Here is a 115343-nt window from a genome sequence, read left to right on the forward strand (position 1 = left end):
GTAGAACAATTAGGCCCACTATTAGAAAGCCACGAACGTTTTCCTGAACGCGTAAACGCAGGCTTTATGCAAGTCATTAATCGTAACCACATAAAATTACGCGTTTATGAACGCGGTGCTGGCGAAACCCAAGCCTGTGGCAGTGGCGCTTGTGCCGCCGCCGCAGTGGGCATTATGCAAGGCCTTTTGGATAACAAAGTGCAAGTGGATCTCCCAGGCGGCAGTCTTATTATTGAATGGCAAGGCGAAGGTCACCCACTTTATATGACAGGCGATGCCACGCATATTTATGATGGGGTGATTAGGTTGTAATTATCCATTATTTTGCACCGCACTTTGGTTTTCACGCTGTTTTTAATAGAGAAATTGAAATGTACCAACAACTCAACAATTATTGGAATTATCTGCGCATTGAACGACAGGTAAGTCCGCATACATTGAGTAATTACCTGCGCCAGCTTGAAGCGGTGGTGGCGTTGTTGCAGGAAAATGAGATTTCCCAGTGGCAGCAGGTAACCCCCAGCGTGGTGCGCTTTGTGTTAGCGCAAAGTAAAAAAGCGGGCTTGCACGAAAAAAGTTTAGCTTTACGCTTATCGGCATTACGCCAGTTTTTGAGCTTTCTTGTTCAGCAAGGAGAGCTTTCGGTTAATCCTGCGGTTGGCGTATCTGCACCGAAGCAAGGCAAGCATTTACCTAAAAATTTGGATAACGAACAGGTTCAACAATTATTAGCCAACGACAGCAAAGAGCCAATCGATTTGCGGGATAAAGCGATGCTAGAGCTAATGTATAGTTCAGGTTTGCGTCTGTCTGAATTGCAAGGACTGAACTTAAACAGCATTAATCTGCGAGTGCGTGAAGTGCGTGTAATTGGGAAAGGTAACAAAGAACGAATTTTGCCTTTTGGACGTTATGCTTCGCACGCGCTTCAACAATGGCTAAAAGTGCGGTTGTTGTTTAATCCAAAAGATGATGCCTTGTTCGTTAGCCAGCTTGGTAACCGAATGAGCCACCGTTCAATCCAAAAACGTATGGAAGTGTGGGGAATTAAACAGGGGCTATCTAGCCATTTGAATCCTCATAAACTGCGCCATTCTTTCGCCACGCATATGCTTGAAAGCAGCTCTGATTTACGTGTCGTGCAAGAATTACTTGGGCATAGCAATCTTTCTACCACACAAATTTACACCCACCTTGATTTCCAACATTTAGCGCAGGTTTACGATTCCGCACACCCGAGAGCGAAACGAAAAAAATCGTGAAAATTGCACTGCACTTATTATTTTATTAACTTATCACCCCACCAACACCCCAAACAACGGAATATCCCAACTTTCTACGGGTAATGCGTCCACTTGTTGGCATTGGTGGGCTAAGCCGATGGGGAGGAAGTTTTTTTGTTGCCAGTTTTGCAAAGTGCGGTCGTAAAAGCCGCCGCCCATTCCAAGGCGGTTGCCTTGTTTATCAAAGGCGACAAGTGGGGTAAATATGATGTCAAGTTCATTGGTTGGGAGAACATTTCGGACGTCTAATTTGGGCTCTAAGATGCCAAATTTATTTTTTTGCAATGAGCTGTTTGGATGATAGCGGAGAAAGAGCAAATTATTGGCTGAAAAAGGATGCAGAATAGGCAGATAAACGGCGATGTTTTTTTTCCATAATTGCTGAATTAGCTGTTTTGTTGAGATTTCGCCATCAAAAGAAAGATACAATCCGATATGCTTAGCTTGTTTTTTTTCTATGAGATCAAGGGCTTGTTGAGTGATTTTTTGTTCAGCAAGGTTTTGCTCAGCTGGGCTAAGAGATTGGCGTAATTGACGAATTTGTTGGCGAATAATTTGGCGTTGTTGATTGCGAGTTGTGAGGTTCATTGTTTTATGGAAGAACCCGAGATGCCGTTGTGAGTGGTCGGTCCTTGAACCCTACGGTTCAAGGGAATCAGTCGTTATCGTTTTTAGGCTTCTTACATCAGGGCTTGCGCCAAGGTAAGCTTGCACACCAACAATAGGAAACCGATTCATAAGATGTTAAGTATCGGCTCAGGGACGTAACCCACTAGCGAACATCTCAGGTAATCTTTAAATTTGTGGTAATACTAACGCAATTTAACCGTATTGACTAGCTTAATTTTTCCAATTCTTAGCTAAGATCATATTATTTCATCAGACATTCGTTTTTTGCGCCAAAATGCCTTCTAAAGAGTTATCTAGCTGTTTGATTTGTGTGCTAACTGCTTGTTCAATTTTCTGTGTAACTTGCTGCTGTTGGATAAGCTCATAGCTTAGATTTAACGCCACGATAGAAAGGACTTTTTCTAATTGTAAGATGCCTGTCCGTTCCTTCATCTCAGATACTCGTTGATCTAATGCGCGAGCAGCTTGGCGTAAGGCATCGTGTTGATCTTCTTGACAATTTAAACGTAAAACCTGTCCTAATACAGACAATTCAATGCTTTGCGATGACATACTTATCCTCAGTGAAAATAAATTTTTTCGCTATTATGCCATAGCAAATATTTTTCGTCATAAAAATCCGCCTGATTGTGGTTAGCTTAATCCAACAGTGCTAAACTACACCTATCTTTAGCAAAAGGAAAAAATTATGTCTGATATTCTCTCTTATGACGAATTAGAACAAAAACTCCGTCAAGCCACCATTCCTGTTACCGCCGCCGAATTACACGGCTTTCTCACTGGTTTAATTTGTGGCGGTGCGAGTGAGCAAAAATGGCCGATTTTTATGAATGAATTTACCAACAATGGCGAGGCCTACCCTACGGCGTTGTTAAAAGAGGTTTCGGCGCTCTACCACGATATTCAGCACAATCTAGAAGATATTGATAGCTTCAATTTTCAACTTTTCTTACCCGAAAACGGCGATGTGTTTAATGAAATTGATGCCCTTTCAGAGTGGACAAGCCACTTTTTGCTCGGTTTAGGTTTAGTGCAAGCGAAAATGGATAAAGAAACGGGCGAAATTGGCGAAGCCTTAGATGATCTACAAAATATTGCCGTGTTGGCTTATGAAGAAGATGACGATCCTGAAGAGTTGACGGAATCCTTAGAGCAAGTGGCGGAATATGTTCGCACCTTGGTGGCAGTGCTTTATGCTCATTATCGCCCTTACCAAACCACGCAGAAAACCGTATTACATTAAGGAGAACTTAAGATGGATCTTGCTTATTTAGCCCAAATCCCTGCCGAAGAATTTGTACAACGCCGTGAAAAATTGTTGGCGCAAATGGCGGAGAATTCTTTGGCGATTATTTTCTCAGCGCAGGAACAAGTGCGCAACAAAGACACTCACTATCCTTTCCGTCAAGACAGCTATTTTTGGTATTTAACGGGCTTTAATGAGCCTGATGCGATCTTAGTATTAGCCAAAAGCACGCAACAATCTCGCACAATATTGTTTTTACGCCCTTCTGATCCGCTAATGGAAACTTGGAACGGTCGCCGTCTGGGCGTGGAAAAAGCAGCTGCTAAATTAAACTTAAACGAAGCCTATTCCATTGAAGATTTTGCGCCACAATGGCAAAAAATTAGCCAAAATTTTACCGCACTTTACCATAACCCTGAGCCACAACCTTGGGGCAATAAATTGTTGGAGAAAAGTGCGGTGCAATTTTCGCAAGTTTTTGATTGGGCTGCGATTTTAGATGAAATGCGTTTAATCAAATCCACCAATGAAATTGCGCTTTTACAGCAAGCGGGGCAAATCACCGCATTGGGACATTTGCGCGCAATGAAACAAACGCGCCCGAACCGCTTAGAATTTGAAATTGAAGGGGAATTGCTACACGAATTTAACCGCTTTGGCGCACGTTTTCCGTCCTTTAATTGCATTGTGGCAGGCGGTGAAAACGGCTGTATTTTGCATTACAACGAAAACGATCAGACTTTGAAAGACGGCGAATTGGTACTGGTGGACGCAGGCTGTGAATTTGCTTACTACGCTGGCGATATTACCCGTACCTATCCCGTTAATGGCAAATTCAGCCAAGCCCAACGTGAGATTTATGAAATCGTGCTAAATGCACAAAAGCACGCCATAAAATCCTTGGTGGCTGGCAATAATATTCAGCAAGTGAATCAAGAAGTGATCCGCATTAAAGTGGAAGGTTTGGTGCGCTTAGGCATTTTGCAAGGGGAGGTGGATCAGCTGATCACCGATGAAGCCTACAAGGCCTTTTATATGCACGGATTAGGCCATTGGCTTGGTATTGATGTTCACGATGTAGGGCGCTATAGCCTTGAAAAAGACAGCAAATTACGCGATCGTCCATTAGAAGTGGGAATGGTGCTGACGGTTGAACCAGGCTTGTATATTCCAACCAATGCCAATGTGCCTGAGCAATATAAAGGCATTGGCGTGCGTATTGAAGATGATATTGTGATCACCGAATATGGCAACAAAGTGCTAACCAGCGCCGTGCCAAAAGAAATTGATGAAATTGAACAAGTGATGGCACATAACGCGTAATGACAATGAGGTAAAACGGGGCAAAAATGGAACAAATTGAGCATTATGATGTGATTATCGTGGGGGGCGCAATGGCAGGTTGCACCCTTGCTTTAGCGTTAAGAGCGCAAACTCAAGGTAAAATGCGCATTGCGTTATTAGAAAAGCAAGCGCCCCAACAACATCAGCAAAGCGGTTTTGATGCCCGTTGTATTGCTCTTTCAGCAGGTTCTTGCCAACAGCTTGCACAGCTCAATTTGCCCAACCAACAATCATTATGGCAACAAATTTCTCCCCTTGCCTGCCCCATTGAGCATATTCACGTTTCTGATAAAGGTCATAGTGGTTTAGTCGAATTTCACGCTGATGAATTTCAGCTAAAACAACTGGGCGCGGTGGTCGCCTTACAGCCTGTGGGAGAAATCTTGCTGACTGCAATCAAGCAATACGCCAACATTGATTATTTTTCCCCAGTGGAGATTGAGCAAATCCAATTTGATCAAGTGCGGGTAACAATTTCGCTAAAAAATCACCGCACTTTATCTTGTCAGCTGATTATCGGCGCAGACGGCACGAAATCTTTGGTGGCGAAATCTGCCAACATTGCGATCAACAAACTTTGCGATTATCAGCAAACCGCCATTATCACCAATATTCAAACGCAGCAACCACATCAGCAACGTGCCTTTGAGCGTTTCACAGCGCAAGGCCCACTGGCGTTGCTGCCAATGCAAGAGAATTTAATGTCCTTAGTATGGTGCGTGAAATCACCCGATGAGCTAATGGCATTGCCTGATGACGCATTTCTCGCTCGTCTGCAACAGCAATTCGGCTGGCGGCTTGGCAAATTGCAACAATGTGGCAAGCGTTTTGCTTATCCTTTGGCGTTATATCAAGCCAGCCAACATATTCATCACCGAACAGCGTTAGTCGGCAATGCCGCACAAACCTTACACCCTATTGCAGGACAAGGGTTTAATCTTGGTATGCGTGATGTGATTTGCTTGGCTAAATTGTTAAGTCAAGCCTTTATGCAAGGGCAAGATCTCGGCGCATATTCTTTATTAAGCCAATATGAAAATGCACGCCAAGGGGATCAAAAAACGCTCATCAACTTAACCAACGGCTTGGTTTCTCTCTTTGCCAATGAATTATTACCGCTACAAATTGGGCGAAATCTGGGGCTAATGGCAATGGCGCAATCTCATTTACTCAAACAGCAGTTTATTAAACCGGCATTAGGGTCTGTTGATAATTCATTTTACATTTGAGTTATCGTTTAAAATTAGCGCAATCGCGACGCCGTTCGAAACCAAGAGAGGTTCTCTTCGTGAGAACGGCAACAAAGAGTGCGCTAATTTTAAACATAACCCGAAGGGCTGGGGCTATTTTTCGTGATAACGGTGTTGAACGCGGTTCGTTTAGAATGGCTAAACTTCACCCCGTTCGCCTTGTTCTCACAAAAAATAGCCATCAGCTCAAATGTAAAATGAATTACCAACAGACCCTATGGTTAGAATAGTGAAAAATTTTGATCTGATTATTATCGGTGGTGGAATGGTGGGGCTTGCGCTGGCCGCCAAATTAAAAAATACCGCAATGCGTATCGCCCTACTCGAACCTAATCCGCCACATTTTTCTTTAACGAATATTGCTTATCGTGTCAGTGCGTTAAATCTTGCGAGCGAACATTTATTGCAAGAACTCAACGCGTGGCAAACCATTCAAGCTGAACGTGCCACCGCCTACGATAAAATGCTGGTGTGGGAAAAAGACAGTTTCGCCAAAATTGAATTTGACACCAAAGGTTTAGGCATTTCCCACCTTGGGCATATTGTGGAAAACCAGCTCATTCAGCATAGCCTATGGCAGCAGGTTGCCACGCAAGAAAATGTGGAAATTTTCAACACAACAGCGCAACACTTGGGCATTAACGAAAGCACCGCCATTCTCACCTTAACAGACGGGCAAATGTTAGCGGGGAAACTGGTTGTGGGTGCAGACGGCGCAAATTCTTGGTTACGCCAAAAAGCCAACATTCCACTGATTTTCCGTGATTATGGGCAATATGCCTTAGTGTGCAATGTGAAAACCGCAGAACCACATCAACACTGCGCCAGACAAATTTTTGCTCCAGATAGCATTTTGGCGTTCTTGCCATTACATCAAGAAAATCTGTGTTCTATCGTGTGGTCGATTCCGCCAGAACAAGCCAAACAGTTGAGCTGCTGTGAACAAACAGAATTCAACAAACAACTGAGTATCGCCTTTGATAATCAGCTGGGATTATGTGAAGTGCAAAGCGAACGCCAAGCCATTCCGCTTACCGCGCGCTATGCACGCAACTTCGCTCAACCGCGTATCGCCCTAATTGGCGATGCCGCACACACCATTCACCCGCTGGCAGGACAAGGAGTAAATCTCGGCTTGCAAGATGCCCTACTACTCGCGCAAGAAATCGAAAAACATTTTGCTCTGGGCTTAGACATCGGTGAATACCGCAACCTACGTTATTACGAACGCACACGCAAAGCCGAAGCGGTAAAAATGCTCATCGCAATGCAAGGCTTAAAAGATCTCTTCGCTGGCAACAACCCACTGAAAAAACTCGCCCGCGGCATTGGCCTTAGCGCTACCAATCAATTCAGCTTGTTGAAAGAACAGCTTATTCGGCAGGGATTGGGGATTTGACTTCAAAAAAACGCCCATTTTCGGGCGTTTTTTGTGGCTGTTATATTAAGGCTTCAACTGTGCTGTTTTTTCTTTAACAAGCGCATAGACAAAATACAAAATTGATGTTGCGCCAAGGCAGTAGTAGCCAATCCAAGCATAATCAGGGACATTATGTGCCATAAAAATGTACATAGTGAAAGAGAGGAAGCTAATAATTAATGCGACTGGTTTTGCTAACGCCCAAGGTTTAATATCCACCTGTTTGGTGTATTCTTCTTTATATGGCGTTTCCATTGGTGCAATTTTACCAATAATAAGCATGACCACTACATTAATCACAAAGAGAATGGAGATTAAGTGGAAGAAGTGAATGTCCACTTTAATAACAAATGAACAGAAAATGTAAGCAACCATACCAAAAATTAAGCCAAATTTTGCCGCAATTGGTGGAACGCGTTTGGTTAGCAGCCCCACTACAACTACACTTAAAATCGGAGCGTTAAAAATACCTTGTAGCTGTTGAATTAGGAAGTAAAGCCCTTCTGGCGCATTAGCAACCAGTGGTGCCACAATCATTGCAATGATTGCTAAAACTGTGCCGACAATCTTTCCGACTTTGACTAATTGAAGATCGCTCGCATTAGGATTGAGTTGAGCTTTATATACGTTGCGAGAGAAAAGCGTAACGGAAGAATTTAATGCGCTATTAAATGTTGAAAGCACAGCACCTACGACAACCGCAGCAAAAAAACCGACTAATGCTTCAGGTAAAACAAGGTGCACAAGATCTGGATAGGCTTGATCTGGCACATCAAGTTGTCCTTGGAAAATGTGGAAGGCAACAATTCCCGGAAGGATAATGAGTAAAGGTCCTAACAATTTTAGGAATGCACAGAATAGTACACCTTTTTGCCCTTCTTTGAGGTTTTTTGCGCCTAAAGCACGTTGGATAATAGATTGATTTGTACACCAGAAGAATAGGTTGGATACAATCATTCCGGTAAATAATGTGGAGAATGGGACAACGGAATTTTCATCGCCAATAGAATTAAAATGGTCTGGATTAGCTTGATAGACTTCTTTCAGCCCTTCCCAAGGGTTTCCTGCCCCGACATAGGCAAGCCCTAAAACGGTAACTAAAATACCGCCAACTAATAACCCAACGCCATTAATCGTATCAGATGCAGCAACCGCTTTTAAGCCACCAAAAATAGCATAAATTGAACCAAGAATGCCAATGCCCCATATCATTATCCAAATAGCAGTCGTTTTGCTCACGCCAAAGACCACAGAAACTTGGAATAAACTTTCCAATGCTAAAGCACCTGTATAAAGCACGATAGGTAATAAGGAGATAACATAGCAGCCTAAAAAAAGTAAGGAGGTGATCAGTAGTGTGCCTTTATCAAAGCGTTTTTCTAAAAATTCAGGGATTGTTGCTATCCCTAGCTTTAGATATTTAGGCAGAAAATAAAGGCGAATGCGGCAATGGTGATGGCTGCGATCACTTCCCAAGCCATTACGATAAATCCTTGACGATAAGCCAGTCCATTCAAGCCAACTAAATGTTCCGTAGAAAGATTGGTCAGCATCATTGAGCCTGCTATGAATACCGCGGTTAATGAGCGTCCTGCGAGATAATACCCTTCCGAGTTACTCAGATCGTCTTTTCTGGTGTACCACCAAGCTAATACAGCAACTAATGCCGTAAAACCTACAAAGGGAATAAAGGCTAACATAACGATTCCTTATATCTTGTTAGATAAGTTGATTACATCAAAGAAACTCCATTGATTGAAATATACATTTCAAATATTAGATAATCAAACAGAAATATTTCATTTTGTTATGGAGATCAAATTTTTGGCTAGGTACTAGATTTATGCGATGAAAAGCTCATCAAAGGGTAGAAAAATGCTTAAACCCTCATTTTTTATAAGTGCGGTGGAAAAAATGTGAGTTTTTATGTGCTTTTTTCTATTTTTGAATGGCAAAACACGATCTAATTCACAATTTTTTAACTTGATGATTGCGAGCCTTTGACCTTAATGCTATATATAAAAATAGATGATTTGTTTCAAAATTATCTAAAATTGAAATTTATATTCACAAAACTGGACCTTGTGCAATATAGTGGTATTTCGGCTTTGTAATCAATCTAACCTTTAAAATAGGAGTAGAAGAATGAAAAAAACACTATTAGCAATGTTATGTGGCGGATTGTTATTGACCTCCCAAGCGGTGATGAGTAAGCAGCTTGTGATTGGTGCCCCAATGAATTCTTTCGCTGATAAATGGCAAACATATTTACAAGATTCAATTCGTGATTTTGATGCAAAACACGATGATGTGGAAATTAAATTATCCGATGCAAATGGCGATCCCGCTCGTTTGTTAAATGATGTAGAAACATTTATCGATCAAAATGTTGATGCTTTACTTGTTGTCCCTACAGATCCAAATATTGTTAAGGTCATTGGACGTAAAGCACAAAAAGCCAAAATTCCGCTCATTATTGTCAATCGCAAACCTAATGATGAAGATATGAAATACGTTACAAGCTATGTGGGATCTGATGAGATTGAAGGCGGACGTATTCAAGCGGATTTTATTGTGAATACGTTAGATGGTAAATCGGGTAATGCATTAATTTTATTAGGGCCTTTAGGGCAAGATGCTGTCACTAAGCGTACTCAAGGTAACAAAGATATTTTTGCACAACATAAAAATATCACCATCGCGACAGAGCAAGAAGGAAAATGGGAACGCGATAGAGGGTTGAGTATTGCTGAAAATGTATTGGCCGCAAATAAAGAGATTAATGTTGTGGTGAGCAACAATGATGAAATGGCAATTGGGGCGTTGCTTGCATCACGCAAACTTGGACTAAAAGATGAAGACATTCTTATTGTTGGCTTAGATGCCACGCCAGATGCCTTGGAATATTTAGGCAAAGGGCTTGATGCTACCGTCTATCAATCAGCCAAGGGGCAAGGATCTGCTGGTGCAGAAGTGGCATATTTAGCGGCAAAAGGAGAAAAAGTGCCTGCCATCAAATGGATTCCATTTGAATTAGTTACTCCAGATAAAAAAGAGGAATATCAAGCCAAATACAAATAACACTCATACCGAAGGGCAAAGTGCTGACTTTGTCCTTTCCTTTAACTGATAAACGAGATAACTCAAAGTGCGGTTCATTTTTAGGTTATTTTTGGAGTGTAAGTGATGTTGAAAAAACTATTCTTCTTATTTCTTGGCATCTTCTTTATTCCCGCATTATTTGCCAAATCCTTAACCATAGGTGTGTCGATGTATAGCTTGTCGGATAAGTATCCCACTTATTTACAAGATGCAATGCAGAAATTTGAAAAGGCGCATCAGGATGTAAAACTCAAATTTGCAGATGCAAATGGCGATCCAGCAAAAATGTTGAATGATATTGAAAATTTCATTGATGTTAATGTTGATGCCATTGTTGTAATGCTAACCGATCCAAAAATTGTGAAATCAATTGGTTTAAAAGCAAAGAAAGCAAAAATTCCATTAATTGCCGTTACGGTTAAACCTAATGATGAAGATATGCAATACCTCACCAGCTATGTAGGCTCGGAGGAAATTACTAGTGGAAAAATGCAAGGCGAATTCGTGTTACGCACATTAAATGGAAAACCTGCTAATGCCATTATTTTATTAGGTCCTTTAGGACTCGATGCACAAATTAAACGCACAGAGGGAAATAAGTCCGTTTTAGCTTCCCACCCTGAAATCAATATCCTTTCCGAGCAAGAAGCAAAATGGGATAGAGCAAAAGCAATGGAAGTTGCCGAAAATTTATTTGCCGCACACAAAAATATTAATGTAGTGCTAGCAAATAATGATGAAATGGCAATCGGTGCATTACTTGCAGCAAGAAAAGCTGGGATCGCTGATGATGAAATAATTATTATCGGTATTGATGCGACACCAGACGCGCTTGAATATCTTGGTAAAGGATTAGATGCCACCATATTTCAGTCGGCCGCAGAACAAGGCAGAATGAGTATTGAACTGGCGTATAAAGCGGCAAAAGGAGAAAAAGTTCCTGCCATAAAATGGATTCCATTTGAGTTAGTTACACCTGATAAAAAAGCACAATATCTCAATAAATATAAAGAATAACTCTGATAAATATTGATATGAAGGAGTAGAGTATGAGTACAGCGACAAAATCGCCCTATATTTTAGAAATGCGTAATGTTTCTAAAACATTTCCTGGGGTAAAAGCATTAGATGGGATTAATTTAAAAGTAAAAAGAGGATCTATTCACGCCTTAATGGGCGAAAATGGCGCAGGTAAATCCACATTGATGAAAGTGCTTTACGGCATTTACACCCCCGATACAGGCAGTGAGTTAATTTTAGATGATAAACCTTTTAAACCTACCCGACCTATTGACGCTATTCGCCATGGCTTAACAATGGTGCCGCAAGAGATTTCACCTGCCGCAAATTTAACTATTGCAGATAATTTCTATCTTGGGCGTGAAATTACAAAAGGACGTTTCTTACTTAACCAAAAAGAAATGAATGCAAGAGCAGCAGAAATTCTCAATGATCTTGGCGTGCCAATGGATGTTACCGTCAAAATGTCTGAAGTCTCAGTCGCGAAAGCACAACTTGTCGCCATTGCAACTGCCGTCTCAAATGATGCGAAAGTAATTATTATGGACGAACCGACCACGGCATTGACTGAAACTGAGGTAGAACAACTTTATCGTATTATTGATATTGTGAAAAATCGTGGTATCGCCATTATTTTTATTTCACATAAATTAGATGAAGTATTTAAAGTTTCTGATGAGATCACCGTAATTCGTGATGGGCAATATGTTGGTACAAAAGCAACGTCAGACATTACTAAAGATCAGCTTATCGCAATGATGGTTGGACGAGATATGTCTGAAATGTTCCAACGTGAGCGTTTCGAGATTTCAGATGAAATTGTTGTTGAAGTTAAAAACTTTAGCCGTGCAGGAAAATATCAAAATATTAATTTCAAAGTTCGCAAAGGAGAAATTTTTGGTATTGCTGGCTTGGTAGGGGCAGGGCGTTCCGAAATAGTAGAAGGGTTATTTGGCTATAAACCAGCGGATAGCGGTGAAATTTACATTCATGGTGAAAAAGCTGAAATTCATAATCCCTTAGATGCAATGAAATACAAAATTGGTTTTGTAACAGAAGATCGTAAATTAACTGGGCTATTTCTTAATTTAAGTATCACTGACAATATGATTATGCCGAAAATGTCTCCTTACTTGGAAAACTTTTTGGTATCAGTAACTCGTGCGCAAAAAACAGCTTATGAACAAAAAGATAAGCTCAAAATTAAGGCACCAAATGTAGAAGTGATTACGAATAATCTATCAGGAGGAAACCAACAGAAAGTATTACTCGCACGTTGGCTTTTACTTGAACCTGATATTTTAATCCTTGATGAACCAACAAAAGGTATTGATGTAGGGGCGAAAGCAGAACTCTATAAATTAATGGTTGAGCTTTCCAAGCAAGGAAAAACGATCATTATGATTACATCAGATATGCTAGAGCTACTTTCAATGAGCGATAGAGTTATGGTAATGCACGAAGGACACCAAGTTGGAATTATCCCACATCAAGAACTAACGCAGGAACGCGTTTTAGAATTAGCGTCAGGCGCATAACAGCATTTATAAACAGATCAACATTCATTCAAACCAGTAAAATGGTGAAAACAGATGAGGTATATATTATGTCACACGCGACTTTAAAGAAAATCATAAACGCTTATGGAATGGTTTTTATCTTAATTGGACTCTTTTTAGCCCTCTCCCTCTCAATTGATGGTTTTTTCTCTGCTCGCACGGTCTGGAGTATTATTGAACAGGTTTCAATGTTTGGGATTATTGCTATTGGCGTAACGTTTGCAATTATCACAACAGGGATCGATTTATCCTCAGGCTCTGTCGTGGCACTCACCGCGGTAGTTTCCGCCTCTGTGGTTACTGGCGGGGATTCCGTAAGTGCGGCAATTCTCGCTTTTGCGATTTCATTAGCATTGGGCGCACTGCTCGGCGCAATTAATGGAACATTAACCGCAGTAGGCGCAATCCCGCCTTTTATCGCCACCTTAGGTATGATGATTATTGCGCGCGGTGCCGCACAATTATATTCAGATGGATGCCCAATTGACGCCTCCTCCGAAGCCTTTACTTGGATTGCCGATGTAAATGTTTTCGGCTTACCTGGATTGGTGATTTTATATATTTTGATTGTGATTGGATCACACATTTTACTTAGCCGTTCCACCTTTGGACGCCATGTTTATGCAGTAGGCGGAAATCTTAACGCGGCAAAAATTTGTGGTATCAATACCACTAAAACCTTAATTTGGGTATATACCTTAGCGGGCGCATTATCTGGTTTAGCGGGTGCATTGCTCGCAGCTCGCACCTATGCAGGTAACCCTTCTTACGGATTAGCTTGGGAACTTGATGCAATTGCCGCAGCAGTAATCGGTGGCGTGTCATTAAGCGGTGGTTTTGGTAGCATTCCAATGTGCGTAATTGGCGCATTGATTATAGGCACAACCAACAAAGGTTTAAATATGTTAGGTGTCGATCCTTACTGGCAACAAATTGTAAAAGGTCTAATCATCGTCTTTGCCGTATTACTTGATACCTTAAAACGTCGTAAAAAAGCAAGCTAAATCCCTCGCTTGGCTTAGCTAACAACCGCCCTTTGTCTTAAATCAAAAGTGCGGTTGTTTTTTCATTATTTTTTATTCATAAAAAAGACACTACTTTTTAACCGCTTTTTCTTTATCGTTAGTTTTACGCAAACGTTTTCGTTTTGCGCGAAATTCTTTTATAATAGGCGAGTTTTTTATTCATCTAACTAATGGTAAAGTCTATGTTGCAGATTTTTCGTGGCTCTCCAGCCCTTTCGCCTTTCCGTTTAAATCAACTCGCTCAACGCTTTCAGCAAGCCCAGCTTCCAGTGAAATCTTGTTATGCAGAATATGTGCATTTTGCAGAACTCAGCGAAGCGCTGAATGCGCTTGAAGAGCAAGAATTAACCCAGTTATTGCATTATGGTCCAACCTTGGCGCAACACGAACCGCAAGGGGAATGTTTTATTGTGATCCCACGCGTTGGTACTATTTCTTCTTGGTCATCAAAAGCTACTGATATTGCACACAACTGCGGTTTAAATAAAGTGGTGCGTTTAGAGCGTGGGTTGGCGTTTTATTTTGAGTTAGAACGTGCGTTAAATGAGCAAGAACAGGCTCAACTCATTAGCCATATTTATGACCGAATGATGGAAACGGTGATCCGCACACCACAAGAAGCGGAAGTGCTATTCCAACAACAGCCGCCAAAAGCATTTACCCGAGTGGATATTTTGGCTGGTGGACGTAGCGCGTTGGAGCAAGCCAATGTGGAACTTGGCTTGGCATTGGCAGAAGATGAAATTGATTATTTAGTGGAAAATTTCACCGCACTTGGACGCAATCCAACAGATGTGGAACTTTATATGTTCGCACAAGCCAATTCAGAGCATTGTCGCCACAAAATTTTTAATGCAGATTGGATCATTGACGGTGAAAAACAAGAAAAATCCCTGTTCAAAATGATCAAAAATACCTTTGAGAAAACCCCGGATTATGTGCTTTCTGCTTATAAAGATAACGCGGCGGTAATGGAAGGCTCGAAAGTTGGACGCTTTTTCCCTGATCAAGATGGACAATATCGTTACCATAACGAAGATGCGCATATTCTAATGAAAGTGGAAACTCACAACCACCCAACGGCAATTTCTCCTTTCCCAGGCGCGGCAACAGGATCGGGCGGTGAAATCCGTGATGAAGGGGCAACAGGGCGTGGCGCAAAACCAAAAGCAGGTTTGGTTGGCTTTTCCGTTTCTAACTTGCTGATTCCTGATTTTGAGCAACCTTGGGAAAATCCATTATCTAAGCCGAACCGTATTGCTTCCGCCCTAGATATTATGCTGGAAGGGCCTTTAGGCGGAGCGGCATTTAACAATGAATTTGGTCGTCCTGCTTTGCTGGGTTATTTCCGTACTTATGAAGAAAAAGTAAACAGCTTTAACGGCGAAGAAGTGCGCGGCTATCACAAGCCAATTATGCTCGCAGGCGGTATCGGGAATATCCGTGCAGAACACGTGCAAAAAGGTGAAATCCCTGTGGGCGCGAAATTGATCGTGCTTGGTGGCCCTGCAATGAATATCGGCTTAGGCGGCGGCGCGGCTTCTTCAATGGCATCAGGCAAATCGAAAGAAGATTTGGATTTTGCGTCCGTACAGCGTGATAACCCTGAAATGGAACGCCGTTGCCAAGAAGTGATCGACCGCTGTTGGCAAATGGGCGAAGACAATCCAATTCTGTTTATCCACGATGTGGGCGCCGGTGGTTTATCTAACGCAATGCCAGAGTTAGTTCACGATGGCGGACGTGGTGGACGCTTTGAGTTGCGTGATATTTTATGTGATGAAAAAGGAATGTCGCCGTTAGAAATTTGGTGTAACGAATCGCAAGAACGCTATGTGCTTGCGGTCGCCCCTGAGAAACTCGCTTTGTTTGAACAACTTTGCCAGCGTGAACGCGCACCTTTCGCGGTGATTGGAAAAGCGACAGAACAGCAACATCTCACCTTGCACGATGATCATTTTGCCAACGATCCTATCGATCTGCCAATGAATGTGTTATTAGGAAAAACACCGAAAATGACCCGCGATGTGGCATCAGCACAGGTGAATAATCCTGCTGTAGAGCAATCTCAAATTAAGCTTAAAGAAGCATTGCACCGTGTTTTACGCCTACCCGTGGTGGCTGAGAAAACTTTCCTGATTACCATTGGCGATCGTTCCGTAACAGGAATGGTGGCACGGGATCAAATGGTCGGCCCGTGGCAAATCCCTGTAGCGGATTGTGCGGTTACTACCACTTCTTTAGACAGTTACCACGGCGAAGCAATGGCAATGGGCGAACGTGCGCCTGTGGCATTGTTAGATTTCGCTGCCTCCGCACGCTTAGCGGTTGCGGAAAGCTTAACCAATATTGCTGCCACAAACATTGGCGATATTAAACGCATCAAACTTTCTGCCAACTGGATGTCGGCCGCAGGGCATAGGGGCGAAGATGCTGGGCTTTATGAAGCCGTGAAAGCCGTGGGGGAAGAACTTTGCCCGCAATTAGGCTTAACCATTCCAGTGGGGAAAGACTCAATGTCTATGAAAACCACTTGGCAGGAAAATGGCGAACAAAAATCCGTTACCGCACCGCTTTCCTTAGTTATCAGTGCCTTTGTGCGGGTGGAAGATGTGCGCAAAACCGTTACGCCACAATTACGCACAGATAAAGGCAGCAGCCGTTTATTATTGATTGATTTAGGTGAGGGCAAAAATCGCTTAGGTGCAACGGCATTGGCGCAGGTTTATAAACAATTAGGTGATAAACCTGCAGATGTAGTAAATGTGGAAAGCCTGAAAGGCTTCTTCAATGCAATGCAACAACTGGTGAATGAACAAAAATTGCTGGCTTACCACGATCGTTCAGACGGTGGCTTGATCATCACCCTTGCTGAAATGGCCTTTGCAGGGCATTGTGGTGTTTCTGTGGATATTAGTGCGTTGGGCGATAATGATCTAGCCGTGCTGTTTAATGAAGAATTAGGTGCAGTGATTCAAGTGAAAGATAGTGATCTGGCCACTGTTCGTCAGGCTTTCGAGCAAAATGGCGTATTACATTTATTGAAAGAACTTGGCACGGTAACCACAGACAATCAAATTGAAATTACGCGTGGCACGAAAGTGTTATTGAAAGAAACTCGTTCTGAACTGCGTGGTATTTGGGCGGAATTGACCCACAAAATGCAGGCATTGCGCGATAATCCAGACTGTGCCGATCAAGAATTTGCCGCGAAGAAAAATCCAAATGATAAAGGCTTCTCCGTGTCTTTAACTTATGATGTCAATGAAGACATTGCCGCCCCTTATATTGCTAAAGGTGTGCGTCCACGCATTGCTATTTTACGCGAGCAAGGGGTGAACAGCCATTATGAAATGGCGGCCGCCTTTGACCGAGCAGGTTTTGATGCTATTGATGTGCATATGAGCGATTTACAACAGCAACGTCATCACTTAACAGACTTCCAAGCCCTTGTTGCTTGTGGTGGTTTCTCTTATGGTGATGTGCTAGGTGCTGGTGGCGGTTGGGCAAAATCTATCCTATTTAACACCGCACTTCGCGATCAATTTGCCACTTTCTTTGAGCGTGAAAACACCCTTGCTTTAGGGGTATGTAATGGTTGTCAAATGTTAGCGAATTTGGCTGAAATTATCCCGGGAACAGAAGCTTGGCCACGTTTTGTGCGTAACCAATCAGAGCGTTTTGAAGCGCGCGCGGCAATGGTGCGTATCAATGATACAGCGTCTTTATGGTTTAACGGAATGGCAGGCTCTCATATGCCAATCGCGGTTTCGCATGGTGAAGGACGTGTTGAGTTCAAAAACGATCAACAACTTGCGATGTTGCGCGAGCAAAATTTGATTATCGCGCAATATATTGATAATGATCTCAAGCCAACCACTCAATATCCAGCCAACCCAAATGGTTCAGTGGACGGTATTACCGCACTCACTAACCGCAACGGACGTGTTGCCATTATGATGCCACACCCAGAACGGGTTTACCGTGCAGTTTCTAACTCGTGGTATCCAGAAGACTGGACGGAAGATGGCGCTTGGATGAGATTATTCAGAAATGCTAGAGTGGCGTTGAAATAATAACGCTTAGAAAAGAGAAAGTGCGGTGATTTTTCACCGCATTTTTTCTGATCGAGAAAAAGATCATTTCTAAAATGCCAATTGTTTGAGATTTCGTGGGGATTTATAATTGGCGAAAATTTCCCCTAACATTTTGAGGTATAAATAATGAACATTGCACTGATTATCGGCAGTTTAAGCCAAAAATCCATTAACCGTAGCGTAGCCAATTATATCGTTTCACAGTTCCCTGCAGACGTGAAAGTAACCGAAGTACGCATTGATGATTTGCCTCTTTATACCCAAGATCGCGATCAGGTGGACGTGCCAGAATATGATCGTGTGCGTGAGCAAATCAAAAACGCTGATGCAGTGCTAATTGTTAGCCCAGAGCACAACCGTGCAATGCCTGCCGCGACTAAGAATATCATTGATATTGCTTCTCGTCCTTACGGCCGAAATTTATGGCAGGGCAAGAAAGTGGCGATTGTTACGGCTTCACCGGGGGCTTATGGTGGAATTAATTCTGGTTTGCAAATTCGCCAAAGCTTGCAAAGCATTGGTACGAATGTACTAACCACCGCAGAAGTCTTTTTAAGCAAAGCCAATCAGGCATTGGATGAACAAGGCGAAGTGGCCGATGAACGCACTGCAGGCTTCTTAAGTAAGTTTGCGCAAACTTTTATTCAATGGGCGAAAGCATAAGGCAACGAATTAGAGCATAAGGAGTGAAAATGAGCGTAGATAAATTAAATGCAATTACTAAAGATGTGGGGGGAATTCCTGTCGCGTGTCTGCTACCACAAGCGGGTAAACGTACCATTGGCGCGTGGTGTTTTCTTGACCACGCAGGACCATCAGAATTTACTGACGATAATGAGGGATTGCAAGTTGGGGCACATCCACATTGTAATTTGCAGACATTTACTTGGATGTTAGAAGGCGAAGTGTGGCACCAAGACAGCCTTGGTTATCGTCAATTAATTAAGCCAAAACAAGTGAACTTAATGACCGCAGGTACAGGCAATCAGCGTGGCATTAGCCATACGGAACAAACCCCTGAGGGCGTGCATCAGCTTCACGCTGTACAGCTGTGGATTGCGCTTCCAATGAATCAAGACATTGAGCCAAATTTTCAACATTATCCTGAATTGCCCGAATGGCAAGAAAATGGCGTGAATTACATTTTAACCACAGGTAGCTATCAAGGCAGAACCGCGCCAACTCAGCAATATAGCCCGTTAGTTGGCGTAGATATTCAATTTCAGCAAGGTCAAACCATTACCATAGAACAACAGCCAAACTTTGAATATGGCGTACTTGTGCTGAAAGGTGAAGTAGAAATCGAAGGACAAGTTTACCAACAAGATCAACTAGTTAGCTTAACGGATTGCCAAGCTCACGAATTCAAAATCAAGGGCGAAGCTGACAGCCATATTATGCTGTTAGGCGGAGAACCATTACCACATAAAACCTTAGTGTGGTGGAATTTCGTGGCAGACAGCCAAGATGCCTTACGCCAAGCGATAGCGGATTGGAATAACGGGCATTCCCGTTTTGGACATATCGATCTAGAAGGTACGAGATTACGCCGCTTAGTCGCCCCTGAAATTCCTACCCGATTAGCAGAATAATTCATTTTTCGTTTAAGCCCTTTGCCAAAAGGGCTTTGTTTTAGGAGAAAATTTGTAAAAAAACACCGCACTTTTTCTCTCCTTATTCCCCTATAAACGCCAAGGCTTGCTCCACAACTTCTATGCCAGCCCCGGCTTTATGGGCGTTTTCGCTGAGATGTCTGCGCCATTGGCGTGCGCCTTTACAGTGTTGAAATGCACCAAGCATATGGCGGGTGATGTGGTTGAGGTGTACACCTTGGGAAAGTTGTTGCTCAATATAAGGGAACATTTTTTCCACCGCTTCTCTTGGGCGCACAATTGGGCTTTGCGGATCAAACAAGGCTTGGTCAATGTAACCCAATAAACTTGGGTTTTGATAGGCTTCACGCCCCACCATTACGCCATCTACATAATTCAAATGAGCTTGAATTTCTTCAATAGTTTTAATCCCACCGTTAATACTAATCCACAATTGTGGAAAATCCCGTTTCAGTTGGTAAACCCGATCATAATCAAGTGGCGGGATTTCGCGATTTTCTTTTGGGCTTAAGCCACTAAGCCACGCTTTGCGCGCGTGAATGATCAGCTCTTGGCAGCCCGCGTTTGCTACTTTTTCGACAAAATCACACAGAAATTCGTAGCTGTCTAAATCATCAATACCAATACGCGTTTTCACCGTAACGGGAATGTTCACGGCGGATTGCATTTGTTCAACACACTGAGCAACTAAATCCGCTTTTGCCATTAGGCACGCACCAAACATTCCATTTTGTACGCGATCAGAGGGGCAACCTACATTGAGATTAATTTCTTGATAGCCCCGTTGTTCTGCCAACCTAGCACAATGTTGCAACTGATCGGGATCACTACCGCCAAGCTGAAGTGCCACAGGATTTTCCACCAGATCAAATTCTAAATGATCGTATTTGGCGTGAATGATCGCCCCTGTGGTGACCATTTCCGTATAAAGTAAGGCGTGCTGGCTAAACTGACGGTGAAAATAGCGGCAATGGCGGGTTGTCCAATCGAGCATTGGGGCGACGGAAAACCGCCCACGATAAAAGTGCGGTTGTTTTTCAGTGAGTTTTTTTTGTTCCATTATTTGGTTTCTTCTTGTACGGCTTGTTTTGTTACTTCTTGTTTCACTGCGTCTTGTTTTATGGCCTCTTGTTGCTTCGCCTCCTCTTGGATACGTTGGCGGAAGCGTCCTGCAGCAAAATGATAGAACGGTTTTGCGTTAAATTGGCGTGAAATAATAGAAGCGATAAGGCTACAAATCAAGAGCCAAAATAGCACGGGCTCGCTTGATGTCATTTCCATTACCACCACACTTGCCGTAACCGGGGATTGGGTTGCGCCAGCCAAAAACGCCGCCATACACAATAAAACCAGTAAACGCTGATCGACAATGCCGCCAGTCAGCGCCCAGATCTGCGCTCCAATGCCTGCGCCTGTGGTTAATGATGGGGTGAAAATCCCCCCTGCCGTGCCTGTCCAATAAGTGGCAACGGTAGCAAACAGTTTGCTTATTCCTACTTCGCTACCAATTTCTGCGCCGCTCAGTGCTTGGGTAACCACATCATAGCCTGTGCCGTAAGTTTGTCCGTGAGTGAATGTCCCAAGCCCTGCAAGGATTAAGCCTAAAATAAAGGCGGTATAAATAGGGTGGCGGCGAATCCAACCACGAATTTTTGCAGGTGCACTGCCTGCCACACCTTTGGCTAATAATTTCGCGAAAATGCCACCAAATATGCCACTTACTACGCCACATAACATTACCCATAAGAACATATAAGGCACGGAGGTTTCCCCTTGATAATTCGGGAAATAAGGGTTATTGCCTTCAATGGCAACCAAAATAAACCCAGCGGTCAGCACGCCGAGTAACACACGGCGTTCCCAACGTAACAAAATGCCACGGCCTAATTCTTCAATAGCAAAAATCACCCCAGCTAACGGCGCATTAAAGGCCGCGGCTAAACCGCCAGCTGCCCCTGTTGCCATTAATTCATTGGCGTTTAAGCCCTTGAATGCCAAGCCGTGGCGGCGGCACACATTGCCCCACGCATACATTACCGCCGCGCCCACTTGCACAGACGGCCCTTCGCGCCCCACAGAAGCACCAAATAACATCGCTAAAAACGTGAGTGGAATTTTCCACAGCGTTTGCCCAAAGGCAATGAGCTTACTTTTATTGGCGCTGTACGGCATATCAATAGAGGCAATCACCTGCGGAATCCCACTGCCCGAAACATAAGGGGTATATTTTGCGGTAAACCAAGCTAAAAATGCCAAACCTAAGGGCAGCACTAGCCATACGGCATAAGGATATTTTGCACTCCATTGGGCATTCCAATGTAAGGCAAGATCGGCAAATTTCGCAAAGCCCAGTGAGAATAAGGAGACCAACGCCGCGCCGATCAATAAACAGGAAAACTCAATGGTTTTACGCGAAATACGATAGCTTTGGCGTAATTTTCGGTGAATAAAATGACGAATTTTTTGGGTGAGTCGCTTTAACATTTTAGATGATTGAGATGAAAATAAATTGTGGAAAATTATAGCAATATTTTCGTGCGTGAGATATGGCAAGGATCAAGAAGATGAAAAATAGGCAAAAAAAATCACCGCACTTATTTCGCGAATAAAGTAAAGTGCGGTGAGATTTTTTTAATTTTATCTCCTAAAAGTTAAAGCACAAAGTATTTATCTAGATTAAGAATCTGGAGATTAATCTAAGGACTAACTTATATCTGACACAACTTGGGATTGAAAACATTCTTTATGATAGGAATAAATGCAGTCTAAGCAAAACCCCAAAATATTTTTCATAGAAATACCCCTTCTCCCTATTAAATCAATACAAATTATCATTTAGTCAAGCTTAGCTTAATACTGCTATGATTTACGGCAATTAACTCCCTACTAACTAAGGAAACAAAAATGACTGATAATTCAATCAAAAAATGTCCGGTTACCCACTTAACCACCGATTTTGGTGCGCCAGTGGTAGATAACCAAAACAGTTTAACCGCAGGGCCACGTGGGCCACTTTTAGCCCAAGATGTGTGGCTGCAAGAAAAATTAGCGAACTTTGTGCGTGAAGTGATTCCTGAACGCCGTATGCACGCGAAAGGTTCTGGTGCATTCGGGACATTCACCGTTACCCACGATATTACCAAATATACCCGTGCGAAAATTTTTAGTGAAATTGGTAAGAAAACAGAAATGTTCGCGCGTTTTACCACAGTAGCCGGTGAGCGTGGGGCGGCAGATGCAGAGCGTGATATTCGCGGTTTCGCACTGAAATTTTACACCGAAGAAGGTAACTGGGATATGGTGGGCAACAACACGCCTGTATTCTTCTTGCGTGATCCGCGTAAATTCCCAGATCTTAACAAAGCGGTAAAACGCGATCCACGCACCAATATGCGTTCAGCGACTTACAACTGGGATTTCTGGACATTGTTACCAGAAGCGCTCCATCAAGTAACCATCGTGATGAGTGATCGCGGTATCCCGGCAAGTTATCGTCATATGCACGGCTACGGATCGCACACTTATAGCTTTATTAATGCAGAAAATGAGCGTTTTTGGGTGAAATTTCACTTCCGCACACAACAAGGCATTAAAAATCTTACCGATGCTGAAGCAGAAGCGATTATCGGTAAAGATCGCGAAAGTCACCAACGTGATTTATATGAAGTCATTGAGCGTGGTGATTTCCCGAAATGGACGATGTTTGTGCAAATTATGCCAGAAAAAGACGCGGAAAAAGTGCCTTATCACCCTTTCGATCTTACCAAAGTATGGCCGAAAAAAGATTATCCATTAATTGAGGTGGGTGAGTTTGAACTCAATCGCAATCCAGAAAACTTCTTCTTAGATGTAGAACAATCTGCGTTTGCACCAAGTAATTTAGTGCCAGGAATTAGCGTATCACCAGACCGTATGCTACAAGCGCGCTTGTTCAACTATGCAGACGCACAGCGTTATCGTTTAGGCGTGAATTATCAGCAAATCCCTGTAAACCGTGCACGTTGCCCTGTACACAGTAACCACCGTGATGGTCAAGGACGTGTGGACGCAAACTATGGTAGCCTGCCGCATTATGAGCCAAACAGCTTCAGCCAATGGCAAGAGCAACCGCAATACAAAGAGCCACCATTGAAAATCACTGGCGATGCGGATTTTTGGGATTATCGCGAAGATGACGCAGATTATTTCAGCCAACCGCGCGCGTTGTTCCAGTTAATGACTGAAGAACAAAAACAAGTGCTTTTTGAAAACACCGCACGCGCCTTGGGCGATGCCCCTGATTTTATCAAGCAACGTCATATCGACAACTGCACCAAGTGCGATCCAGCCTATGGCGAAGGCATTAAGAAAGCGTTAGGTTGGGAATAGTCCTACAATAAAAGCACCTTGTTTTATTGCCCACTAAAAGTTGAATTAAATAATTTAACACAAGGGGGGAGATTAACTAGGTGCTTTTTTATTTTCTTGTATCGCATCTCTTCAATAAAATGATTTTTTATCGTAGGAAAGGTTAATGGAACTGATATTTTACATGATAACAAACAGGCATTTTTTTACTTAATATAAAAAGAATTAAACCGTTGCTTAATATTTTATTTAAAGAGAAAAATTCGTAAAAATTCAACCGCACTTATTTTTTCGTATAAAAATAAAGTGCGGTTGAAAATCATTGAATTTTTGTGGGCTACAGAAAATTCTATTTCTAAATATCCACTACAGGCTTAGTCTTCCGTCCAGCGTTTAAAAATAAGCGACGTATTCACTCCACCAAAGGCGAAGTTATTATTCATAACATAATCTGTGTGAATTTCTCTTGCGGCGTGGCGGATATAATCTAACTCACCACAACGTGGATCGATATTGTCTAGGTTGAGCGTTGGGGCAAACCAGTTATCTCGCATCATTTCGATGGAGAACCAAGATTCTAATGCACCGCACGCACCGAGAGTGTGTCCAAGATAGCTTTTTTGAGAACTAAGGGGTACGTTACCAAATAAAGCAGCGGTGGCAAGGGTTTCTGCAATATCACCTTGCTCTGTGGCGGTGCCGTGTCCATTTACATAGCCAATTTGCTCAGGACGTAAGCCTGCGTCTTCTAAAGCCAATTCCATACAGCGTTGCATCGTTTCTTTTTTCGGACGCGTGATATGGCTACCATCGCTGTTCGCTCCATAGCCTACGACTTCCGCTAAGATTGTTGCATTACGCGCTTTGGCGTGTTCAAGTTCTTCTAAGACGAAGATCCCAGCGCCCTCACCGATCACCAAGCCATCACGATCCTGATCATAAGGGCGCGGTGTTTGCAGTGGTTGGTCATCACGACGACTTGCGGCGTAAAGGGAGTCAAACACATAAACTTGTGAAGGGCAGAATTCTTCACCACCGCCTGCTAACATCATTGGGATCATTCCATATTTGATCGCTTCATAGGCATAGCCAATGCCTTGGCTGCCTGATGAGCAGGCGCTTGAGGTGGGAATAATGCGTCCGCTTAAGCCAAAGAAAATGCCGATATTTGCCGCTGTGGTATGGGGCATCATTCGCACATAAGTATTAGCGCTGCTGGTGTTTGGATAGCCTGCCATCATTAAGCCAAGATCTTGAATATCTTTGGTACTACCTGATGATGAACCACTTGCTACCCCCATATTGCCATTGAGTACACAAGGATCTAGTTCGCCATTTTGCAATAACCCTGCATTTGTTAGCGCCATTTCAGCAGCATCAACACAAAGCTGAGCCACTTTCCCCATACTGCGTAACTGCTTACGATTCCAATGGCTTGGCGGTGTGTAATTGTTGATCGGCGCACCAAGACGAGATTCAATTTCTCCGTCTAACTTGCCCCAATCCATTGTTTGCACCGCATTTTTTTGTTTCGCAAAGGCTTGCTTAATGCTCGCCCAATCACGCCCAAATGCGGTAATACCGCCAACACCTGTTACCACAACTCGTTTCATCATTTGTTCCTTAGCATAATCCGCCATTTACGGCGATCACTTGGCGAGTAATATAGCCTGCTTTTTCATTCATTAAGAAATCGACTGCGTGTGCCACTTCCTCAGGTTCTCCCATTCTTGCAACAGGAATGGCTTTGAGAATATCTTCAACAGGTACATTTTCGTCTAAAATTTCTGTATTAATTAACCCCGGAGCAACACAATTTACCGTGATTTTGCGTTTTGCTAATTCCACGGCAAGGGCTTTTGCCGCGCCAATAATCCCCGCTTTTGAGGCGCTGTAATTCACTTGTCCACGATTTCCAATTAAGCCAGACACGGATGTGATACACACAATTCGCCCTGCTTTTCGGCGGCGGATCATCGGCATCATAATGGGGTGAAGAACATTGTAAAAGCCATCTAAATTGGTGCGTAACACAATATCCCAATCTTCATCGGTTAATGCAGGAAAAGCATTATCTCGGGTTAATCCAGCATTGAGCACCACACCATAGTAAGCCCCAAATTGCTCAACATCAGCCAGTAATTTTTGTGCGGTGTCATCACGATCACTCACATCAAATTGCAAAATGCGTACATTTTGTCCCATTGCTCGAATTTGTTCTGCCACTGCTTGTGCTTCTGCCACTCGACTACGGCAGTGCAATACAATATCAAAGCCTGATTGCGCCAGCTGTAACGCAATGGCTTTGCCAATACCCCGGCTAGAGCCTGTAATTAATACGCTATTTGTCATACTTTTTTCTCTTTTGGTGGACGCAATACATTCAGCGTCCCTTCAATAATCAGTTCATTCGTATTTTTATTTCGCAGTTGGCAATCAAATACGCCAAAGCCAGTGTCATCTTCAAGAGAGCGCTGAATGCGAATTTCCAATGTGCTGCCAACAGGAATATTTTGCTGATAAATATGTAATTTTCTTGTACCAAGCCAATAACCTAGCCCAATAGGCTGACCTGCTCGAACACATTTACAACCCGCCCAAGCCGCAATGCCCTGAGCCATAATTTCAGCCCCTACAAAACTTGCTAGTTTGCCATTTTTTAGCAAAATATGATCCGCACTTACCTGTGCTTGCGCAATGAGAAAATCTTCCCCAAATTCATCAATTTGTTGTAATAGCACCATTTCACCACTGTGTGGCAAAAGTGGCGCAATATGGGTAATCGGGCAGGTTAAATCAAACATCGCTTTCTCCCAAAATGATCACCGTATTATTGCCGCCAAAAGCAAAGGAGCTGCTTGCACCAATGCGTTTTCTGTGCGTCCAGCGGCTGTTATCGTCTGTAATCGCAACCTTCGGTAAGGCAGGATCGGGCTCGCCGTCCCATAATTGTGGAGGCAATTTCCCCTCGGGATTGAAATCAGAATGAATCATTCCCCACAAAATCGCTGCTTCTACTGCGCCGGCAGCGCCTAATGTATGCCCTGTGTAGGGTTTTGTTGTGGTGCAAGGGGTATTTTCACCAAACACATTATGCACCGCTAAAATTTCCATTTGATCGTTATGGAGCGTGCCTGTGCCGTGCAAATTGATCCAACCGATTTCATCTGCCGCAAGCTGGCTATTTGCTAAAGCGGCTCGAAATGCCGCAATCGCTCCTTCGCCCTCGGGGTGTGGGGAAGACATATGATACGCATCACTACTCGCGCCATAGCCTAATAATTCCACCGATTGTCCTAAAGGTTGTTTAGACAGCACAAACATTGCTGCACCCTCGCCAATATTAATCTCTTTACGATTTGCTGAAAGCGGATTCGTTTGGCTATCAGATAACACAGACAAGGATTGAAAGCCCTTAATGGTTAAAGGCGATAAGGTATCCACACCGCCACAAATCACCGCATCACATAGATTATTTTTCAATAATCGTGCCGCACTCATTAAGGCTCTTGCCCCAGACGTGCAAGCGGTGGAAATGCCATAACATAAGCCATTCAAACCATATTGCCACGCGACAAAATCGGCGGGTGCAGAAAAATATTGTTGCTGTTGTTTAAAAGACACTTTCGACCAATCTTGATGTTCTGCGGCTTGCTTAAATACTTCAATGTTTTCATCTACGCCTGTGGTGGATGTCCCCACCACCACGGCAATGCGATGTTTGCCGAACGTCTGAATGGCTTGCTCAATCTGCGTTTCTAGCTGGGCTAAACAATGCCACAAAAGCTGATTATTACGGCTACGATGTTCGGCGGGAACAGTATCTTGAAAAGGGCGAAGTGGCACATTCACCGCACCATACATTCGTGCATTGTCTGACAGCCCATTTTCACTAAATGGCGTATCACACAAACTTAACGTAGAAGGTGCGCCTGATAATAAGGTTGAAATATGGGCTGCCAGCCCCTCGCCTAAACTACTTACCACCGCAGGTTGCGATAAATACAATTTACTCACATTATTCCTTAATTTAGTAACGTTACACGCCAGTGGCTGTGGTCGGTTAAATCAATTTTCCACGCAGGGGATTGCCCTTCAATCGACCACACTGGTTTGTGATTAATAAAATAAACTCGTTGTTTACCTTGCATTTCCACTGCGCTAAATGGAAAAAGCGAAGCGTCTGGGTATAACGCCGTTGCGATCGCAGAAAATAACCACTTCGCTTGTGGATTTGGCATTACAAAACCATCATTTTGCCAACCTTGCGGCGTTAAAATCGCTCGTGCTAAGGGCGCACCAAGGGGATCGGTTTGCACCCAACGCCATTGCTTAGGCTGATATTGTAAGGCAAGTAAACTTTGTTGCTGTGAGAGATGTTGCTCATCTTGCCGTTCAATTTTAAATAATTGGCTCGCTGGCGTATTCGCTGGAAAATCTTGCGGTTGCGGCAAATTCTGACAGCCCATCAAACCACATAGCACAACAGTAATAACCCCAGCTCGCCATTGATTCATTCTTTTTATCATCATATTAAGTGCGGTTGTTTTTTTTTTATTTTTTCGATTGTAGCATATTTCTTTTTATTTCAATTCACAGAAAAACGAGAACCTTATGCTATGTACTAACGAATTTGGAAAAACACGCAAAAATCCCACCGCACTTTAATTTTCTATCTATTTTTATTTCTCATTACTCTTGGCTTGCCGCACCACAAATCTCAGCTAACGCAGCAAGGCGCTGTTTTGATTTCGCCACAAATGGATTGGCACTATCCCACGCATAGCCAGCTAAGATAGAAGAAATCATACGGCGAATTTCAGGCTGTGGATCTTTGGCATACACCACATCTTGGAACGAACCATCATACCAGCCATTTACATAAGTGCGGAAGGTATCAACGCCAAGCATTAATGGTTCGGCAAATTCTTTTTGCCAATCAACGCTCTCGCCTTTTAATTGACGCACGATTAACGGCGCGGCAAGATGCGCGGAATGCAACGCAATGGTTACCCCTGATGAAAATACGGGATCTAAAAACTCCGCCGCATTACCCAATAAAGCAAAGCCTTTGCCGTGCAAGGTTTTTACATTCGCAGAATAGCCCTGAATATGGCGATAAGGGAAGTCGTTTTCCCACACTGCATTTTTTAATATCCGTTTTAGCATAGGGCATTCTAACGCAAACTTTTTCAACACCTGTTCATCATCACCATCAAGGGTTTCTGGCAAGCCTACCACGCCAATTGAGCAACGATTATCGGCAAACGGAATTAACCATAGCCACACATCACGATGCACTGGGTGAGTGGTAATAAGAATTTTGTTTCGATCAAACTCAGGATCATCAATATTGTCATCAATATGGGTGAAACGAGCCACACGAGCAGGCAAGTGCGAAGGTAACTCCAAATCTAATAAGCGTGGTAATACGCGCCCGTAACCACTTGCATCAAGAACAAATTTCGCGTGCAAATTGTAGCTTTCACCTTTATCGTTACGCACCTGTAATTGCACACCATTGTCTTGAGGTTCAAAAGCTAACACTTCATTGCCAAAACGCACATCAACGCCACGCTTTGCCACTTCATCAATTAAAATTTTATCGAAAATTCCCCGTCTAACTTGAAAGGTTGTGCCAGCACCAGTGGTAAATTTGTCGGTAAAATCAAAATAAGTATAGCGATTGCCCCAAGTGAACGCTGCGCCATTTTTAAATTGGAAACTCGGTTCGCGGTTTACTGCGTCCACCAATTCTGCTTCACGCAAAATTTCCATACAATAAGGCAGTAGGCTCTCACCAATCACAAAGCGTGGGAAATATTGTTTCTCTAACACGCATACAGACAACCCTTGCTTTGCTAACAATGCCGCAGCCACTGAACCTGAAGGCCCTGCACCAATAATTGCAACATCACATTGACTCATTTTTTTCTCCCTAAAAAGTTTATTTATTATTTACGATACATTATAAACGCAATCCCCACTGCACAGATCACGCCGATACTCACGCTTAGTCCAAACAACGCCACCGCTGGCGTGCTGCTTAACGTGAGCAAACCGAAAGAAATCAGCGTGGTACTGGCCGCGAGTAAAATGGCGAATTGCTTATGCGCAGTCAATGCCGACACCGCTTGCAAATACGCCACATAATCCACTGCAATGGCGGAAACTAATAACATTCCAAACATCGCAAACAAACTGATTGGCAAGCCAAGCCAGCCGAAAATCCCCAAGGTGGCAAGCACCGCACAAACTGGCACAAATAACATTTTGCCACTGGTTTTCGCCCCGAAATAACGCCATAACAACAATCCCGCCAACGCGAAAGAAAGCAGTTTCAACCACGCTGCTTGATTACGGGTTTGTTGGAAAGATTCGTTTAAGTGGCTACGCTTGTCTTGCCAGAAAATATCTTGATCATTCGCAAGTTGCGATAAGGCTTGGTGAACTCCACCATTAACAGGAACAATCGCTGTGCGTTGTCCGTTTATTTGCCCTAAATACAAACTTTGCCACCCTTGCCCTAAGGGGCTTTTTAGTGCAGCTTGTAAGGATACCGCAGGTTGGGTTGTCAGCGCGTTAAGCTGTTGTTGCACAATTTCAGCAGTAATACCCATTGCGGTGAGCGGTGCGAAATCCTGTTCAGATAAATTCTGTAATTGTTGGGCAAAATTATGCTGCTGCTTTTCGCTCATTAACCATTGGCTCAAAGATTGATAACTTTCTAGCTGCTGTTGCTGCTTGGCTTGTTTTAATCGAATATCAAGTGCGGTCAATTTTTCGAGTAATTTTTCATCATTTTCTGCTCGCACAAAAAAATATTGCCCACTTAACTGCATTCCGATTAATTCACCAATTTTCTGCGTTTGGCTGACTAAGTTGGGCGACAATGCCACCCATTGGCGAATATCATCTTGCCATTTAGATTGCGTAATTCCGCCTACCACAAAAAGACTGAGCATAGCGAGTAAGGCTTTTCGATAAACCAAAAACTTTTGCAAAAAGCACCGCACTTTGTAAAAGGCATATAACAAATTTGTTGGGCGTTTAGTTTGATAATGGAGGAAAAAATAAGGCAATAAAAGTTGTGTACACAACACCGCTGCCAATAGTGCCGCCGCTGAAAATAGCGCAGTTTGCTGTAACACGGGTAAGGTGGTGAACCCCAGCAAACCATAGCCAAGCAAGGTGACTAATAAACTCACGCTAAAGGTTAGGCGTAATTTCTGCATTGCAGGCTGTGGTTGCCAACGGCGAGAAAGCAATGAGCCAGATAACCAATGTAGCGGAAAGTCAATCAACACACCGATTAAACTCGTGCCGATGACCAGGGTTAAAATATGCACCTGCTTAAACCAAGCAAGGGTTGCCACTAAACCGACCAACACGCCAGCTGCAATGGGGAAAAATAGCCATAATACGCGTAACGATCGAAATACCACCAGCAATAAGCTTAAAGTCAGCCCAATGCCAAAGCCGCTCATTAATTGGCTTTCTTGTTCCGCTCCTTGTTTGGCTTGCAGCGCAAATAAACTTGCGCCAGTGATCGCCATTTCCGCCCCCTGTTCTTGCACAAGGTGCTGATTTTGCGCAATCAGTTGCTGCAATGCCAAAGGTGGAGTAAGCCAGTTTTGTGGGGTTAATTCGCCTTGCAATAATACCCAAGTTTTTCCTTGCTCATTGACTGTTAATGCGCCACTTTCTGCCTGCCATTGCACATTGCTTTGTGGCTGTGCTTGCGCGAGTGTAAATCGTCCGAAGCCAAGCCAATCTTGATCTAAGGGCAATAAACTTTGTGCCGCGAAAGGATTACTAATTTGCTCGGCATATTGCTGAAAATATTGATGGGGCTGTTGAATTAATTGTGTACGAATATCCACAGGCAAGGTGGCGAAAGCAAGGGCTTTTACGCCTTCACGAAGCTGATTAAGATCGGGTTGAAATTCACTCGCCACTTGGCTGAACAATCCGCTCTCACGCCAGCGCTGTGCAATTTGTTGCGAAAGTTGCAATGCTTGGTGAACTTGCGGTGCGCCGACAAGGGCAATAATTTTGCGGTTAAGTTGTTGTTCCTGTTGTTTATCCACTTGCTGCTGCACCGCTTGCCATTGTTGATCCTTAGGGAGCAGTGCTTGTAAATCTGTTTGTAGCCAATTCCCACGCCAGATAAACACCGCCAGCACAGCCACACAAAACACCAAGCTTATTACATAAGCAAGGCGAACCGATGTAGAAAAAAGTGCGGTGGAAAATTTTGCTGTTTTTATTGGCAAGTGCGACATTTTGGCTCTCACTTTTTTATTCTAGTGCTTGCTTTACCGCAGGTGGTAAGGGTTGATTAAGCTGAATGTGCTGAAAGTGAATTTTGGTGCTATCGCCTTGCACTTCATTCAGTTGCATTGCGGTAACACTTTGATTTCCCTGCACAATAATTGACGTAAAGATCTGTTTCATTAAGAGTGAACTAGGCGTAAGGTGCAATGTCCATTGTTTTGCATCGCCACTTAATGCCACGTCAAAATGGCTTTTTAGCCCTGACAAATCTCCCGACAACAACCCTAAAAACAGACGAATTTGTTGCGATTGTGTCATATTTCCGTTGGAAATCCAGTGTTGCCCATTCCATTGCTCAATGCCTTGTGACGTGATGCGTAATTCCGTGCTAAACGGCTGTTGCATTTTCCACAGCAATCCCTTTTCTGCCACTAAGGCAAATTGCCCACTGCTTTCAATCGGTTGGGGTAATGCTTTGAGAAAGCGTTGCTGCAAAAAATCCCCTTGCACATTATGGCTTTGTTGAAGTTGTTTGATCAGATCTTGCTCTGAAAACGCCCAAAGGGGCAAGCTGATTACCCCTAGCAATAACACCAAATATTTTTTCATTTCAGTTTTTCCTTTGCCTTAGGCTAACGGTTGAAAGCCTTTGTAGGCTTCAAAGGCTTTACGCCAATTTTCTGTTGCCTCTAATTGCATTTCGCCTGTTTGGGCGTCCACCACCACTTGTGTGGTGCTGGCGACCGTGAGTTTTTTACCCGTTGCTAAATCGGTAATCACATAATCAATACGCAGGCAAGTATCATATTCCACCACGGAAAGGGTTACGCGGATTTTTTGACGAAAAAGCGCAGGGCGAACGTATTTCACATTCAGTTGCACAATGGGCCAACCATAGCCGTCAGCACGAATATCATCATAAGTGTAGCCAATGTCTTCTAGCAACGCACAACGTGCCATTTCAAAATATTTAATGTAATGCCCGTGCCACATAATATGCGCAGAATCCACATCAAAAAAGGGAATTTCATAATCAGATTGATGTTGGCAATAAACGTGTTTTTTCGCTTTCATTCTTTATTATCGTTCCAAAAATCGTAAAAATTAAACCATTGCAATGGCTGCTCACGGCAGGCTTGCGCCAATACATCAGCATATTGTCGCATTGCCTGTTGAATATGTTGCTGGCGCACTTCACCTCGCCCTGAAATGGCAGTGCTGAAACGGCGCAATTTTAATTGATAGCGTCCTTGCGATTTCACACAAAACACCGTATTAAGCGGTGCTTTGAGCAATGCCGAAAGCAGCCAAGCGCCTTGCGGAAAATCTGCTAGTCTGCCGAGAAAATTAACTTTTTGTGTTTTATCGCCACGCACAGGAATGCGATCTGCGGCAATGGCAATCCATTCACCACGTTCTATACGTTGGTGCAATTCAAACATCTTTTGTGCATCTAAATCCGTTACCTGAATGACAGGAAGGGCTTTTGCCCCCGCTTTTTCTAAAGCTTCATTAAAAGCCTCTGCGTGGTGGCTATGTACTAACACGTTCAGCACAAAATTAGGATGATGTCCGCTATCAACTAACGCGCGACAAATTTCAATATTGCCAAAATGGGAGCATAATAAAATTTGCCCACGGCTTTGATGATCAATATCGTGATAAAGATTATCCGCATCATCAATATGCAAATCGTGATAGTTAATTTTATTTTGCCACACCGCAAAGCGATCCGTGATTGCTTCGCCAAAAGTCAAAAATTGACGAAAAACCGCCCAAGTTGGTAATTTCACTTCTGGAAAGGTTTGACACAAACATTGCTGATATTCAGCAATATATTGACGCGCTTTCTTTGAAGTGGCAAAAAAATAGCTCACTACCACGAAGGTCGCAAAGCGGATCGCCCACAAAGGCAGATATGCCACAATCAAGCGGGTGAGATTGAGAAAGAATCGAGTACCACGCTCTTGTTGCTTTGCCCAATGTTTTTCTTGTTGGCTCATAACGGTTTGCCTCGTATCATTCGCCATACCATTTGCCAAAAAAGTTTGGTGTGCATTTTGCTGATTTTCCAGTTATCCGCAAAAGCACGGAAATGTGATGTGCCATTCTTATCATAACGCACGGGGGTATCCACCCATACCATTGGAATTTGATACCAATGTGCTTTGACAATAATTTCAATGTCAAAATCCATTCGATCGCCAATTTTTTCCTGTTTCAACAAATCCATCATTGCCACCACAGGATAAAGCCGAAAACCACACATTCCATCTAAAATATCCCGTGAATGGGTGTGAATGGCATTCCAAAAATCGGTAATCTTTCTACCGTATAAACGGGATTTTGGTGCATCATCGCCATAAATAGGACGTCCACAAATAAGTGCGGTGGGATTTTCCGCACTTTTTTGTAAAAAGATCGCCACATCAGAAAGTTGATGTTGCCCGTCTGCATCGACTTGTACAGCATAGGCAAAACCCTGTTCCCACGCCAGCTTAAATCCCACTTTCATTGCCGCGCCTTTGCCCCCATTCTGCGGACAAAAATGAACTTGAATACCGTCTTGTTGTGCAAGTTCGTGAAGTGCCGCTTTGTGCTCCGCTGTTGAGCCATCATCAATAATCAGCACAGGTAAATTAAGTTGGCGTAGCTGATGTGCCACGGCACCTACGGTGTTGGAATGATTGTAATGAGGAATAAGGGCAATCACTTGTTGATTTATTGGCTGATTATGCATTGGTTAATTCCTCTTGCTGGCGGAGAAAGGCCTGCTCGAAATCTGCTTTTAAAATTTTTGATTGGCTGTTGCGTGGCAGTTTCTCGGTAAAACGCCAAAAACGTGGCAACGCTGCGGCTTCTTGAGTTTGGCTAAGATGCTGGCGAAGTGAATGAATGACCGCATTACGCCCTTGTGTGCGATATTGGTTTACCCCTTCTTCATTTAACGCCACCCAAGCCGCAGGGCGAGCCTGATTAGGGTGCTGCGCAATAAAGCAATCCACCACCCAAGAATGCTGCTGCAAGGCTTGTTCTATATTGACCAGCGAAATGCGTTTATCACCCAGTTTGACAATGCGATCCACACGCCCAAGCAGTAAAAAACGCTCGCCGTGCATTTCCGCCGCGTCTGCCATAATTTCTGGCAGATCAAGCCAAGGGGATTTCACCCAAAGCGTGCCATTTTCTGTTAATCCTACTGTGGTAAATATGGTCGGCGTCCATAATGTTTCTTGCTCACGAAACGCTATTGCCCCTGTTTCAGTGCTACCGTAGCATTCGATCATTCGGCAAGATAAAGTGTCACGAATACGTTGTGCCGTATCCAAAGGTAAAGGCGAACCTGCGGAAACAACAGCACGAATGCCACAACGCGCAAGTTTGGGATCTTTTAAATTAAGGTGAGTCAGCAAGGCAGGGCTGCTTACCCATAATACATTTTCTGCGTGTAAACTTTCGCTCATCAAATATTCGGGATAATGATATTGCAAGCGTGCCAACGGCCAGCCTAAATAGAGCGGTAAGAAAATTCGGTAAGATAAACCGTAATGATGTTGGGCTGATACACTTGATACCACATATAGCGGTGTATTCTCTGAAAATGCGACACTCTGCGCAATAGCTTGAGCCTCTTGCCACATTTTTTCTGCGGTTTTAACTAAAATTTTTGGCTCACCACTGCTACCTGAGGTTTTAAGCCAAATTTCACTTTGACAATGGGGATCGATTAAAGGCTGGGCTAAAGTTTCAGCGTTAATTTGTTGTGCTAAACCAAAGGTGGCAAAGCATTCATTATCCATCAACATCGCATTTTCTTGTGCTAGCCATTGTTGGTTTTCCGCCAATAAGTTTGGCGGCAATAACACCCGCACTTTTGCCTGAAAGCACGCCAGCAACACGCACGCCATTTGGGCCGCATCATCAAGCCATAAGCCTAGGCTATGTATCTGTTGCTGCTGTAATTGCTGACTAATTTGCCACGCTCGCAAGGTAAAATCTTGTTTTGACCAAGAAGGATTTAAGGTGATGTCCTTCATTGCTGAAAAATTAATTTGCATGATGTTTTTTTACTTGTTGTCGAATGATCCATTCAATGCCCATCACTAAACCAATGAACACATAGGAAATCACCCCTGAATATAATGCCCAATAATCATAATATTGCCCGAATATTAGTGCGCTGGTAATCACGATATTGATAATAAACACAACGCACCATACTTGGGTTACGGTTCGGGTGTAACGCACACCTTCTGCGGTTAAATTCGGTTCTTGCAAGCGGGCTAAACGCTCTACAAAGGTTTGCGATTGCCATAGGCTGCTTGCAAATAAGGTGAGCATTAATCCATTGATAATCACGGGATACCAAAACATTCCCACTAAGGCGCGTGTGCCTGCGATCACCGCTAAAATTAATGCTAGGCAAAAAGAGAAATAACGCTGCGCTGAGGGCTTTTGTAGCAGCCCTTTCACCGCCCATAATGCCGCCATTATCCACGGCAGATAAAACAAAATGGGGCTATTTGCCCCTTGCCACCAAAAAACAATGGGAAAAGCCACCGCACTTACTGCAAGGAATAAGGTGATAAGAACGGAAGTTAGGGCTTTCATTATGTTATTCCGTTAAAAGTGCCACACCGCTACAGCAAGTTTCTTCGGCAACTTTAAGCTGGAATGTGATCCGCCGCTTTTCAGGCTGCCAACTAAGCGTGAGTTCAAATTCATCATTTGGACGTAAAAAATGCTGGAACTTCAAACGATCAATGCTCGAAAAATTAAGATTCCTACCTAAAAAATCCTGCATTTTTTCGCTGATCCATTGTAACTCAATCACGCCCGGCACTAAGGGAAATTCAGCAAAATGATCTTTTAAGAAACGCAATTCCAACGGCACTTTGCCTTTGATCACATATTGATTGCCATCACACTCTGGCTTAGACCAAATAGGATCAAGCACGCTTTCCATACAAACTTGATTAAAGGCTAATTTATTAATTTTCGATTGACTATTGCGCGGCAATTTATCAGTAAAACGCCAAAAACGTGGAATGGCGGATTTATCTTGATTTGCAGCAACAGCTTGTTTCAGTTCGGCAATTAATGCACGGCGACCTTGTTCACGGAAAGCATTAATGCCAGCCTCCGTCAATCCCACCCACGCAGCTAAGCGATTTTGCTCTGGGTGGCGTGCGATATAACAATCTTCCACAAAAGGATGTTGTAATAACTGACGTTCAATGCTCACTAAAGATGTGCGCTTATCACCAATTTTCACAATGCGATCACAACGTCCAAGTAAACGAAAGCCTGAGCCTTCAAATTCCACCACATCTGCGGTTTGCTCGCGTCCTGAAATCCAGTCCGCTTCAATCCATAAGGCATCTTGTTCATCTTGCCCAAGCTGGCTATTTGGCAACCTTTGCCAAAGATGAATATCATCACGGATTGCAATCGGGCCAGTTTCCGTACTGCCGTAAATTTCTACCACGGGGACGTGGATTGCCGCACGGATTTGAGTTGAAACATCTTCAGCCAATGCGCCACCTGAAGAAACAATACCACGCAGACTTTTTGGCATTGCCATTGTGTCCCAAGCAATACTTGATAACATCGCAGGGCTACTCACCAGCACGGCATTTTCTGATTGGTTAAGCGCCGACTTGATACACTCAGGATAAAACAATTGCTTACGCCCAATTTGCCACCCAAGCGCTAACGACATCATAATATGCACGGTTAAGCCATAAACGTGCTGAATGCTCACCGTGCTAATGGCACGCCATTGATTATCCGCAGGGAAAGGCAGAGCCTCTGCCAACACTTGCGCGCTTCGCCACATTTGCTGAGCGGTTTTCACAATAGTTTTTGCTTCCCCTGTGCTACCAGAGGTTTTCAGCCAAATTTCTGTTTGTGCGTTACGATCAAAGTGCGGTGCAAAATTTTCTTGTTTTTGTACCTGCTGATCGCCACCAAAATCCTTAAACGCCATATAAGGTGAAAGTTCAGCATCATTATCACACAACCAGAACTGAGCGTGCTGCGCAACCCATTCACGGCTTTCTTGGGTTAAATTGGGTGGAAAAAGCACGCGTACATCAGCCTGCCAAGCAGCAAGCAAGGTGCAGGCAAGGTTTGCGCCGTCTTCTAACCAAACCGCAATAGATTTCACTTTTTGCTGTTTGAACGCTTGCGCCATTTGTAGGGCTTTGTAAGCAAAATCGCCATAGCGCCAATCGGGCTGCGTGGCGATAAGACTATGTTCCGTGTAATTAGGCATTCTGAGAGTCGTCTGTGGCTTGTTGAGCTTCTTGGCTCATTTTTAACACCGCTTGCACCACATCATTTACTGTACGCACATTGCGGAAATCTTCAGGTTTCACTTTGTATCCAGTGTTGCGTTTGATGTAGTCAATTAAATCAATGGCGTCAATGCTATCAATTTCTAGATCTTCATAAAGATTCGTTTCTGGGGTGATTTTCTTGGGATCAATTTCAAATAAAGATACCAAGGCCTCAGAAAGCAAATCTTGAATTTGTTGTTCTGTCATCATCGTCATTAACCTTGTTGTGAGCGAATAAAGGCGGCTAAAGTATTGACATTAGTGAAGTGATCGCGCAATGCGTGCTGTTCACTATCTAATTGTAAATTAAAGGCTTTTTGTACTGCTAAACCGAGTTCTAGCGCATCAACAGAATCTAGCCCTAAGCCCTCATCGCTAAACAGCAATGTATCATTTTCAATATCTTCTGGGCTAATGTCTTCCAATGCTAAACTTTCGATAATGATATTTTTAAGTTGTTGTTCTAATTCCATTTTATTTATCCTTTTTGTTGAGTTTGAGAATTAAAATAATCGTTTAAATATTGTGTTAAGCGGCGTGCTGCCAAAGGTAAGGGTTTTTCAGCAAGCCAATCTTGTGGATCAATGTCCTCTCCCACAGAGAGCTCATAAGTAATGCGGCTTTTAGGTAATTGATACCAAGGTTGCCCTTTTTTGAAATTCAGCGGATGCATTTTGATCACCACGGGAGTAATCACTTTTGCACTACGCAAACCAATAGATACCGCACCACGGTTAAGTTTCACCACACCGTCCCAACCTGTTCTAGTCCCCTCAGGGAAAAGCAAAATTGCCTGTTCTTTCAGCACGTTATCGCATTGTTCTAACAGCTCAAGGGATTCTGTGTTCGGCAAAAATCCACAAGCCAAAATTTGGTTTCGCATTGTTGGGTTATGCAATAAATCTTGTTTCACAATGCAATTTAGTTCTGGCGTTTTCGCTAAGGTCAGCACCACATCAAGCAAAGAGGGGTGATTGGCGATAACTAATTGCCCGGCACGCCCTAATTTTTCAAAACCTTGATATTTGACTTCTAGCACGCCACTCCAAACAGTAAAACGCACAAAATAATGCCAAATTTTTCCAACAAAACGGCGTACTTTTAATTGCGTAGCTAAGTTTTGTGGGCGGCGTGCATAAGGGTATAACACTAGTTGCAATAATGTTCCTGCCACGCCCCAAAAAGCAAACCCTATGGCAGTGGCAAGAAAACGGCGTAGCCAATCTAATTTTTCTGCCATAACCAAATATCTCCACGCGAACTTGGGGTTTGCCACTGAGATTGGTCTAAATATTGTTGCTGTACCCAAAATAACGCATTATCACTACATTTTTCGGCAAGATCGCCACGTTCTTCAGCACAATGCAAGCTAAGTTGATATTGGTTGCCTTTTTCTACTACTAAGGCTAACGCATAACCAAAAGGCTGACGCACTACAGGTTCGGCATTATATTGTTCTGCCAATGGAGATTCTGCTACCACCACAAGTACGCGTTCTTGCCCTTCTTGCAACAATAAATAAGCCTCAAGCAATGCCACTTCCAAATTATCTTGTTGTGCCATAATTGCCGTGGTTTCAGCTTTGACTTGGCGCATTTCTGACCATTGCCCTACCAATGCATTATGCACAGATAAATTGAATGAAGTCGGTGAAACATCACCCTCTGTTAAAAGACTATGCCAAAGGGCAAAGTTTCGATTGATTTCGCTATTGGCAGAGGCATAAACCACAGGGATATTGGGTTGTTCTTCCATAAGATCCCAAGCGGCTTCAAAAAATAAGCGAGCCAGCTCACTTAAACGTCGCCGTTTTAATGGGGGAAGAAAGGCTAACTTAGGCGCAAAAGGCTGCCATAAATGGCTATTTTTCGCCCAATGAGCTTCGCCTAATTGCCAATCTTGGCGAGAAAGTTCACGGTTAGTAACCACTTTCCAGCCACGCAGAGAAAAATTAAACTGACAAATTGCAGTATTCATTGAAATTATTGGAATAATTCGTTAATCATTAGATCGGTTTGGCCTTGTAAGCCAACTTGTTTTACACGATCTACTTCATCGCCACGTCTTTTGTATGTAACTGCTCCAATCACTTGTTTATCCTGTATAACGGTGAAACGTGCGCGAGCAATAATAGCGCGGTTACCACGAACATTTACTTTTAAAGTAGAAGCACAGCCTGCAATCTCATTAGATTTTGCAAAATGTGCTTGAATACCACGTTTTTTTAGACTAGCCAAAATAGAATCAGAAAAATCTTCAGGCGCTCTTTGTAAATTTCCTGTCACACATAATGGTTGTTTAAGGTGAGCTAATTGTACTGGACTAGCATCATCAATCCCAGCTGCACAACCACCTAATGTGCTTACTAATAAACTAATAGCTAATAATTTTTTCATTGTAAAACTCCCTGCTATTTATTTGGATAAAAATATGGTGGAAGTTTACCTTAATTTAAGCTAAATTATCAAATGGAAAAAATGATATGGAAAGGAGTTTTCATCTCATTTATTTAACTTTTGTAAAATAAGGAAAGACTATGAAAAATTCAGTAAAAGTTATGCTTGCATTCGCCACTGTATTACTTGCTGCTTGCGCCCCTAGAGATACCACCCATTATTACTCCATTCAGGAAGCATTAAATTCTCCTGAAGCAAAAGAAGTGTTAGATCCAAAAATTAAACTCTATTTTGGCAAGCCTGCGCCGGGTAAAGTTGTCAAAGCGGGGTTAGTGAGTAATCGTAAAACCAATGCGGCAAATAAGAGCGATGAAAAATCTTGTCAATGGGCGTTCCTAACTGTAGTGAAACAATTCCAAGATACAGCGAAAAAACGCGGTGCAACCAAAGTGGGTAATATCATCAGTTTCTATAAGAAACACCCTTATCGCAGCACAACACAATACGAATGCCACGCAGGTAATTTAATGAGTGGTGTTGCCTTAAAAGGCGATATTGTTCGCTAATTCATTTCTTTAAGTGCGGTCGAAAATTTGGAAATTTTACACCGCACTTAACATTTTAGCTGGCTTGACAATCACATTATCAAATTTATAATTTCGCGCCGAATTTTATTGGCACACATTTTTAGCATTTAACTTTATGGACACGCATTCACCTAAACATATCCTTGTGGTTTCTTATTCACAAACAGGGCAACTTTCTCGTTTAGTAGAGAATTTTCTGCAACCATTACGCACACAGCAAGAGATCATCATTGAAGAATATCAGGTGAAATCGCAGCAAGATTATGCGTTTCCGTGGAAATTTACCCCATTTTTTAACACCTTTCCTGAAAGTGTTCACTTACAACCTGCGCCAATTCAGCCACCGCAATTACAGCGTGATCACTATGATTTGGTGATTATCGCCTATAGCGTTTGGTTTCTTTCCCCCTCTCAACCCATTACTGCATTTTTGCAAAGTGAACAGGGCAAACAAGTCTTGCACAACACGCCTGTGATCACCTTAATCGGCTGTCGTAATATGTGGTTAATGGCACAAGAAAAAGTCAAAGCCTTATTACATCAAGCGGGCGCAACGCTGGTGGGCAATATTGTTAAAACCGATCAATCTAATGCGTGGGCAAGTTTTATCACCACGCCATTATGGCTGTTTACAGGCAAAAAGCGTCCTTATGAATGGTTACCTAGCGCCGGCATTAGTGAAGAAAATATTACCGATATGCAGCGATTTGGTCGAGAACTTGCAGAAAAATTAGCAGAAAATGCCTCGCTCGATCAACCGCTATTTCAACATATGGGCGCGGTGCAAATTGATGAGAAACTGATGATGAGTGAAAAAGTGGGACACCGCAGTTTTTATTTATGGGGGAAATTATTACTCAAGTGCGGTCAAATTTCGCCACGTTTACGCCAAGCGGTGCTGTATGTTTATATTGCTTTTTTAATATTATTAATTATTACTGTCGTACCAATTTCTGCCCTAATTAAGCGTTTACTAAAACCTTTATTAAAAGAAAAACTTGAACGCCAAAAACGCTATTTTGCTGCACCATCTGGAGAATAATGATGTCGCAACTTTCTGAGGTTTATATTAATTCTGTGGCAAGTTTTTTGCCAAACGATCCCGTTAGCAATGATCAAATGGAAGCCGTGTTGGGAATGGTCGGCGATGTGCCTTCCCGTGTCCGTAATATGATTTTACGTTCTAATGCTATTCGCACGCGCTATTACGCCCTTGATCCGAAAACACGCCAAGCCACGCACAGCAGTACAGAACTTGCAGTCTGTGCCATTGAAAAATTAGTGGAGCAGGGCTTTGATATACAGCAGCTTGACTGTTTAGCCTGTGGTACCTCTTACCCAGATCAAATTATGCCGGGGCAAGGGGTGATGGTACACGGCTTAATTCCCAATGCACCAGCTTGCGAAGTGCTAACCACCGCAGGGGTTTGCGTGGCAGGAATGGCAGCGATGAAACACGCTTATAATGCCATTCGCACAGGGGAACATCAAAATGCCATCGCAGTGGCTTCAGAAGCGGCTTCAGCGGTGATGCGTAGCGAAAATTTTCGCCCTGAAATAAATCAAAAACAACTGGATAATGCAAAACCGGAAATTGGCTTTGAAAAAGATTTTTTACGCTGGATGCTTTCAGACGGTGCTGGGGCTGCACAACTAAGCCACCGTCCTAATCCAGCAGGCATTAGCTTTAAAATTCATTGGATTGATCTCATCTCTTACGCCAATGAAATGCCTGTTTGTATGTACGCAGGCGCAGAAATCAACAATGGTAAGTTTGTTAGCTGGAAAGCGGTGGATAATGAACACCGCGACAAACATAGCCTAATGGCAATTAAACAAGATGTAAAATTGCTCAATGAAAATATCGTCAGTTACACGGTGGAAAAAGCCTTATCGCGTTTAATCGACAAATATCAGCTCAGCGCTGAAAAAATTGATTATTTTCTACCGCACTATTCTTCAGGCTTTTTCCGTAACAAATTATCGGAAGGGTTACAGCGCATTCAGTTTGATATTCCGCAAGAAAAATGGTTTACCAACCTTGCCGAAAAAGGAAACACAGGCTCCGCTTCCATTTACATTATTTTAGAAGAGTTTATGTGCACCTTCCCACTCAAAAATGGGCAGAAAGTGCTGTGCTATATTCCAGAGAGCGGTCGTTTTTCTTCGTGTTTTATGCTGCTTGAGGTCGTGAATGGAGCTAAATGAAATCCCCCAAGATGATAGCCGCATTTTTCGCGGACAAAAAAAGATCATCTATGCCACGCAAAATGGGCATTACCAGCCTAGCACTAGCACAGGCTGGCAAACGGAAGAATTTGCCACCCACCAAGCCGTTGATACCTTAAATGAACTGACTGAACAGGCATTGCAGGCGGTTAAAAAAGGGGAAAAGTCCGTGCTGTATTATTTAATGTATAAATACCGTTTTGATGAACAATCCCTCGCCCAAGCCACCGGCTTTTGGCAATGGCAAATAAAACGGCATTTTAGACCTGAGATTTGGGAAAAACTTTCTCAGAAGAAGTTAGAGAAATATGCTAGGGTGTTTGGGGCTGAAATAGAATGTTTTATATTAGTTAAGTAATATTTCATCTACTGAGGTAATGTATATGCTTAGAGAAATTCATAATTTTGAGTTATATCGCTATCAAATCATTCCAATTGAACGTAAACAATTAGATTTATTTAATATCTCAGAAAAGAGTATCGACGAGTTATTGGAAAATAAGAATGCATATTTTATAGAGGCTTTTAATAATCTTTGTAGTAATTCATATTTAGATGAAATAGAAGGACTCAAGAAGATCCTTTTCAAAAAAATTTATCCTAAGACAGAATTAGATAAAAGTGATGTTTATATTTACTTAATGGCTAGACCTAAGTCTATAACAATGGAAACAAATGAGTTTACAACTCAAGAACTAGAAAACTGGCCTAAAGTTTATGTGATTGTATTAAATCAGCCTGATGAGCAAATTATCGCAATAGAAAAAAGAACAACTGCATTTCCAAAAACCCAAAATGCAATAAGTAAATTAAGTGAAAGATTAAATAAAATTTTAGAGATTAATAACCTAAGTGTTCATATTAATCCTATATATGATAAAAAAGTATTTTGGGAATTCATCCAGGGGAAATCGATAAAGAAACTTGAGTTTAATCTTATTACCCCGAATATGTCTAATATTTCGAAGACATTAAATGATGACTTAAAAAACTTAGCAAAAACATCTAATACAGCAAGAACAGATTTAAGGCTGAACGCTGCTGAAAATACAAGTTTAATTATAGATAAAGATAATCAACTTATTAATGATCTTGTTGAATATAGTCGTCAAGGCGGTGGCAGTATTAGAGTACAATGTAAAGGTGCAAGAAGACTAACTGATTTAAATACTAAAATATCTTTTTTTAGTTGTGACTATATGGAGGTAATTGGACCTCCGGAAAATATAAAGAAAACTATATTATCCATAATTGAAGGTGAAAATAATGGAGATATTTAAAATATTTTGTATTGCATTTTTCTTTGGGGTAGTATTCTATTTATTTGAATATTTGATTGGCGTAGATTTTACGAGAGTATTTTTTCAAGCTAATTTAATTAGCATCCTAACAACATTGTTAGCTATTAATATAGCTGTATTATCAATAATTTTAACTAGGATGTCAGTACACGATCCTAGTATGAAATGCTTTGCCAATTCTAAGAAAGAAATTTGGAAGTCTATAAATGAGCAAGTGGTTTTAATAGCTGCTGCATTAATATTATCTATATGCTCTTCAAAGATAGATAATTTAGTATGTATAGGATTAACTAAATCTACAGAATTAGCTAAGCATATTATAAGTATCTTATTTATAACTGTATTTTGTTACGCAATAACCATCTTGCGTGATACGGCAAAAGCGCTGATTGATATTCATTAAAAACTGCTAAATATGGAAGAAAACCGTATTATAATCTAGATAACCGAGGAGAATTAGGTTCTCAACTTTGGCTCAATCAGTTGGAAATTGCACAGCTTTGTCAAACCACTAAACAGAATATCAGCAAGTATATTAAAGTCGTTTTGATAAAAGTGAATTTGATGAAAATTCAACCGTCAACTTTTAATTGACAGTTCAAAAAGAAACAACTCAATTTTCAAAAAAATTAAAAAATGAATCACGATTTTGAACACCAACACACCGCCCATTGCGAAAGTGGGGTGATGTCCACCTTACTCAAATCGCAAGGCGTTGATTTTAACGAAGCAATGGTATTTGGCTTGGCTTCTGCACTGACTTTTGTGTATCTCCCACAGATTAAAATTAGTGGAATGCCGTTAATTTCTTATCGTATGCCGCCGGGTTCTATCTTGAAAAAAGCCTCAAAAGTGGTGAAAGGTAAACTGATGTTGAAACGCTTTCGTTCTGCAACGCAAGGACAGCAGGCATTGGATAATGCCTTAGCTCAGGGGAAATTAGTGGGCTTGCAGACTTCGGTGTTTTGGCTGCCTTATTTCCCGCCAGAAATGCGATTTCATTTTAACGCACATAATCTGTTGGTTTATGGCAAGCAGGGAAATGACTATCTCATTAGCGATCCTGTGTTTGAAACGGTTCAGTGCTGTCCGAGCGAAGATTTACAGCGTGCGAGGTTTGCGAAAGGGGCATTGGCAGCAAAAGGGTTAATGTATTATTGGAAAACTCTGCCAAATTTGACCGCACTTGATCTATCCGCGGTCTTGCATAAAGCCATTCGCAAAAATGCAAAGCAAATGCTCGCACCACTTTGGTTTGTTGGTGTGCGTGGAATGTACTCTCTCGCAAAACAAATTGAAAAATTTGCCCATAGCAAACAAAGTGAAAAATACAAGAAATTATTTCTCGGTCATATCGTGCGAATGCAAGAAGAGATTGGTACAGGCGGCGCGGGGTTTCGTTATATTTATGCGTATTTCCTCGAGCAAGCCGCTGAAATTTGCCAAGAACCGAAATACAAACAGGCTTCCCAACAAATGACAGAAATCGGCGATCAATGGCGACAATTTGCCAGCCTTTGTGTGAAGCAATGTCGAGCGCCAACAACACAAGGCTACCAAGATTTAGCTGAAAAATTACGTCAGATCGCTCAACAAGAGCGCCAATTATGGCAGCAATTAGCTCGGTTCAAAGGATAAGTCTGTGATGTTGCAAATTGAAAATCTTTATCATCGTTATCCACAAAGCCAAGAATTTGCGTTACAAAACATTCAGCTGGATATTTCTCAAGGACAAGCCATCGGTTTACTTGGCCCTAACGGCGCTGGGAAGACGACACTGATGTCTTTGCTTTGCGGGTTGCAAGCGGTGCAGCAGGGGCAGGTTTATTTTGAAGGCGTGCCGTTTCACAAGTTAAGCAAAAAACAGCGTCATCAAATTTCTTTAGTGCCACAGGATTTTGCGTTTTATCCTTTATTAACGGTATGGGAAAATTTAAAATTTTTCGCCGCACTTTATCATATCAACGATAAAAACTGGCTCACTGAATTATTAGAAAAAGTGGGGCTAACTTCTTATAAATCGAGATTAGCAAAGCATTTATCAGGCGGATTGAAACGCCGTTTAAATTTCGCTATTGGTTTAATTAATCGCCCTAAAGTCATTTTTTTAGATGAAATTACGGTCGGCATTGATCCCCAATCTCGCCAATTTATTTTAAATTCCGTGGAGGAATTAACTCAGCAAGGCATCACGGTGATTTACACCTCACATTATCTGCAAGAAATCGAACAATTATGCGATAAATTAGTTTTATTAAATGAAGGAAAATTGATTTATCAAGGTGAAATAAAAGGCATTCTTGCGGAAGGGCAGAGCCTTGAGCATTTTTATTTAGATTTTTTACAACAGGCGGGAAAATAATGCTAATTGCTGCGATGTTTAAAGAATTACGCCTATTAAGCCGTGATCTGCACGGTGTGGCAGTATTATTTATTATGCCGATTTTATTTATGTTGATTATGTCGTCAGCGTTAAGCAGTGAAAAGGAATTAGGTAATCGCGGCGAAATTTTGCTACTAGGCACGCCAAATGATCCCCTCAATGACGGATTTTTTACCGCACTACAACAAGAGGAATTGATTGTAAAACAAGGGGATATTGCACAATTAGAGGCTTATCAGCAAGATTTGCAGCAAGAAAAATTTGCTTTGATTGTGGTTAATCCAAATCAAGATAAAAATGCCCTAAAAGAAGAACAGCCTTTGCAACTTTGGCTTAATCCTAGCGTGGATCGTGCGTGGTTGCTTGGGGTGAAAGGTATCTTGCAGAAACATTATAGCCAGCAACGGCTTGAGCGTTATTCCAAAGATAATCACATTGTGTTGAAAAATAATCAACGCAATCCGATGAAACAAATTCAGAAAGAAGTTAATCAAGCGTTGGATAAAAAATTCAATGAAATCAATACCTATTTGGCACAAGAGCGTTGGCAGGAAATTTATCTTAACCGTCAAGGGGAAACGGTTAGTCAGCCTAATGCGGTACAACATAGTGTGCCTGCGTGGTTAATTTTTGGTATGTTTTTTATTATGATCCCCCTTTCTAACGTAATGGCGATGGAGCGACAAACCAACACGCTTACTCGTCTGCGTTTGGCAAGAGCCTCAAGTTTGCAACTGATTTTGGCAAAATTAGTGCCGTATTTTTTTATCAATCAATGTCAATTTATTGGAATGATCGCCCTAGGCTATTGGGTGCTACCTATGCTTGCTATGCCCGCTTTTAGCTTAAATGGTGAATGGTGGCATTATGCGGTGCTGTCAGCTGCGGTAAGCCTTTCTGCGTTAGGTTACGGCTTATTAATTAGTGTGATTGCACGCACCACAGAACAAGCGGTGGTGCTAGGCGGTGGGGGCATTATCATTATGGCGGCCATTGGTGGCATTATGGTGCCAACTTATGTAATGCCTGAGATTATGCAAAAAATCGCCCAATTTTCACCAATGGGGTGGGCATTAACGGCATTTCAGCAACTATTATTAAATCAGGCTACCTTAATGCAAATTCAGCCTGAACTTTGGCTTTTAACAGGGTTTGGTGCAGCAATGCTATTGATTGCTGTGCTGGTTTACGCCCATCAACTCAAAACACAAGCGAGATTTTAATGAGCTATATTTTTACTCTCAGCCAACCTGAGTTAGAACAACAACTGAAAAACTTGATCGTGCAAGAAAGCGATAAAATGGACATTGATCCCAGCACAATTAGCGATGATGAGCCGTTATTTGGTGAACAAAGCCGTATCCAGTTAGATTCTTTAGATGCGCTACAAATTGCGGTGGCACTGCAAGCCCATTTTAAAGTGAGATTAAATGGCGATCGAATGGTGCGTAAGCATATGATGAATATTCGTGATTTAGCGAGCTTTATTCGTAACCAACATTCTTAACGATGCAAAAAGTTTATATCACCGCTGTCAGCCAGCAAAATGCACAAACTGCCAAACTCAATCCTTGGCAGCAATCTTCAATGCTTGGGCAAACGCAGAATTTGCCCTATTTTCGTGCTTTTGAGCAACCGCTGCTGAATTTCGAGCAGCTCTGCACTTATTTAGAAAATCACATTGACAACCTATTAACGCAACGGGGTTGGCAAGCTGATAGATTGCACAATACCCCCATTCTTTTAGGCTCAACGGCGTATTTAATGAGTGATTGCGAATTTCGTTGGCAAAACAATCAACCTTTACCGCAAGAATACAGCCTATCGGTGATCGCAGAACGACTAAAAGCACGCTATCAAACACAGGTTTTCAGCTTTGCAACGTCTTGCACTTCATCTGCACAGGCAATGGGCTATGCCTATCAAATGATTGCTCAAGAACAATGTGAGCGCGCATTGGTGGTTGGATTTGAAATGTTTAACCGTTTAACCTTTGAACATTTCAACGCAATGCACTTGCTGGCGGAAGATTTACCCTATCAGCCTTTTGTGCAAAGTAACGGCATTATTTTAGGGGAGGGCATCGCTTGCATGGTATTGGAAAATCAACCAAATCCAGAGAAAAAGCTAGAAATTTCTGCCATCACCACCATTACGGATCACCATAATCTCACCAATAGCTCTGCAGAGGAATTTGCTCAACTGATCGGAAATTGTTTGCATAAGGCAGGATTACAAGCTCACCAACTGGCTGGCATTAAAGTTCACGCTGTGGGCGGAAACAGCGATGAAATGGAAATCGCATTTTTACAACAGCAATTTCCGACCATTCCTTGCTTGTTGGCAAAATCTCACCTTGGACATAGTTTAGGCGCAAGTGGGGCAATGGAAACCGCGTGGCTTTGGCAACAATTACAACAAGAGAACGCAGATTGCCTGTTCATCAGGCCACAAGGCGCAATAGAAAAGCAATCGCAACCACTTTCCACAGGCTATTATTTGAATTACTTTTTAGGTTTTGGTGGCAGCAATATCGCTTGGATTCTTCACTGGCAAGGGAAAGTGTAATTAAAATGAAATCAAATATTTATCTCCAACAGCAAAGCCAGTTTATCGCTCAAGGACAAAGTGATGCAGAACTACGCCAACAACTTAAAGCCTTTGGTGTGGACGCTCGCCGTTTAAGCAAATTTACCCAACTCTGCTTGCTTGGAGCATTACCGCTAAAGCCCTATATTACGCCAAATACAGCCATTTACTTGGCTTCCCCCTTTAATTCACCAAGTAAATTCAACAAATTATTCCACCAGTTAATGGAACAAGATTTGCCTAGTCCGTTGGATTTTATGGCAAATCTCAATAACGCGACGGTTTTTCAGCTGGCGCAGCTGTTGCAAACCACAGGCAATAGTATTTTCTTGATCACTTCGCCAGAGGATAATGCACAGCCATTACAACTGGCGCAAACAGAATTGAAAAACGGCACGGCGGAGCAAGTATTGCTAGGCTGGGGATTTGAATCGCCCACTGATACAGAATGGGAAGGAAGCTGCTGGTGGTTGCTCAGCAATGCCGCAGAAGAAAATACGCTAACAACAAGTGCGGTGCAAAATTCGCCAAATTTTTCTACCGCACTTTCTTTTTCCTCTATATCTGCGCAGCTCCCTGCTGAGCATTATTTGCAATTTGGGTTAGATATAGGAAATTTATCAGATTAAGGCGATAGGCGATCTTTTTGCCAGTGCTGTTCATCAGTGCGTAAATAGCGAATCCTATCGTGTAAACGGCTTGGGCGACCTTGCCAAAACTCGACCATTTCTGGCAATAGGATATAGCCGCCCCAATGAGGTGGGCGCGGCACAGTAAGCGGATATTTAATCGCAAACATTACGGCTTTACTCAGTAAAACAGCTTTACTTGAAAGCACTGCACTTTGTTCGCTCGCCCAAGCGCCAAGTTGGCTTTGATAGGGGCGGCTGGCAAAATATGCGTCAGAATCGCTGGCAGGAAGTTGTTCAACCACACCTTCAATGCGGATTTGGCGCTCTAATTCTGGCCAGAAGAAGGTAAGGGCGGCAAAGGGCTGATGAGTGAGCGCTTGCCCTTTACGGCTGAGGTAGTTAGTAAAGAAAATAAAACCTTGCTCGGTGGTTTGCTTTAATAACACCATTCTGCTGCTTGGTTTGCCATTTTTTTCCACTGTTGCTAAATTCATTGCAGTGGGTTCATTTACCTGTGCTTGTATTGCTTCTTGCAGCCATTGTTCAAACAACGTCATTGGCTCATCAGGGCAATGGGCTTTCGATAAATTCTGTTGGCTATATTCTTGGCGAATATCTTGTAAATTCATCACGCCTCCTTAATTTTTCTTTATTTGTAAATTTTCCCCATCGTTTTGCTGAAGTCTTGTCAAAATCAAGACGAGGATTAAGCCAAACAGGCTAGAGGTGAGGAATGTATAGCTAAAGGCTTGTTGTAACTGTTCGACACTTTCTCCAAGGGCGTTGCGATACAAGCCCAAAATCACTGAAGAAACCGCAATGCCAATGCCAATTCCCACTTGCTGAATCACGCTCAGCATTGTTGAACCTGCGCTGGCGTTGTTATCGGATAAATCGCCGACAGTTAAGGTGTTGATCGCGGTGAAACTGACCGACATACAACCGCCGTATGCCAATAAAATCAGCACCATCTGCCAAATTGGCGTATGGCGTTGCAATAAGCTCATTGTGGCAATTACGAAAGTCATCGCAATGGCGGTGCTGATCAGCGTTTTCTTATAACCAAAACGAGAAAGAATACCACGGATCAGCGGCTTGAACGCCATTGAACTTACAGCAATTGGCACCATTAGCCAGCCTGCCACTTCTGCGCTGTAATGAAATACCACTTGGAGCATTAACGGTAGCAAAAACGGCACGCCCGAGCCACACAGGCGAATAAATAAATTAGCAATAAAGCCTAAACGAAAAGTGCGAATATGAAACAAAGAAAGGGACATTAGCGGATTGTGAACACGCTTGGCATAAAGATAATAGTAGGCCAGAAATGCCATTCCCACCGCCAGCACTACTAACGAAATCCAAGTTGCGGTGAAATGCTCAGCCACCAGATCCAGCCCCAAGGTCAAGCCCACAAGCCCACCCGCAAACAGCACAAAACCCCATTTATCTAAACGGCTCACCTGCCCTTTCATATTTGGCATATAAATGCCTGCAAGGAAAATCCCTGCCAGCCCAATGGGAATATTAATTAAGAAAATCCAATGCCAGGTCATATAAGTTACGATTAAGCCGCCCAACACAGGCCCAAGAATTGGCCCAATAAGGCCTGCCATCGCCATAATATTCCACGCATTTAACAGCTGATTTTTCGGCACAGTACGGATTATCGCAAGGCGCGCAACAGGCATCATTAACGCGCCACCAAGCCCTTGTAAAATGCGAGCAAAGATTAATTGTGGCAAAGATTGCGATAAGGCGCACGCCACCGATCCCAATACAAAAACGCCAATGGCAGCACGAAAAACCTTACGCGTACCAAATTTATCCGCCGCCCAACCGCTTAACGGAATAAACAACGCCACCGTCAAAGCGTAGCTAATGATCGCCAACTGCATATTCAGCGGCGATTCATTTAAACTGCGCGAAATGGTCGGCAATGCCGTATTCAAAATGGTCGCATCTAAGGTTTGCATAAAAAAGGCAACGGCGGCAATCCACGCCAAGCCTGTATAATTTTTCGTTTCTGTCATAAAAATTCTGCGATTTTGCTCCGCACTTTATTTCATTTGTTGTTGATACCAATGAAAAATAAATGCGGCAATTTGCTCAACCTGATTAATATCCAAATGTGGCACAGTGCAGCTTAAAGGGTAATCTGTGGCGAGCGCAATCACTTTTTCATCAAGTTCAGGCAAGGCTTTCTCCATTGTTTTGCGATGCAATAAAATCTTTGCAATAGGTTCGTGTTTGAAGCCTTCCACCAAAATCAAATCCATCAGCTGCGGATCAAATTGCGCTGCCAAATAGTCTAAGCTCACCGGCTGCGCGGTTTCCGTCATCAATGCCCAACGGTTATCACAAGCCATTACCACTTGGCTCGCGCCTGCTTCTTTCATTCGCCAACTATCCTTGCCCTCTTTATCCACCTGCGCGTTATGATGGCTGTGCTTAATCACCGCCACGCGCAAACCTAAATCGGCAAGCTGAGGTAAAAGTTTTTCCAGCAAAGTAGTTTTACCGCTGCCACTGTATCCTGTAATGCCAAGCATCGGGCACATTTTATGTCCTTTATATTAAGTAAAATGTAGCCCTATGATACCGCATTATTGGCAGCTTGTGATCGTTCACATAAATGAATAGATTATTGAATAACACGCAAAAAAATCGGGCGATACGTTGCTTTTTTCTGCCAAGATTTCGATACAAAATGGACGATCACAAAGGCAAGTGCGGTGCAAAAAACGATAAAAATGCCTTGCCAAAGTTCGGTTTGGAAAAGCTGATCGGCGATCAGCGTGGAAAGCAATAAGGTCAGTAACGGGAAAAAATACACCAGCAAACTAGACAAAATCAGTGAGCGTTCCATTAAACCAATTTCGATAATTTGCCCTGCTTTGACAGGGGTGATAGTTTCCACCTCAAAAAAATGCGCCGTGCCTGTGCCATTCAGTTCCGCCAGTGCCGCTGAGCCACAGGCAGACTTTGCCACGCAGCTCCCACAGGCACTTTGCGATTGGCATTTCACTTGCGCAATGCCAGATTGATAGGAAATAACCACCGCACTTTCTTTCAGCATTTACTTCACCTTAATATCTTGCACGATACGTTTTGCGGTAGAAATCGGCAGCTGCCCTACAAGGGTAAATTCGTTATCGCCAAAGGTTTCGCTATAAAAGGTTCTGGTACCATTCCACCAGCCGTTTTTTTCTTCATTTGGCAAAATTGAGCTTGAGCGGTAAAGGGTAAAGGAAAATAATCCATCGCTGTAAAGCTGCGCTTCAATACGTTCTTCGCCATTGGTTTCCACACTGCGATTAATCAGCTTAAAGCCGTTTGGTAACCAGCTTGGCTGCCAGTTAAAGGCTTCCTTACTTGGCTGGAAAGTGGTTTTGTCATTAATCAGCGCAGGAAAACCCATATGATTAATGGCATTGAGCAAATCATCAAATTGTTCACTTTGATATAAATTTACCACGCGGAATTGTTCTAACAGATTATTTTCTCGATCTAACACATCACTGCGTAGCAACAAATGGCTTTGTTCGTCAATAAAGACCACATATTGATAGCGAAAATCATCTTTCGGCAAAATACGAATGGTTTGTACCACGCGATCTGCCACGCGGTTGCGTCCAATATAGGTGAAATCATAATTTTGTTTCAGCGCATCAAGATTGCTCCACATAATCGCAGGCAAGCTGTCCACAATATGATTGGCGTTAATCGAGAACGGAGAATAATTCGGTTGGAAATAGCTCACCACATTATCACGTTGCACTATTTGCTGCGGCATTCCGTCAAGGGTGAGCAGTTGGGCGTAGGTTTTGCCATTATGATAAATATGGCTATAACGTAATGAGGCCATATTCGGCGTGGTTTGCACGAAAGCAATTTCATAGTTCAGATGAGAACCTGCCTGTTGCATTTCGTCTAGCAATTGGCGTGGCTGGACTGCATCAGGTTCTGCCGCCCATAGGGAATTTACAGAAAATAGCACTAAGGAAAGTGCGGTGATTTTTTTGACCGTTTTTAACATCGTTATTCACATATAGGATATAAACAAATTCACCACCAAAAATGGTGGTGAATAACCTAAACTTCATTCATTGTTATTTCTGATTTTGCAAATTTAATCTATCCGCATAAATGCGTTTTTGCAATTCGTAGCTTTGTAGTATTGAATCAATGCGTTTATTTTTTTGCTCAATTTGCTCAGGCGTAATCACCGATTGGGTTGGCGCATTATAGCTCACCTCTTGCACGGAATTGTTAAATGGCAAGGTTTGCAACACAGGCGCGTCTTGGTTTTCTTTGCCATTGTGCGCCATAAAACTTTGCACGCCCATCACCGCAACTAAGCACACGCCCGCTGCCACGGCAAATTGAGTCATTGGCATAAACCACGCTTTCAGTTTTTGCATAAATGGAGATTGCGCAGTTTCTTCTGGCATTGGTTGAGAAATCATAGGTTGTGCCACCACAATTTCTTCTTGCTCAATTAAATCTGCCATTTTTGCAGTGAAATCCGCACCCAATAATACTTCACTTTCCTGACGCATTACTGCACGAATAGTATGAAAATTTGCCCAGGATTTTTGTAAATCAGCATCTTGGCAAAGTTTTTCTGTCATTGCCTCGCTGATTTGTTCGCCATCAATGTAAGCGGAAAGTTGCTCTTTTTGCATTGTAAACTCCAGGGTTTTCTCTTTTAATGTTATTAATGTTGTATTAGCCTTGAAGAAGGGGTTGAATTTTATTTTCGATAATCTCCCTCGCACGGAAAATACGTGAACGCACTGTTCCTACTGGGCAATTCATAATATCGGCAATTTCTTCATAACTTAGCCCTTCTAACTCACGCAAGGTGATGGCGGTTTTTAAGTCTTCTTGCATACTATGAATGGTATCAAAAATGATCTTCTTCAATTCACCAGATAACATCTGATTTTCGGGCGTATCTACGTCCCGCAAATTTGTTCCCACATCATAGGATTCTGCCTCATCTGCCAGAATATCTTCATTCGGCGGGCGGCGCCCCTGTGCGGTTAAATAATTCTTTGCCGTGTTCACGGCGATACGATATAGCCAAGTGTAGAAAGCACTGTCACCGCGGAATGATTCAATAGAGCGATATGCTTTAATGAATGATTCTTGTACAACATCGGGAATATCATTCGGTGAAACATAACGGGTTAATAACCCTGCCACCTTATTTTGATAACGCGATACCAACAAATTGAATGCTTTCTTATCTCCCTGCTGTACCCTTTCTACCAAAGCCTGATCTGTTAGCTGTTCAGTCATATAACCTCTTATACACCTCTAACAAGCCTTGATACACAAGACAGCAAGCTCGTGTTCTCTTAGAGGGGTGAAAATCGTAAAAGTTCAATCTTTTTATCAAATTAGCTCGATAATTTTTCTTGTATATAGGAAACCATTTGCTGTAATTCAAGATCTGGCGCAGGTTTTCGGTTAAAAAACCACGAAAATAACTGTAAATCCGTTGCCGCCAATAAACGCACAAATGTGGCTTTTTGTTGCTCATCTAACGCATCAAAATGTTGCTGAAAGAAAGGCATAATCACTTTATCTAACTCCAACATTCCACGCCGACAATCCCATTCAAGGCGAAATTTATTATATTTTTCCATTTCTGTTCCCTGTTGAACTGAATAATGGGGGATTATAGCGGAATTTGCTTTTCCTTGTGCGAATAATTTCAGAGAGAAAACACAAAAAACCCGACATCTAAGTCGGGTTTTGCTAATAATAAAGTGCGGTTATTTTTCCGAAAGTTTTGGCTTAATAACTGCATAAATCACGCCTGTTAAGGCTGCACCAATGGCAATTGCCGCTAAATACATTAATGGCTGAGTTACAAATGGGATCACGAACAAACCACCGTGTGGTGCTTGTAAGCCGATGGATAAGCCTAAAGAAATCGCACCAGCCACTGCACCACCAATAATGCTTGATACAATTACGCGCACAGGATCAGCCGCCACAAATGGCAATGCACCTTCAGAGATAAAGCATAAACCTAATACGAAAGAGGCTTTACCCGCATCACGTTGATTGGCGGTGAATTTTTTGCGTGCTAATAATGTAGCAATTGCCATTCCAATCGGTGGCACCATACCTGCCGCCATTACCGCAGCCATTGGGGTGTAAACGCCAGAAGCGATTAACCCTGTTCCGAAAGTATAAGCCGCTTTGTTTACTGGGCCGCCCATATCCACACACATCATCGCACCAAGCACCGCCCCTAATAATAACGCATTGCTTTGTCCCATTGTGTTGAGCCATTCCACCAATGCGTCCATTAAGCCTTTTACCGGTGGATTGATCAGATAAATCATCACCAAGCCGACAATCGCAGAACCGAGCAATGGCAAAATTAAAATCGGTTTTAATGAACTTAAGCTCGCTGGTAATTGAATAGCTTGATTTAAGAATTTCACCACATAACCTGCAAGCAAGCCGGCAATAATCCCGCCTAAAATCCCTGCACCTGCGGTGGTAGCGAGCATACCACCAATTAACCCCACGGCTAATCCGGGACGATCAGCGATAGAAAAGGCCACATAACCTGCGAACACGGCAATCATTAAGTGGAACGCAGCACCGCCACCAATATCCATCAAGGCTTTTGGTAAACCGCCTGCAATATTCGGATCTTTAAAGGCTTCGATACCAAACATAAATGAAATGGCGATCAACAAGCCCCCTGCTACCACCAATGGCAACATATGGGAGACCCCTGTCATCAAGTGTTTATACAAGCCTTTACGCTCACCAGTGCTTTCTTCGCTGGCTTGTGATTTAGCGACATTTGCCCCTGTGTAAATTTTCGCTTCTTTAAAGGCTTTTTCAAATTCTTGTGCTGTTTTCTTCAGCGCAAGCCCAGTGGACGTGCGATACATCGGCTTGCCTTCAAATTTGCTTAAATCCACATCAATATCAGCAGCAATAAAGACAAGATCCGCATTCGCCACATCTTCAGGAGAAATAATGTTACTCGATCCCACTTGTCCACGGGTTTCCACTTTCACATTCCAGCCTTGTTTTTTAGCATATTCAGCAATAGCCTCCGCTGACATAAAAGTATGCGCTACGCCTGTTGGGCAAGCGGTAACTGCCACAATATTTTTCCTTTGATTAGAAAAATCTGGCGCATTTTGTACCGCACTTTTATTTTCCGCCCCATTTGAATTTTCCGCAGGCTGATATTCCACCGCTTCCGCCTGTGCCTGTTTCAAGGTCGCTTCTGGTGCATTAAAGGCGTTTTCCACCTCTGCCACAAACAGTTTTTTGCCTCGTAATGCGCTGTTATTTGGCGCACCACCTAAGGCGATCACTAAATCCGCTTGGTTGGCTTCAGCCACCACTTCATCGCCTTGCTGTTTTGCTGCCGCAGCCAGCACTTGTTTAATCAAAAAGGCTTTGGCATTGCCTAATTGTTGTGTGTTTGTCAAAAAAATCTTCATTGTTCTACCCTTTAATCACTGAAATTTCTACTTTTTCTAAGATTGGCGTTAATAACGCAGGATCACTCACGCCCACATTGCTTTGCGACACGGCAAAGGCAGATACCGCACTGGCAAACGCCAAGGTGTCTTGCTGTGAAAGCGATTTGCTCAGGCCGTAAATTAGCCCTGCCACCATCGAATCGCCCGCGCCCACGGTGCTAACCACTTGCTCGCATTTTGGTGGCTTCGCTTGGATCACGCCTTGTTTGCTTAACCACAAAGAACCGTCCGCGCCCATTGAAATAATCACATTGGCAATGCCTTGTGCGCGCAATTTTTCTGCGGCGGCGATGATGTCTTCTAGGGTTGGTAAGGAATGTCCCACCCAAGCCTCAAGCTCGCGATGATTGGGTTTCACTAGCCAAGGATTAGCGGATAACCCCGCGCTAAGCGCTGCATTACTGCTGTCTAACACCACTTTTACGCCAGCTTGTTGTAGCTGTTTGAGCCAATCTGCAAAATCTGTTGGGCTAACACCGCGCGGCAAGCTGCCACATACTGCGACAATGTCAAAATCCTTGCATAACAACAAGGATTGCTGCACAAAATCTTGCCAATCTTGTGGTGAAATTTCATAGCCTAAGAAATTGAGATCCGTTACATCGGCCTCTGTTTCGGTAATTTTCACGTTTATGCGAGTTTTACCCGCCACACGCTGAAAGCGATCTTCTAAGCCTAGTTCCGCAAACATTGTGTTGAAATCCCCTTGATTATCACGACCAAGGAAACCACTCACCGCTACATCAACGCCTAAATCTTTCAACACTTTTGCTACGTTGATGCCTTTGCCTGCAGGGAATAAGCCCAAGGTTTCCACCGTATTCACTTCACCCAGCGCAATACGCTTTAACCGCCCCACTAAATCATAGGCGGTATTTAACGTGATAGTTGCCACTTTTGCCATTATCAACTCCTACTCACCTAACCCTACTCACCTAAACCAGCTTCAATCGCCGCACCAATGCCATCAAGGGCTTTTTGTGCTTCTTCACCGGTTGCCACAAAACGTAAACGATGTCCTTTCACCACACCAAGCGCCACTACTTTCATCAAACTTTTAGCGCTAACTAATTGGCTATCGCGATCCACATTTTGCACCGCCACGGAAGCGTTATATTTCTTCACTTCATTAACTAACACCGCGGCAGGACGTGCGTGCAAACCGTGTTCGTTACGCACCACAAACACCGCTTCAACACTTTCGCTTGGATCTTGATTATCAAGTGCGGTGGTTTTTTCTGCGTTTTTTTCGCTAGTCGTGTTGCTTTCGCCAATCACTTCAATATGATCCGGCTCTTTCGGCGATAAAGAGGATACTTCTTCCCCTAAACCGTCCGCAATGGCTTTACCAATGGCTTCAATGGCTTGTTTGGCATCTTCACCCACCGCGCTAAAACGTAAACGATGTCCAAGGGTTGCGCCCAATGCCACGATTTTCATCAGACTTTTGGCGCTGATAGCTTCACCACCACGGGTGAGATTTTCCACCGTAATTTTCGAGGCGAATTTTTTCACTTCATTCACTAACACCGCTGAAGGACACGCGTGCAAGCCGTGTTCATTACGCACGGTGAATGTGCCGATAACCGTGCCTGCATTTTCGCTACTGGTATTGGCAGGTGCTGGGCTTTCAACACTCACTTCGCCGCCATTAAGTGCGGTCAAAATTTGCTGAGAATTTCCATTTAATAAGGCTTGTTGCACGGAATTTTCTAGTAATCGTGCGAGTAGCTCATCAATTTGATCATTCACACAAGCCACCGTTAGTACGCCTTTCACTTCTTTATGATTATGCTGGAAAGCTTGCTTTGCACGGCTGAACACAAGGGCATTTTTCTCGTTACCTTGCACCGAATCGGTAAGCCATAAGCCGCCGCCCAATGGCAATGCAGGAGAGGCGATCACCTCTGCCACAAATTGATTATTCACCGCGCCTTGGTTTTGCAATTTGCCGGCATTAATCGCAATTAAAGTAAGCAGGCTTTCAGTATCCACATCAAGGCTCAGATCTTCGCTTTTCACTTCCAGCGTTTCTTCGCCCATTAAAATGGCACGGAATTTTTCTACCTCTTGTAATGTCGCCAATTTCGCCGCTTTTTCTTCATCGCCAAGCACTTGTGTAAGCTGGCGAAGCAGGCTGAGATGTTCATCGGAACGTGCGGCGATCCCGATCACCACATAGGCTTTATTGCCGTCGCCCCATTCAATCCCTTGTGGAAATTGAAACACTTGCACACCCGTTTCTTTCACCATTGGACGCGTTTCCAATGTGCCGTGCGGAATGGCAATGCCGTTGCCTAAAAAGGTGGACGTTTGCGTTTCGCGCGCCAACATTCCTGCTAAATATCCTGCTTCCACATTGCCCGCTTGCTCAAGCGCTTGCGCCACCAATTCAATGGCTTGCTGTTTATTTTCGGCTTGTGCCGATAAGTGAATATTTTTTTCTGATAAGTTCAGCATTTTCCCTCCAGAATATTGGTTTGAATGCCAAATGGCGTTGTGATACTGGCTCACTTCTTCGCAAAACCAATTTGGCGATACGTTTTACTGATGATTTGCTTAACACGTTGTTAAACGCTTGCTGAACATTAAGCAAAAACCTTTCAGCTTAAATAAAAAAAGAAAAGGTTACTGATTAAACATCAGTAACCTCACACATTATTTTCCTGTACAGACTTTCAACACTTGATCGCTACCTTCCGCGATATAGCCCTCATCTAAGGAACGCGGTTGCCCTTTTTGTAGATCTCGCATTGCATCATAAATGCCTTGCGTTGCACTTGGCTGGCTGATTTGCGACCAACAATTTGCACTTAAGCGATTGAAATTATTCTGTAATTCAGAAGCAAACACCACACCACTATAATAAGCATAAACTTGGCTATCCACGCCTCCGCCTTGGTATAATTTCGCTTTCACTTCTTCAATCGGCACTAAAATACGGTTGAGATACCAATCATTCACGCCACTAGCAAAAGAATTCACATCATAATCTTCATTTACACGCCCTGAATAGGTTTGCACCGTTGCCGCATACGCAGAAGCATAGGATTTTTTATCGATTTTCTCTTTATCCAAATCGATCACTTTTTTCTCATTGTCCATAAACGGCACATAAGAAGTCAAAGAAGAACACGCCACTAAAAAGGCACTTAACACTGAAATTGAAATAATTTTGAACATAACTTATCCGTTTTTTGTTAATCAGATTTTTCTTATTATACTGATTATAATTTGAATAAAAAGCCAAATTTCCGTGATTTTTTCACCGCACTTCGCTTTCTAAATCTGCCAGCTTATTAAAATTTTGGAACGCCTCTTTCTGATCGCGAAAATCTACCGCAATTGCGCCATTTTCTCGCATAAACTGCAACATTCGCCGCTCACCGCTGTGTAAATAAGCAGCGAGCTTTTCCGCCAATAAGGTGGAAACCAAACAAAATGTCGGGTGTTCACGCTCACCATCGGTGGCATAAGTGAGTAAAACTGACGAATTTTCCCCCGCACTTTGGCGATCTTGCAAAGATTTCAAAATGGGCTGCTGCAATTTTTCCAATAAATTCAACGGTAAAAAGGGGCAATCACAAGGCACAAACAGTACAAAATCACTCTCTGCCAATTTTAGCCCCGTTAAAATGCCACTCAACGGCCCTTGGAAATCCGCCAATTCATCGGCAAACACAGGCAACCCAAACTGCGCATAGCATTCTTGGTTGCGATTGGCATTCACCGCCACCTGCGCCACCTGATCTTTCAAGCGCTGATAGCAATGCCAAAATAACGGTACGCCCTGATAAAGTTGCAACCCCTTATCCACGCCCCCCATACGCCTTGCCCGCCCTCCAGCAAGAATCACCGCACTAATTTTCATCTGCCCTCGCTTTACTTTTTAGCCTATCAAATGGCCTCATTCTACTTGATAAATCCGCAAATAAAAAAGTGCGGTGGAAAAATTGTAAGTTTTCTACCGCACTTGTTAAAGCGCTTTTTTCCGCCAGCTTATTCCTTTCTCCCCCTAATTACAGTATTATTTAGCCCTTTATTATCCAAGGTAAGGAACTGTTATGAAATGTCATCGTCTAAATGAAGTGTTGGAACTGTTGCAACCTTATTGGTCGCAAGATCCTGATTTGAGCTTAACCCAGATTTTGCAGAAAATCGCTGATGAAGCGGGGTTTGATAAACCTGTGGCAGAATTAACGGACGAAGTGATTATCTATCATTTGAAAATGTATGGCACAGATAAGCACGAGCCGATCCCTGGTATTAAAAAAGATTATGAAGAAGATTTTAAAACCGCGTTGCTAAAAGCGCGTGGCATTATTGAATAAGGAAAGTTGTAATGAAAAAATTTCTTGTTGCCTTAGCATCATTATTTTTTGTGGCGAATGTACAAGCTGCGGATTTAACCGAAGGAAAACAATACATTGCGTTAAACACTGAACGCGCAGTTCAGCCTGAAGTGATTGAGTTTTTCTCTTTTTATTGCCCACATTGTTATGCCTTTGAAATGGATTATCACATTCCTGAGAAAGTGAAATCGGCATTACCTGAAGGAACAAAATTCAAGCAATATCACGTAAATTTCTTAGGTTTTCAATCAGAAAATCTCACTCGCGCTTGGGCATTAGCAATGGCCTTAGGCGTGGAAGAGAAAGTTAAAGCCCCATTATTTGAAGCGGCGCAAACTGCGGTGAAAAATCGTGATCAAAGTGCGCCAAGTTTAGATGCGATTCGTCAAATTTTTATTGATAGCGGGGTAAGTGCAGAACAATTTGATGGCGGTATTAACAGTTTTGCGGTAACGGGTTTGTACAATCAGCAAGTGCAAGCGGCTGAGCGTTTTGATGTACACGGTGTGCCAGATTTCTATGTGAACGGTAAATATCGTGTGAACCCTGAGGGCTTATCACACAGTGAAGCGGGTTTCATTCAAGATTATGTAGAAACCGTGAAAGCCTTGCTACAAAAGTAACAAATAAATTGCAAAAATAAGCAAAAATTGGTTTAATGCGTGCCGATTTTGAATTCGCAATATTGAGGATATTATGGCAGAAAGTTTTAGCGTAACGCGTCGCTTTTTTGACGATAAAAACTATCCCCGCGGTTTTGCTCGCCACGGTGATTATACAATCAAAGAATCCCAAGCTTTAGAGCAATATGGTCAAGCATTTAAAGCCTTAGATAGTGGTGAGCGTGCGCCTGTAACAGAAGAAGAAAAAGCCTTTGTGGCATTTTGTAAAGGCGAGCGTCAGCCAGAAACGTTCTTTGAAAAAACGTGGAATAAATACCGCACTTTAACCAGCACCACAAAACGTGTTTATACTTTATCTGGCGTGGTAGCGGATAACCTAGAAGAGATGAGCAACGCGGATTAATCTGCCTAGCAAGATCATAAGGCTTGAGCAATCAAGCCTTTTCTTTTTGTTGGCAACGAATAATGAGAACTATCAATGCAAGCCTTACCTATCGAAAAATATGATGAATTATTGGCAGAAAAACGCCAAAAATTAACCGCACTTTTAGCGCCCTTTAATGCGCCAGAATTGGCGGTATTTGATTCGCCAAAACAACATTATCGTATGCGTGCTGAATTTCGTGTTTGGCATCAAGATGATGATTTTTATCATATTATGTTTGACCGTCAAACGCGTAAGCCTTATCGCATTGATCATTTTCCGATTGCCAGCCAGCTTATCAATGAAATGATGCAAGCGCTTTTGCCGTTGCTCAAACAGCAAACCATTCTCAAGCATCGTTTATTCCAAATTGATTATCTCAGCACCCTGAGCAATAAAATTATCGTCAGCCTGCTTTATCACAAAGTGCTTGATGAACAATGGCAACAGGCGGCGGTAGCATTACGCCAAACCCTGCAACAACAAGGTTTTGACGTGCAGATCATCGGGCGTGCCTCTAAACAAAAAATTTGTTTAGATCAAGATTATGTGGACGAAATTCTGCCCGTAAACGGCAAAGAATATATTTATCGCCAAGTGGAAAACAGTTTCACGCAACCCAATGCGGTGGTAAATGGCAAAATGTTGCAATGGGCGATTGATTGCACCCAAAACAGCCAAGGGGATTTGCTCGAGCTTTATTGCGGCAACGGCAATTTTTCTATCGCGCTGGCACAGAACTTTCGTAACGTGCTGGCAACAGAAATCGCCAAGCCATCGGTTGCTGCCGCGCAATTTAATATCGCCGCGAACCATATTGATAATTTGCAGATTATCAGAATGTCGGCAGAAGAATTTACCCAAGCAATGAACGGCATGCGCGCCTTTAATCGTTTAAAAGGCATTGATTTGCAAGCTTATGATTGCAATACCATTTTTGTTGATCCGCCAAGGGCAGGGCTTGATCCTGACACGGTAAAATTGGTGCAACAATATGATCGCATTTTGTATATTTCCTGCAATCCGTACACTCTATGCGACAACTTGCAAACCCTGTGCCAAACCCACCGCATTGAGCGTGCGGCGCTGTTTGATCAGTTCCCTTATACTGAACATATGGAATCTGGTGTATGGTTGATCCGAAAATAGCCGTGCAACTGATTTGCGAAACAAAAAATTCGCAAAATTTCACCGCACTTTGTGAACAACAAGGTTTAATTCACCAGCCAGCCAGCCCGTTGGCCTTGGTGCAAACGGAACAAAACGGCATTGCGCGTTTAGAATTACGCAAATTAGACGAACCCAAATTAGGCGCCGTCTATGTAGATTTTGTCAGCGGTGCAATGGCGCATCGGCGCAAATTCGGCGGCGGACGTGGCGAAGCCATCGCCAAAGCCGTTGGCATCAAAAAAGATTATCTGCCTAGCGTCATTGATGCCACCGCAGGGCTAGGGCGTGATGCCTTTGTCCTTGCTGCTATTGGCTGCCAAGTGCGCTTAGTAGAACGCCACCCTGTGGTCTATTTATTGCTGCAAGACGGCTTGCAACGGGCTTATCAAGACGCAGAAATCGGTGCAATGATGCAGCAAAATATGCAGTTATTGCCCATAAAACAGATTGATGAACTTGCACAACAAGGCACGAAAGCAGATGTGGTGTACCTCGACCCGATGTATCCCCACAAAGCAAAAAGTGCCTTGGTAAAAAAAGAAATGCGCGTTTTTCAGCATTTAGTGGGCGCAGATGAAGACGCTGACCAACTGCTCGCCCCCGCCTTACAAATCGCGCAAAAACGTGTGGTGGTAAAACGCCCCGACTACGCCCAATTTCTCGCCGAAAAAGCCCCGCACTTTAGCCGCGAAACCAAAAATCATCGCTTTGATATTTATACTGTGATTTAGCCACGCAGCTTAATAAAGGGAATAAAAAAAGCAGATCAAAGGATCTGCTTTTTGCGTTCTTATACTTATTTTAATATAAGCTAAATGATTGGATATAAGGCAATTTTCCTGCTTTTAGCATTTTCTCAATGCCGCTGCGGTGATCTGTTGTGCCTAAACCTCGCAACTCAAAATTGATGCTAAAGCTATTGTCGTAAACCACTTCGTTTGCTTTTTGTCCGTCTTTACTGGTTACATAACGGCGTGCACCAACGCCTACCGACCAGCAACAAGTGTTGTATTTCACGCCAAGATATTGTTCAACTGGTTTTTTCAAAGCAAGATCTTGATAGTAATGTCCAACCACGGCCCATCTGTCGGCAATTTCCCACGCGGCCACTAAACCGAGCTGTTTAATATCTTGATTGTACGCATTTGCGCCCGTGAGATTTTGGTCAATATATTCCTGACTTGCATAGCGATAACTCAGCTGAATCAGATTATTGCCACTTGGGTTATATTCCAACACGGTATTGGCAAGGGAGGTTTGGTGTAAGCTGGTATCGTATTGATAGCTACCACGCCAATTCCATTTTGGACTAATACGCCAGTTGCTTTCTAATGACCAAGATGAGGTGGAGCGATCACTGCTATTGCTTGGATTATTATCAATGCGCGAATCGTTGAGATAATAAATTTGCCCTAAAGAGAGGTTAAAACGTTCGTTTCCTTCTTGATCGTAAAAACGTGTTGTTCCGCCTAAGGTGAACTGATTTGCCGAAGCGATACGGTCTAAGCCACTATAACGGCGATCACGGAATAAGGAAAAATAATCTTGCTGCAATAAAGCTGAATCATAACCAAAACCAAGATATTGGCTATTTAATTTTGAGCCGATATTGCTTTGATCTTTATAAGGACGATAAAGATACTGAATGTGCGGTTCAATGGTTTGCGTATAACCGTCAAACAAGGTTTCTTTGCTGGCAAGCAAGGTTTGAAAATCCACTTTCACTTGCGGCAACACGCGGGTTACAGAGCGTTCAATCTCTTCTGCATTTTGCCCTTTTCCTTTGGTTTGATTATAGTGCGTGGCGTAAAGTTTGGTTTCAATATTCAAACTGCCGTAACGGTTCGCAAGGGGAATATTAAGGCTTGGCTCAATGTGATAACGCCAAGCTTTTGGCATTAAGGCGCTGTCATTCTCAAAGCGAGAAATTTGTGAGAATAAACGGAAATCCATTAAACCGTTAGCAAGCCCATCACGATAATAATTAAAATCTAGCTGTGGAAAAACGCGGTAAGGCCCAATATCCACATCATCAAACACTTGGAATTGCTTCGCCGATAGGGAGAAATTGTAATTTGGCTGATAGTACGCGATGCGGAAATTTTGATCAGCATAACCGTCCGTGCTGCGTCCGTAAGCGGAGTCAAAATCTGAGAAATAACGCTTATCGCTGACTCTGGTGTAATCCACGTTTAAACGCCAATTTTGTAAGAAACTGGAACTGTGTCGCCAGTGAAATAAATGACGCGAACGGTTATCCCCTTGGTAATCATCAAGCCGATCACGGCCCAAATATTCGCCTGCAATTAACCCTTCGCCAAGCTGCGTGAGATAACGTGCTTCGCCATTAAATTGCCAGCCACGTTTTGACATATATTTTGGTGTTACGGTCATATCAAAATTGGGTGCAATGTTCCAATAAATAGGCTGTGCATACCAATAACCATCACGGCTAGAAGTTCCTACACTTGGAATGAGCAAGCCAGAGCGGCGGCGATCGCCAATTGGCAGTTGTAAATAAGGAGTATAGAAAATTGGCACGCCGTGAATTTTAAAGCGCGCATGCCACATTTCGGCATATTCTTCTTGGATATGCTGACGCATTTCAGAGGCTTCAATCGTCCAGCTATTATCATCAGGCAAGCAAGAGGTAAAGGTGGCGTTTTTCAATAAGCGATAATCATTGCGTAGCTCAACTTGCTGCGCTTTACCGCGTCCTTGACGGCCGACAAATTGGTAATCTGCGCCTTCTACATCAGCATCTTTATTATTCAGATTAACCTTGGCAGAATCACCTAACAGATTGATTAGATTATCTTTATAATCAAAACCATTCTTCGCATAGGCAAAGCGTTGCACATTTTGCCCTTCGCCTGTTTGAATCACTTCCGCCACTTGCGTTTTTAAATGGCGATTGCCTTGTTGAATATCCACGTCCCCTTCGTAACGTGCATTAACAGGCTGATTTAACTCCACGCGATCGGCTTCAATATAAACTGGCAATTCATTTGGATCGCCTTGCACCACTTCCCCTTGAAACTGTGGTACGCCAGCTAAACATTGCTGCTGCAAACTTGCCCAACTTGGCGCGCCATAAAGTGCGGTCAAAATTGAGAAAGAAAGCATTGTGTAGTAATTTTTTTTCATTAATAACCCATTTTGTTTTCAGGTGTAGAAATTAACCCGATTATAAAGAAAAACCGCTCAAAAAGCATTTTATTTATGCTTACAAAAACAGGTGTTGAGATGATCATTCACCAAGCCCATTGATTGCATAAAGGCATAGCAGGTGGTTTCGCCCACAAAAACAAAACCTTTTTTCTTCAAGGCTTTTGACAGTTGTTTTGAAGTGTCTGTTTTGGCAGGAATGACAGATAAATCCGGCACATCATTCATTTGTGGTTGATGATTCACAAACGCCCAAATAAAATCGCTAAAATTTTCACCGCACTTTTCCATCGCTAAATAGGCTTTGGCGTTTTTCACAATAGCTTCTAATTTTGCACGATGACGAATTAATCCCGCATTTTGCATTAACGCGTCAATATCTTGCTCGTTCATTTGAGCAATTTTGACGGGATCAAAATGATGAAAGGCTTGGCGATAATTTTCCCGCTTTTTTAATACCGTGATCCAAGAAAGCCCTGCTTGTTGCCCTTCTAGACAAATTTTCTCAAATAATTTCAAACTGTTATATTCTGGCTTGCCCCATTCATTATCGTGGTAATCTTGATAAATCGCTGAGCCTTCCGCCCAACTACAACGTGTTTTCATTTTGTTTTCCTTATATTGTGATCCTGATCACAGATTTTATTTCTCTAAGGTTTTCTACCGCGCCAAATTTAATTTAGAATCTACCTATCAATACCAAAGCTAAAATAGCTATATGTGCATCGCTAAGATGTGATATTGTATGCGAACTTAACTAACAATCAAATGAGAGGTAACTATGACAACACAATTAGAAGCATTACGCGAAATGACCGTGGTTGTGGCAGATACAGGGGATATTGAAGCCATTAAAACCTACCAACCACAAGACGCCACCACCAACCCATCACTCATTTTAAGCGCCTCTGCTTTGCCTCAATATGCACCATTAATTGATGAAGCCATTGCTTATGCCAAAAGCAAAAGTACCGATAAAGCACAGCAACTTATTGATGCAGAAGATAAATTAGCGGTAAACATCGGTTTAGAAATTCTTAAAATTGTCCCAGGACGCATTTCTACCGAAGTGGACGCACGTCTTTCTTACGACACCCAAGCGACCGTTGAAAAAGCGCGTAAATTAATCGCACTTTATAATGAAGCAGGTGTATCTAATGATCGTATTTTAATTAAAATCGCCTCTACTTGGCAGGGTATCCGTGCAGCAGAAATCCTTGAAAAAGAAGGTATTAACTGTAACCTAACCCTGTTATTCTCTGAGGCTCAAGCGCGTGCTTGCGCAGAGGCTGGCGTGTATTTAATTTCCCCATTTGTGGGGCGTATTCTTGATTGGTACAAAGCTAATAGCGACAAAAAAGACTACGCACCAGCAGAAGATCCAGGTGTAATTTCAGTGACGAAAATTTACAACTATTACAAACAACACGGCTATCAAACCGTGGTAATGGGCGCAAGTTTCCGTAACGTAGGCGAAATTACTGAGCTGGCTGGTTGCGACCGTTTAACCATCGCCCCTGCATTATTAAAAGAATTGCAAGAAAATAACACCGCACTTGTGCGTAAATTAGACTACACGGGTGAAGTGAAAGCCAAGCCACAACCGCTTACTGAAAGCGAGTTCTATTGGCAGCACAACAGCGATCCAATGGCTGTCGAAAAACTGGCTGAAGGTATCCGCAAATTCGCCATCGACCAAGAGAAATTAGAAGCGATGCTATTGGCGAAGTTCTAATCGAAATCTGATAAAACAAAGCCCCAAAAATCAATGGGGCTTTTGCTATGCGTGCAAATTCTGCCAAAAATCCAACCGCACTTTTAATTCTTGTAATGGTACAAAGCGGGCGAAGCGCTCCACTTCTTTTTGTTCATAGAAAATAAGTACCACTGGGGCGGTAAGTGCGTGGAAATAACTCGCCATTTCAGGAATATCCGCAATATTTGCTTGCATTGCAGAAAGTGTTGGATAAGTCGGCAAAAGTGCTTCAAGCTGCTGCGCTACGGCAGTACACACGCCACAGTTTGGCGCTTTGATAAGCAACAAAGCAAAAGGATTTTCATTAATATGTTGTTCAATTTCCTTTAATGTCGTTGCGATTTTCATTGTTTCAACCTAATGAAAGTAGTTTCTTAAAAAAGTTTCCTCACAATAAAGTGCGGTGCAAATTTTAGGAATTTTTTCTTTATCCTTCCATATAACTTTTTAGCGCCTCGCCTTGTAATCCGGCATTAAGGGCGATCAACAATTTTAAGCGTGCTTTTGGCGCATTGAGTTCTTTCACAAACATCACGCCTTGCTCTTGCAAACTTGCACCACCGCCGTCATAACCATAAACAGGCTCTGCGATGCCGTTAAAACAACGAGAAACCAAGGCAACGGGAATGTTGTGTGCAAGCAGCCGTTGTAATCCTCTTTCCGCTTGCGGTGGAATATTTCCTGCGCCAAGTGCTTCAATAATCAGGCCGTCTAACTGTTGCAGATCTAATTGATCAAGCAACCAACTGTCCATTCCAGCATAAGCTTTGATGATTTGCACATTGCCACTCACCGTTTCTAAGTCAAAACGCACACGCGGCTCGGCAGTTTTGAAAAACAGAATGTCTTTTTTCATAATCACGCCCAAAGGCCCGTGTGTTGGCGTTTGGAAGGTGGAAACGTTGGTGGTATGAGTTTTGGTCACATACTTCGCAGCGTGAATTTCATCATTCATCACCACTAACACGCCTTTATCGGCACTTTTCTCAAAACTTGCCACGCGCAAGGCAGAAAGGTAATTATAAATGCCATCACTGCCAAGTTCATTATTGGAACGCATTGCGCCCGTGATCACAATCGGCATTTTCGGCAGCTGCATTGTATCTAGAAAATAGGCGGTTTCTTCCAGCGTATCCGTACCGTGCGTAATCACGACACCATCATAATTTGCTCCGTCTTGTTTAATTTTCTGGCTCAACGCCAACATATGCTCAAGGCGAATATGCGGACTAGGAAGATTGAGAAAATCCACCGATTCCACTTCAACATTATGCAAATCAAACCCGACTTTGGTCATAGGATTAGTGGCATTTGGCGCCACTTTCCCTTGACTGTCCGCGTGCATTGAAATTGTTCCACCCGTGTGGAGAACAAGGAGTTTTTTCATTATTTTTCGTTCTTCTATTCTGTTTTAATTGCGTTATTTTAGCATAGCTATTCACAAAAAATTTGTTACAAGCCTTCAATCACACTAAAGTGCGGTAGAAATTTTCATTATTTTTAGTTAATCAGCCAAGCACTGCGAAGTTTAGTCAGAGTAGGAGGAGAGGTTAAACCTGTTAAAAGTCTTTTCTGAAGCTGGAACTTCTGTTTTACCGCCTTGTCCATATTTCAAACAAAGAAATATTTTTTATACAAGGAGTTCATTATGCGCAGACACAAATTAACCGAGAACGATGTTACGCCGGAAGAAATTTTCTATCATCGACGCAAACTGATTGCTGGACTTGGCGCGATAGGTGGAATGTCTCTATTACCGCAAATTTCACAAGCAGATCCTATGCCTCAAGAGAATTTACTTCTCTTCAAAAAAGACAGCTTAAACACCGCATTATCCTTAACGCCAGAAGATAAAGTAACTGGTTATAATAACTTCTATGAATTTGGCATAGACAAGGGCTCTCCCGCTCAATATGCACACACATTAAAAACCGCTCCTTGGCAAGTAGAAATTTCTGGTGAAGTTGAAAAACCATTAATCTTGGATTTACAGGATCTTTATACACGTTATCCCTTGCAAGAAAGAATTTATCGTTTCCGTTGTGTAGAGGCGTGGGCAATGGTTATTCCTTGGATTGGTTTTGAATTAAATGCTCTCTTACGCGAAGTTAGACCAACCAGTCGAGCGAAATATGTTGAGTTTGAAACGCTCTATGATCCAGAGCAAATGCCGGGGCAAAAAAATTTCTTCTGGGGAGGTGGAATTAATTACCCTTATCGGGAAGGTTTAACGATTGCTGAAGCAATGCACCCACTCACGCTGCTCTCCGTTGGACTTTATGGCAAAAAGCTAACGCCTCAAAATGGTGCTCCAATACGTCTAGTCGTTCCTTGGAAATATGGATTTAAAAGCATAAAGTCGATTGTAAAAATTCGTTTAACCGAAACTCGTCCGCTCAATACTTGGCAACAACTTGCGCCGCATGAATATGGCTTTTATGCCAACGTGAACCCAAATGTGCCTCACCCTCGATGGTCACAAGCCAGTGAACGTGTTATTGGTGCAGGCGGATTATTCAATGTGAAGCGACAACCCACCTTGCTGTTTAATGGTTATGATGAAGTTGCCTCACTGTACCAAGGATTAGATTTAACGGTTAATTACTAATGAAATCAGCACGTTTCTTACTGCATTTTACTGCTGGCGCCCCTTTTATATGGCTAGGTCATGAACTCATTATCAACCAAGGACAATATTTTGGGGCCGATCCGATTAAAGAATTAATTCACTTTTTAGGATGGATGGCACTTAGCCTATTTCTAGGTGTTTTTCTCTTCAGAGAGGCGATAGGGCTATTCAAATGGCATAAATTAAAAACCTATCACCCTATTTTAGGGCTATGGGCAATGGTATGGGCGAGTTTACATATTATTGCCTATTTTTATCTTGAATTAGGCTTAGACACTTCTCTATTTATTGAAGAGTTAATCTTACGCCCTTATCTTCTATTCGGTGCATTAGCTTTTTTAATCTTCATTTTTACTTCGGTGATCATGCTGCCAGCTATAAAACGTTATTTACAAAGAACTGTTTTTCCCTTACATCAACTCAGTTATATCGCCCTATTTTTTGCCTCCGTGCATTATGTTTGGTCATCAAAAAGTTTTCAATTAGGGGCATGGATTTACTTGCTTACAGCAATCCTGCTTCTGATATTGAAAGTGTGGAAATATTTAAAAAGCCATAAACGTTGAATAAATCATAATGCAACAAAAAAGCCAATGGCATACACCATTGGCTATTGTTTTATTTAAAGCGATAACTAATAAATTAGATTACTGCTTTTTCTACAACGCGAACTAAAGTCCAAGACTTAGTTTTTGAAATTGGGCGACATTCGCGAACTTCTACTACATCACCTAATTTCGCTTCGTTGTTTTCATCGTGCACGTGTAATTTTGTTGTGCGGCGGATAAACTTACCATAAAGTGGGTGTTTCACTTTGCGTTCGATCGCAACTGTGAATGATTTATCCATTTTGTCGCTAATTACACGACCTTGCACGGTACGAATATTATCAGTCATTACTCACCCGCCTTCTCGGTTAATACAGTTTTCACTTGTGCAATACTGCGACGCACTTGTTTTAACTGATGGGTTTGTTGAAGCTGACCGGTGGCTGCTTGCATACGCAATTTGAATTGCTCACCTAACAAGTTAACCAATTCAGCATTCAGCTCTTCAACAGTTTTTGTACGTAGTTCTTGAGCTTTCATTACATCACCGTTTTAGTTACGAATGTGGTCTTGATTGGCAATTTCGCTGCTGCAAGTGCAAATGCGTTTCTTGCTAATTCTTCAGACACACCATCCATTTCATAAAGTACTTTACCCGGCTGGATTAAAGCTACCCAGTATTCAACGTTACCTTTACCTTTACCCATACGGACTTCTAATGGTTTTTCAGTAATTGGTTTATCTGGGAATACACGGATCCAGATTTTACCTTGACGTTTAATCGCACGAGTCATCGCACGACGTGCTGCCTCAATTTGGCGAGCGGTTAAACGACCACGACCAACTGCTTTCAAACCGAAGGTACCGAAGCTAACTTCTGTACCACCTGCAATTCCACGGTTACGACCTTTTTGGACTTTACGGAATTTTGTACGTTTTGGTTGCAACATTTAGCAATTCTCCTTACTTACGACCTTTACCACGTGGCTTTTTAGGCGTGGTAGGTTGTTGTTCTGGTTGTTGTTCAATTGCAGCCATTCCACCAAGAATCTCACCTTTGAAGATCCACACTTTAACGCCGATTACGCCGTATGTTGTGTGAGCTTCTGCAGTGTTATAATCGATGTCCGCACGCAGTGTATGTAATGGTACACGACCTTCACGATACCACTCTGAACGAGCAATCTCTGCACCACCTAAACGACCGCTTACTTCAACTTTGATACCTTTAGCACCTAAACGCATTGCGTTTTGTACTGCACGTTTCATTGCACGGCGGAACATTACACGGCGTTCAAGTTGTGAAGCGATGCTATCAGCAACTAATTTTGCATCTAATTCAGGTTTTTTCACTTCAGCGATGTTGATTTGTGCTGGAACACCTGCGATTGCCGCAACAGCGTTACGTAATTTTTCAACATCTTCGCCTTTTTTACCGATTACGATACCTGGACGAGCTGTGTGAATTGTTACACGAATACTTTTCGCTGGACGCTCAATAGTGATGCGTGAAACGGAAGCATTCGCTAATTCTTTATTTAAGAATTGACGCACTTTGAAATCACCATCTAAGTTAGATGCGAAATCTTGTGTATTCGCAAACCAAGTAGAGCTCCAAGGCTTAACAATACCTAGGCGAATACCATTTGGATGGACTTTTTGACCCATTGCTATTCCTCTACTAAATTAACGATCTGACACAACCACTGTGATGTGGCTTGTACGTTTTAAAATACGATCTGCACGACCTTTAGCACGTGGCATAACACGTTTCATACTAGGACCTTCATCTACGAAAATCTTAGTCACTTTAAGATCATCGATATCTGCACCATCATTATGCTCAGCATTAGCGATTGCAGACTCAAGCACTTTCTTAACTAGCGATGCCGCTTTTTTGTTAGTGAAAGTTAAAATTTCTAACGCTTGATCTACTTTTTTGCCACGGATTAAATCCGCAACTAAGCGAGCTTTTTGCGCTGAAGTGCGAGCGTAACGATGTTTAGCTATAGTTTCCATCTTTTACCCCTTACTTCTTAGCTTTCTTATCCGCAGCGTGTCCGCGGTAAGTACGAGTCGGTGCAAATTCACCGAGTTTATGACCAATCATTTCGTCCGATACATAAACTGGAACGTGCTGACGACCATTATGGACTGCGATGGTCAATCCGATCATTGAAGGAATGATCATTGAACGACGGGACCAAGTTTTAATTGGTTTTTTATCCCCGCTTTCCACCGCCTTCTCTACCTTCTTCAACAAGTGTAGGTCAAGGAAAGGACCTTTCTTGAGAGAACGTGGCATGGCTTATCCTCTTTAATTGATTAAAAAATTATTTACCACGACGACGTACAATGTATTTATCAGTACGTTTGTTATGGCGAGTTTTCTTACCTTTGGTTTGAACGCCCCAAGGAGTAACTGGGTGTTTACCGAAGTTACGACCTTCACCACCACCGTGAGGGTGATCAACAGGGTTCATTGCTGTACCACGAACTGTTGGGCGAACGCCTCTCCAGCGGTTAGCACCAGCTTTACCAAGAACGCGAAGCATATGCTCTGAATTGCCCACTTCACCGATGGTTGCAGAACATTCAGCTAATACTTTACGCATTTCACCTGAGCGAAGACGTAAAGTTACATAGTTACCTTCACGAGCAATAATTTGTACATAAGCACCAGCAGAACGTGCAAGTTGTCCGCCTTTACCTGGTTTTAATTCAACGTTATGTACAGTTGAACCAACAGGGATATTACGCATTGGTAATGAGTTACCAACTTTAATAGGTGCGTTTACGCCTGCTTGGATTTGATCGCCTGCGCTTAAACCTTTAGGTGCTAAGATATAACGGCGTTCACCATCTTTATAAAGCACTAAAGCAATATTTGCACTGCGATTTGGATCATATTCAAGACGCTCAACAACCGCTGGGATATCTAACTTGTTACGTTTGAAATCGATTAAACGGTAATGTTGTTTATGACCACCACCGATATGGCGAGTAGTAATACGTCCTAAATTATTACGACCACCAGTTTTAGATTTGCTATCTAATAATGGTGCGTAAGGTTTCCCTTTATGTAATTCAGGGTTTACGATTTTAACAACGTGACGACGACCAGCGGAGGTCGGCTTACATTTTACGATAGCCATTTATTTCTTTCTCCTCCGTAATTACTCTGCACCTTCAACGAAGTCAAGTGATTGACCTTCTTGAAGAGTTACATAAGCTTTTTTCCAGTCACTGCGATGTCCCATCTTCGTACCACGACGTTTAGTTTTACCTTTAACTACAACAGTACGAACAGAATCTACTTTCACTTCAAATAATTCTGCAACAGCTTTTGCAATCTCTGCTTTGTTGGCATCTAAAGCGACTTTGAAAACGATGGTGTTTGACTTCTCAGCGTTATTTGTTGCTTTCTCAGAGACGTGAGGTGCTTTTAACACTTTTAGCAAACGTTCTTGTTGAATCATGCTAACATCTCCTCAATTTGTTTCACTGCATCAACAGTTAAAACCACTTTATCAAAAGCGATTAAACTTACTGGATCAATACCTTGAACATCACGTACATCTACTTTGTATAAGTTACGTGCTGCTAAGAATAGATTCTCATCTAAGTTTGCAGTGATGATAAGAGCGTCAGTTAACGCCATATCTTTTAATTTTTGAACTAAGGCTTTAGTTTTTGGTGCATCGATTTCGAATTTTTCAACAACCACTAAACGATCTTGGCGAACAAGCTCAGATAGAATGCTTTTGATTGCACCACGGTACATTTTTTTGTTCACTTTTTGGCTGTGATCTTGTGGTTTTGCTGCGAAAGTTACACCACCTGAACGCCAAATTGGTGATTTCACATCACCAGCGCGAGCGCGACCTGTACCTTTTTGACGCCAAGGTTTTTTACCTGAACCAGACACTTCAGCACGAGTTTTTTGTGCGCGAGAACCTTGACGAGCACCTGCTGCATAAGCAACAACTACTTGGTGGATTAACGCTTCATTAAACTCACGTCCGAAGGTAGTTTCAGAAACAGTTAGTGCGTTTGCACCTACAACTTGTAATTCCATCTCTATCTCCTAGACTTATGCTTTAACTGCTGGTTTAACGATAACATCACTATTAGTTGCACCAGGTACAGAACCTTTAACTAATAATAAATTACGCTCAGCATCTACACGAACAACTTCAAGTGATTGAACGGTTACACGCTCAGCACCTAAGTGTCCAGCCATTTTTTTACCTTTAAACACACGACCTGGAGTTTGGTTTTGACCAATAGAACCAAGTACACGATGTGATAAAGAGTTACCGTGGCTTGCATCTTGAGTACGGAAATTCCAACGTTTAACACCACCTTGGAAACCTTTACCTTTAGATGTACCAGTAACATCAACTTTTTTAACATCTGCAAAGATGTCAACATTAATTTCTTGACCTAAAGTGAATTCTTCACCTTCAGTTGTACGAAATTCCCATAAACCGCGACCAGCTTCAACACCTGCTTTCACGAAATGGCCTGCTTCAGGCTTAGTTACACGGCTCGCTTTTTTAGAACCAGTAGTAACTTGAATTGCAGTATAGCCATCGTTTTCAAGAGTTTTAACTTGAGTTACACGGTTTGCTTGGATTTCGATAACAGTAACTGGTACAGACACACCATCTTCATTGAAGATACGAGTCATACCAACTTTACGACCGACTAAACCAATCATTGTCATAACCTCTTAATTAACCTAGGCTGATCTGCACGTCAACGCCGGCAGCCAAATCTAAACGCATTAATGCATCAACAGTTTTTTCTGTTGGTTCTACGATATCTACTAAACGTTTGTGTGTACGAATTTCGTATTGGTCACGAGCGTCTTTATTAACGTGTGGAGAAATCAACACGGTAAAACGTTCTTTACGCGTTGGTAAAGGAATTGGACCACGAACTTGTGCGCCAGTACGTTTAGCTGTTTCTACGATCTCCGCTGTAGATTGATCGATCAAACGATGATCAAAGGCTTTTAAGCGGATACGGATTCTTTGGTTCTGCATTAGACCAGAGCTCCAATAATTTTTAGCTAAAATAAAACTGACACCATCACCTTTCATAAACTTCATTGAAAGGGAAGTGCAGTAACCTAATATTATAGTCCCCCAATCGGGAACATTTTATGTATTACAAAATCTGTAACACGCCTTTAATAAATGATTACATCAAAGGGCTTTCTAAGAAAGCTTGTCGATTATACTTAGCTCAGCTAGGAATTGCAACCAATTTCTCAGCAAAATCTGAAATTTAGTATTCCCACTCCTCTGGATTAATCCCCAACTCACGCATCACTTCTTTCGCCTGTTCTGGAATTTCATCGTGGCGTTCTTTTAGCAAATCAAAGTCTGTCGGCAATGGCTGCCCTGTAAATGCGTGTAAAAACGCTTCACAAAGTAACTCGCTATTTGTTGCGTGGCGTAAGTTTTTTAATTGGCGTCGTGTACGCTCATTAGTGAGTATTTCCAATACTTTAATTGGAATAGATACCGTAATCTTCTTTACTTGCTCACTCTTCTTACCGTGCTCTGCATAAGGGCTAATATATTTACCGTCCCAATTTGCCATAATGCCACCTTAAATCTCCACAAAAATTGTGCTTATTCTAAAGAAAAATCGCCGAAATAACAATCTAGACATTAAGACTGCTAGACAGCCAGATGAAACTCTTGAAAAAATCCACAAAAAAAACACCGCACTTCAGTTTTACGCAAATCATAAGTGCGGTGTAAATTTTCGTAGTTTTTATACGATTAAGCTTTTGGCCCTGCAGCGATTAAGGCTTTACCTTCTTCATTAGTCGCATATTTTTCAAAGTTTTTCACAAAGCGGTTTGCTAAGTCTTCCGCTTTGGCTTGCCATTGTGCCTTGTCTGCATAAGTATCACGCGGATCTAAAATTGCAGGATCAACCCCTGGCAAAGCTTTTGGAATGGCTAAGTTGAAGATTGGTAATTCAGACATTTCAGCTTTATCAATTGATCCATCTAAGATCGCATCAATAATGCCACGAGTATCTTTAATTGAGATACGTTTGCCTGTGCCGTTCCAACCTGTGTTCACAAGGTAGGCTTCTGCACCCGCGGCTTCCATACGTTTCACTAACACTTCTGCGTATTGTGTTGGGTGAAGTGATAAGAATGCGGCACCAAAACAGGCTGAGAAGGTTGGCGTTGGTTCAGTAATACCACGCTCTGTTCCCGCTAATTTTGCGGTGAAACCAGATAAGAAGTAGTATTTCGTTTGCTCTGGCGTTAATTTTGCCACTGGCGGTAACACACCGAACGCATCAGCAGTTAAGAAGATCACTTTTTTCGCGTGGCCTGCTTTAGAAACTGGTTTTACAATGTTTTCAATGTGATAGATTGGGTAAGAAACACGAGTATTTTCGGTTTTTGACCCGTCATCATAATCCACTGAACCATCTGCACGCACCACCACGTTTTCTAACAAGGCATCGCGTTTAATCGCACGATAAATATCTGGCTCACTTTCTTCAGAAAGTTTAATGGTTTTCGCATAGCAACCACCTTCGTAGTTGAATACACCGTCATCGTCCCAACCGTGTTCATCATCACCAATTAATTGGCGTTTTGGATCCGTTGAAAGGGTAGTTTTACCAGTACCAGATAAACCGAAGAACACTGCAACATCGCCATCTTCACCCACGTTCGCAGAACAGTGCATTGATGCAATGCCTTTAAGCGGAAGGAAATAGTTCATCATTGAGAACATACCTTTTTTCATTTCACCGCCGTACCAAGTACCACCGATTAATTGAATACCTTCTGTGATGTTAAACGCCACAAAGTTTTCAGAATTTAAGCCTTGTTCTTTCCAATTTGGATTGGTCACTTTTGAACCGTTCATTACCACAAAATCAGGCTTGAAGTTTTCTAATTCTGCCGCGGACGGACGAATAAACATATTGGTTACAAAGTGCGCTTGCCACGCCACTTCTGTAATAATACGCACGGCTAAGCGAGTATCTGGGTTCGCACCACAGAATGCGTCCACCACAAATAGACGTTTGCCTGAAAGCTGTTTAGTCACTAACTCTTTTAAACTTTGCCAAGTGGCTTGGTTCATAGGCTTGTTATCGTTTTTCGCCGCATCGCTTGTCCACCACACGGTGTCTTTGGTTTTCTCATCTAATACGATGTATTTATCTTTCGGTGAACGACCTGTGAAAATCCCTGTATCCACCGCAACAGCACCAGATTGGGTAACCGTTCCTTTCTCAAAGCCTTCTAAACCTTCCTTAGTTTCTTCCTCGAAAAGCTGCTCATAACTTGGGTTATACACCACATCTTTTACATCATAAATACCCAAGTTACCCAATTCTGCCACTAGTTTTTTTACATCAGTCATAAGATATACCTCAATTAAGTTAATATTAAAAAAGATAGGGGTATTCTATGTGAAGTACGAAAAAAAAAATGTTAGGTAGATCTCAAAATCAGAAAAAAACTTATCCATCACTAAAAATAGTTAGTATTTATGATTTTAATCAACAAAAAATGATACTCTCTTAAAATAGAACAATTTTTATAGCATTCCTAAGTGGGTAATTAGGAACAAAGAAGACTAAGGAATGATAGTATGCTCAATTACACTATATACGACTCTCATAATAAACATAACCTATCCATTAATCACTAGTCATACGTATTGATACAAGAAAATCAACTAGGGAAATGCAATAATCTGAGCGCAGTATCAAAAAGCTCCCGAAGTGGATTTTTTTCAATCAAGTCTGTATATACCAACGCCAATGGCGTATCAATCAGTGCTTTCCTCTGTTCAATCTCTACCTGTATTGTTGAAAAATCAGGATCGTAGGCTGTAATCGCACGGTAAATAAACGCTTCTTTTCGTAAATCCTCTAACGTATAATTTTTCCTATTTAAAAGCTGCTGTCCAACTACCTGCCAATAAAGATCCTTATCAGGATTTTTTGCATTATCTCTTGCCATGCTCAACGCGCCACATAATGTTTTTGATAATAACTGTGGCAAAGATCGAATAGGATAATGCGCCAGCATCAGCATAGCATCACTTAAAATTTCTGCGCCTGTTGTGTGGATAATATTTTCACGAAAGCGCTGCAAATGCTCGGGTAAAAACATCACACAAGGGTAATGGTGTTCTTGATAATTCTCAGTGTAAGTATAGTTTAAAAAATGGTTGCCCGCACTCATTGCTCCATTTAAGCCATTTTCACGAGAAAACACCACTTTGCTCATAAGAATCATGTCTAACCGCACTTCATCAAATGTTCTTAAAAAGTGCGGTTCAACATTAAGCGTATTGGGCAAATACGTCCGCCAAGGAATTAATCCAACATGCGTTGTTGGGATCTGGCCTAACTGTTGCTCAAAAGCCTGCCGGCTATTGCAAAACAAAAATTCATCGGCATCCAAACACATCGCAAAGTCGATATCAGGATCTTGCATTAAGCAATACTGCATTAAATCCGTTAGCACTCTGGCTTGTTTGTGCTGAACAAGGGGCGTTGAGTAAAGAAATATCGGCAATCCTTCACTTTTTAAATGCGCCAAAATAGCCGCGGTGCTATCGCTGCTATGATGATCAACAATATGCAACTCATCAAAAAATCTCAAATTATATCGAACAAAAGACTCGATAACATCTGATTCATTTTTAATGATTGCCAACGCAATAATTTTCATAGGCTATGCTAACAGTTGAATAATCGCATTGGCTTTATCATGCAGCTCATGGGATGCTGGATATAATTCTTGAAGACGCTTAGCTAATATACCTCGAATGTAAGGCTTATCTTTTTTAAAGACATCTTTGTAGTAAAAAATGTTCCTAAGTGTAATATCTAACAAAGCCGCATCACGGCAATTAAAAAACACAACCTTGCATGATTGATAACCCTTTTCAAAATCATTCACCCAATATGAATTAATCGACATTTCATAATCTAGCAAATAATCATAAACACTTTTATTAATAAATAACAAATCCGATATTGGATAAGATATTTTCTCAGCCATTAACCCCAAATGATAGCCTAAGCGAGATTTCCCTTGCCGACGCAAATGACGAATAGCATAATATAAACATTCTGCACGGTTTGGATTATAATCGTATCCCAGCAACCAATAATAAAGTGCTTTTTCGGAGTTATTCAACTTTTCATAACAGCTTCCGAGTCTTTCATAAGAAACAGTGACTTCTTCAACCCAGCCCCCATCTTCAATACGTTTTAAGTACCATTCTATAGCCTTTTCGTAATTTTCAACATCTCGATAACTATTCGCCAAATAAAATTTATAGCGACTATTATTTGGTTCATCTAATAAACCTTGTTCTAACAAACGAATATCACGTTCAAATTTATCTGCCTTAAACCCACCATCTTTGGCATCAAAAATAGTAATTGTGGATAACTTTTCTCTTTCTACACGAATATCACAATCTAAATATTCATGAGTGACGCCAACATATTTCCAATTTAAATCCCCTCTAATCAGATAAGGAACAGAATAATCAAACTCTCCAACATAGCTGATTAAATAAGCATCTTTTGATAATTCATCAATATTGAATTGGGGAGAAAATTGAATATTCTCATCCGCATCGCATAACAATAAATAATCTGCCTTCCCTTTTGCTAAACGCAAACTTTCTGAGCGATTAAAACCAAAATTAACCCATTCTTGTTGATGTAACTCACCTGGAATATCTTTGAGTGTTTCCAATATAATCTCTTTGGTATTGTCCTCTGATCCCGTATCAACGATTACCCAATAGTTAATTTTATCCTTCACATTATCAAGACAACGTTTAATGACTTTGGATTCATTACGTACAATCATAACTAAACAAAGTGATTTCATTATATTTCCTCACATATCTTAATTTTTCAAAATAGTTTCATATCCATCAGGCATAATAATAGCAATACTCATTGGCGGTTTTTTCTGCCGATGTAAAATAACAGCAACATTTCCTAGTTTAGCAAAATCTTGAAAGTCACCTTTTATTTGATAGTCTTTCAAATCAACGCCATCTTTAAACACTAAAAACGTGCTAATTTTAGTGCTTCTGATAGTATCCAACCCCACTTTATCCTTCTCTTCCACACTTTTGAGTTTATATTCTGGCTGTTTACGCTTTGAATATTGCTGAATGAGCTTCTCATCTTTACTCATCTCAAGAATTGATTTGATCTTAGCCGCTGCTTGTTCTCGCATTTTCACATCGTCTTCTGACTCCCGTGTTGTCGCCTCACTCTCCTTGTGGTTTTCATTTGCGACTTGACTTTGTGTTTCTGGCGCAATATTGGATTTAGTCATAACCACTTGGCCAATGTAGTTCCCATCTTTGAGATTAAGCTGCTTTTTCTCTAATACAAGTGTGATTTGATCATTAATACGCTCAAAAGACAGCACTGAATTTGGCAGTTGCTTGTTGATCGCTTGCATAAGATCAGCGAGAGAATGGGTTTTATCTTGCTGAATATTCACCACACGCAACGGATCGGCTTGATAAGTGTAATAAGGGATTTGCAGTTGCTGAGCCAAACTTTGTGCCAACCCACCTATCTCTCCCTTATAGCTCACCTCTAGCTTTGCGGCATAATAATCATCCAACGAATATGTTGATGCCAATGCTGATGAGCTAATCAACAGCATTAATCCACTTTTTAAAAGTATTGAACACTTATTCATGAGTACCTCCTTTTATCATTAATGTAAAAAGTGCGGTTGAAAAACTTTCTATTTTTCACCGCACTTTTCCTTTAGCCTCTAGATCAGTAGCATATTACCACATAAATCCAATGCCAGCCCCGACGGCAACATCACCTTTTTGTGATGCACTACCGTTTAGTTTTAAGATCACCTTGCCGTTATCGCTGATCTGGCTGACCCCAACAGCAATAGATGTGCTGCCTTTGTAGTTACCGGTGCCAACAGCAAACATGCTCTTACCTGGCATATAAACCTGTGGAATGCTTGCCATGGCCACCGCATTAGATACACCAGATTTCATATTCTTATCCAGTTTATTAATACGGTTATTCACACCACCAATTGCGCTGTCCAGCTGGCCTTTGTTCACCGCATCATTTGGTGCGATGCCATCAGCCACGCCTGTTAGGCGACGCGGTTCATGGAGGCTATTAGTGAAGTTCACTTCACTACCACCCAATCCTGATCCCACAGTTAATGGATTATCGTTCACTGGAGCCTGTGTTTGTGGATCCTTACGTTGTCCAATCAACTTAGGATCTTGGCCTTGTTGCACCAAACCTGCAGTGCCATTTTTCACTGCATTGGCTAGTGCATACAACTGGCTTCCATTAATAGCATCAGTACTGTGTTCAGAAACTTTACCTGCAGCCACATTTTGAATGCGGCGTTCTGAATTCACATTACCCACAGAGACAACACCTACAGGTTTCGTACCAGCAAACTCAATCGCACCAGAGATGACATCTTTGAGTCCACTATCTTCAGGTTTATACTCTTGAGCACCCGCAGTATGCTCATTCGCTACACCCGTTGTTACTGCCTTAGCACCTAAAGCAACTGAGTTAGCAACATTGGCATTCGCTTCGCTACCAATAGCAATTGAGTCTTTTGCATCTACTTTTGCTTTGTTACCAATTGCAATCGCATTTTCTGCTTTTACTGTGGTTTCAGCTAATTTACCAACAGCCACAGAATTTTTACCTGCTGCGGAGGCATCAAAGTTTTCCCGACCTGGTGGAACATCAGGATCATTAATATCAGCATTTACATGAACATACTTAATACCATCACTATTAATAGCATTTATAACACTCTTAATATCTGGATAATCGTTCTTCTCAGTATTACCTGAAACATTGTATGTAACAATACCTCTAGCGCTTCCAATATCGCCGGTCGCACCTTTGTCGCCAGCTTCACCTTTGTCTCCGGTTTCGCCTTTGTCTCCGGTTTCGCCTTTATCTCCGGTTTCACCTTTAGCACCTTGGTCACCTGTAGCGCCTTTATCGCCAGCTTCACCTTTATCTCCGGTTTCGCCTTTCGCACCTTGGTCACCTGTGGCACCTTTATCTCCGGCCTCACCTTTGTCTCCGGTTTCGCCTTTCGCGCCTTGATCACCTGTAGCGCCTTTGTCGCCGGCTTCACCTTTATCTCCGGTTTCACCTTTAGCACCTTGGTCACCTGTAGCGCCTTTATCGCCAGCTTCACCTTTATCTCCGGTTTCGCCTTTCGCACCTTGGTCACCTGTGGCACCTTTATCTCCGGCCTCACCTTTGTCTCCGGTTTCGCCTTTCGCGCCTTGATCACCTGTAGCGCCTTTGTCGCCGGCTTCACCTTTGTCTCCAGTTTCGCCTTTATCTCCGGTTTCACCTTTAGCACCTTGGTCGCCCGTAACGCCTTTATCGCCAGCTTCACCTTTATCTCCGGTTTCACCTTTCGCACCTTGGTCGCCTGTAGCGCCTTTATCGCCAGCTTCACCTTTGTCTCCGGTTTCGCCTTTAGCACCTTGGTCACCTGTAGCGCCTTTGTCGCCGGCTTCACCTTTATCTCCGGTTTCACCTTTCGCACCTTGGTCGCCTGTAGCGCCTTTGTCGCCGGCTTCACCTTTGTCTCCAGTTTCGCCTTTATCTCCGGTTTCACCTTTAGCACCTTGGTCACCTGTGGCACCTTTATCTCCGGCCTCACCTTTGTCTCCGGTTTCGCCTTTCGCACCTTGGTCGCCCGTAGCGCCTTTGTCGCCGGTTTCACCTTTAGCACCTTGGTCACCTGTAGCGCCTTTATCGCCAGCTTCACCTTTGTCTCCAGTTTCGCCTTTATCTCCGGTTTCACCTTTAGCACCTTGGTCGCCCGTAGCGCCTTTGTCGCCGGTTTCACCTTTAGCACCTTGGTCACCTGTAGCGCCTTTATCGCCAGCTTCACCTTTGTCTCCAGTTTCGCCTTTGTCTCCGGTTTCGCCTTTAGCACCTTGGTCACCTGTGGCACCTTTATCTCCGGTTTCACCTTTAGCACCTTGGTCACCTGTAGCGCCTTTGTCGCCGGCTTCACCTTTGTCTCCAGTTTCGCCTTTCGCACCTTGGTCACCTGTAGCGCCTTTATCGCCAGCTTCACCTTTATCGCCAGTCTCACCTTTGTCTCCAGTTGCACCGGTCGCACCTACATCACCTGTAGCGCCTTTATCGCCAGCTTCACCTTTATCTCCGGTTTCGCCTTTCGCACCTTGGTCACCTGTGGCACCTTTATCACCGGCCTCACCTTTGTCTCCGGTTTCGCCTTTCGCGCCTTGATCACCTGTAGCGCCTTTGTCGCCGGCTTCACCTTTATCTCCGGTTTCACCTTTAGCACCTTGGTCGCCTGTAGCGCCTTTGTCGCCGGCTTCACCTTTGTCTCCAGTTTCGCCTTTATCTCCGGTTTCACCTTTAGCACCTTGGTCGCCCGTAACGCCTTTATCGCCAGCTTCACCTTTATCTCCGGTTTCACCTTTATCGCCAGTCTCACCTTTGTCTCCAGTTGCACCGGTCGCACCTACATCACCTGTAGCGCCCTTATCTCCAGTCTCACCTTTGTCTCCAGTCTCACCTTTGTCTCCAGTTGCACCTGTCGCACCTACATCACCTGTAGCGCCTTTATCGCCAGCTTCACCTTTATCTCCGGTTTCGCCTTTCGCACCTTGGTCGCCTGTAGCGCCTTTGTCGCCGGCTTCACCTTTGTCTCCAGTTTCGCCTTTATCTCCGGTTTCACCTTTAGCACCTTGGTCACCTGTGGCACCTTTATCTCCGGCCTCACCTTTGTCTCCGGTTTCGCCTTTCGCACCTTGGTCACCTGTGGCACCTTTATCACCAGCTTCACCTTTGTCTCCAGTTTCGCCTTTATCTCCGGTTTCACCTTTAGCACCTTGGTCGCCCGTAGCGCCTTTGTCGCCGGTTTCACCTTTAGCACCTTGGTCACCTGTAGCGCCTTTATCGCCAGCTTCACCTTTGTCTCCAGTTTCGCCTTTGTCTCCGGTTTCGCCTTTAGCACCTTGGTCACCTGTGGCACCTTTATCTCCGGTTTCACCTTTAGCACCTTGGTCACCTGTAGCGCCTTTGTCGCCGGCTTCACCTTTGTCTCCAGTTTCGCCTTTCGCACCTTGGTCACCTGTAGCGCCTTTATCGCCAGCTTCACCTTTATCGCCAGTCTCACCTTTGTCTCCAGTTGCACCGGTCGCACCTACATCACCTGTAGCGCCTTTATCGCCAGCTTCACCTTTATCTCCGGTTTCGCCTTTCGCACCTTGGTCACCTGTGGCACCTTTATCACCGGCCTCACCTTTGTCTCCGGTTTCGCCTTTCGCGCCTTGATCACCTGTAGCGCCTTTGTCGCCGGCTTCACCTTTATCTCCGGTTTCACCTTTAGCACCTTGGTCGCCTGTAGCGCCTTTGTCGCCGGCTTCACCTTTGTCTCCAGTTTCGCCTTTATCTCCGGTTTCACCTTTAGCACCTTGGTCGCCCGTAGCGCCTTTGTCGCCGGTTTCACCTTTAGCACCTTGGTCACCTGTAGCGCCTTTATCGCCAGCTTCACCTTTGTCTCCAGTTTCGCCTTTGTCTCCGGTTTCGCCTTTAGCACCTTGGTCACCTGTGGCACCTTTATCTCCGGTTTCACCTTTAGCACCTTGGTCACCTGTAGCGCCTTTGTCGCCGGCTTCACCTTTGTCTCCAGTTTCGCCTTTCGCACCTTGGTCACCTGTAGCGCCTTTATCGCCAGCTTCACCTTTATCTCCGGTTTCACCTTTAGCACCTTGGTCGCCTGTAGCACCTTTGTCGCCGGCTTCACCTTTGTCTCCGGTTTCACCTTTATCGCCAGTCTCACCTTTGTCTCCAGTTGCACCGGTCGCACCTACATCACCTGTAGCGCCTTTATCGCCAGCTTCACCTTTATCGCCAGTCTCACCTTTGTCTCCAGTTGCACCGGTCGCACCTACATCACCTGTAGCGCCTTTATCGCCAGCTTCACCTTTATCTCCGGTTTCGCCTTTCGCACCTTGGTCACCTGTGGCACCTTTATCGCCAGTCTCACCTTTGTCTCCAGTTGCACCTGTCGCACCTACATCACCTGTAGCGCCTTTATCGCCAGCTTCACCTTTATCTCCGGTTTCGCCTTTCGCACCTTGGTCGCCTGTAGCGCCTTTGTCGCCGGCTTCACCTTTGTCTCCAGTTTCGCCTTTATCTCCGGTTTCACCTTTAGCACCTTGGTCACCTGTGGCACCTTTATCTCCGGCCTCACCTTTGTCTCCGGTTTCGCCTTTCGCACCTTGGTCACCTGTGGCACCTTTATCACCAGCTTCACCTTTGTCTCCGGTTTCGCCTTTCGCACCTTGGTCACCTGTGGCACCTTTATCACCAGCCTCACCTTTGTCTCCGGTTTCGCCTTTGTCTCCGGTTTCGCCTTTCGCACCTTGGTCACCTGTAGCACCTTTATCTCCGGTTTCACCTTTATCGCCAGTCTCACCTTTGTCTCCAGTTGCACCGGTCGCACCTACATCACCTGTAGCGCCCTTATCTCCAGTCTCACCTTTGTCTCCAGTTGCACCTGTCGCACCTACATCACCTGTAGCGCCTTTGTCGCCGGCTTCACCTTTGTCTCCGGTTTCGCCTTTCGCACCTTGGTCACCTGTGGCACCTTTATCACCAGCTTCACCTTTATCTCCGGTTTCACCTTTATCGCCAGTCAAGCCTTTATCACCAGCCTCACCTTTGTCTCCGGTTTCACCTTTAGCACCTTGGTCGCCCGTAGCGCCTTTATCGCCAGCTTCACCTTTATCTCCGGTTTCGCCTTTCGCACCTTGGTCACCTGTGGCACCTTTATCACCGGCCTCACCTTTGTCTCCGGTTTCGCCTTTCGCGCCTTGATCACCTGTAGCGCCTTTATCGCCAGCTTCACCTTTATCTCCGGTTTCGCCTTTCGCACCTTGGTCACCTGTGGCGCCTTTATCGCCAGCTTCACCTTTATCTCCGGTTTCACCTTTATCGCCAGTCAAGCCTTTATCACCAGCCTCGCCTTTGTCTCCAGTTTCGCCTTTATCTCCGGTTTCACCTTTAGCACCTTGGTCGCCCGTAGCGCCTTTATCGCCAGCTTCACCTTTATCTCCGGTTTCACCTTTATCGCCAGTCAAGCCTTTATCACCAGCCTCACCTTTGTCTCCAGTTTCGCCTTTATCTCCGGTTTCACCTTTAGCACCTTGGTCGCCTGTAGCGCCTTTGTCGCCGGCTTCACCTTTATCTCCGGTTTCACCTTTAGCACCTTGGTCACCTGTAGCGCCTTTATCGCCAGCTTCACCTTTATCTCCGGTTTCGCCTTTCGCACCTTGGTCACCTGTGGCACCTTTATCACCGGCCTCACCTTTGTCTCCGGTTTCGCCTTTCGCGCCTTGATCACCTGTAGCGCCTTTGTCGCCGGCTTCACCTTTATCTCCGGTTTCACCTTTAGCACCTTGGTCACCTGTAGCGCCTTTATCGCCAGCTTCACCTTTGTCTCCAGTTTCGCCTTTCGCACCTTGGTCGCCTGTAGCGCCTTTATCGCCAGCTTCACCTTTATCTCCGGTTTCACCTTTCGCGCCTTGATCACCTGTAGCGCCTTTGTCACCGGCTTCACCTTTATCTCCGGTTTCACCTTTATCTCCGGTTTCACCTTTAGCACCTTGGTCGCCCGTAGCGCCTTTATCGCCAGCTTCACCTTTATCTCCGGTTTCGCCTTTATCTCCGGTTTCGCCTTTCGCACCTTGGTCACCTGTGGCACCTTTATCGCCAGCTTCACCTTTATCTCCGGTTTCGCCTTTATCTCCGGTTTCACCTTTAGCACCTTGGTCGCCTGTAGCGCCTTTGTCGCCGGCTTCACCTTTATCTCCGGTTTCGCCTTTCGCACCCTGGTCACCTGTGGCGCCTTTATCGCCAGCTTCACCTTTGTCTCCGGTTTCGCCTTTCGCACCTTGGTCACCTGTGGCGCCTTTATCACCAGCTTCACCTTTATCTCCGGTTTCGCCTTTCGCACCTTGGTCACCTGTGGCACCTTTATCACCAGCCTCACCTTTATCTCCGGTTTCACCTTTAGCACCTTGGTCGCCTGTAGCGCCTTTGTCGCCGGCTTCACCTTTATCTCCGGTTTCGCCTTTCGCACCTTGGTCACCTGTAGCGCCTTTATCGCCAGCTTCACCTTTGTCTCCGGTTTCGCCTTTCGCACCTTGGTCACCTGTAGCGCCTTTGTCGCCAGCTTCACCTTTATCTCCGGTTTCACCTTTAGCACCTTGGTCGCCTGTAGCGCCTTTGTCGCCGGCTTCACCTTTATCTCCGGTTTCACCTTTCGCGCCTTTGTCTCCAGTCAAGCCTTTATCGCCAGCTTCACCTTTGTCTCCGGTTTCGCCTTTCGCACCTTGGTCACCTGTGGCACCTTTATCGCCAGTCAAGCCTTTATCTCCAGTTTCGCCTTTATCACCTGTTGGGCCTTTTAATCCTGGTGCGATATCATCAATAACTTGACGTACATTTTTGATAGCCTCATTCAACTGCCATACGTTCACCGCATCAGTATCTTGAACACCAGCTGCAAGATGGGTGATTTGACGGAGTTGGCCGTCAGCGCCTACAGAGAACTCACCGACTGGTTTATAGTCTGTTTCTGCCGTTTTACCATCACCAATCGGGGCTTTGTAACCTGTTCCGTTGGTGGCGTTTGCATACATATTATCTGCAAAATTACGATCTGCGATCGATCCCGCTCCCACAGCTACGCTGTTTGCAGTGTTGGCTTTTGCACCTAAACCTAATGCAATGGCTGACGCAGCTTGTGCCGCTGTGCCTGCATTTTTACCGATGGCAATAGAATCTGCACCTTTTGCACCGCTGCCGTCCCAGTTGCTATCTGCTGATTTATCAATCTCAGAATTCACACCATAGTAACGCACTGCTTTTTGTAATTGCGCTAAGATCACGGCATCATTTGGATTGGTGCCTGCTGCCAAATTGGTTAGGCGTGTTGCGGTTTTGGTGGTGCCGTCTGGGTTAAGCAATGCGACAACCACTTCAGTTGCTGGTACTTCATTACCTTGACCTTTTGGTTCAGTGTAGAATTTACCATTGAATTGGTAAACTGGTGTGCCATCTGCTTTGGTGTATTTGAACAATGTTTTGGCCGTAATGGTCACTTTTGACTTGCCTTGTGCATTGTCATCTGTGACTTCCACATTCGTGGTTTGATCATCACCTGCCACAAAGTCAACACGTTCGCCAGCGGCGACTTCACCCACTGCTGGTTTTGCCTGCGCTGCGTCATCACCAATTTTCCAGCCTTGTGCCACGCGTTTTAATTGCCATACGTTGACAGCGTCGGTGTCTTCAGAGCCTGCCCCAACAGATGTGATTCGACGCAATACACCTTTATTCACATCACCAACAGAAAACTCACCCAAAGTACTGGTTGATGCTAATAAACCAGCATCGCGGATTTTCACTAATTCTTTAAAATAGTTATATGCATTTGGATCAATTAAATCACCACGGACATCGTTATATGTTTTAGTTGCTGCTTCATCGAGCGTTGTAGATATGTCTAAAATTTCTGAAACAGCCCAAGGACCCAGCCCAAAATCTGAAAGCGATAAGGTATCGATTGATGTATCACTCGCTTTCTTAGTAATTGGATCCCATCCATTTCGACCAAGGTGGTAGATTGGTGTTTCTACTGTATTATCATTTATTCTTACGGAACCATCATAACATCATAATCTACTTTGTTTTTATCGGTTGTAGAGTGTGCACCGACCGCCACATCAAATGGCATTGCAGATTTACTGTGGTAACCTAAACTCGTTGTATTTGTCACTGATTCCAAGTTGCGCAACCGAGGATCACTACTGCTTAGACGCCCAGCATTTGCGCCTTCACCAACAGCAACCGAGAGGTAATTAACTTGTAAATGATTCCCAAGCCCGACAGAATTAAAACCAGTAGCCAGATTGTGGTTACCCACAAGAACAGAATTCACTCCTGCATGCGCATCAATACCAATTGCGATTCCTTCTTGTAAACCATTGTTTGGTCCAGATGATTGTGCATTCGGACCAATCGAGATACCGCCACCAGAAATAGCATGTTTACCTAAAGCGATACCTTTGTCAAAAGTGCGTGCATCAGTACCTATAGCAATAGCATCTTCTGCCAGACCTGATACAGCCTGAGCATTTTTACCGATCGCAATATTATTCATCCCTGCTGCTTTAGCGTTATGACCTAATGCAACGCTACCCTCACCAAAGGCGCCATTTGATTTCAATTTATCAATCAAGACATTTTCATCAATCTGATCTGCCAAGGAAGTAACATATTTACCTAATTGAAATGCATCCATTGTCGATAATTCGTCGGCTGTTTTTTTACCAATAGCATTGTCGGTTAAATAAGCAATAACCGTATTTTTCCAACGTTGATACATCTCTTTTATAGAAGATTGCCTAATAAATGGACCTGCCATACGCCCAGTATATAAACTGTCATATTTTTCTGTATTTAGATATTTTTCTGCAAAGAAATCCGCTAAATCAACCGTTTTAGCACCTTCTCCAATCGCTATACTATGTGGTGCGTAATTCGCTCCTTCATTAGCGAAGTTAGAATAGCCTTCGGTTTCGGTTCCATTGATGCTCACATAATGAGTTTGTGCTGCCTTAAGTTGAGCAACGTTGACGGCATCAGTATCCTCAGAGCCGGCAGCCAAGTTGGTGATTTGGCGCGTAATGACTTTACCATCTTTCATTCCACCAAGGCTGACCGCACTTTCGGTGGCTTGCCATGTTGCTTTTTGGCGGTTGGCTTGGCCTTCTTTAACAGCAGCAATCATGTTTGGATCTTTCAAGAAACTTGAAAAACGTGTATTTGCAATGCCATTGAAAAGATCATCTACAGCTGCTTTTTGTTCTTCTGTCAACTGTTGATAGGCTGTGGTGCTTTGCTCACCATGTTGGAGTTGATCAAGGCGTCTTTGCAACGCATTTTTAAGATCGTCTTGTGTTACATTATAAGAATGCACTAATTCTTTAAAATAGGCTTGTGATTCTTCATCTTCATCCCCAAAATTATCTATTAGGAATCGCAGTGTTTGTTCCTGATTGGCTTTATAGTCTGGATCGGATTTTGAGTCATATTGTAGCATATCATTGGTAGATAGCGCATTTTCCACAAAGCGTGAAACCAATGCATCCACAATTGTGCTATTATCTTTTGGATTATATCCTTGCTGCATTGCTCCTTGCGCAGCAACTGCATTTGAACCCAACGCGACACCACCATCAACTGCAACGGTTGTTTGATTACCCAGTGCCACCGCATTGCGTAATGCATACTTTCCTAGATCTTGATTATTGATAGTATCTCCTGATAATATGCCTATGCCTTTTTCTAGATTCGTTCTTCCTTCAAATGCGCGAATAAGTGAATTATCCACACCACGTACATCAGAACCAATGAGAATATTATCTACACCAAAAGTCATCGTACCACTACCAATGGCACTATTATGTTCACCTACAATGGTATTTTCATGGCCCAATAATAATTGCTTATCCCCTGCAACTTTATTCGTATTACCTAATAACGTATTGTTATCGCCTTGATTTTGGCTGGAATTGCCTAAAATAGCGTTATATTGACCCGCACTTCGTACACTATTACCAATAATATGGTTATAGCCTTTGTCTAAGATAGTTAAAAGATCAGAATATGGTGCTGTTTTCTCTACCGAGATGACATTTTGGGCACCCAGTACGGTGTTATAGCCACCTGTAACTTGAACTTGGTCACCCATAATATTATTGAAGTTACCATTGCTTTGAATGCCATGCCCTAACACGTTGAGGCCTTGTCCAGCCACAAAGTTGCCACCCCCAATGGAAGTGGAATTCATGCCATATAACTCACCATAGCCACCGATACCCAAGGCGCCGTGTCCTTGCACGATATAAGTACCAATATTAATCGCACCACCACCTAACGCACGTCCACCATCTTCTTGTGTGATACTGATTGCTTGACGACCTAGTGCATTACCTCCACCAATCGCAACTTCTCTGCCAGATGAGAAAACATCTCCTTTTGCGCCATTGGCATTGTTTTCCAAATCTTTTATACTGCCAAACGGCAACAAGCTTCTCAGTGCATCTGATTTTGCCAATTCAATATTTTTAGGATCTTTGTAGATTTCATTTAATCTTAATAATTCTGCGTTATCGCCTGCCTGGGCACCATAGCCTAAAGCAATACCTAAATCAGATTCAGCCGCTGCCTGCGCTCCAATAGCAACACTGTTTAATCCCGTAGCACCATCATTAAGGTAATTCGGTTGGACAGAACCATCATCATTACCTTTAACACTCATGTAGCGAGGTGCAACTTCGCGCAATTGTGCCACGGTGACAGCATCACTGTCTGCCCTGCCCGCTGCCACACCGTGAATTTGGCGGAATACGCCTTTTTCAACATCGCCCACAGAAACACCGCCCGTGCTGGCAAGGCCTGCGAGCAAACCAGCCCCATCTGGCTTAGTGCTAGAGGTTTGTTGAATAAGTGAGGAAAGCACAGATAATTTATTTTTAAAATTAGAAAGTGCGATCTCTTTATCTCTTGTATCGCCTGCAAATTGGCTTTCGGCTGTTTTTGCCAGTTCTTCAATTTTAGCGGTGAGTTTTTCTCTGCGAGAAGTGCGATTACCATCATCTTTTACAGTATCAATGAGCTGATTTGCTAGTGCTATATCATCTTTGACACCAGCAACTTTGAGCTCTTCTTCTGTGAAGTTCCAATTGGAGTAATAGGCCATAACGCCGTTTTCTTGAAGCAGTGGGCGCGCGTTGGACCAATATGGTAAGGCATTCTCAACATTGGATTTTGACTTGCTTCCAATAGCCACACTACCATCAAACAAAGCGGTGGCACCGTCTCCCAAAACGGTTACATCATTTGCAATGGTAGGAGATTGCGCACCGCTACTATTACGTCTGATAGTAACATTATTACCAATAATTACACTACCATAACTTGTACCAGCATTCGTGTCCCCTATTACAATTGTAGTATCTTTGCCTCCTTGCTCCAGAAGCTTAACACTGCCCGTTTTTTCTGTTACGTCTGTTTCTGCAAAGGCCTGATTTGGCAGTTGTAAAACGCCGATAGCACTTAATATGTAAAGTGATACTTTGGATAATTTAAAGAACTCTAAACGTTGCTCAGGAGGAGCTCGTAGCCCATCGATATCGGCTTGTTCCGCCTGTGGGCTCAGTACTACATCAACTTGCGACTTCTGTTTGCCTCTGCGACGGGTAAGTTCAGATACAACAACAAATGCCTGACGTGCGGTGCTCCAGATAATTTTATAAATGTTATTCATTCTTTTGTTCTCATCAATAAGTTAGTCATTTAGTAAACACAGCGCAACGCTGTCTAACTAAAATGCTAAAGGGGTTAATATGTTATGTTGTCAATGAAAATCGCTGTGTTATACGATTGTGTTATACGAATAAGGTTGCCGCTTTGCTATTCCATATATGCCATAGTAAAGTGCGGTGTTTTTTTTCGCGTTTTTTGCCAAGACCGAAGCGCCTTGAAGCTAAAAAAGCGACAAAAGAGATGCGTAATTCCCTTTGTAACAGGGAAAGACATACAGAAAAAAATAGGGAAAGGGAAAATGAATGTAACGCGCGCGGAAAATTCACGTAACCCATTGATTATAAAGATGCTTAAGCGATTCCAAGTAGCATTAAGAAAGGATTTGTCAAGTCTTTTTACCATTATAATTTCTTTTTTGCCTCAGACGGTTGATTTTTGTACTAAAAGATTGGGAATTATAACAGCAAAAAAAGATTTAGCTAGCAAATTTACGCAAAATTTTGCAAATTATCGCAATATTACTGCCTAAACACCTACTAAAGCGTAGAAAGGTGCGGGTGATTTCAACCCTGTTCAGTGAAAAAAGAAAACAAGATGAGGCGTTTCTTTATTGCATCAGCATTAATTCATTTGAGGTTGGATAGGGTGGGAGGAAGCCTGCAGTTTATTTTGCCATTTAGACTTCCCGTGCGATTTGTTAGGTTGAGCGGCGGAGTTTTTCAATTGTATCTTTATTAAAGAAATAATGCGTGCCACAACATTCGCATTGCATATCGATGCTGCCGTTGTGTTCGGCGAGAATTTCGTCAATTTCGTTTTCTGGTAATAACAGTAATGCACCGCCTGAACGTTCTTGGGTGCAACCACAGAAAAACTCTACATTTTGTGCAGGGTAAATTTCCACGGTTTCTTCGTGATATAAACGGTAAAGCATTTCTTCTGCACTTAGGCCAAAGATTTCTTCATCTTTTACCGTTGCTGTAAGAGTAGCAAGATGCTCAAAATCGCCTTCTTCGCCCACGCCGTCTGGCATCACTTGCAATAACATTCCTGCCGCCACAGGTTCACCATTAAATTCGCCTGTACGGATAATTAACTGGGTTTGTAACTGCTCAGAACGCACAAAATAATCTTCTAAACATTCCGTGATTGTCGGCTTGTCAAGGCTGATAACCCCTTGATAACGTTCGCCCTCATTAGGTGTAATGGTGATGACCAACACGCCTTTGCCGATAAGCTCGCTTAGGCTCATTTCATCACGCACTTCGCCTTGCAAACGTGCCAACGCACGCATTTTTTGATCATCAGAGCCATTCACTAAAGCTAATGAAAGCGGGCCATCACCTTGAATTTGTACGGTAATGCTGCCGTTAAATTTTAGCGTTGCGGTTAAAAGACTGGTTGCCACCATCATTTCACCTAGTAGGTTTTGCACCACTTTCGGATAATGATGGGTGTTTAAAGTATCTTTAAAACTTTGATTTAAGCGCACCCATTCACCACGCACCGCGCGGTTTTTAAATAAATAACGATAGAGTTTGTCGTTGTCAGCTTGATATGTCATTTTGTCCTCAATAAATCTTTAGGTTACGCCATTTGCTGAGTGAATTAAGAAAAGAATAGATTTCGCTTTAGGAATATGTCCCCACGATGCCTACACTCAGCTTGGCAATGGGCTTAATATTGGGACGATTTTGTCAAACACAAGATCAATCCTGATATTTAAACTTAAGCAAATCTCGCCGCTCTTTTTTATTTGGACGGCGTTCAGGATTTGGCATTGAAAGGGCATTGTTCTTACGCGCAATCGCCCACTTTTCCCGTTTTTCCACACTTTGCGCTGTTTCTTGATACAACAGTTGCGCCTCTGGTGCGCCACGGCGTTGAGTGGAAAGGGCAAGCACTTGCACTTCTTTTTCTTCATTACCTTGACGTAATTTAATCAACGCCCCCACTTCCACCGTTTTGTTCGGCTTGGTACGCTGATTGTTATAATGTACCTTACCGCCGTCAATCATCTCTTTGGCAATGGTTCGCGTTTTATAAAAGCGCGCTGCCCACAGCCATTTGTCCAAGCGAACCTCGTTATCTTCTTTATTATCTCGTTGCTTTGCAGAATTTTTTGCCATTTTGCTTTTCCCCTTATTTTTAAAGTGCGGTGTTTTTTTCCGTATTTTATGCCATAAGACAAGATTTAGACAAAAATTTGATCCGAACTAATAAAATTCAGATAGAATGAAGCATTTTTATAACAAAATCGAGGAAAAAACGATGCAACATTCAACTTCTTCGCCTAGTTTGAAAGAGCTGACCTTTCGCGGAATGTTCTTAGGGGCGTTAATTACGGTGATTTTCACCGCATCAAATGTTTATCTTGGGCTAAAAGTGGGGCTGACGTTCGCCTCATCAATCCCTGCCGCAGTAATATCAATGGCGGTGCTGAAAATGTTTTCAGGTTCAAATATCTTAGAAAATAATATGGTGCAAACCCAAGCCTCAGCCGCGGGTACGCTTTCTTCAGTGATTTTCGTCATCCCAGGATTGTTGATGATGGGATACTGGCAAGACTTTTCCTTTTGGCAAACCTTATTAATTTGTGCTGCTGGGGGGATTTTAGGGGTGATTTTCACCGTGCCACTACGCCAAGTGATGGTGGCGAAAAGTGATTTACCTTATCCAGAAGGCGTTGCCGCTGCAGAAATTCTCAAAGCGGGCAACCACGAAGAAGGAAAAGGCGATAGTGGCATTAAAGAGATCGCAGCAGGTGGTGTGATTGCCGCGGTGGTGAGCTTTGCCACCAATGGATTACGCCTGATTGCCGATGGTGCAAGTCTGTGGTTTAAAGGGGGAAATGCCGTTTTCCAAGTGCCGATGGGCTTCTCCCTCGCCTTATTAGGGGCAGGTTATTTAGTGGGAATTGTAGGGGGTATCGCCATTTTAGTGGGAATTTTCCTCACTTGGGGCGTTGCTGTACCTTATTTCACCAGTGCCTCACCAATGCCTGTGGACGCGGATATGGTGGGCTATGCGATGGGTATTTGGAAAAGTAAAGTGCGTTTTATCGGTGTGGGAACCATCGGCATTGCGGCAATTTGGACATTATTAGTGTTAATGAAACCGATGATCCAAGGAATGGCACAATCTTTCCGTGCGTTAAAAGATCCTTCTGCACAAACCAATGATCGCACACAACTTGATTTATCCCCTAAATCAATGATTTATATCACAATCGCCGCAATCGCCTTGATTATGGTGGCACTTCACCACTTCATTGCCCAAGCACCGATTGCCACAGAATATGCCTTATTATTCGTCATTGTATGTACCTTCTTAGCGGTATTTATCGGCTTTTTTGTTGCCGCAGCCTGTGGTTATATGGCGGGGCTTGTGGGATCATCATCTAGCCCAATCTCAGGCATTGGGATTATTTCCGTGGTCATCACTTCCCTCACCTTATTCTTACTCGGTAAAATGACGGGCTTAATCGACTCGCCAGAGGGAATGAAATTTCTCACTGCATTGACCATTTTCACTGGTTCAATCGTCATCACCACCGCGGCGATTTCTAACGACAACCTGCAAGATCTCAAAACTGGATTGTTGGTGCAAGCCACCCCTTGGCGTCAACAAGTGGCATTAATTATCGGCTGTGTGGTAGGTGCGTTCGTCATCGCCCCCGTGCTAGAAATTCTCTACCACGCCTACGGCTTCACAGGAGCATTACCACGTGCGGATATGGATCCAAGCCAAGCCCTCTGCCCCACAAGCCACCTTGATGACCACCATCGCCACAGGCATTTTCTCGAGCAATTTAGAATGGCGTTATATCTTTATGGGGATCGGATTAGGCTTAGCCCTCATCATCATTGATATGCTATTGAAAAAAGCCAGCCAAAATCGCTTTGCCCTGCCTGCCCTCGCTGTGGGAATGGGGATTTATTTACCTCCAGTTGTAAATATGCCTATCGTCATTGGTGCGGTGCTAGCTTGGTTTATCAACCGACACTTAACGGCTTATGCACAACGCAACGGCAAAAATCTTAATGATGTGAAGAAAAAAGCAGAACGCTACGGCACCTTATTCGCCGCAGGTTTGATTGTGGGGGAAAGCTTAATTGGCGTGATTCTCGCCTTTATCATCGCCGCTTCTGTTACTTCTGGCGGCTCTGACGCACCACTTGCACTTTCATTAGAAAACTGGGACAGCACCGCAGAATGGCTAGGTTTAACGATGTTCCTTGCTGGCGTGGTGATTTACGCCCTTCGTGTATTGCGTGCGAAAAAAGGCTAAAAATTACACCGCACTTTAACATCTCATTATTTTATGAATAATAAAGGGGCGATTGCCCCTTTTTCTTTCCCCACTTTCACCCTTGCCTTTACTCCCCCCTTTGCTATACTTTGTGCCATTGTTTCATCATTTGGGCGGCCACTTTGTTATTCGATTCTTCTTTACTGCAATCCGTGTTGGCAATTGCTGAGCAAGCGGGCGATCATCTTAATCGTTTTTATGGAAAAAATATCCGTCCGCAGCTCAAGGCAGACAATACGCCGGTTACCGAAGCGGATCTTTTTGTCAGTCAATTTTTAATTGAAAAACTCACCGCCTTAACGCCTGATATTCCTGTTTTATCGGAAGAAAATTGCAAAATTCCCTTTGCTGAACGGCAACAGTGGCAAACATATTGGCTAGTTGATCCCTTAGATGGCACGCAGCAATTTATTAATCGCACGGGGAATTTTTCTGTTTTGATTGCCTTGGTGCATCAACATCGCCCGGTGCTTGGGGTGATTCATTCGCCGCAATCACAACATACTTACTATGCACTGCAAGGTGTAGGGGCATACAAAAAAACGCCGCAAAAAACCACCGCACTTAAAAAACAACCTGTTAATCTTAACCACCCTATTCGCATTGCCGTTGGCTCACATTCCGCAAAAAACAAAGTGCGGTCGATTTTAAATCCAAATTTTCAATACGAGTTTCAGATTATCGGCTCAAGCGGCATTAAAAGCGCCTTGGTGGCAGAAGGCACGGCAGATTGTTATGTGCGTTTAGGGGAAACAGGCGAGTGGGATACCGCCGCGGCAGAAATTATTTTAGCGGAAATGGGCGGTAAAATTTTTGATCCGCGTTTCCAGCCACTCACTTATAATCAGCGAGAAACCTTGGTGAACCCTGATTTTGTGATGGTGGCAGACGCACAGTTAAACTGGCACGATGTCTTTCAATTTAATTAATCAGAACTATTGGTAATTTGCCAAATTTGGGCATATTATTACCACTCTTTTAAAAATGGATAGCAATCATATGACAAACCTCAACGCAGAAAAAAACTGTATCGTGATTTTTGGGGCTTCGGGCGATTTAACCCACCGTAAATTAATCCCCGCACTGTACAATTTATACAAACTCGGGCGTTTAGCGGAAGATTTTTCAGTGCTAGGCGTAGCAAGAACAGAAATGACCGATGAGCAATTCCGTGAAAAAATGCGTCAGGCATTGATCAAAACGGAAAAAGCGGAAGGCGAGATGCTTGAGCATTTTTGTAGCCATCTGTATTACCAAACCATCAACACTTCTGATGCGAAAGATTATGGCAAACTGGTGCCTCGCTTAGCGGAATTACACGAAAAATATCACACCGAAGGCAACACGCTTTATTATATGTCCACGCCGCCAAGCCTTTATGGCGTGATTCCAGAATGCCTTGCTGAACACGGTTTAAATACCGAAGAACATGGCTGGAAGCGTTTAATCGTGGAAAAACCGTTTGGTTACGACATTAAAACTGCCAAAACCTTAGATATTCAAATCCACCGTTTCTTTGAAGAGCATCAAATTTACCGTATAGACCATTATCTTGGTAAAGAAACTGTGCAAAACCTGTTGGTGTTGCGTTTTTCTAACGGCTTATTTGAACCTTTATGGAACCGCAACTTCATTGATTATATTGAGATCACTGGGGCTGAAAAACTTGGTGTGGAAGAGCGTGGCGGCTATTATGACGGTTCTGGCGCAATGCGTGATATGTTCCAAAACCACTTATTGCAAGTGTTGGCGATGATAGCCATGGAACCGCCTGCGATTATTAACGCAGATTCAATGCGTGATGAAGTGGCAAAAGTGTTACATTGTTTACACCCACTAAGCGAAGAAGATTTAAAAAACAACCTTGTGTTAGGGCAATATACTCGTGGTTTCATTAATGGCAAAGAAGTAAAAGGCTATCTTGAAGAAAAAGGTGTGCCGCCAGATTCTAATACGGAAACCTATATGGCACTGCGTTGCGAAATTGACAACTGGCGTTGGGCAGGCGTGCCATTTTATGTGCGCACAGGAAAACGCTTACCTGCGCGCGTAACAGAAGTGGTTATTCATTTTAAAACCACACCACACCCAGTATTTAGCCAAAATGCGCCAGAAAACAAATTGATCATTCGCATTCAACCTGATGAAGGCATTTCAATGCGTTTCGGTTTGAAAAAACCGGGGGCAGGCTTTGAGGCCAAAGAAGTGTCAATGGATTTCCGCTATGCGGATCTGGCACAACCAAGTTTATTAAGCGCTTACGACCGTTTATTGCTTGATGCAATGAAAGGGGATGCTACCTTATTCGCGCGTACCGATGCCGTACACGCCTGCTGGAAATTTGTGCAGCCGATTTTGGATTACAAAGCCGCGCGCGGCCGTATCTACGATTACGAAGCCGGCACTTGGGGGCCAACAGAAGCGGATAAACTGATTGCTCGCACAGGGCGCGTTTGGCGTAAACCCAGCGGTTTAATGAAGAAAAAAGTCTAACCCAATCCCCCCGCTCTTACGGGAGCGGGGGGATCTTCGGAGAACAGAATGAACAACGTTATTTTTGAAAATGCGCAAAGTGCGGTGGAAAAAATCGCTGAAGAATTAAAGCAATACAGCCTTGAAGGTCGCCCTGTGCATATTTCGCTTTCAGGTGGCAGCACGCCAAAACTTTTGTTTAAAACCTTGGCAGCCGCACCGTACAACCAAGCTATCCAATGGAAAAGCTTGCATTTCTGGTGGGGCGATGATCGTATGGTTGTCCCTACTGATCCAGAAAGCAATTATGGCGAAGTGCAAAAATTATTGTTCGATCATATTGAGATTCCAGCAGAAAACATTCACCGCATTCGTGGTGAAGCCCCAGTGGAGCAGGAACTCGCGCGCTTCCAAAATGAACTGGCAGAAGTCGTGCCGAACGGCGAGTTTGATTGGATTATTTTAGGAATGGGGGCAGACGGGCATACCGCCTCATTATTCCCACATCAAACCAATTTTGATGACGAAAATTTAGCGGTGATAGCCAAACACCCAGAAACAGGGCAAGTGCGAATTTCTAAAACCGCCAAATTGCTTGAGCAAGCCAAACGCATTACCTATTTGGTAACCGGTGCAGCAAAAGCAGAAATTTTAAAAGAAATCCAAAGCACACCTGCGGAAAATCTGCCTTACCCCGCGGCGAAAATCAAAGCAAAAAATGGCGTAACGGAATGGTATTTGGATAAAGACGCGGCGAAGTTGTTGTAATAAAATGAAAGTGCGGTGATTTTTTAGGAAATTTTTATTGGGAGAAAAATATGAAAAAATGGTTAATCATTCCAGCTGTACTATCACTTTCAAGTTGTACCTATTTAACTTGTTTAGATAATTTTGATGGTGCTGTACTACCGCAATGTCAAAAGCAACAACAACAGCAACCACAGGAAATTACAAGTATAGACCAAGTTCCTGAAGAAAACCGTCGAATCCCGAAATTCAAAATAGAAGGGGAAAAAGACGGTCCTTATATAACCAAAGCAGGCAATGGTCGAACTTTAAAAACTATTCTAAAAAATGGTTATTTTGATCAATATGTAGATATTTATCACCCAAATGGAAAACTTCATTCCCATACCCCAGTAAAAATGGGCGTTCCAGAAGGTTGGTCAACTGGCTACACTGAACAAGGTAAATTGAGAACTAAAGCCCTTTACGAAAAAGGAAGAATTATCAGAGCTCAACTTTATAACGAAAAGGGTGAAATGATTAAAGAGCTTAAATAATGTTTGATATTCAACCCCAACATCTTGAAATTGTGGAAAAAATTCTCCGCACTTATTTGGACGAATATGAAGTGCGTGCTTTTGGCTCAAGAGTAAAGGGCACGGCTCGCCCCTTTTCAGATCTTGATTTGGTGGTGATGACAACACAGCCCCTTTCTTTAAGGACGCTATGCGAAGTGGAAAATGCGTTTTCAGAAAGTGATTTACCTTGGCAAGTGGATATTGTGGATTGGGCAGCAACATCAACAGAATTTCAGCAAATTATTTTGCAGAAATCTGTTGTGATTCAACAACAGATTTCATCAACCTAGCCTAAAAAGGCAAAGCAACAGATTATAACGAAACAGGAGAAAGTAAAGTTATGAGTCAAAAAGGCGATATCGGCGTTATCGGTTTAGCGGTAATGGGACAAAACTTAATTTTAAATATGAACGACCACGGCTTTAAAGTGGTGGCGTATAACCGCACCACCTCAAAAGTGGACGAGTTCTTAGAAGGGCCAGCGAAAGGCACAAATATTATCGGTGCTTATTCCTTAGAAGATCTGGCAAACAAATTAGAAAAACCTCGCAAAGTGATGCTAATGGTGCGTGCGGGTGAAGTGGTTGATCAATTCATCAACGCGTTACTACCTTATTTAGAAGAAGGCGACATCATTATTGATGGCGGAAACTCAAATTATCCCGACACCAACCGCCGCGTGAAAGAATTAGCAGAAAAAGGTATCCGCTTTGTGGGTGCTGGTGTATCTGGCGGTGAAGAAGGCGCGCGCCACGGGCCATCAATTATGCCGGGTGGTAACGCAGAAGCTTGGCCTTATGTAAAACCTATTTTGCAAGCGATCTCTGCCAAAACTGACAAAGGCGAACCTTGCTGTGATTGGGTGGGCCAAGAAGGTGCGGGCCATTTCGTGAAAATGGTGCATAACGGCATTGAATACGGCGATATGCAACTTATCTGTGAAGCCTATCAATTCTTAAAAGATGGCTTAGGTTTAAGCTATGACGAAATGCAAAAAATCTTCGCTGAATGGAAAAAAACCGAGCTGGATAGCTATTTAATCGACATCACCACCGATATTCTTGGTTATAAAGATGCCGATGGCGAGCCATTAGTAGAAAAAATCTTAGACACCGCAGGACAAAAAGGGACTGGCAAATGGACGGGGATCAACGCTCTTGATTTCGGTATTCCATTAACCTTAATCACCGAATCCGTGTTTGCACGTTGTGTGTCTTCATTTAAAGATCAACGCGTTGCCGCAGCAAAATTATTCCACAAAACGATTCAACCAGTGGAAGGGGATAAACAAGTTTGGATTGAAGCGGTACGCAAAGCCCTGCTCGCCTCAAAAATTATTTCATACGCACAAGGCTTTATGTTGATTCGTGAAGCATCAGAAAACTTCGGTTGGAACATTAACTACGGCGCAACGGCCTTATTATGGCGTGAGGGTTGTATCATTCGTAGCCGTTTCTTAGGCAATATTCGTGATGCCTATGAAGCCAACCCAGATCTGATTTTCTTAGGCTCAGATCCATACTTCAAAAACATCTTGGAAAACGCCTTAGCTGACTGGCGTAAAGTGGTCGCAAAATCTATCGAAGTGGGTATCCCAATGCCTTGTATGGCGTCTGCAATCACTTTCTTAGATGGCTACACTTCCGCTGACTTACCAGCCAACTTGTTACAAGCACAGCGTGATTACTTCGGGGCGCACACTTATGAGCGCAAAGACAAACCACGCGGTGAGTTCTTCCACACAAACTGGACAGGGCGTGGCGGTAACACTGCATCAACCACTTATGATGTATAATTAATATGACGAGCGATGGGCCTGCCTATCGCTCTTTTTGCATAAAATAAAGTGCGGTGTAAAATCTCGCACTTTTCCATTCATAAAAAATAGGAGTCATAAAAATGAAAAAAGAGAATCCCGTAGAATGCGTAGGCTGCAACACCTTTGACGTTGGCACCATCATCGACAACAGCAACTGCACCAGCCACGTTGAACGTGTTTATGCCACAGAAGCCGAGGCTGATCTTGCCTTACAAGAATTCACCCAAAAAGCGCGTGCCGCAGAAACCGAACCTTGCCAAATTCAAGCCACAATCAGCCCCATTGACGGCGGATTTTTACTCAACGCTGATTTCACTTTCAGTTGCCAAGCGGAATCCTTAATTTTTGAATTAGGCTTACGTTAATCAAACCAACACAAGGGGCTAAATTTAGCCCCTAAATTCAATCCCTGATCATCAAATGAAATTTACAGTAAAACGCATTTACGACAAAGATTTTTCCCCAAATGATTTCCGTGTCCTGATCGACCGCCTTTGGCCAAGAGGCATTGCTAAACTAGAAGCCCACATCGCCCTTTGGGAAAAAGACATCACCCCATCTTCCGAGCTAAGAACCCGCTATCACCACGCTGAAATCACCTACCCCGAATTTGCCCAACAATACGCCCAAGAACTCCAACAAAACGCGCCATTAGTACAAGATTTCCTACAAAAAATCGCCAATCAAAAGGAAGTCGTATTAGTTACCGCAGTGAAAGATATTGAACACAGTCATATTCCTGTGTTATTAAATGTGTTGGAACACACGAAAAATATTCTTTAACCCATAAAAAAATGAGAGCCATTTGGCTCTCATTATTTTCAATTTCCTTAAGCAATTTCGCTCAACTTAACTGGGCGCCCTTCATCTAAAGATTTTTTCGCTGCAAGGGCAATAAGCACAGGTTGTAAACCATCATTACCATTGACTAATGTTGGTTTATTATTCACCACCGAATCTACGAAACACGCCATTTCATCTGCAAAAGATTGCATATAACGCTCTAAAAAGAAGTATTTCGGTTTTTCTGAGATAACTCCAGCTTCACTAGAATATACCGCTGTAGAATCAGTATCATTACGCGTTTGCACCGCACCTTTCGAGCCAAATACTTCAGCGCGTTGATCATAGCCATAAACGGCTTTACGGCTGTTATCAATCACGCCAATTGCACCATTAGCTAATTTCAAGGTGATTACGGCAGTATCAATATCCCCAGCCTGACCGATAGCAGGATCAACAAGCACTCCACCTGCCGCATAGACTTCAGTGACTTCACTGCCTGAAAGATAACGGATCATATCAAAGTCGTGGATTGTCATATCAAAGAACATTCCACCTGATACTTTAACGTATTCGATCGGGGGGGCAGCAGGATCTCTTGAGGTAACGCGAATTAAATGAGGCTCACCAATATCTCCTGCTACAACACGTTGTTTTATGGCTTTAAAGTTATGATCAAAACGACGGTTAAATCCCACTTGGAATTTCACACCGGCCTTTTCTACTTCTTTAAGCACTTCTTGAATGCGTTCCACGTTCGCATCAATTGGTTTTTCGCAAAAAATATGCTTACCTGCCCGCGCTGCTTCAATAGAAATTGGGGCGTGAGTGTTGGTTGAAGAACAAACTAACACAGCGTCAATTTCAGGATCTTGCAGAATCTTTTGGTAATCATCATAGACATTTGGAATACCTATTTCTTTCGCCCATTGCTGAAGTTCATCTGTGACACGAATATCAGAAATAGCTTTAATTTCTGCCCCCTTAACATATTTACTGATGCTTTCAGAATGTACGCGACCAATACGTCCTGCACCGATAATACCTACTTTAATCATATTAAACTCCTGCTACATCTTTAATATATTTACGACCTTTCACCGCATATTCAAATGGATTGGCAACAGCAGGATCTTGTTCTGCTTCTACCACCATCCAGCCTTTGTAATTATGTCTATCTAAGATTTCAAAGATAGGTTTAAAATCAATCACGCCATCACCAGGTACAGTAAATGTCCCTTTTTTCACGCCTTCTAAAAAACTTAGATTTTTCGACCGCACTTCATTAACTACGTCATCGCGAACATCTTTCAAGTGAACATGAATAATACGATCAATATATTTTTCTAGTACATCAAGCATTGCCTGTTGAGAGCCTTCGGAATAGTACAGATGACCTGAATCAAATAAGAGATAAACATCATCATTTACCACCGACATATAACGATCGATTTCCTCTGGTGTTTGAATCCCTGTTCCCATATGGTGATGTAAGCACACGCGCATTCCTTTTTCGGCGGCTAATTTGGCTAATTCATTATAACCCTCTGCCAATAGCTCCCATTCTGCATCAGTGAAAACGGTTTTTTCATTAAAAATTGATTTCGGCAATCCTTGAATACTGCGGCTTTGTTCGGAACAACCGATCACTTTCGCTCCCATTGCGTGTAAAAAATCACGATGTTTAATAAAATCTTGCAGTGTTTGTGCTTTTTTCCCGTCCACAAAGAAAGTGCTAAACCAAGCATTACAAATTTCTATGCCTCGAACATCAAGCTTGTGTTTCAATACTTCAACATCGCGCGGGTATTTGTTTCCTACTTCACAGCCGGTATAGCCTGCCAGCGCCATTTCACTCACACATTGCTCAAAAGTATTTTCAGCACCTAATTCAGGTAAATCATCGTTTGTCCAGCCAATAGGTGCAATCCCTAATTTTACATTTTCAGCTTTCATAATTTTTCCTTCTTAAACAATGAATAATTAATAACGTCTTGCTTCATTTATGCGTTTCACCGCATTTTCATAAGCCTGTTGAACTCGTTCTTTTTCGGAAACTTCTGCTACTCCAACGTGCCACCAACTGCCATAAGAATGCACCATTGTTTTCGGCAACACTTTCACATCAATTAGCGTAGAAACAGATTGTTTTTTCGCATCTTGCAACGCTGCGACTAACTCTTCCTCTGTGGTTACACGATAGGTCTTACACCCATAAGAAGCCGCATTCATTGCAAAATCTACTGGAACAAAAGCGCCATTGAGCTTGTTCGTATCGGCATTTCTGAAACGAAATTCTGTCGCAAAGCTATCCATACCGTGTCCAATTTGAAGATTGTTAATACAGCCGTTGGTCATATTATCAAATAATATGACATTAATTTTTTTACCTTCTTGAATAGAGGTAACCAATTCAGAATGGAGCATCATATAAGAACCATCACCTAACAGCGCATAAACTTCTCGTTGTGGCTGAGCCAATTTCACCCCAAGTGCCGCATTCACCTCATAGCCCATACAAGAATAACCATATTCTAAATGGTAAGTATCCACACCTTTTGATTGCCATACCCGCTGCAAATCACCAGGTAAACTTCCCGCCGCCCCAACAATCACATCATTTTCACCTAATGTTTCATTGAGAATGCCAAGTACCCGGCTCTGAGTTAGACGTGAATTTGTCAGCCTAATAAATTCTTCAAACACTGCTTCACGATTTAGGTTATCGTCTACTTCTGGTACAAAATCATTTTCGCTATAAGACAGGTGATAAAGGCGATCCAGCTCTTTTTCAAACTGTTGTTTGGCTTGAGAAATTTCTTCTCCCCAAGCACTTTGATAACCTGTCGGTGCGAGAAGTGCGGTCAATTTTTCTAAAGTTTCTTTCGCATCTGCGGTGATTTGTACCCCATCTAACTTATAAGCATCAAAACGGGAAATATTGATGTTGAGATATTTCACTTCAGGGTGCTGGAAAATCCATTTTGAAGACGTGGTGAAATCGGTATATCTTGTTCCTACACCAATAATCAGATCGGCTTCTTTGGCAAGTAAATTGGCGGATAAACAGCCAGTTTCACCAACGCCACCAACATTCAAATAATGGGAAGAAACCACCGCACTTTTGCCTGCTTGCGTCTCCGCAAAAGGAATATTATAAATTTCAGCAAAGGCTTTTAATTGCTCCGCAGCCTCTGAATAACGCACCCCACCACCACAAATAATGAGTGGTTTTTTCTTTGATTGGATTAACGCCAAGGCATCTTGCAACATTGGCTCTGTCGGCAATGTACGCTCAATGCGATGAATACGCTTTTCTAGGAAAGATTCCGGAAAATCATAAGCCTCCCCCTGCACATCTTGCGGTAACGCAATGGTTACTGCCCCTGTTTGCGCAGGATCGGTCAGCACACGCATAGCATTAATACAAGCTGTCATTAACTGCTCCGGACGGCTGACTCGATCCCAATATTTACTCACGGCACGGAATGCGTCATTGGTACTAATGCTTAAATCATAAGGTTGTTCAATTTGTTGTAACACAGGATCAGGCTGACGTGTTGCAAACACATCACCAGGTAATAAAAGTAAAGGGATACGGTTGGCTGTTGCCGTTGCTGCCGCGGTAATCATATTCGCCGCACCTGGCCCCACGGAAGATGTACACGCATAGATTTGCTTACGCAATTTCTGTTTAGCAAAACCGATGGCAACGTGCGCCATTCCTTGCTCATTACGTCCTTGCCGAACGACTAAATCGCCTGAATTTTGCTCAAGTGCTTGTCCTAATCCTAGCACATTTCCGTGTCCAAAGATCCCAAAGATACCTTCAATAAACTTCGTCACCTTGCCATCAAATTCTACGTACTGATTATCTAAGAATTTTACTAAGGCTTGCGCAACTGTAAGTCTGACTGTTTTCATCTTTCTCTCCTCGTTACCCTAAAAACGAATTTCTGCATTATATAATCACACTTTTATTTCAAATAAAACAAAAATGAAAAATAAATTTCATTTTTGTGGCGGGGATCAAATTTTGAGAAAAAAGAGTTGAAAAATCTAGCAAGCATTACGCTAAAAATAACAACAAAAACAACTCAGAATAAATCAAATGCTTTATATACAAACAAAAAAACCTTGAGCCAAGACCCAAGGTTTTTATCAACATAAAGTGCGGTGGAAAATTATAAAATTTCTTTCGCTTTAGCCACCACGTTTTCTACGGTGAAGCCAAATAGTTTGAATAATTCACCTGCTGGGGCAGATTCACCAAAGGTGTTCATTCCTACAATGCGTCCGCCGAAGCCAACGTATTTGTACCAGAACTCGCTAATGCCTGCTTCAACTGCAACACGTTTGGTTACGCTGCTTGGCAATACGCTTTCACGGTAAGCTTCATCTTGTTTGTCAAACACGTTAGTGGAAGGCATTGATACCACACGGATTTTTTTACCTTCTTGACGAAGTTGCTCCGCCGCTTTCACCACTAATTCTACTTCCGAACCTGTTGCGATAAAGATTAAATCTGGTGTGCCTTCGCTATCGGTTAAGATATAACCACCGCGCGCCACATCAGCCAATTGTGCAGGGGTTCTGTCCATTTGAGTAAGATTTTGACGACTGAAAATCATCGCACTCGGGCCATCTTTGCGCTCAACCGCCGCTTTCCACGCAACCGCCGATTCCACTTGGTCACACGGACGCCACGTTTCTAAATTTGGAATTAAACGTAATGACGCCGTTTGCTCCACAGGTTGGTGTGTCGGGCCGTCTTCTCCTAAACCGATAGAATCGTGGGTGTACACGAAAAGCACGCGTTGTTTCATTAACGCCGCCATTCTCACGGCATTATGCGCATATTCCATAAACATTAAGAAGGTTGCGCCATAAGGAATGAAACCGCCGTGTAAGGCAATCCCGTTCATAATGGCAGACATACCAAACTCACGCACGCCGTAGTTGATGTAGTTACCATCTTGATTTTCTGTGGCACGAATAGGGCGAGAGCCTGACCATAAGGTTAAGTTTGAGCCTGCTAAATCTGCCGAACCACCTAAAAACTCTGGCAGTAATGGTGCATAGGCTTCAATGGCATTTTGTGATGCTTTACGGCTTGCGATGCTTGCTGGGTTGGCTTGTAATTTTTCAACAAATGCTTGGCTTTCTTGCGCCCAATTTGCTGGCAATTCGCCACTTAAACGGCGCTCAAGCTCTGCGCTCAATTCTGGATAGGCTTGGCTATATGCTGTCCATTTTTCATTCCACGCTTGCTCTGCTTGTTTGCCTTTTTCTTTGGCGTCCCATTGGGCATAAATTTCCGCAGGAATTTCAAATGGCGCATAGTTCCAACCTAAGTTTTTACGAGTTAAGGCGATTTCTTCATCACCTAATGGCGCACCGTGGCTGTCGTGTGAGCCCGCTTTGTTTGGTGAGCCAAAACCAATGGTGGTTTTACAGATGATCAAGGTTGGGCGCGCTTTTTCTGCTTGCGCTTGTTTAATGGCTTCCGCAATGGCTTCTGGATTATGTCCATCAATTTGACCAATCACTTGCCAGTTATAGGCTTCAAAACGTTCTTTGGTGTTGTCGGTGAACCAGCCGTCCACTTCACCATCAATAGAAATATTGTTGTCATCATAGAAGGCGATTAATTTGCCTAAGCCTAAGGTTCCCGCTAATGAGCAAGCTTCGTGAGAAATCCCTTCCATTAAACAACCATCACCTAAGAACGCGTAAGTGTAATGGTCGATAATCTCGTGGCCTGGGCGGTTAAATTGCGCCGCTAAGGTTTTCTCGGCAATCGCCATTCCTACCGCATTGGTAATGCCCTGACCTAATGGCCCTGTTGTGGTTTCTACACCAGGTGCATAGCCATATTCAGGGTGGCCCGGGGTTTTAGAATGTAATTGGCGGAATTGTTTTAAATCTTCGATAGATAAATCATAGCCTGTTAAATGTAAAAGGCTGTAAATCAACATTGAACCGTGGCCATTTGATAACACGAATCTATCGCGGTTTGCCCATTTTGGATTGGTTGGATTATGCACTAAAAACTCACGCCACAACACTTCCGCAATGTCCGCCATTCCCATTGGTGCACCAGGGTGGCCTGACTTGGCTTTTTGCACCGCGTCCATACTTAAAAAACGAATAGCATTCGCTAACTCTTTTCGATTCGACATTTTTGTTCTCCTAATTATCAAATGTAAAACTGAACTCTGGTTATTCTACCCGATTTATTATGAAAAAATAGCAATTAATTTGATTAGTGTTACATCACAAAATTGATGATTTTCTCGCTATTTCATACAGATTGCGAGAAAATGTTATTTTTAAGTCTAAAAAACAGGCTGGTTTCCCAGCCTTTTTATTGATATAAAAAACTTGCGAATTTTACACCGCACTTTGCTTTTTTGGCATTTGCCCTTTTGCTTAATGTAAGTTTTGCAAGGCGTAAACCTTGTAATCATCTAAATTCTTCACACTTTCCACTAAGGCCTCAGCGGCGGCGAGGGTGGTTTGAATGAAGACTTTTTGTTGTAAGGCACTGCGGCGAATAGAGTGGCTGTCTTCCACACTTTCAGGCAGGCTGCCTACAGTGTTTATCACCATAGCGATTTCGCCGTTTTTGATCGCGTCCACAATATGTGGGCGGCCTTCACGCACTTTATTGACGATTTGTGCGAAGATACCGTTTTCGCGCAGGAAGTTCGCTGTGCCTATGGTGGCGCATAAGCCGTAGCCTTGTTCTTGCAAGCGTTGGGCGATAGGCAGCAAGCGGGCTTTGTCTTTGTCATCAACGGAAAGGAATACTTTGCCCGTTTTGGCAATGCGTTCACCTGCCCCTAGTTGAGCTTTGATAAAGGCTTCTGCAAAGGTTTGCCCCACGCCCATCACTTCCCCTGTGGAACGCATTTCAGGCCCTAAAATGGTGTCCACGCCTGGGAATTTGATGAATGGGAAAACCGCTTCTTTCACTGCATAAAAGTGCGGTTGAATTTCGCCTTGAATTTGCTGTTCGCTGAGGCTCATTCCTGCCATTACACGCGCGGCGATTTTGGCTAATGGTCGCCCTGTAGCTTTACTCACAAACGGCACGGTACGGCTAGCGCGTGGGTTCACTTCTAACACATAAATCACGCCATCTTGCACGGCAAATTGCACATTCATCAAGCCCACTACGTTCAAGGCTTTTGCCATTGCCGCCGTTTGACGGCGGATTTCATCTTGAATTTCAGTGCTTAAGGAATAAGGTGGCAACGAGCAAGCGCTATCACCGCTGTGAATACCCGCTTGTTCAATATGCTGCATAATGCCGCCGATCATCACTTGTTCGCCATCGCAAATGCAATCTACGTCCACTTCAATGGCGTTGTTTAAGAAGTGATCAAGCAAAATTGGGCTGTCTTCGGAAACTTGCACCGCCTCACGCATATATTGATTGAGTTCGTCCACGTTATACACGATTTGCATTGCTCGTCCGCCTAGCACATAGGAAGGGCGTACTACTAGCGGATAGCCCACTTCTTCAGCTAATAGCACTGCTTCAATGGCATTGCGTGCCGTGCGGTTATTAGGCTGTTTTAAGCCAAGTTGTTGTAGAATTTGTTGGAAGCGTTCGCGATCTTCGGCAGCGTCAATGCTATCCGCCGATGTGCCGATAATATTGACGCCATTTTCCGCCAGGGCATTGGCAAGTTTTAATGGGGTTTGACCGCCATAATGCACGATCACGCCATAAGGCTGTTCAACGTGAATGATTTCTAACACATCTTCAAGGGTGAGCGGCTCAAAATAAAGGCGATCTGAGGTGTCAAAATCGGTGGAAACCGTTTCGGGGTTACAGTTCACCATAATGGTTTCAAAGCCGCTTTCACGCAAGGCAAGGGCGGCGTGTACACAGCAATAATCAAACTCAATACCTTGCCCGATGCGGTTCGGCCCACCGCCTAAGATCATAATTTTTTTACGATCAGAAGGATTGGCTTCGCATTCTTCTTCATAGGTGGAATAAAGGTATGCGGTGTCGGATTTAAACTCGCCCGCACAAGTATCCACGCGTTTATAAACAGGGTGAAGATTGAAAGATTTGCGTAAATTTCGCACCGCACTTTCCGTGCTTTTTACCAACTGAGCAATACGTTTGTCGGAGAACCCTTTGCGTTTTAAACGGCGAAGCTCTGCATAATCGAGCTGTTCCAGCGTTTTTTGCTCAAGTGCCAATTCTTCTTGCACCAAATCTTGAATTTGCACTAAGAACCACGGGTCGATTTTGGAATAATGATGCACTTCTTCCAAGCTAAAGCCCGCACCAAAGGCATCAGCAACGTAAAGAATGCGGTTCGGGCCTGGGTTACCTAGCTCGGTGCGGATTTTCTCAGGGGCTTCGGAAAGCAAATTAAACCCACAAATGCCCGTTTCCAAACCACGCAAGGCTTTTTGCAAACTCTCTTGGAAAGTGCGTCCCATTGCCATCACTTCGCCAACCGATTTCATTTGCGTCGTGAGGCGATCGTCTGCTTTCGGGAATTTTTCAAAGGCAAAACGTGGTACTTTGGTTACCACATAATCAATGGACGGCTCGAAAGATGCAGGGATTAATCCCCCCGTGATGTCATTACGCAATTCATTGAGCGTATAGCCCACGGCTAATTTCGCTGCTACTTTTGCGATTGGGAAGCCTGTGGCTTTCGAGGCAAGGGCAGAAGAACGGCTCACACGCGGGTTCATTTCAATCACGATCATTTCGCCGTTGGCAGGATTAATGGCAAATTGCACGTTTGAACCGCCCGTATCCACGCCAATTTCACGCAACACCGCAAGGCTGGCGTTTCGCATAATTTGATATTCTTTATCGGTGAGCGTTTGCGCTGGCGCAACGGTGATGGAATCGCCTGTATGCACGCCCATCGGGTCAAAATTCTCAATGGAGCAGACGATAATGCAGTTGTCTGCTTTGTCCCGCACCACTTCCATTTCATATTCTTTCCAGCCTAACACCGATTGTTCGATGAGTAATTCGTGGGTTGGAGAGGCATCAAATCCGCGTTCGCAAATGGCGACAAATTCATCACGGTTATAGGCGATCCCACCGCCAGAACCGCCCATTGTGAAAGAGGGACGAATTAGGGTTGGAAAGCCCACTTCAGCCTGTGCCGCCCAAGCTTCATCAAAGGTATGGCAGACAAAGGATTTTGGCGTATTCAAGCCAATTTTCGCCATTGCCTCTTTGAAACGACCACGATCTTCCGCCTTATCAATGGCATCTTCACTTGCCCCGATCAGTTCCACACCGTATTTTTTCAGCACGCCATTTTTG

General features: G+C 43.1%; 108 protein-coding genes, 1 other RNA gene and 2 pseudogenes (2 of these 111 cut by a window edge). 44 read left to right on the top strand and 67 right to left on the bottom strand.

Annotation, left to right across the window (positions count from 1 at the left end):
• Window positions 1-312: the 3' portion of a diaminopimelate epimerase gene (dapF, locus tag ELZ61_RS00295; protein WP_126370619.1), read on the top strand. It extends 513 nt beyond the left edge of the window; only the last 312 of its 825 coding nucleotides appear in the window; its start codon lies off the left edge, out of view; its stop codon occupies window positions 310-312.
• 59 nt (window positions 313-371) lie between these two features.
• Window positions 372-1262 (top strand): tyrosine recombinase XerC, encoded by an 891-nt coding sequence (gene xerC / locus ELZ61_RS00300; RefSeq protein ID WP_126370621.1) that lies wholly within the window; start codon window positions 372-374, stop codon window positions 1260-1262.
• 33 nt (window positions 1263-1295) lie between these two features.
• Here the strand turns inward: xerC and ELZ61_RS00305 are convergent, their stop codons facing one another.
• From ELZ61_RS00305 to ELZ61_RS00315, 3 genes are all read right to left on the bottom strand, one after another.
• Entirely contained in the window at window positions 1296-1871 is a 576-nt protein-coding gene (locus ELZ61_RS00305) for a 5-formyltetrahydrofolate cyclo-ligase (RefSeq protein ID WP_126370623.1), read from the bottom strand.
• Window positions 1872-1880: 9 nt separating this feature from the next.
• Window positions 1881-2077: non-coding RNA, 6S RNA (gene ssrS / locus ELZ61_RS00310), on the bottom strand.
• Window positions 2078-2162: 85 nt separating this feature from the next.
• Window positions 2163-2465, bottom strand: a complete 303-nt coding sequence (locus ELZ61_RS00315; RefSeq protein ID WP_103853699.1) for a cell division protein ZapA — start codon at window positions 2463-2465, stop codon at window positions 2163-2165.
• Between the two features lie 145 nt (window positions 2466-2610).
• On the opposite strand from ELZ61_RS00315, the gene ELZ61_RS00320 reads away from it, so the two are divergent.
• The 4 genes from ELZ61_RS00320 (at window position 2611) to ELZ61_RS00335 (ending at window position 7152) form a co-directional block, all read left to right on the top strand.
• Entirely contained in the window at window positions 2611-3156 is a 546-nt protein-coding gene (locus tag ELZ61_RS00320; protein ID WP_197717470.1) for a YecA/YgfB family protein, read from the top strand.
• Between the two features lie 12 nt (window positions 3157-3168).
• Window positions 3169-4482, top strand: coding sequence for a Xaa-Pro aminopeptidase (pepP, locus tag ELZ61_RS00325; protein ID WP_126370627.1), 1314 nt, complete (start codon window positions 3169-3171; stop codon window positions 4480-4482).
• A 26-nt stretch (window positions 4483-4508) separates the two neighbouring features.
• Complete coding sequence (gene ubiH, locus ELZ61_RS00330; protein ID WP_126370629.1) at window positions 4509-5732, top strand: 2-octaprenyl-6-methoxyphenyl hydroxylase; 1224 nt, start codon at window positions 4509-4511, stop codon at window positions 5730-5732.
• Between the two features lie 250 nt (window positions 5733-5982).
• Complete coding sequence (locus ELZ61_RS00335) at window positions 5983-7152, top strand: FAD-dependent monooxygenase (protein WP_126370631.1); 1170 nt, start codon at window positions 5983-5985, stop codon at window positions 7150-7152.
• A gap of 45 nt (window positions 7153-7197) precedes the next feature.
• Here the strand turns inward: ELZ61_RS00335 and ELZ61_RS00340 are convergent.
• Window positions 7198-8873 (bottom strand): annotated as a pseudogene (locus ELZ61_RS00340) (solute:sodium symporter family transporter).
• A 445-nt stretch (window positions 8874-9318) separates the two neighbouring features.
• On the opposite strand from ELZ61_RS00340, the gene ELZ61_RS00345 reads away from it, so the two are divergent.
• The 7 genes from ELZ61_RS00345 (at window position 9319) to ELZ61_RS00375 (ending at window position 19568) form a co-directional block, all read left to right on the top strand.
• Window positions 9319-10254: a substrate-binding domain-containing protein gene (locus tag ELZ61_RS00345; RefSeq protein ID WP_126370633.1), complete on the top strand. Its 936-nt coding sequence runs from the start codon at window positions 9319-9321 to the stop codon at window positions 10252-10254.
• A gap of 105 nt (window positions 10255-10359) precedes the next feature.
• Window positions 10360-11292, top strand: coding sequence for a substrate-binding domain-containing protein (locus ELZ61_RS00350; protein ID WP_126370635.1), 933 nt, complete (start codon window positions 10360-10362; stop codon window positions 11290-11292).
• A 32-nt stretch (window positions 11293-11324) separates the two neighbouring features.
• Window positions 11325-12833, top strand: coding sequence for a sugar ABC transporter ATP-binding protein (locus ELZ61_RS00355; protein WP_126370637.1), 1509 nt, complete (start codon window positions 11325-11327; stop codon window positions 12831-12833).
• Window positions 12834-12901: 68 nt separating this feature from the next.
• Window positions 12902-13858: an ABC transporter permease gene (locus tag ELZ61_RS00360; RefSeq protein ID WP_126370639.1), complete on the top strand. Its 957-nt coding sequence runs from the start codon at window positions 12902-12904 to the stop codon at window positions 13856-13858.
• A 203-nt stretch (window positions 13859-14061) separates the two neighbouring features.
• On the top strand, window positions 14062-17955 hold the full coding sequence (gene purL, locus ELZ61_RS00365; RefSeq protein WP_126370640.1) for a phosphoribosylformylglycinamidine synthase: 3894 nt from the start codon (window positions 14062-14064) through the stop codon (window positions 17953-17955).
• Between the two features lie 147 nt (window positions 17956-18102).
• The gene (locus ELZ61_RS00370; RefSeq protein ID WP_197717461.1) at window positions 18103-18639 is read left to right on the top strand and encodes an NADPH-dependent FMN reductase; all 537 of its coding nucleotides are present in this window, start codon (window positions 18103-18105) and stop codon (window positions 18637-18639) included.
• A 29-nt stretch (window positions 18640-18668) separates the two neighbouring features.
• Window positions 18669-19568 carry a pirin family protein gene (locus tag ELZ61_RS00375; protein ID WP_126370644.1) on the top strand — a complete coding sequence of 300 codons (900 nt, stop codon included), beginning with the start codon at window positions 18669-18671 and terminating at the stop codon, window positions 19566-19568.
• Window positions 19569-19650: 82 nt separating this feature from the next.
• On the opposite strand, the gene dusA is transcribed toward ELZ61_RS00375, so the two are convergent.
• Window positions 19651-20649 (bottom strand): tRNA dihydrouridine(20/20a) synthase DusA, encoded by a 999-nt coding sequence (dusA, locus tag ELZ61_RS00380; RefSeq protein ID WP_126370646.1) that lies wholly within the window; start codon window positions 20647-20649, stop codon window positions 19651-19653.
• Entirely contained in the window at window positions 20649-22073 is a 1425-nt protein-coding gene (locus ELZ61_RS00385) for a chloride channel protein (protein ID WP_126370648.1), read from the bottom strand. Before ELZ61_RS00385 ends, dusA begins: the two co-directional genes overlap by 1 nt.
• Before the next feature lie 420 nt (window positions 22074-22493).
• Here ELZ61_RS00385 and ELZ61_RS00390 point away from each other — a divergent pair, with 420 nt between their 5' ends.
• Entirely contained in the window at window positions 22494-23957 is a 1464-nt protein-coding gene (locus tag ELZ61_RS00390) for a catalase (RefSeq protein WP_126370650.1), read from the top strand.
• A gap of 353 nt (window positions 23958-24310) precedes the next feature.
• On the opposite strand, the gene ELZ61_RS00395 is transcribed toward ELZ61_RS00390, so the two are convergent.
• The 19 genes from ELZ61_RS00395 to ELZ61_RS00485 form a co-directional block, all read right to left on the bottom strand.
• Window positions 24311-25549 (bottom strand): beta-ketoacyl-ACP synthase, encoded by a 1239-nt coding sequence (locus ELZ61_RS00395; protein ID WP_197717471.1) that lies wholly within the window; start codon window positions 25547-25549, stop codon window positions 24311-24313.
• 10 nt (window positions 25550-25559) lie between these two features.
• The gene (gene fabG / locus ELZ61_RS00400) at window positions 25560-26288 is read right to left on the bottom strand and encodes a 3-oxoacyl-ACP reductase FabG (protein WP_126370653.1); all 729 of its coding nucleotides are present in this window, start codon (window positions 26286-26288) and stop codon (window positions 25560-25562) included.
• Complete coding sequence (locus ELZ61_RS00405; RefSeq protein ID WP_126370655.1) at window positions 26285-26740, bottom strand: hotdog family protein; 456 nt, start codon at window positions 26738-26740, stop codon at window positions 26285-26287. Before ELZ61_RS00405 ends, fabG begins: the two co-directional genes overlap by 4 nt.
• A complete protein-coding gene (locus ELZ61_RS00410) occupies window positions 26733-27953 on the bottom strand; it encodes a beta-ketoacyl-ACP synthase (protein WP_126370657.1) in 1221 nt (406 codons plus the stop codon). Before ELZ61_RS00410 ends, ELZ61_RS00405 begins: the two co-directional genes overlap by 8 nt.
• Before the next feature lie 8 nt (window positions 27954-27961).
• The gene (locus ELZ61_RS00415) at window positions 27962-28453 is read right to left on the bottom strand and encodes a DUF3261 domain-containing protein (protein WP_126370659.1); all 492 of its coding nucleotides are present in this window, start codon (window positions 28451-28453) and stop codon (window positions 27962-27964) included.
• A 175-nt stretch (window positions 28454-28628) separates the two neighbouring features.
• On the bottom strand, window positions 28629-29864 hold the full coding sequence (locus ELZ61_RS00420; protein ID WP_126370661.1) for an NAD(P)/FAD-dependent oxidoreductase: 1236 nt from the start codon (window positions 29862-29864) through the stop codon (window positions 28629-28631).
• A 26-nt stretch (window positions 29865-29890) separates the two neighbouring features.
• Window positions 29891-32221: an MMPL family transporter gene (locus tag ELZ61_RS00425; protein ID WP_126370663.1), complete on the bottom strand. Its 2331-nt coding sequence runs from the start codon at window positions 32219-32221 to the stop codon at window positions 29891-29893.
• 16 nt (window positions 32222-32237) lie between these two features.
• Window positions 32238-32822, bottom strand: coding sequence for an outer membrane lipoprotein carrier protein LolA (locus ELZ61_RS00430; protein WP_126370665.1), 585 nt, complete (start codon window positions 32820-32822; stop codon window positions 32238-32240).
• An 18-nt stretch (window positions 32823-32840) separates the two neighbouring features.
• On the bottom strand, window positions 32841-33287 hold the full coding sequence (locus ELZ61_RS00435) for an acyl-CoA thioesterase (protein WP_103853665.1): 447 nt from the start codon (window positions 33285-33287) through the stop codon (window positions 32841-32843).
• Window positions 33284-34216 (bottom strand): LpxL/LpxP family acyltransferase, encoded by a 933-nt coding sequence (locus tag ELZ61_RS00440; RefSeq protein ID WP_126370667.1) that lies wholly within the window; start codon window positions 34214-34216, stop codon window positions 33284-33286. Before ELZ61_RS00440 ends, ELZ61_RS00435 begins: the two co-directional genes overlap by 4 nt.
• Complete coding sequence (locus ELZ61_RS00445; protein ID WP_126370668.1) at window positions 34213-34953, bottom strand: glycosyltransferase family 2 protein; 741 nt, start codon at window positions 34951-34953, stop codon at window positions 34213-34215. Before ELZ61_RS00445 ends, ELZ61_RS00440 begins: the two co-directional genes overlap by 4 nt.
• Window positions 34946-36271, bottom strand: coding sequence for an AMP-binding protein (locus ELZ61_RS00450; RefSeq protein ID WP_126370670.1), 1326 nt, complete (start codon window positions 36269-36271; stop codon window positions 34946-34948). Before ELZ61_RS00450 ends, ELZ61_RS00445 begins: the two co-directional genes overlap by 8 nt.
• Window positions 36261-36824: a COG4648 family protein gene (locus ELZ61_RS00455; RefSeq protein WP_126370672.1), complete on the bottom strand. Its 564-nt coding sequence runs from the start codon at window positions 36822-36824 to the stop codon at window positions 36261-36263. Before ELZ61_RS00455 ends, ELZ61_RS00450 begins: the two co-directional genes overlap by 11 nt.
• Window positions 36825-36828: 4 nt before the next feature.
• Entirely contained in the window at window positions 36829-38490 is a 1662-nt protein-coding gene (locus ELZ61_RS00460; protein WP_126370673.1) for an ApeI family dehydratase, read from the bottom strand.
• Window positions 38483-38761 carry an acyl carrier protein gene (locus ELZ61_RS00465; protein ID WP_126373515.1) on the bottom strand — a complete coding sequence of 93 codons (279 nt, stop codon included), beginning with the start codon at window positions 38759-38761 and terminating at the stop codon, window positions 38483-38485. Before ELZ61_RS00465 ends, ELZ61_RS00460 begins: the two co-directional genes overlap by 8 nt.
• 8 nt (window positions 38762-38769) lie before the next feature.
• Window positions 38770-39027: a phosphopantetheine-binding protein gene (locus ELZ61_RS00470; protein WP_103853659.1), complete on the bottom strand. Its 258-nt coding sequence runs from the start codon at window positions 39025-39027 to the stop codon at window positions 38770-38772.
• Window positions 39028-39032: 5 nt separating this feature from the next.
• Window positions 39033-39794 (bottom strand): lysophospholipid acyltransferase family protein, encoded by a 762-nt coding sequence (locus ELZ61_RS00475; protein WP_126370675.1) that lies wholly within the window; start codon window positions 39792-39794, stop codon window positions 39033-39035.
• Window positions 39779-40531: a beta-ketoacyl synthase chain length factor gene (locus ELZ61_RS00480; RefSeq protein ID WP_126370677.1), complete on the bottom strand. Its 753-nt coding sequence runs from the start codon at window positions 40529-40531 to the stop codon at window positions 39779-39781. Before ELZ61_RS00480 ends, ELZ61_RS00475 begins: the two co-directional genes overlap by 16 nt.
• A 5-nt stretch (window positions 40532-40536) precedes the next feature.
• On the bottom strand, window positions 40537-40950 hold the full coding sequence (locus tag ELZ61_RS00485; RefSeq protein WP_126370679.1) for a hypothetical protein: 414 nt from the start codon (window positions 40948-40950) through the stop codon (window positions 40537-40539).
• A gap of 140 nt (window positions 40951-41090) precedes the next feature.
• Between ELZ61_RS00485 and ELZ61_RS00490 the strand changes: the two genes are divergently transcribed.
• The 12 genes from ELZ61_RS00490 (at window position 41091) to ELZ61_RS00550 (ending at window position 50668) form a co-directional block, all read left to right on the top strand.
• Complete coding sequence (locus ELZ61_RS00490; protein WP_103855892.1) at window positions 41091-41516, top strand: excinuclease ABC subunit A; 426 nt, start codon at window positions 41091-41093, stop codon at window positions 41514-41516.
• A 136-nt stretch (window positions 41517-41652) separates the two neighbouring features.
• Window positions 41653-42579, top strand: a complete 927-nt coding sequence (locus ELZ61_RS00495) for a dialkylrecorsinol condensing enzyme (protein WP_126370681.1) — start codon at window positions 41653-41655, stop codon at window positions 42577-42579.
• 2 nt (window positions 42580-42581) lie between these two features.
• Window positions 42582-43745, top strand: coding sequence for a beta-ketoacyl-ACP synthase III (locus ELZ61_RS00500; protein WP_126373516.1), 1164 nt, complete (start codon window positions 42582-42584; stop codon window positions 43743-43745).
• A complete protein-coding gene (locus ELZ61_RS00505; RefSeq protein WP_126370683.1) occupies window positions 43732-44124 on the top strand; it encodes a DarG family dialkylresorcinol biosynthesis protein in 393 nt (130 codons plus the stop codon). The genes ELZ61_RS00500 and ELZ61_RS00505 overlap by 14 nt, the downstream gene beginning before the upstream one ends.
• A 25-nt stretch (window positions 44125-44149) precedes the next feature.
• Window positions 44150-45046 (top strand): DUF4747 family protein, encoded by an 897-nt coding sequence (locus tag ELZ61_RS00510; RefSeq protein WP_126370684.1) that lies wholly within the window; start codon window positions 44150-44152, stop codon window positions 45044-45046.
• Window positions 45033-45470, top strand: coding sequence for a hypothetical protein (locus ELZ61_RS00515; protein ID WP_126370686.1), 438 nt, complete (start codon window positions 45033-45035; stop codon window positions 45468-45470). Before ELZ61_RS00510 ends, ELZ61_RS00515 begins: the two co-directional genes overlap by 14 nt.
• A 233-nt stretch (window positions 45471-45703) precedes the next feature.
• Window positions 45704-46705 (top strand): BtrH-related acyltransferase DarH, encoded by a 1002-nt coding sequence (gene darH, locus ELZ61_RS00525; RefSeq protein WP_126370688.1) that lies wholly within the window; start codon window positions 45704-45706, stop codon window positions 46703-46705.
• A gap of 7 nt (window positions 46706-46712) precedes the next feature.
• On the top strand, window positions 46713-47429 hold the full coding sequence (locus ELZ61_RS00530) for an ABC transporter ATP-binding protein (protein WP_126373518.1): 717 nt from the start codon (window positions 46713-46715) through the stop codon (window positions 47427-47429).
• Entirely contained in the window at window positions 47429-48673 is a 1245-nt protein-coding gene (locus tag ELZ61_RS00535; protein ID WP_126370690.1) for an ABC transporter permease, read from the top strand. The genes ELZ61_RS00530 and ELZ61_RS00535 overlap by 1 nt, the downstream gene beginning before the upstream one ends.
• The gene (locus ELZ61_RS00540; RefSeq protein ID WP_126370692.1) at window positions 48673-48957 is read left to right on the top strand and encodes an acyl carrier protein; all 285 of its coding nucleotides are present in this window, start codon (window positions 48673-48675) and stop codon (window positions 48955-48957) included. The genes ELZ61_RS00535 and ELZ61_RS00540 overlap by 1 nt, the downstream gene beginning before the upstream one ends.
• A gap of 2 nt (window positions 48958-48959) precedes the next feature.
• Complete coding sequence (locus ELZ61_RS00545) at window positions 48960-50018, top strand: beta-ketoacyl synthase N-terminal-like domain-containing protein (RefSeq protein WP_126370694.1); 1059 nt, start codon at window positions 48960-48962, stop codon at window positions 50016-50018.
• A gap of 5 nt (window positions 50019-50023) precedes the next feature.
• A complete protein-coding gene (locus ELZ61_RS00550) occupies window positions 50024-50668 on the top strand; it encodes a hypothetical protein (protein WP_197717462.1) in 645 nt (214 codons plus the stop codon).
• On the opposite strand, the gene pdxH is transcribed toward ELZ61_RS00550, so the two are convergent.
• The 13 genes from pdxH to mobA form a co-directional block, all read right to left on the bottom strand.
• Window positions 50665-51300 carry a pyridoxamine 5'-phosphate oxidase gene (gene pdxH / locus ELZ61_RS00555; protein ID WP_126370696.1) on the bottom strand — a complete coding sequence of 212 codons (636 nt, stop codon included), beginning with the start codon at window positions 51298-51300 and terminating at the stop codon, window positions 50665-50667. The genes ELZ61_RS00550 and pdxH overlap by 4 nt on opposite strands.
• A gap of 9 nt (window positions 51301-51309) precedes the next feature.
• Window positions 51310-52704, bottom strand: coding sequence for a DHA2 family efflux MFS transporter permease subunit (locus ELZ61_RS00560; RefSeq protein ID WP_126370698.1), 1395 nt, complete (start codon window positions 52702-52704; stop codon window positions 51310-51312).
• 27 nt (window positions 52705-52731) lie between these two features.
• Window positions 52732-53232, bottom strand: a complete 501-nt coding sequence (gene mobB, locus ELZ61_RS00565; protein WP_126370700.1) for a molybdopterin-guanine dinucleotide biosynthesis protein MobB — start codon at window positions 53230-53232, stop codon at window positions 52732-52734.
• A gap of 83 nt (window positions 53233-53315) precedes the next feature.
• Window positions 53316-53750, bottom strand: coding sequence for a SoxR reducing system RseC family protein (locus tag ELZ61_RS00570; RefSeq protein ID WP_126370702.1), 435 nt, complete (start codon window positions 53748-53750; stop codon window positions 53316-53318).
• Window positions 53751-54710: a sigma-E factor regulatory protein RseB gene (rseB, locus tag ELZ61_RS00575; RefSeq protein WP_126370704.1), complete on the bottom strand. Its 960-nt coding sequence runs from the start codon at window positions 54708-54710 to the stop codon at window positions 53751-53753.
• A 73-nt stretch (window positions 54711-54783) separates the two neighbouring features.
• Complete coding sequence (locus ELZ61_RS00580) at window positions 54784-55359, bottom strand: sigma-E factor negative regulatory protein (protein WP_126370706.1); 576 nt, start codon at window positions 55357-55359, stop codon at window positions 54784-54786.
• 43 nt (window positions 55360-55402) lie between these two features.
• Window positions 55403-55978 carry an RNA polymerase sigma factor RpoE gene (rpoE, locus tag ELZ61_RS00585; RefSeq protein WP_115248848.1) on the bottom strand — a complete coding sequence of 192 codons (576 nt, stop codon included), beginning with the start codon at window positions 55976-55978 and terminating at the stop codon, window positions 55403-55405.
• Window positions 55979-56079: 101 nt separating this feature from the next.
• The gene (locus ELZ61_RS00590) at window positions 56080-56328 is read right to left on the bottom strand and encodes an FAD assembly factor SdhE (protein ID WP_126370708.1); all 249 of its coding nucleotides are present in this window, start codon (window positions 56326-56328) and stop codon (window positions 56080-56082) included.
• A 129-nt stretch (window positions 56329-56457) separates the two neighbouring features.
• Window positions 56458-58164, bottom strand: coding sequence for a fructose-specific PTS transporter subunit EIIC (locus tag ELZ61_RS00595; RefSeq protein ID WP_126370709.1), 1707 nt, complete (start codon window positions 58162-58164; stop codon window positions 56458-56460).
• A gap of 4 nt (window positions 58165-58168) precedes the next feature.
• Window positions 58169-59110 carry a 1-phosphofructokinase gene (gene fruK / locus ELZ61_RS00600; RefSeq protein ID WP_126370712.1) on the bottom strand — a complete coding sequence of 314 codons (942 nt, stop codon included), beginning with the start codon at window positions 59108-59110 and terminating at the stop codon, window positions 58169-58171.
• A 23-nt stretch (window positions 59111-59133) separates the two neighbouring features.
• Window positions 59134-60666 (bottom strand): fused PTS fructose transporter subunit IIA/HPr protein, encoded by a 1533-nt coding sequence (fruB, locus tag ELZ61_RS00605; protein WP_126370714.1) that lies wholly within the window; start codon window positions 60664-60666, stop codon window positions 59134-59136.
• A 198-nt stretch (window positions 60667-60864) separates the two neighbouring features.
• On the bottom strand, window positions 60865-61389 hold the full coding sequence (locus ELZ61_RS00610) for a hypothetical protein (protein WP_103855911.1): 525 nt from the start codon (window positions 61387-61389) through the stop codon (window positions 60865-60867).
• An 82-nt stretch (window positions 61390-61471) separates the two neighbouring features.
• On the bottom strand, window positions 61472-62077 hold the full coding sequence (gene mobA, locus ELZ61_RS00615; protein WP_126370716.1) for a molybdenum cofactor guanylyltransferase MobA: 606 nt from the start codon (window positions 62075-62077) through the stop codon (window positions 61472-61474).
• A 193-nt stretch (window positions 62078-62270) separates the two neighbouring features.
• Between mobA and ELZ61_RS00620 the strand changes: the two genes are divergently transcribed.
• The 5 genes from ELZ61_RS00620 to ELZ61_RS00640 all read left to right on the top strand — a co-directional run bounded on the left by ELZ61_RS00620 (window position 62271) and on the right by ELZ61_RS00640 (window position 65506).
• Window positions 62271-62537 (top strand): YihD family protein, encoded by a 267-nt coding sequence (locus ELZ61_RS00620; protein WP_103853621.1) that lies wholly within the window; start codon window positions 62271-62273, stop codon window positions 62535-62537.
• A gap of 11 nt (window positions 62538-62548) precedes the next feature.
• The gene (gene dsbA / locus ELZ61_RS00625) at window positions 62549-63181 is read left to right on the top strand and encodes a thiol:disulfide interchange protein DsbA (protein WP_103853620.1); all 633 of its coding nucleotides are present in this window, start codon (window positions 62549-62551) and stop codon (window positions 63179-63181) included.
• A gap of 73 nt (window positions 63182-63254) precedes the next feature.
• Window positions 63255-63584 carry a MaoP family protein gene (locus tag ELZ61_RS00630; RefSeq protein ID WP_126370718.1) on the top strand — a complete coding sequence of 110 codons (330 nt, stop codon included), beginning with the start codon at window positions 63255-63257 and terminating at the stop codon, window positions 63582-63584.
• Between the two features lie 75 nt (window positions 63585-63659).
• Window positions 63660-64754, top strand: a complete 1095-nt coding sequence (trmA, locus tag ELZ61_RS00635) for a tRNA (uridine(54)-C5)-methyltransferase TrmA (RefSeq protein WP_126370720.1) — start codon at window positions 63660-63662, stop codon at window positions 64752-64754.
• Complete coding sequence (locus ELZ61_RS00640; protein WP_126370722.1) at window positions 64736-65506, top strand: class I SAM-dependent methyltransferase; 771 nt, start codon at window positions 64736-64738, stop codon at window positions 65504-65506. Before trmA ends, ELZ61_RS00640 begins: the two co-directional genes overlap by 19 nt.
• 70 nt (window positions 65507-65576) lie before the next feature.
• Here the strand turns inward: ELZ61_RS00640 and lptD are convergent, their stop codons facing one another.
• Both lptD and ELZ61_RS00650 read right to left on the bottom strand, forming a co-directional pair.
• Entirely contained in the window at window positions 65577-67922 is a 2346-nt protein-coding gene (gene lptD / locus ELZ61_RS00645; protein WP_126370724.1) for an LPS assembly protein LptD, read from the bottom strand.
• 69 nt (window positions 67923-67991) lie between these two features.
• Complete coding sequence (locus ELZ61_RS00650; RefSeq protein WP_126370726.1) at window positions 67992-68549, bottom strand: DNA-3-methyladenine glycosylase I; 558 nt, start codon at window positions 68547-68549, stop codon at window positions 67992-67994.
• A 175-nt stretch (window positions 68550-68724) separates the two neighbouring features.
• Here ELZ61_RS00650 and tal point away from each other — a divergent pair, with 175 nt between their 5' ends.
• A complete protein-coding gene (gene tal / locus ELZ61_RS00655; protein ID WP_126370728.1) occupies window positions 68725-69678 on the top strand; it encodes a transaldolase in 954 nt (317 codons plus the stop codon).
• Between the two features lie 45 nt (window positions 69679-69723).
• Here the strand turns inward: tal and ELZ61_RS00660 are convergent, their stop codons facing one another.
• Both ELZ61_RS00660 and ELZ61_RS00665 read right to left on the bottom strand, forming a co-directional pair.
• Window positions 69724-70047, bottom strand: coding sequence for a thioredoxin family protein (locus tag ELZ61_RS00660; RefSeq protein ID WP_126370730.1), 324 nt, complete (start codon window positions 70045-70047; stop codon window positions 69724-69726).
• Window positions 70048-70126: 79 nt separating this feature from the next.
• On the bottom strand, window positions 70127-71089 hold the full coding sequence (locus ELZ61_RS00665; RefSeq protein ID WP_277870320.1) for an asparaginase: 963 nt from the start codon (window positions 71087-71089) through the stop codon (window positions 70127-70129).
• A gap of 258 nt (window positions 71090-71347) precedes the next feature.
• Here ELZ61_RS00665 and msrP point away from each other — a divergent pair, with 258 nt between their 5' ends.
• Entirely contained in the window at window positions 71348-72307 is a 960-nt protein-coding gene (gene msrP / locus ELZ61_RS00670) for a protein-methionine-sulfoxide reductase catalytic subunit MsrP (protein ID WP_126370735.1), read from the top strand.
• Window positions 72307-72894, top strand: coding sequence for a protein-methionine-sulfoxide reductase heme-binding subunit MsrQ (locus tag ELZ61_RS00675; protein ID WP_103853560.1), 588 nt, complete (start codon window positions 72307-72309; stop codon window positions 72892-72894). The genes msrP and ELZ61_RS00675 overlap by 1 nt, the downstream gene beginning before the upstream one ends.
• A 76-nt stretch (window positions 72895-72970) precedes the next feature.
• Here ELZ61_RS00675 and rpsQ read toward each other — a convergent pair whose 3' ends face one another.
• The 18 genes from rpsQ to ELZ61_RS00765 all read right to left on the bottom strand — a co-directional run bounded on the left by rpsQ (window position 72971) and on the right by ELZ61_RS00765 (window position 95335).
• Window positions 72971-73225, bottom strand: coding sequence for a 30S ribosomal protein S17 (gene rpsQ / locus ELZ61_RS00680; RefSeq protein ID WP_103853559.1), 255 nt, complete (start codon window positions 73223-73225; stop codon window positions 72971-72973).
• Window positions 73225-73416, bottom strand: a complete 192-nt coding sequence (rpmC, locus tag ELZ61_RS00685; protein ID WP_017805230.1) for a 50S ribosomal protein L29 — start codon at window positions 73414-73416, stop codon at window positions 73225-73227. Before rpmC ends, rpsQ begins: the two co-directional genes overlap by 1 nt.
• Window positions 73416-73826, bottom strand: a complete 411-nt coding sequence (gene rplP / locus ELZ61_RS00690; RefSeq protein ID WP_103853558.1) for a 50S ribosomal protein L16 — start codon at window positions 73824-73826, stop codon at window positions 73416-73418. The genes rpmC and rplP overlap by 1 nt, the downstream gene beginning before the upstream one ends.
• A 13-nt stretch (window positions 73827-73839) precedes the next feature.
• On the bottom strand, window positions 73840-74544 hold the full coding sequence (gene rpsC / locus ELZ61_RS00695) for a 30S ribosomal protein S3 (protein WP_103853557.1): 705 nt from the start codon (window positions 74542-74544) through the stop codon (window positions 73840-73842).
• Between the two features lie 18 nt (window positions 74545-74562).
• Window positions 74563-74895, bottom strand: a complete 333-nt coding sequence (rplV, locus tag ELZ61_RS00700) for a 50S ribosomal protein L22 (RefSeq protein WP_017805227.1) — start codon at window positions 74893-74895, stop codon at window positions 74563-74565.
• A gap of 10 nt (window positions 74896-74905) precedes the next feature.
• Window positions 74906-75181: a 30S ribosomal protein S19 gene (gene rpsS / locus ELZ61_RS00705; RefSeq protein WP_005539416.1), complete on the bottom strand. Its 276-nt coding sequence runs from the start codon at window positions 75179-75181 to the stop codon at window positions 74906-74908.
• A gap of 28 nt (window positions 75182-75209) precedes the next feature.
• On the bottom strand, window positions 75210-76031 hold the full coding sequence (gene rplB / locus ELZ61_RS00710) for a 50S ribosomal protein L2 (protein ID WP_103853556.1): 822 nt from the start codon (window positions 76029-76031) through the stop codon (window positions 75210-75212).
• 21 nt (window positions 76032-76052) lie between these two features.
• Window positions 76053-76355, bottom strand: coding sequence for a 50S ribosomal protein L23 (rplW, locus tag ELZ61_RS00715; protein WP_035687397.1), 303 nt, complete (start codon window positions 76353-76355; stop codon window positions 76053-76055).
• Window positions 76352-76954 carry a 50S ribosomal protein L4 gene (gene rplD / locus ELZ61_RS00720; protein ID WP_103853555.1) on the bottom strand — a complete coding sequence of 201 codons (603 nt, stop codon included), beginning with the start codon at window positions 76952-76954 and terminating at the stop codon, window positions 76352-76354. Before rplD ends, rplW begins: the two co-directional genes overlap by 4 nt.
• Before the next feature lie 15 nt (window positions 76955-76969).
• The gene (gene rplC / locus ELZ61_RS00725) at window positions 76970-77599 is read right to left on the bottom strand and encodes a 50S ribosomal protein L3 (protein ID WP_035687403.1); all 630 of its coding nucleotides are present in this window, start codon (window positions 77597-77599) and stop codon (window positions 76970-76972) included.
• Between the two features lie 16 nt (window positions 77600-77615).
• The gene (gene rpsJ / locus ELZ61_RS00730; protein WP_001181005.1) at window positions 77616-77927 is read right to left on the bottom strand and encodes a 30S ribosomal protein S10; all 312 of its coding nucleotides are present in this window, start codon (window positions 77925-77927) and stop codon (window positions 77616-77618) included.
• 244 nt (window positions 77928-78171) lie between these two features.
• Window positions 78172-78489, bottom strand: a complete 318-nt coding sequence (gene metJ, locus ELZ61_RS00735) for a met regulon transcriptional regulator MetJ (RefSeq protein ID WP_126370737.1) — start codon at window positions 78487-78489, stop codon at window positions 78172-78174.
• A 185-nt stretch (window positions 78490-78674) separates the two neighbouring features.
• A complete protein-coding gene (pckA, locus tag ELZ61_RS00740) occupies window positions 78675-80291 on the bottom strand; it encodes a phosphoenolpyruvate carboxykinase (ATP) (protein WP_103855069.1) in 1617 nt (538 codons plus the stop codon).
• 314 nt (window positions 80292-80605) lie between these two features.
• A complete protein-coding gene (locus ELZ61_RS00745; RefSeq protein WP_126370740.1) occupies window positions 80606-81613 on the bottom strand; it encodes a glycosyltransferase family 2 protein in 1008 nt (335 codons plus the stop codon).
• A gap of 3 nt (window positions 81614-81616) precedes the next feature.
• Window positions 81617-82792, bottom strand: a complete 1176-nt coding sequence (locus tag ELZ61_RS00750; RefSeq protein ID WP_126370742.1) for a tetratricopeptide repeat-containing glycosyltransferase — start codon at window positions 82790-82792, stop codon at window positions 81617-81619.
• An 18-nt stretch (window positions 82793-82810) separates the two neighbouring features.
• Window positions 82811-83626 (bottom strand): hypothetical protein, encoded by an 816-nt coding sequence (locus ELZ61_RS00755; protein WP_126370744.1) that lies wholly within the window; start codon window positions 83624-83626, stop codon window positions 82811-82813.
• Between the two features lie 94 nt (window positions 83627-83720).
• Window positions 83721-91409, bottom strand: a complete 7689-nt coding sequence (locus ELZ61_RS00760) for a YadA-like family protein (RefSeq protein ID WP_126370746.1) — start codon at window positions 91407-91409, stop codon at window positions 83721-83723.
• A gap of 248 nt (window positions 91410-91657) precedes the next feature.
• Window positions 91658-95335 carry an ESPR-type extended signal peptide-containing protein gene (locus ELZ61_RS00765; protein WP_126370748.1) on the bottom strand — a complete coding sequence of 1226 codons (3678 nt, stop codon included), beginning with the start codon at window positions 95333-95335 and terminating at the stop codon, window positions 91658-91660.
• Window positions 95336-95419: 84 nt separating this feature from the next.
• Between ELZ61_RS00765 and ELZ61_RS00770 the strand changes: the two genes are divergently transcribed.
• On the top strand, window positions 95420-95863 hold the full coding sequence (locus ELZ61_RS00770; RefSeq protein WP_126370750.1) for a hypothetical protein: 444 nt from the start codon (window positions 95420-95422) through the stop codon (window positions 95861-95863).
• Window positions 95864-96031: 168 nt separating this feature from the next.
• Here the strand turns inward: ELZ61_RS00770 and hslO are convergent, their stop codons facing one another.
• Both hslO and hslR read right to left on the bottom strand, forming a co-directional pair.
• On the bottom strand, window positions 96032-96898 hold the full coding sequence (gene hslO / locus ELZ61_RS00775) for an Hsp33 family molecular chaperone HslO (protein WP_126370752.1): 867 nt from the start codon (window positions 96896-96898) through the stop codon (window positions 96032-96034).
• Between the two features lie 145 nt (window positions 96899-97043).
• On the bottom strand, window positions 97044-97463 hold the full coding sequence (hslR, locus tag ELZ61_RS00780; protein WP_126370754.1) for a ribosome-associated heat shock protein Hsp15: 420 nt from the start codon (window positions 97461-97463) through the stop codon (window positions 97044-97046).
• 142 nt (window positions 97464-97605) lie between these two features.
• On the opposite strand from hslR, the pseudogene ELZ61_RS00785 reads away from it, so the two are divergent.
• The 9 genes and pseudogenes from ELZ61_RS00785 to ELZ61_RS00825 all read left to right on the top strand — a co-directional run bounded on the left by ELZ61_RS00785 (window position 97606) and on the right by ELZ61_RS00825 (window position 106024).
• Window positions 97606-99625: pseudogene (locus tag ELZ61_RS00785) on the top strand (OPT family oligopeptide transporter).
• A gap of 143 nt (window positions 99626-99768) precedes the next feature.
• Window positions 99769-100575: a 3'(2'),5'-bisphosphate nucleotidase CysQ gene (cysQ, locus tag ELZ61_RS00790; protein ID WP_126370756.1), complete on the top strand. Its 807-nt coding sequence runs from the start codon at window positions 99769-99771 to the stop codon at window positions 100573-100575.
• A gap of 70 nt (window positions 100576-100645) precedes the next feature.
• Window positions 100646-102139, top strand: a complete 1494-nt coding sequence (gene zwf, locus ELZ61_RS00795) for a glucose-6-phosphate dehydrogenase (RefSeq protein WP_126370758.1) — start codon at window positions 100646-100648, stop codon at window positions 102137-102139.
• Window positions 102140-102187: 48 nt separating this feature from the next.
• Window positions 102188-102886, top strand: a complete 699-nt coding sequence (gene pgl, locus ELZ61_RS00800) for a 6-phosphogluconolactonase (protein WP_126370760.1) — start codon at window positions 102188-102190, stop codon at window positions 102884-102886.
• A gap of 50 nt (window positions 102887-102936) precedes the next feature.
• Window positions 102937-103401 (top strand): toxin-antitoxin system YwqK family antitoxin, encoded by a 465-nt coding sequence (locus ELZ61_RS10720; protein WP_197717463.1) that lies wholly within the window; start codon window positions 102937-102939, stop codon window positions 103399-103401.
• Complete coding sequence (locus tag ELZ61_RS00810) at window positions 103401-103712, top strand: nucleotidyltransferase family protein (RefSeq protein ID WP_126370762.1); 312 nt, start codon at window positions 103401-103403, stop codon at window positions 103710-103712. Before ELZ61_RS10720 ends, ELZ61_RS00810 begins: the two co-directional genes overlap by 1 nt.
• A gap of 50 nt (window positions 103713-103762) precedes the next feature.
• Window positions 103763-105217: a decarboxylating NADP(+)-dependent phosphogluconate dehydrogenase gene (gene gnd / locus ELZ61_RS00815; RefSeq protein ID WP_126370764.1), complete on the top strand. Its 1455-nt coding sequence runs from the start codon at window positions 103763-103765 to the stop codon at window positions 105215-105217.
• 104 nt (window positions 105218-105321) lie between these two features.
• Window positions 105322-105606 (top strand): YfcZ/YiiS family protein, encoded by a 285-nt coding sequence (locus ELZ61_RS00820; protein WP_126370766.1) that lies wholly within the window; start codon window positions 105322-105324, stop codon window positions 105604-105606.
• Window positions 105607-105661: 55 nt separating this feature from the next.
• Window positions 105662-106024 (top strand): DUF488 domain-containing protein, encoded by a 363-nt coding sequence (locus ELZ61_RS00825; protein ID WP_126370768.1) that lies wholly within the window; start codon window positions 105662-105664, stop codon window positions 106022-106024.
• Between the two features lie 47 nt (window positions 106025-106071).
• Here ELZ61_RS00825 and iolG read toward each other — a convergent pair whose 3' ends face one another.
• The 5 genes from iolG to carB form a co-directional block, all read right to left on the bottom strand.
• Window positions 106072-107082: an inositol 2-dehydrogenase gene (gene iolG / locus ELZ61_RS00830; RefSeq protein ID WP_126370770.1), complete on the bottom strand. Its 1011-nt coding sequence runs from the start codon at window positions 107080-107082 to the stop codon at window positions 106072-106074.
• A 1-nt stretch (window position 107083) separates the two neighbouring features.
• Complete coding sequence (gene iolE / locus ELZ61_RS00835) at window positions 107084-107980, bottom strand: myo-inosose-2 dehydratase (RefSeq protein ID WP_126370772.1); 897 nt, start codon at window positions 107978-107980, stop codon at window positions 107084-107086.
• Window positions 107981-108007: 27 nt separating this feature from the next.
• Entirely contained in the window at window positions 108008-109948 is a 1941-nt protein-coding gene (gene iolD / locus ELZ61_RS00840; RefSeq protein WP_126370774.1) for a 3D-(3,5/4)-trihydroxycyclohexane-1,2-dione acylhydrolase (decyclizing), read from the bottom strand.
• A 260-nt stretch (window positions 109949-110208) separates the two neighbouring features.
• Complete coding sequence (gene tkt / locus ELZ61_RS00845) at window positions 110209-112206, bottom strand: transketolase (RefSeq protein ID WP_126370776.1); 1998 nt, start codon at window positions 112204-112206, stop codon at window positions 110209-110211.
• 250 nt (window positions 112207-112456) lie between these two features.
• Window positions 112457-115343, bottom strand: the 3' portion of a protein-coding gene (carB, locus tag ELZ61_RS00850) for a carbamoyl-phosphate synthase large subunit (RefSeq protein ID WP_126370778.1). 308 nt of this gene lie beyond the right edge of the window; only the last 2887 of its 3195 coding nucleotides appear in the window; its start codon lies off the right edge, out of view; its stop codon occupies window positions 112457-112459.

The sequence above is a fragment of the Avibacterium volantium genome, from assembly GCF_900635775.1.
Classification (GTDB): domain Bacteria; phylum Pseudomonadota; class Gammaproteobacteria; order Enterobacterales; family Pasteurellaceae; genus Avibacterium; species Avibacterium volantium.

What these genes read in the sequence shown, in the direction of transcription:
- pckA (WP_103855069.1), bottom strand. Translation starts at nt 80,291, where the DNA reads ATGACTGATGTAAAAAAACTAGTGGCAGAATTGGGTAACTTGGGTATT.
- rplW (WP_035687397.1), bottom strand. Translation starts at nt 76,355, where the DNA reads ATGATTCAACAAGAACGTTTGCTAAAAGTGTTAAAAGCACCTCACGTC.
- purL (WP_126370640.1), top strand. Translation starts at nt 14,062, where the DNA reads ATGTTGCAGATTTTTCGTGGCTCTCCAGCCCTTTCGCCTTTCCGTTTA.
- ELZ61_RS00540 (WP_126370692.1), top strand. Translation starts at nt 48,673, where the DNA reads ATGAGCTATATTTTTACTCTCAGCCAACCTGAGTTAGAACAACAACTG.
- ELZ61_RS00390 (WP_126370650.1), top strand. Translation starts at nt 22,494, where the DNA reads ATGACTGATAATTCAATCAAAAAATGTCCGGTTACCCACTTAACCACC.
- ELZ61_RS00660 (WP_126370730.1), bottom strand. Translation starts at nt 70,047, where the DNA reads ATGAAAATCGCAACGACATTAAAGGAAATTGAACAACATATTAATGAA.
- metJ (WP_126370737.1), bottom strand. Translation starts at nt 78,489, where the DNA reads ATGGCAAATTGGGACGGTAAATATATTAGCCCTTATGCAGAGCACGGT.
- rpoE (WP_115248848.1), bottom strand. Translation starts at nt 55,978, where the DNA reads ATGACTGAACAGCTAACAGATCAGGCTTTGGTAGAAAGGGTACAGCAG.
- ELZ61_RS00445 (WP_126370668.1), bottom strand. Translation starts at nt 34,953, where the DNA reads ATGCATAATCAGCCAATAAATCAACAAGTGATTGCCCTTATTCCTCAT.
- ELZ61_RS00475 (WP_126370675.1), bottom strand. Translation starts at nt 39,794, where the DNA reads ATGGCAGAAAAATTAGATTGGCTACGCCGTTTTCTTGCCACTGCCATA.
- fruB (WP_126370714.1), bottom strand. Translation starts at nt 60,666, where the DNA reads ATGCTGAACTTATCAGAAAAAAATATTCACTTATCGGCACAAGCCGAA.
- ELZ61_RS00315 (WP_103853699.1), bottom strand. Translation starts at nt 2,465, where the DNA reads ATGTCATCGCAAAGCATTGAATTGTCTGTATTAGGACAGGTTTTACGT.
- ELZ61_RS00755 (WP_126370744.1), bottom strand. Translation starts at nt 83,626, where the DNA reads ATGAATAAGTGTTCAATACTTTTAAAAAGTGGATTAATGCTGTTGATT.
- ELZ61_RS00485 (WP_126370679.1), bottom strand. Translation starts at nt 40,950, where the DNA reads ATGAAAAAATTATTAGCTATTAGTTTATTAGTAAGCACATTAGGTGGT.
- ELZ61_RS00490 (WP_103855892.1), top strand. Translation starts at nt 41,091, where the DNA reads ATGAAAAATTCAGTAAAAGTTATGCTTGCATTCGCCACTGTATTACTT.
- ELZ61_RS00460 (WP_126370673.1), bottom strand. Translation starts at nt 38,490, where the DNA reads ATGCCTAATTACACGGAACATAGTCTTATCGCCACGCAGCCCGATTGG.
- ELZ61_RS00495 (WP_126370681.1), top strand. Translation starts at nt 41,653, where the DNA reads ATGGACACGCATTCACCTAAACATATCCTTGTGGTTTCTTATTCACAA.
- ELZ61_RS00510 (WP_126370684.1), top strand. Translation starts at nt 44,150, where the DNA reads ATGCTTAGAGAAATTCATAATTTTGAGTTATATCGCTATCAAATCATT.
- pepP (WP_126370627.1), top strand. Translation starts at nt 3,169, where the DNA reads ATGGATCTTGCTTATTTAGCCCAAATCCCTGCCGAAGAATTTGTACAA.
- iolE (WP_126370772.1), bottom strand. Translation starts at nt 107,980, where the DNA reads ATGAAAGCTGAAAATGTAAAATTAGGGATTGCACCTATTGGCTGGACA.
- ELZ61_RS00535 (WP_126370690.1), top strand. Translation starts at nt 47,429, where the DNA reads ATGCTAATTGCTGCGATGTTTAAAGAATTACGCCTATTAAGCCGTGAT.
- ELZ61_RS00580 (WP_126370706.1), bottom strand. Translation starts at nt 55,359, where the DNA reads ATGCAAAAAGAGCAACTTTCCGCTTACATTGATGGCGAACAAATCAGC.
- ELZ61_RS00455 (WP_126370672.1), bottom strand. Translation starts at nt 36,824, where the DNA reads ATGAAAGCCCTAACTTCCGTTCTTATCACCTTATTCCTTGCAGTAAGT.
- ELZ61_RS00650 (WP_126370726.1), bottom strand. Translation starts at nt 68,549, where the DNA reads ATGAAAACACGTTGTAGTTGGGCGGAAGGCTCAGCGATTTATCAAGAT.
- ELZ61_RS00530 (WP_126373518.1), top strand. Translation starts at nt 46,713, where the DNA reads ATGTTGCAAATTGAAAATCTTTATCATCGTTATCCACAAAGCCAAGAA.
- ELZ61_RS00350 (WP_126370635.1), top strand. Translation starts at nt 10,360, where the DNA reads ATGTTGAAAAAACTATTCTTCTTATTTCTTGGCATCTTCTTTATTCCC.
- rpsJ (WP_001181005.1), bottom strand. Translation starts at nt 77,927, where the DNA reads ATGCAGAACCAAAGAATCCGTATCCGCTTAAAAGCCTTTGATCATCGT.
- ubiH (WP_126370629.1), top strand. Translation starts at nt 4,509, where the DNA reads ATGGAACAAATTGAGCATTATGATGTGATTATCGTGGGGGGCGCAATG.
- ELZ61_RS00385 (WP_126370648.1), bottom strand. Translation starts at nt 22,073, where the DNA reads ATGTTAAAGCGACTCACCCAAAAAATTCGTCATTTTATTCACCGAAAA.
- ELZ61_RS00640 (WP_126370722.1), top strand. Translation starts at nt 64,736, where the DNA reads ATGGTTGATCCGAAAATAGCCGTGCAACTGATTTGCGAAACAAAAAAT.
- ELZ61_RS00595 (WP_126370709.1), bottom strand. Translation starts at nt 58,164, where the DNA reads ATGAAGATTTTTTTGACAAACACACAACAATTAGGCAATGCCAAAGCC.
- ELZ61_RS00355 (WP_126370637.1), top strand. Translation starts at nt 11,325, where the DNA reads ATGAGTACAGCGACAAAATCGCCCTATATTTTAGAAATGCGTAATGTT.
- ELZ61_RS00450 (WP_126370670.1), bottom strand. Translation starts at nt 36,271, where the DNA reads ATGCAAATTAATTTTTCAGCAATGAAGGACATCACCTTAAATCCTTCT.
- pgl (WP_126370760.1), top strand. Translation starts at nt 102,188, where the DNA reads ATGAACAACGTTATTTTTGAAAATGCGCAAAGTGCGGTGGAAAAAATC.
- xerC (WP_126370621.1), top strand. Translation starts at nt 372, where the DNA reads ATGTACCAACAACTCAACAATTATTGGAATTATCTGCGCATTGAACGA.
- ELZ61_RS00440 (WP_126370667.1), bottom strand. Translation starts at nt 34,216, where the DNA reads ATGAGCCAACAAGAAAAACATTGGGCAAAGCAACAAGAGCGTGGTACT.
- ELZ61_RS00675 (WP_103853560.1), top strand. Translation starts at nt 72,307, where the DNA reads ATGAAATCAGCACGTTTCTTACTGCATTTTACTGCTGGCGCCCCTTTT.
- dsbA (WP_103853620.1), top strand. Translation starts at nt 62,549, where the DNA reads ATGAAAAAATTTCTTGTTGCCTTAGCATCATTATTTTTTGTGGCGAAT.
- ELZ61_RS00560 (WP_126370698.1), bottom strand. Translation starts at nt 52,704, where the DNA reads ATGACAGAAACGAAAAATTATACAGGCTTGGCGTGGATTGCCGCCGTT.
- ELZ61_RS00375 (WP_126370644.1), top strand. Translation starts at nt 18,669, where the DNA reads ATGAGCGTAGATAAATTAAATGCAATTACTAAAGATGTGGGGGGAATT.
- hslR (WP_126370754.1), bottom strand. Translation starts at nt 97,463, where the DNA reads ATGGCAAAAAATTCTGCAAAGCAACGAGATAATAAAGAAGATAACGAG.
- rpsC (WP_103853557.1), bottom strand. Translation starts at nt 74,544, where the DNA reads ATGGGTCAAAAAGTCCATCCAAATGGTATTCGCCTAGGTATTGTTAAG.
- ELZ61_RS00770 (WP_126370750.1), top strand. Translation starts at nt 95,420, where the DNA reads ATGTTGTCAATGAAAATCGCTGTGTTATACGATTGTGTTATACGAATA.
- rpmC (WP_017805230.1), bottom strand. Translation starts at nt 73,416, where the DNA reads ATGAAAGCTCAAGAACTACGTACAAAAACTGTTGAAGAGCTGAATGCT.
- rplC (WP_035687403.1), bottom strand. Translation starts at nt 77,599, where the DNA reads ATGATTGGTTTAGTCGGTCGTAAAGTTGGTATGACTCGTATCTTCAAT.
- ELZ61_RS00435 (WP_103853665.1), bottom strand. Translation starts at nt 33,287, where the DNA reads ATGAAAGCGAAAAAACACGTTTATTGCCAACATCAATCTGATTATGAA.
- ELZ61_RS00500 (WP_126373516.1), top strand. Translation starts at nt 42,582, where the DNA reads ATGTCGCAACTTTCTGAGGTTTATATTAATTCTGTGGCAAGTTTTTTG.
- ELZ61_RS00810 (WP_126370762.1), top strand. Translation starts at nt 103,401, where the DNA reads ATGTTTGATATTCAACCCCAACATCTTGAAATTGTGGAAAAAATTCTC.
- ELZ61_RS00405 (WP_126370655.1), bottom strand. Translation starts at nt 26,740, where the DNA reads ATGTTTGATTTAACCTGCCCGATTACCCATATTGCGCCACTTTTGCCA.
- ELZ61_RS00465 (WP_126373515.1), bottom strand. Translation starts at nt 38,761, where the DNA reads ATGACAGAACAACAAATTCAAGATTTGCTTTCTGAGGCCTTGGTATCT.
- ELZ61_RS00630 (WP_126370718.1), top strand. Translation starts at nt 63,255, where the DNA reads ATGGCAGAAAGTTTTAGCGTAACGCGTCGCTTTTTTGACGATAAAAAC.
- ELZ61_RS00765 (WP_126370748.1), bottom strand. Translation starts at nt 95,335, where the DNA reads ATGAATAACATTTATAAAATTATCTGGAGCACCGCACGTCAGGCATTT.
- ELZ61_RS00590 (WP_126370708.1), bottom strand. Translation starts at nt 56,328, where the DNA reads ATGGAAAAATATAATAAATTTCGCCTTGAATGGGATTGTCGGCGTGGA.
- ELZ61_RS00470 (WP_103853659.1), bottom strand. Translation starts at nt 39,027, where the DNA reads ATGGAATTAGAACAACAACTTAAAAATATCATTATCGAAAGTTTAGCA.
- tkt (WP_126370776.1), bottom strand. Translation starts at nt 112,206, where the DNA reads ATGTCGAATCGAAAAGAGTTAGCGAATGCTATTCGTTTTTTAAGTATG.
- ELZ61_RS00825 (WP_126370768.1), top strand. Translation starts at nt 105,662, where the DNA reads ATGAAATTTACAGTAAAACGCATTTACGACAAAGATTTTTCCCCAAAT.
- gnd (WP_126370764.1), top strand. Translation starts at nt 103,763, where the DNA reads ATGAGTCAAAAAGGCGATATCGGCGTTATCGGTTTAGCGGTAATGGGA.
- rplB (WP_103853556.1), bottom strand. Translation starts at nt 76,031, where the DNA reads ATGGCTATCGTAAAATGTAAGCCGACCTCCGCTGGTCGTCGTCACGTT.
- lptD (WP_126370724.1), bottom strand. Translation starts at nt 67,922, where the DNA reads ATGAAAAAAAATTACTACACAATGCTTTCTTTCTCAATTTTGACCGCA.
- rpsS (WP_005539416.1), bottom strand. Translation starts at nt 75,181, where the DNA reads ATGCCACGTTCTCTCAAGAAAGGTCCTTTCCTTGACCTACACTTGTTG.
- ELZ61_RS00370 (WP_197717461.1), top strand. Translation starts at nt 18,103, where the DNA reads ATGAACATTGCACTGATTATCGGCAGTTTAAGCCAAAAATCCATTAAC.
- msrP (WP_126370735.1), top strand. Translation starts at nt 71,348, where the DNA reads ATGCGCAGACACAAATTAACCGAGAACGATGTTACGCCGGAAGAAATT.
- rplD (WP_103853555.1), bottom strand. Translation starts at nt 76,954, where the DNA reads ATGGAATTACAAGTTGTAGGTGCAAACGCACTAACTGTTTCTGAAACT.
- ELZ61_RS00360 (WP_126370639.1), top strand. Translation starts at nt 12,902, where the DNA reads ATGTCACACGCGACTTTAAAGAAAATCATAAACGCTTATGGAATGGTT.
- ELZ61_RS00430 (WP_126370665.1), bottom strand. Translation starts at nt 32,822, where the DNA reads ATGAAAAAATATTTGGTGTTATTGCTAGGGGTAATCAGCTTGCCCCTT.
- hslO (WP_126370752.1), bottom strand. Translation starts at nt 96,898, where the DNA reads ATGACATATCAAGCTGACAACGACAAACTCTATCGTTATTTATTTAAA.
- ELZ61_RS00610 (WP_103855911.1), bottom strand. Translation starts at nt 61,389, where the DNA reads ATGTTCAAAATTATTTCAATTTCAGTGTTAAGTGCCTTTTTAGTGGCG.
- mobB (WP_126370700.1), bottom strand. Translation starts at nt 53,232, where the DNA reads ATGTGCCCGATGCTTGGCATTACAGGATACAGTGGCAGCGGTAAAACT.
- ELZ61_RS00545 (WP_126370694.1), top strand. Translation starts at nt 48,960, where the DNA reads ATGCAAAAAGTTTATATCACCGCTGTCAGCCAGCAAAATGCACAAACT.
- pdxH (WP_126370696.1), bottom strand. Translation starts at nt 51,300, where the DNA reads ATGAATTTACAAGATATTCGCCAAGAATATAGCCAACAGAATTTATCG.
- rseB (WP_126370704.1), bottom strand. Translation starts at nt 54,710, where the DNA reads ATGTTAAAAACGGTCAAAAAAATCACCGCACTTTCCTTAGTGCTATTT.
- ELZ61_RS00550 (WP_197717462.1), top strand. Translation starts at nt 50,024, where the DNA reads ATGAAATCAAATATTTATCTCCAACAGCAAAGCCAGTTTATCGCTCAA.
- ELZ61_RS00750 (WP_126370742.1), bottom strand. Translation starts at nt 82,792, where the DNA reads ATGAAATCACTTTGTTTAGTTATGATTGTACGTAATGAATCCAAAGTC.
- iolG (WP_126370770.1), bottom strand. Translation starts at nt 107,082, where the DNA reads ATGATTAAAGTAGGTATTATCGGTGCAGGACGTATTGGTCGCGTACAT.
- ELZ61_RS00415 (WP_126370659.1), bottom strand. Translation starts at nt 28,453, where the DNA reads ATGAATCAATGGCGAGCTGGGGTTATTACTGTTGTGCTATGTGGTTTG.
- ELZ61_RS00305 (WP_126370623.1), bottom strand. Translation starts at nt 1,871, where the DNA reads ATGAACCTCACAACTCGCAATCAACAACGCCAAATTATTCGCCAACAA.
- fruK (WP_126370712.1), bottom strand. Translation starts at nt 59,110, where the DNA reads ATGGCAAAAGTGGCAACTATCACGTTAAATACCGCCTATGATTTAGTG.
- ELZ61_RS00345 (WP_126370633.1), top strand. Translation starts at nt 9,319, where the DNA reads ATGAAAAAAACACTATTAGCAATGTTATGTGGCGGATTGTTATTGACC.
- dusA (WP_126370646.1), bottom strand. Translation starts at nt 20,649, where the DNA reads ATGGAACAAAAAAAACTCACTGAAAAACAACCGCACTTTTATCGTGGG.
- ELZ61_RS00425 (WP_126370663.1), bottom strand. Translation starts at nt 32,221, where the DNA reads ATGTCGCACTTGCCAATAAAAACAGCAAAATTTTCCACCGCACTTTTT.
- rplV (WP_017805227.1), bottom strand. Translation starts at nt 74,895, where the DNA reads ATGGAAACTATAGCTAAACATCGTTACGCTCGCACTTCAGCGCAAAAA.
- ELZ61_RS00505 (WP_126370683.1), top strand. Translation starts at nt 43,732, where the DNA reads ATGGAGCTAAATGAAATCCCCCAAGATGATAGCCGCATTTTTCGCGGA.
- rpsQ (WP_103853559.1), bottom strand. Translation starts at nt 73,225, where the DNA reads ATGACTGATAATATTCGTACCGTGCAAGGTCGTGTAATTAGCGACAAA.
- rplP (WP_103853558.1), bottom strand. Translation starts at nt 73,826, where the DNA reads ATGTTGCAACCAAAACGTACAAAATTCCGTAAAGTCCAAAAAGGTCGT.
- trmA (WP_126370720.1), top strand. Translation starts at nt 63,660, where the DNA reads ATGCAAGCCTTACCTATCGAAAAATATGATGAATTATTGGCAGAAAAA.
- ELZ61_RS00745 (WP_126370740.1), bottom strand. Translation starts at nt 81,613, where the DNA reads ATGAAAATTATTGCGTTGGCAATCATTAAAAATGAATCAGATGTTATC.
- zwf (WP_126370758.1), top strand. Translation starts at nt 100,646, where the DNA reads ATGACAAACCTCAACGCAGAAAAAAACTGTATCGTGATTTTTGGGGCT.
- ELZ61_RS00480 (WP_126370677.1), bottom strand. Translation starts at nt 40,531, where the DNA reads ATGAATACTGCAATTTGTCAGTTTAATTTTTCTCTGCGTGGCTGGAAA.
- fabG (WP_126370653.1), bottom strand. Translation starts at nt 26,288, where the DNA reads ATGACAAATAGCGTATTAATTACAGGCTCTAGCCGGGGTATTGGCAAA.
- ELZ61_RS10720 (WP_197717463.1), top strand. Translation starts at nt 102,937, where the DNA reads ATGAAAAAATGGTTAATCATTCCAGCTGTACTATCACTTTCAAGTTGT.
- ELZ61_RS00395 (WP_197717471.1), bottom strand. Translation starts at nt 25,549, where the DNA reads ATGAAACGAGTTGTGGTAACAGGTGTTGGCGGTATTACCGCATTTGGG.
- ELZ61_RS00620 (WP_103853621.1), top strand. Translation starts at nt 62,271, where the DNA reads ATGAAATGTCATCGTCTAAATGAAGTGTTGGAACTGTTGCAACCTTAT.
- mobA (WP_126370716.1), bottom strand. Translation starts at nt 62,077, where the DNA reads ATGAAAATTAGTGCGGTGATTCTTGCTGGAGGGCGGGCAAGGCGTATG.
- darH (WP_126370688.1), top strand. Translation starts at nt 45,704, where the DNA reads ATGAATCACGATTTTGAACACCAACACACCGCCCATTGCGAAAGTGGG.
- ELZ61_RS00820 (WP_126370766.1), top strand. Translation starts at nt 105,322, where the DNA reads ATGAAAAAAGAGAATCCCGTAGAATGCGTAGGCTGCAACACCTTTGAC.
- iolD (WP_126370774.1), bottom strand. Translation starts at nt 109,948, where the DNA reads ATGAAAACAGTCAGACTTACAGTTGCGCAAGCCTTAGTAAAATTCTTA.
- ELZ61_RS00515 (WP_126370686.1), top strand. Translation starts at nt 45,033, where the DNA reads ATGGAGATATTTAAAATATTTTGTATTGCATTTTTCTTTGGGGTAGTA.
- tal (WP_126370728.1), top strand. Translation starts at nt 68,725, where the DNA reads ATGACAACACAATTAGAAGCATTACGCGAAATGACCGTGGTTGTGGCA.
- ELZ61_RS00420 (WP_126370661.1), bottom strand. Translation starts at nt 29,864, where the DNA reads ATGAGTCAATGTGATGTTGCAATTATTGGTGCAGGGCCTTCAGGTTCA.
- ELZ61_RS00570 (WP_126370702.1), bottom strand. Translation starts at nt 53,750, where the DNA reads ATGCTGAAAGAAAGTGCGGTGGTTATTTCCTATCAATCTGGCATTGCG.